Origin of the sequence: Microbacterium sp. KR10-403, from assembly GCF_040196215.1 — a bacterium.
Lineage (GTDB): Bacteria > Actinomycetota > Actinomycetes > Actinomycetales > Microbacteriaceae > Microbacterium.
Genome location: NZ_JBEGDC010000001.1, coordinates 222,443 through 333,111 on the forward strand (window position 1 = coordinate 222,443; position 110,669 = coordinate 333,111).

The 110,669-nt window shown below is 66.6% G+C and carries 113 protein-coding genes, 3 tRNA genes and 1 pseudogene (2 of these 117 running past the window's edge); 66 read left to right on the forward strand and 51 right to left on the reverse strand.

Annotation, left to right across the window (positions count from 1 at the left end):
* Nucleotides 1-332: the start of a replicative DNA helicase gene (gene dnaB / locus ABMQ42_RS01115; RefSeq protein ID WP_349720783.1), read on the reverse strand. The gene continues 1,042 nt to the left of window position 1, outside the view; the window shows 332 of its 1,374 coding nt (coding positions 1-332); the start codon lies at nt 330-332; its stop codon lies beyond the left edge, outside the window.
* A 596-nt stretch (nt 333-928) separates the two neighbouring features.
* Here dnaB and ABMQ42_RS01120 point away from each other — a divergent pair.
* On the forward strand, nt 929-2,284 hold the full coding sequence (locus tag ABMQ42_RS01120) for a MinD/ParA family ATP-binding protein (RefSeq protein WP_349720785.1): 1,356 nt from the start codon (nt 929-931) through the stop codon (nt 2,282-2,284).
* A gap of 80 nt (nt 2,285-2,364) precedes the next feature.
* Here the strand turns inward: ABMQ42_RS01120 and rplI are convergent, their stop codons facing one another.
* From rplI to ABMQ42_RS01145, 5 genes are all read right to left on the reverse strand, one after another.
* The gene (gene rplI, locus ABMQ42_RS01125; RefSeq protein WP_349720787.1) at nt 2,365-2,817 is read right to left on the reverse strand and encodes a 50S ribosomal protein L9; all 453 of its coding nucleotides are present in this window, start codon (nt 2,815-2,817) and stop codon (nt 2,365-2,367) included.
* A gap of 10 nt (nt 2,818-2,827) precedes the next feature.
* Nucleotides 2,828-3,082 carry a 30S ribosomal protein S18 gene (rpsR, locus tag ABMQ42_RS01130; protein WP_129387465.1) on the reverse strand — a complete coding sequence of 85 codons (255 nt, stop codon included), beginning with the start codon at nt 3,080-3,082 and terminating at the stop codon, nt 2,828-2,830.
* Between the two features lie 85 nt (nt 3,083-3,167).
* Entirely contained in the window at nt 3,168-3,668 is a 501-nt protein-coding gene (locus ABMQ42_RS01135) for a single-stranded DNA-binding protein (protein WP_349720788.1), read from the reverse strand.
* 5 nt (nt 3,669-3,673) lie between these two features.
* Nucleotides 3,674-4,042, reverse strand: a complete 369-nt coding sequence (gene rpsF / locus ABMQ42_RS01140) for a 30S ribosomal protein S6 (protein ID WP_349720789.1) — start codon at nt 4,040-4,042, stop codon at nt 3,674-3,676.
* 106 nt (nt 4,043-4,148) lie between these two features.
* Complete coding sequence (locus ABMQ42_RS01145) at nt 4,149-5,078, reverse strand: cation diffusion facilitator family transporter (RefSeq protein WP_349720790.1); 930 nt, start codon at nt 5,076-5,078, stop codon at nt 4,149-4,151.
* A 41-nt stretch (nt 5,079-5,119) separates the two neighbouring features.
* Between ABMQ42_RS01145 and ABMQ42_RS01150 the strand changes: the two genes are divergently transcribed.
* Nucleotides 5,120-6,133: a hypothetical protein gene (locus ABMQ42_RS01150; protein ID WP_349720791.1), complete on the forward strand. Its 1,014-nt coding sequence runs from the start codon at nt 5,120-5,122 to the stop codon at nt 6,131-6,133.
* Nucleotides 6,130-7,287, forward strand: coding sequence for a hypothetical protein (locus ABMQ42_RS01155; RefSeq protein WP_349720792.1), 1,158 nt, complete (start codon nt 6,130-6,132; stop codon nt 7,285-7,287). The genes ABMQ42_RS01150 and ABMQ42_RS01155 overlap by 4 nt, the downstream gene beginning before the upstream one ends.
* 3 nt (nt 7,288-7,290) lie before the next feature.
* Here the strand turns inward: ABMQ42_RS01155 and ABMQ42_RS01160 are convergent, their stop codons facing one another.
* Both ABMQ42_RS01160 and ABMQ42_RS01165 read right to left on the reverse strand, forming a co-directional pair.
* The gene (locus ABMQ42_RS01160) at nt 7,291-7,950 is read right to left on the reverse strand and encodes a TMEM175 family protein (protein WP_349720794.1); all 660 of its coding nucleotides are present in this window, start codon (nt 7,948-7,950) and stop codon (nt 7,291-7,293) included.
* A 67-nt stretch (nt 7,951-8,017) separates the two neighbouring features.
* On the reverse strand, nt 8,018-8,947 hold the full coding sequence (locus ABMQ42_RS01165; RefSeq protein ID WP_349720795.1) for a LysR family transcriptional regulator: 930 nt from the start codon (nt 8,945-8,947) through the stop codon (nt 8,018-8,020).
* Nucleotides 8,948-9,120: 173 nt separating this feature from the next.
* Here ABMQ42_RS01165 and ABMQ42_RS01170 point away from each other — a divergent pair, with 173 nt between their 5' ends.
* The 7 genes from ABMQ42_RS01170 to cds1 are packed head-to-tail and all read left to right on the forward strand — an operon-like array spanning nt 9,121 to nt 15,768.
* The gene (locus tag ABMQ42_RS01170; protein WP_502884574.1) at nt 9,121-10,368 is read left to right on the forward strand and encodes an MFS transporter; all 1,248 of its coding nucleotides are present in this window, start codon (nt 9,121-9,123) and stop codon (nt 10,366-10,368) included.
* Nucleotides 10,369-10,377: 9 nt separating this feature from the next.
* Nucleotides 10,378-11,298: a carbon-nitrogen hydrolase family protein gene (locus ABMQ42_RS01175; protein ID WP_349720798.1), complete on the forward strand. Its 921-nt coding sequence runs from the start codon at nt 10,378-10,380 to the stop codon at nt 11,296-11,298.
* A gap of 20 nt (nt 11,299-11,318) precedes the next feature.
* Nucleotides 11,319-12,206 carry an NAD(P)-dependent oxidoreductase gene (locus ABMQ42_RS01180; protein ID WP_349720799.1) on the forward strand — a complete coding sequence of 296 codons (888 nt, stop codon included), beginning with the start codon at nt 11,319-11,321 and terminating at the stop codon, nt 12,204-12,206.
* Entirely contained in the window at nt 12,203-12,616 is a 414-nt protein-coding gene (locus ABMQ42_RS01185) for a carboxymuconolactone decarboxylase family protein (protein ID WP_349720801.1), read from the forward strand. Before ABMQ42_RS01180 ends, ABMQ42_RS01185 begins: the two co-directional genes overlap by 4 nt.
* Before the next feature lie 26 nt (nt 12,617-12,642).
* Nucleotides 12,643-13,437, forward strand: coding sequence for an N-acyl homoserine lactonase family protein (locus ABMQ42_RS01190; RefSeq protein ID WP_349720803.1), 795 nt, complete (start codon nt 12,643-12,645; stop codon nt 13,435-13,437).
* A 38-nt stretch (nt 13,438-13,475) separates the two neighbouring features.
* Nucleotides 13,476-14,657, forward strand: a complete 1,182-nt coding sequence (locus ABMQ42_RS01195; RefSeq protein WP_349720804.1) for an alpha/beta fold hydrolase — start codon at nt 13,476-13,478, stop codon at nt 14,655-14,657.
* A 22-nt stretch (nt 14,658-14,679) separates the two neighbouring features.
* Nucleotides 14,680-15,768, forward strand: coding sequence for an L-cysteine desulfhydrase Cds1 (gene cds1, locus ABMQ42_RS01200; RefSeq protein WP_349720805.1), 1,089 nt, complete (start codon nt 14,680-14,682; stop codon nt 15,766-15,768).
* A gap of 638 nt (nt 15,769-16,406) precedes the next feature.
* Here the strand turns inward: cds1 and ABMQ42_RS01205 are convergent.
* The 7 genes from ABMQ42_RS01205 to ABMQ42_RS01235 form a co-directional block, all read right to left on the reverse strand.
* Complete coding sequence (locus ABMQ42_RS01205; protein WP_349720806.1) at nt 16,407-18,143, reverse strand: dipeptide ABC transporter ATP-binding protein; 1,737 nt, start codon at nt 18,141-18,143, stop codon at nt 16,407-16,409.
* The gene (locus ABMQ42_RS01210) at nt 18,140-19,174 is read right to left on the reverse strand and encodes an ABC transporter permease (RefSeq protein WP_349720807.1); all 1,035 of its coding nucleotides are present in this window, start codon (nt 19,172-19,174) and stop codon (nt 18,140-18,142) included. The genes ABMQ42_RS01205 and ABMQ42_RS01210 overlap by 4 nt, the downstream gene beginning before the upstream one ends.
* Before the next feature lies 1 nt (nt 19,175).
* Nucleotides 19,176-20,252: an ABC transporter permease gene (locus tag ABMQ42_RS01215; RefSeq protein ID WP_349720808.1), complete on the reverse strand. Its 1,077-nt coding sequence runs from the start codon at nt 20,250-20,252 to the stop codon at nt 19,176-19,178.
* Between the two features lie 67 nt (nt 20,253-20,319).
* A complete protein-coding gene (locus ABMQ42_RS01220) occupies nt 20,320-21,960 on the reverse strand; it encodes an ABC transporter substrate-binding protein (protein ID WP_349720809.1) in 1,641 nt (546 codons plus the stop codon).
* A gap of 156 nt (nt 21,961-22,116) precedes the next feature.
* Nucleotides 22,117-22,893: an amino acid ABC transporter ATP-binding protein gene (locus tag ABMQ42_RS01225; protein ID WP_349720810.1), complete on the reverse strand. Its 777-nt coding sequence runs from the start codon at nt 22,891-22,893 to the stop codon at nt 22,117-22,119.
* A complete protein-coding gene (locus ABMQ42_RS01230; RefSeq protein ID WP_349720811.1) occupies nt 22,890-23,882 on the reverse strand; it encodes an amino acid ABC transporter permease in 993 nt (330 codons plus the stop codon). The genes ABMQ42_RS01225 and ABMQ42_RS01230 overlap by 4 nt, the downstream gene beginning before the upstream one ends.
* Nucleotides 23,883-23,884: 2 nt before the next feature.
* Nucleotides 23,885-24,805, reverse strand: coding sequence for an ABC transporter substrate-binding protein (locus ABMQ42_RS01235; RefSeq protein ID WP_349720812.1), 921 nt, complete (start codon nt 24,803-24,805; stop codon nt 23,885-23,887).
* Nucleotides 24,806-25,016: 211 nt separating this feature from the next.
* On the opposite strand from ABMQ42_RS01235, the gene phoA reads away from it, so the two are divergent.
* From phoA to ABMQ42_RS01260, 5 genes are all read left to right on the forward strand, one after another.
* Nucleotides 25,017-26,726, forward strand: coding sequence for an alkaline phosphatase (phoA, locus tag ABMQ42_RS01240; RefSeq protein WP_349720813.1), 1,710 nt, complete (start codon nt 25,017-25,019; stop codon nt 26,724-26,726).
* Nucleotides 26,727-26,997: 271 nt separating this feature from the next.
* Nucleotides 26,998-27,942, forward strand: coding sequence for an ABC transporter ATP-binding protein (locus tag ABMQ42_RS01245; protein WP_349720814.1), 945 nt, complete (start codon nt 26,998-27,000; stop codon nt 27,940-27,942).
* Nucleotides 27,939-28,745 carry an ABC transporter permease gene (locus tag ABMQ42_RS01250; protein ID WP_349720815.1) on the forward strand — a complete coding sequence of 269 codons (807 nt, stop codon included), beginning with the start codon at nt 27,939-27,941 and terminating at the stop codon, nt 28,743-28,745. The genes ABMQ42_RS01245 and ABMQ42_RS01250 overlap by 4 nt, the downstream gene beginning before the upstream one ends.
* A gap of 209 nt (nt 28,746-28,954) precedes the next feature.
* Entirely contained in the window at nt 28,955-30,202 is a 1,248-nt protein-coding gene (locus tag ABMQ42_RS01255; protein ID WP_349720817.1) for a sensor histidine kinase, read from the forward strand.
* Nucleotides 30,199-30,804, forward strand: a complete 606-nt coding sequence (locus ABMQ42_RS01260) for a response regulator transcription factor (RefSeq protein WP_349720819.1) — start codon at nt 30,199-30,201, stop codon at nt 30,802-30,804. Before ABMQ42_RS01255 ends, ABMQ42_RS01260 begins: the two co-directional genes overlap by 4 nt.
* A gap of 43 nt (nt 30,805-30,847) precedes the next feature.
* Here the strand turns inward: ABMQ42_RS01260 and ABMQ42_RS01265 are convergent, their stop codons facing one another.
* The 3 genes from ABMQ42_RS01265 to ABMQ42_RS01275 form a co-directional block, all read right to left on the reverse strand.
* The gene (locus tag ABMQ42_RS01265; protein ID WP_349720821.1) at nt 30,848-31,249 is read right to left on the reverse strand and encodes a DUF779 domain-containing protein; all 402 of its coding nucleotides are present in this window, start codon (nt 31,247-31,249) and stop codon (nt 30,848-30,850) included.
* Nucleotides 31,250-31,322: 73 nt separating this feature from the next.
* Complete coding sequence (gene exaC / locus ABMQ42_RS01270) at nt 31,323-32,873, reverse strand: acetaldehyde dehydrogenase ExaC (RefSeq protein ID WP_349720822.1); 1,551 nt, start codon at nt 32,871-32,873, stop codon at nt 31,323-31,325.
* A 107-nt stretch (nt 32,874-32,980) separates the two neighbouring features.
* Nucleotides 32,981-34,282 (reverse strand): sigma-54-dependent transcriptional regulator family protein, encoded by a 1,302-nt coding sequence (locus ABMQ42_RS01275; protein WP_349720823.1) that lies wholly within the window; start codon nt 34,280-34,282, stop codon nt 32,981-32,983.
* Nucleotides 34,283-34,415: 133 nt separating this feature from the next.
* On the opposite strand from ABMQ42_RS01275, the gene ABMQ42_RS01280 reads away from it, so the two are divergent.
* The 3 genes from ABMQ42_RS01280 to ABMQ42_RS01290 are packed head-to-tail and all read left to right on the forward strand — an operon-like array spanning nt 34,416 to nt 36,117.
* Nucleotides 34,416-34,772 (forward strand): PadR family transcriptional regulator, encoded by a 357-nt coding sequence (locus ABMQ42_RS01280; protein ID WP_349720824.1) that lies wholly within the window; start codon nt 34,416-34,418, stop codon nt 34,770-34,772.
* Nucleotides 34,769-35,944, forward strand: a complete 1,176-nt coding sequence (locus ABMQ42_RS01285) for a DUF1700 domain-containing protein (protein ID WP_349720825.1) — start codon at nt 34,769-34,771, stop codon at nt 35,942-35,944. The genes ABMQ42_RS01280 and ABMQ42_RS01285 overlap by 4 nt, the downstream gene beginning before the upstream one ends.
* The gene (locus ABMQ42_RS01290) at nt 35,941-36,117 is read left to right on the forward strand and encodes a hypothetical protein (RefSeq protein WP_349720827.1); all 177 of its coding nucleotides are present in this window, start codon (nt 35,941-35,943) and stop codon (nt 36,115-36,117) included. Before ABMQ42_RS01285 ends, ABMQ42_RS01290 begins: the two co-directional genes overlap by 4 nt.
* Nucleotides 36,118-36,165: 48 nt before the next feature.
* On the opposite strand, the gene ABMQ42_RS01295 is transcribed toward ABMQ42_RS01290, so the two are convergent.
* Complete coding sequence (locus tag ABMQ42_RS01295; protein ID WP_349720828.1) at nt 36,166-37,593, reverse strand: CCA tRNA nucleotidyltransferase; 1,428 nt, start codon at nt 37,591-37,593, stop codon at nt 36,166-36,168.
* Nucleotides 37,594-37,623: 30 nt separating this feature from the next.
* Nucleotides 37,624-39,138 (reverse strand): DUF7059 domain-containing protein, encoded by a 1,515-nt coding sequence (locus tag ABMQ42_RS01300; RefSeq protein ID WP_349720829.1) that lies wholly within the window; start codon nt 39,136-39,138, stop codon nt 37,624-37,626.
* 241 nt (nt 39,139-39,379) lie between these two features.
* On the opposite strand from ABMQ42_RS01300, the gene ABMQ42_RS01305 reads away from it, so the two are divergent.
* From ABMQ42_RS01305 to trxA, 4 genes are all read left to right on the forward strand, one after another.
* Nucleotides 39,380-41,716, forward strand: coding sequence for a DUF6049 family protein (locus tag ABMQ42_RS01305; RefSeq protein ID WP_349720831.1), 2,337 nt, complete (start codon nt 39,380-39,382; stop codon nt 41,714-41,716).
* Nucleotides 41,713-43,308 carry a murein biosynthesis integral membrane protein MurJ gene (gene murJ / locus ABMQ42_RS01310; protein WP_349720832.1) on the forward strand — a complete coding sequence of 532 codons (1,596 nt, stop codon included), beginning with the start codon at nt 41,713-41,715 and terminating at the stop codon, nt 43,306-43,308. Before ABMQ42_RS01305 ends, murJ begins: the two co-directional genes overlap by 4 nt.
* Nucleotides 43,309-43,443: 135 nt before the next feature.
* Nucleotides 43,444-44,433, forward strand: coding sequence for a thioredoxin-disulfide reductase (trxB, locus tag ABMQ42_RS01315; protein ID WP_349720834.1), 990 nt, complete (start codon nt 43,444-43,446; stop codon nt 44,431-44,433).
* 61 nt (nt 44,434-44,494) lie between these two features.
* Nucleotides 44,495-44,818, forward strand: a complete 324-nt coding sequence (trxA, locus tag ABMQ42_RS01320; RefSeq protein WP_349720835.1) for a thioredoxin — start codon at nt 44,495-44,497, stop codon at nt 44,816-44,818.
* Nucleotides 44,819-44,880: 62 nt separating this feature from the next.
* Here trxA and ABMQ42_RS01325 read toward each other — a convergent pair whose 3' ends face one another.
* From ABMQ42_RS01325 to rpmH, 10 genes are all read right to left on the reverse strand, one after another.
* A complete protein-coding gene (locus ABMQ42_RS01325) occupies nt 44,881-46,809 on the reverse strand; it encodes an APC family permease (protein ID WP_349720837.1) in 1,929 nt (642 codons plus the stop codon).
* Nucleotides 46,810-46,966: 157 nt separating this feature from the next.
* Nucleotides 46,967-47,329: a tryptophan synthase subunit alpha gene (locus tag ABMQ42_RS01330; RefSeq protein WP_349720839.1), complete on the reverse strand. Its 363-nt coding sequence runs from the start codon at nt 47,327-47,329 to the stop codon at nt 46,967-46,969.
* Nucleotides 47,330-47,378: 49 nt separating this feature from the next.
* Entirely contained in the window at nt 47,379-48,431 is a 1,053-nt protein-coding gene (locus ABMQ42_RS01335; RefSeq protein ID WP_349720841.1) for a ParB/RepB/Spo0J family partition protein, read from the reverse strand.
* Nucleotides 48,431-49,375: a ParA family protein gene (locus tag ABMQ42_RS01340; protein WP_349721499.1), complete on the reverse strand. Its 945-nt coding sequence runs from the start codon at nt 49,373-49,375 to the stop codon at nt 48,431-48,433. Before ABMQ42_RS01340 ends, ABMQ42_RS01335 begins: the two co-directional genes overlap by 1 nt.
* A gap of 5,454 nt (nt 49,376-54,829) precedes the next feature.
* The gene (gene rsmG, locus ABMQ42_RS01345) at nt 54,830-55,453 is read right to left on the reverse strand and encodes a 16S rRNA (guanine(527)-N(7))-methyltransferase RsmG (RefSeq protein ID WP_349721500.1); all 624 of its coding nucleotides are present in this window, start codon (nt 55,451-55,453) and stop codon (nt 54,830-54,832) included.
* A 26-nt stretch (nt 55,454-55,479) separates the two neighbouring features.
* Nucleotides 55,480-55,977 (reverse strand): Jag family protein, encoded by a 498-nt coding sequence (locus ABMQ42_RS01350; RefSeq protein WP_349720842.1) that lies wholly within the window; start codon nt 55,975-55,977, stop codon nt 55,480-55,482.
* A gap of 17 nt (nt 55,978-55,994) precedes the next feature.
* Nucleotides 55,995-57,134 (reverse strand): membrane protein insertase YidC, encoded by a 1,140-nt coding sequence (gene yidC / locus ABMQ42_RS01355; protein ID WP_349720844.1) that lies wholly within the window; start codon nt 57,132-57,134, stop codon nt 55,995-55,997.
* A 3-nt stretch (nt 57,135-57,137) separates the two neighbouring features.
* Nucleotides 57,138-57,494 carry a membrane protein insertion efficiency factor YidD gene (gene yidD, locus ABMQ42_RS01360; protein ID WP_502884575.1) on the reverse strand — a complete coding sequence of 119 codons (357 nt, stop codon included), beginning with the start codon at nt 57,492-57,494 and terminating at the stop codon, nt 57,138-57,140.
* A complete protein-coding gene (rnpA, locus tag ABMQ42_RS01365; protein WP_349720845.1) occupies nt 57,491-57,763 on the reverse strand; it encodes a ribonuclease P protein component in 273 nt (90 codons plus the stop codon). The genes yidD and rnpA overlap by 4 nt, the downstream gene beginning before the upstream one ends.
* A gap of 73 nt (nt 57,764-57,836) precedes the next feature.
* Nucleotides 57,837-57,974, reverse strand: a complete 138-nt coding sequence (gene rpmH / locus ABMQ42_RS01370; RefSeq protein ID WP_349720846.1) for a 50S ribosomal protein L34 — start codon at nt 57,972-57,974, stop codon at nt 57,837-57,839.
* Between the two features lie 296 nt (nt 57,975-58,270).
* On the opposite strand from rpmH, the gene dnaA reads away from it, so the two are divergent.
* The 12 genes from dnaA (at nt 58,271) to ABMQ42_RS01430 (ending at nt 70,219) form a co-directional block, all read left to right on the forward strand.
* The gene (gene dnaA / locus ABMQ42_RS01375) at nt 58,271-59,680 is read left to right on the forward strand and encodes a chromosomal replication initiator protein DnaA (protein WP_349720848.1); all 1,410 of its coding nucleotides are present in this window, start codon (nt 58,271-58,273) and stop codon (nt 59,678-59,680) included.
* A gap of 406 nt (nt 59,681-60,086) precedes the next feature.
* Complete coding sequence (gene dnaN, locus ABMQ42_RS01380) at nt 60,087-61,235, forward strand: DNA polymerase III subunit beta (protein ID WP_349720849.1); 1,149 nt, start codon at nt 60,087-60,089, stop codon at nt 61,233-61,235.
* 263 nt (nt 61,236-61,498) lie between these two features.
* Nucleotides 61,499-62,743, forward strand: coding sequence for a DNA replication/repair protein RecF (recF, locus tag ABMQ42_RS01385; RefSeq protein ID WP_349720851.1), 1,245 nt, complete (start codon nt 61,499-61,501; stop codon nt 62,741-62,743).
* Nucleotides 62,733-63,227 (forward strand): DciA family protein, encoded by a 495-nt coding sequence (locus ABMQ42_RS01390; RefSeq protein WP_349720853.1) that lies wholly within the window; start codon nt 62,733-62,735, stop codon nt 63,225-63,227. The genes recF and ABMQ42_RS01390 overlap by 11 nt, the downstream gene beginning before the upstream one ends.
* Nucleotides 63,228-63,349: 122 nt before the next feature.
* Complete coding sequence (gyrB, locus tag ABMQ42_RS01395) at nt 63,350-65,422, forward strand: DNA topoisomerase (ATP-hydrolyzing) subunit B (RefSeq protein ID WP_349720855.1); 2,073 nt, start codon at nt 63,350-63,352, stop codon at nt 65,420-65,422.
* 103 nt (nt 65,423-65,525) lie between these two features.
* Complete coding sequence (gyrA, locus tag ABMQ42_RS01400; protein WP_349720857.1) at nt 65,526-68,099, forward strand: DNA gyrase subunit A; 2,574 nt, start codon at nt 65,526-65,528, stop codon at nt 68,097-68,099.
* On the forward strand, nt 68,096-68,500 hold the full coding sequence (locus tag ABMQ42_RS01405; RefSeq protein WP_349720858.1) for a DUF3566 domain-containing protein: 405 nt from the start codon (nt 68,096-68,098) through the stop codon (nt 68,498-68,500). Before gyrA ends, ABMQ42_RS01405 begins: the two co-directional genes overlap by 4 nt.
* Nucleotides 68,501-68,567: 67 nt before the next feature.
* A tRNA-Ile gene (locus ABMQ42_RS01410) sits at nt 68,568-68,641 on the forward strand.
* Between the two features lie 15 nt (nt 68,642-68,656).
* Nucleotides 68,657-68,729: transfer RNA gene (locus ABMQ42_RS01415), tRNA-Ala, on the forward strand.
* 154 nt (nt 68,730-68,883) lie between these two features.
* Nucleotides 68,884-69,402 carry a DUF1453 domain-containing protein gene (locus ABMQ42_RS01420; protein ID WP_349720860.1) on the forward strand — a complete coding sequence of 173 codons (519 nt, stop codon included), beginning with the start codon at nt 68,884-68,886 and terminating at the stop codon, nt 69,400-69,402.
* 4 nt (nt 69,403-69,406) lie between these two features.
* Entirely contained in the window at nt 69,407-69,838 is a 432-nt protein-coding gene (locus ABMQ42_RS01425) for a MarR family winged helix-turn-helix transcriptional regulator (RefSeq protein ID WP_349720861.1), read from the forward strand.
* A gap of 81 nt (nt 69,839-69,919) precedes the next feature.
* Entirely contained in the window at nt 69,920-70,219 is a 300-nt protein-coding gene (locus ABMQ42_RS01430; RefSeq protein WP_349720863.1) for an antibiotic biosynthesis monooxygenase family protein, read from the forward strand.
* Nucleotides 70,220-70,225: 6 nt separating this feature from the next.
* On the opposite strand, the gene ABMQ42_RS01435 is transcribed toward ABMQ42_RS01430, so the two are convergent.
* Nucleotides 70,226-71,338: a M24 family metallopeptidase gene (locus tag ABMQ42_RS01435; RefSeq protein WP_349720865.1), complete on the reverse strand. Its 1,113-nt coding sequence runs from the start codon at nt 71,336-71,338 to the stop codon at nt 70,226-70,228.
* Nucleotides 71,339-71,512: 174 nt separating this feature from the next.
* Here ABMQ42_RS01435 and ABMQ42_RS01440 point away from each other — a divergent pair, with 174 nt between their 5' ends.
* Nucleotides 71,513-71,941 (forward strand): NUDIX hydrolase, encoded by a 429-nt coding sequence (locus ABMQ42_RS01440; RefSeq protein WP_349720867.1) that lies wholly within the window; start codon nt 71,513-71,515, stop codon nt 71,939-71,941.
* Nucleotides 71,942-71,981: 40 nt separating this feature from the next.
* Here the strand turns inward: ABMQ42_RS01440 and ABMQ42_RS01445 are convergent, their stop codons facing one another.
* The gene (locus ABMQ42_RS01445; RefSeq protein WP_349721503.1) at nt 71,982-72,446 is read right to left on the reverse strand and encodes an aminoacyl-tRNA deacylase; all 465 of its coding nucleotides are present in this window, start codon (nt 72,444-72,446) and stop codon (nt 71,982-71,984) included.
* Between the two features lie 79 nt (nt 72,447-72,525).
* Complete coding sequence (locus tag ABMQ42_RS01450; RefSeq protein ID WP_349720869.1) at nt 72,526-73,116, reverse strand: DNA helicase; 591 nt, start codon at nt 73,114-73,116, stop codon at nt 72,526-72,528.
* Nucleotides 73,117-73,228: 112 nt separating this feature from the next.
* Between ABMQ42_RS01450 and ABMQ42_RS01455 the strand changes: the two genes are divergently transcribed.
* Complete coding sequence (locus tag ABMQ42_RS01455; RefSeq protein ID WP_349720871.1) at nt 73,229-73,786, forward strand: peptidylprolyl isomerase; 558 nt, start codon at nt 73,229-73,231, stop codon at nt 73,784-73,786.
* A gap of 20 nt (nt 73,787-73,806) precedes the next feature.
* Nucleotides 73,807-74,700: a rhomboid family intramembrane serine protease gene (locus tag ABMQ42_RS01460; protein WP_349720872.1), complete on the forward strand. Its 894-nt coding sequence runs from the start codon at nt 73,807-73,809 to the stop codon at nt 74,698-74,700.
* Nucleotides 74,701-74,751: 51 nt separating this feature from the next.
* Here the strand turns inward: ABMQ42_RS01460 and ABMQ42_RS01465 are convergent, their stop codons facing one another.
* Nucleotides 74,752-74,991, reverse strand: a complete 240-nt coding sequence (locus tag ABMQ42_RS01465; protein ID WP_349720874.1) for a cell division protein CrgA — start codon at nt 74,989-74,991, stop codon at nt 74,752-74,754.
* An 80-nt stretch (nt 74,992-75,071) separates the two neighbouring features.
* Between ABMQ42_RS01465 and ABMQ42_RS01470 the strand changes: the two genes are divergently transcribed.
* The 3 genes from ABMQ42_RS01470 to ABMQ42_RS01480 are packed head-to-tail and all read left to right on the forward strand — an operon-like array spanning nt 75,072 to nt 76,587.
* The gene (locus ABMQ42_RS01470; protein ID WP_349720876.1) at nt 75,072-75,866 is read left to right on the forward strand and encodes a class E sortase; all 795 of its coding nucleotides are present in this window, start codon (nt 75,072-75,074) and stop codon (nt 75,864-75,866) included.
* Nucleotides 75,866-76,021, forward strand: a complete 156-nt coding sequence (locus ABMQ42_RS01475) for a hypothetical protein (protein ID WP_349720878.1) — start codon at nt 75,866-75,868, stop codon at nt 76,019-76,021. The genes ABMQ42_RS01470 and ABMQ42_RS01475 overlap by 1 nt, the downstream gene beginning before the upstream one ends.
* The gene (locus ABMQ42_RS01480; protein WP_349720879.1) at nt 76,018-76,587 is read left to right on the forward strand and encodes an anthranilate synthase component II; all 570 of its coding nucleotides are present in this window, start codon (nt 76,018-76,020) and stop codon (nt 76,585-76,587) included. The genes ABMQ42_RS01475 and ABMQ42_RS01480 overlap by 4 nt, the downstream gene beginning before the upstream one ends.
* A gap of 1 nt (nt 76,588) precedes the next feature.
* Here ABMQ42_RS01480 and pknB read toward each other — a convergent pair whose 3' ends face one another.
* The 7 genes from pknB to ABMQ42_RS01515 form a co-directional block, all read right to left on the reverse strand.
* On the reverse strand, nt 76,589-78,355 hold the full coding sequence (pknB, locus tag ABMQ42_RS01485) for a Stk1 family PASTA domain-containing Ser/Thr kinase (protein ID WP_502884595.1): 1,767 nt from the start codon (nt 78,353-78,355) through the stop codon (nt 76,589-76,591).
* Between the two features lie 43 nt (nt 78,356-78,398).
* Entirely contained in the window at nt 78,399-80,210 is a 1,812-nt protein-coding gene (locus tag ABMQ42_RS01490) for a serine/threonine-protein kinase (protein ID WP_349720882.1), read from the reverse strand.
* On the reverse strand, nt 80,207-81,664 hold the full coding sequence (locus ABMQ42_RS01495) for a peptidoglycan D,D-transpeptidase FtsI family protein (protein WP_349720883.1): 1,458 nt from the start codon (nt 81,662-81,664) through the stop codon (nt 80,207-80,209). Before ABMQ42_RS01495 ends, ABMQ42_RS01490 begins: the two co-directional genes overlap by 4 nt.
* Before the next feature lie 63 nt (nt 81,665-81,727).
* Complete coding sequence (locus ABMQ42_RS01500) at nt 81,728-83,155, reverse strand: FtsW/RodA/SpoVE family cell cycle protein (protein WP_349720884.1); 1,428 nt, start codon at nt 83,153-83,155, stop codon at nt 81,728-81,730.
* Nucleotides 83,155-84,390: a PP2C family protein-serine/threonine phosphatase gene (locus ABMQ42_RS01505; protein WP_349720885.1), complete on the reverse strand. Its 1,236-nt coding sequence runs from the start codon at nt 84,388-84,390 to the stop codon at nt 83,155-83,157. Before ABMQ42_RS01505 ends, ABMQ42_RS01500 begins: the two co-directional genes overlap by 1 nt.
* A gap of 12 nt (nt 84,391-84,402) precedes the next feature.
* Nucleotides 84,403-84,930: an FHA domain-containing protein FhaB/FipA gene (locus tag ABMQ42_RS01510; RefSeq protein WP_349720887.1), complete on the reverse strand. Its 528-nt coding sequence runs from the start codon at nt 84,928-84,930 to the stop codon at nt 84,403-84,405.
* Nucleotides 84,927-85,658, reverse strand: a complete 732-nt coding sequence (locus ABMQ42_RS01515; RefSeq protein ID WP_349720889.1) for an FHA domain-containing protein — start codon at nt 85,656-85,658, stop codon at nt 84,927-84,929. The genes ABMQ42_RS01510 and ABMQ42_RS01515 overlap by 4 nt, the downstream gene beginning before the upstream one ends.
* A gap of 175 nt (nt 85,659-85,833) precedes the next feature.
* On the opposite strand from ABMQ42_RS01515, the gene ABMQ42_RS01520 reads away from it, so the two are divergent.
* Nucleotides 85,834-85,917, forward strand: a tRNA-Leu gene (locus ABMQ42_RS01520).
* 251 nt (nt 85,918-86,168) lie between these two features.
* Entirely contained in the window at nt 86,169-86,642 is a 474-nt protein-coding gene (locus ABMQ42_RS01525; RefSeq protein WP_349720891.1) for a hypothetical protein, read from the forward strand.
* Nucleotides 86,643-86,649: 7 nt separating this feature from the next.
* Here the strand turns inward: ABMQ42_RS01525 and ABMQ42_RS01530 are convergent, their stop codons facing one another.
* Together ABMQ42_RS01530 and ABMQ42_RS01535 are read right to left on the reverse strand one after the other, a co-directional pair.
* Nucleotides 86,650-87,135 (reverse strand): GNAT family N-acetyltransferase, encoded by a 486-nt coding sequence (locus ABMQ42_RS01530; protein WP_349720892.1) that lies wholly within the window; start codon nt 87,133-87,135, stop codon nt 86,650-86,652.
* Between the two features lie 25 nt (nt 87,136-87,160).
* Nucleotides 87,161-87,805: a GntR family transcriptional regulator gene (locus tag ABMQ42_RS01535; RefSeq protein ID WP_349720893.1), complete on the reverse strand. Its 645-nt coding sequence runs from the start codon at nt 87,803-87,805 to the stop codon at nt 87,161-87,163.
* Between the two features lie 387 nt (nt 87,806-88,192).
* Here ABMQ42_RS01535 and ABMQ42_RS01540 point away from each other — a divergent pair, with 387 nt between their 5' ends.
* Nucleotides 88,193-88,399: a cold-shock protein gene (locus tag ABMQ42_RS01540; RefSeq protein WP_129387695.1), complete on the forward strand. Its 207-nt coding sequence runs from the start codon at nt 88,193-88,195 to the stop codon at nt 88,397-88,399.
* Nucleotides 88,400-88,428: 29 nt separating this feature from the next.
* Here ABMQ42_RS01540 and ABMQ42_RS01545 read toward each other — a convergent pair whose 3' ends face one another.
* Together ABMQ42_RS01545 and ABMQ42_RS01550 are read right to left on the reverse strand one after the other, a co-directional pair.
* Complete coding sequence (locus tag ABMQ42_RS01545) at nt 88,429-89,694, reverse strand: hypothetical protein (protein WP_349720895.1); 1,266 nt, start codon at nt 89,692-89,694, stop codon at nt 88,429-88,431.
* A gap of 1 nt (nt 89,695) precedes the next feature.
* On the reverse strand, nt 89,696-90,376 hold the full coding sequence (locus ABMQ42_RS01550; RefSeq protein WP_349720897.1) for an HAD hydrolase-like protein: 681 nt from the start codon (nt 90,374-90,376) through the stop codon (nt 89,696-89,698).
* A 214-nt stretch (nt 90,377-90,590) separates the two neighbouring features.
* Here ABMQ42_RS01550 and ABMQ42_RS01555 point away from each other — a divergent pair, with 214 nt between their 5' ends.
* Both ABMQ42_RS01555 and ABMQ42_RS01560 read left to right on the forward strand, forming a co-directional pair.
* Nucleotides 90,591-91,061 carry a nucleotidyltransferase family protein gene (locus tag ABMQ42_RS01555; RefSeq protein WP_349720899.1) on the forward strand — a complete coding sequence of 157 codons (471 nt, stop codon included), beginning with the start codon at nt 90,591-90,593 and terminating at the stop codon, nt 91,059-91,061.
* A gap of 29 nt (nt 91,062-91,090) precedes the next feature.
* Nucleotides 91,091-91,378, forward strand: coding sequence for a HepT-like ribonuclease domain-containing protein (locus tag ABMQ42_RS01560; RefSeq protein ID WP_349720901.1), 288 nt, complete (start codon nt 91,091-91,093; stop codon nt 91,376-91,378).
* A gap of 4 nt (nt 91,379-91,382) precedes the next feature.
* Here the strand turns inward: ABMQ42_RS01560 and nucS are convergent.
* Nucleotides 91,383-91,934 (reverse strand): annotated as a pseudogene (gene nucS, locus ABMQ42_RS01565) (endonuclease NucS); the annotation flags it as partial.
* Between the two features lie 77 nt (nt 91,935-92,011).
* Between nucS and ABMQ42_RS01570 the strand changes: the two are divergent.
* The 3 genes from ABMQ42_RS01570 to ABMQ42_RS01580 all read left to right on the forward strand — a co-directional run bounded on the left by ABMQ42_RS01570 (nt 92,012) and on the right by ABMQ42_RS01580 (nt 94,960).
* The gene (locus tag ABMQ42_RS01570) at nt 92,012-93,631 is read left to right on the forward strand and encodes a recombinase family protein (protein WP_349720903.1); all 1,620 of its coding nucleotides are present in this window, start codon (nt 92,012-92,014) and stop codon (nt 93,629-93,631) included.
* Between the two features lie 194 nt (nt 93,632-93,825).
* Nucleotides 93,826-94,302: a PulJ/GspJ family protein gene (locus ABMQ42_RS01575; protein ID WP_349720904.1), complete on the forward strand. Its 477-nt coding sequence runs from the start codon at nt 93,826-93,828 to the stop codon at nt 94,300-94,302.
* 478 nt (nt 94,303-94,780) lie between these two features.
* Nucleotides 94,781-94,960 carry a hypothetical protein gene (locus ABMQ42_RS01580; protein WP_349720906.1) on the forward strand — a complete coding sequence of 60 codons (180 nt, stop codon included), beginning with the start codon at nt 94,781-94,783 and terminating at the stop codon, nt 94,958-94,960.
* A 219-nt stretch (nt 94,961-95,179) separates the two neighbouring features.
* Here the strand turns inward: ABMQ42_RS01580 and ABMQ42_RS01585 are convergent, their stop codons facing one another.
* From ABMQ42_RS01585 to ABMQ42_RS01600, 4 genes are read right to left on the reverse strand one after another with little or no spacing between them, the layout of a single operon-like run.
* Entirely contained in the window at nt 95,180-95,695 is a 516-nt protein-coding gene (locus ABMQ42_RS01585) for a hypothetical protein (RefSeq protein ID WP_349720907.1), read from the reverse strand.
* On the reverse strand, nt 95,692-95,886 hold the full coding sequence (locus ABMQ42_RS01590) for a hypothetical protein (protein WP_349720908.1): 195 nt from the start codon (nt 95,884-95,886) through the stop codon (nt 95,692-95,694). The genes ABMQ42_RS01585 and ABMQ42_RS01590 overlap by 4 nt, the downstream gene beginning before the upstream one ends.
* Nucleotides 95,887-95,941: 55 nt before the next feature.
* Nucleotides 95,942-97,774 (reverse strand): hypothetical protein, encoded by a 1,833-nt coding sequence (locus ABMQ42_RS01595; protein WP_349720909.1) that lies wholly within the window; start codon nt 97,772-97,774, stop codon nt 95,942-95,944.
* Nucleotides 97,767-99,068, reverse strand: a complete 1,302-nt coding sequence (locus tag ABMQ42_RS01600; RefSeq protein WP_349720910.1) for a hypothetical protein — start codon at nt 99,066-99,068, stop codon at nt 97,767-97,769. Before ABMQ42_RS01600 ends, ABMQ42_RS01595 begins: the two co-directional genes overlap by 8 nt.
* Before the next feature lie 973 nt (nt 99,069-100,041).
* Between ABMQ42_RS01600 and ABMQ42_RS01605 the strand changes: the two genes are divergently transcribed.
* Nucleotides 100,042-100,362: a hypothetical protein gene (locus ABMQ42_RS01605; protein WP_349720911.1), complete on the forward strand. Its 321-nt coding sequence runs from the start codon at nt 100,042-100,044 to the stop codon at nt 100,360-100,362.
* A 6-nt stretch (nt 100,363-100,368) separates the two neighbouring features.
* Here the strand turns inward: ABMQ42_RS01605 and ABMQ42_RS01610 are convergent, their stop codons facing one another.
* Nucleotides 100,369-100,653, reverse strand: a complete 285-nt coding sequence (locus ABMQ42_RS01610; RefSeq protein WP_349720913.1) for a hypothetical protein — start codon at nt 100,651-100,653, stop codon at nt 100,369-100,371.
* A 305-nt stretch (nt 100,654-100,958) separates the two neighbouring features.
* Between ABMQ42_RS01610 and ABMQ42_RS01615 the strand changes: the two genes are divergently transcribed.
* The 17 genes from ABMQ42_RS01615 to ABMQ42_RS01695 form a co-directional block, all read left to right on the forward strand.
* The gene (locus tag ABMQ42_RS01615; RefSeq protein WP_349720915.1) at nt 100,959-101,906 is read left to right on the forward strand and encodes a hypothetical protein; all 948 of its coding nucleotides are present in this window, start codon (nt 100,959-100,961) and stop codon (nt 101,904-101,906) included.
* A gap of 296 nt (nt 101,907-102,202) precedes the next feature.
* On the forward strand, nt 102,203-102,580 hold the full coding sequence (locus tag ABMQ42_RS01620) for a hypothetical protein (RefSeq protein WP_349720917.1): 378 nt from the start codon (nt 102,203-102,205) through the stop codon (nt 102,578-102,580).
* Between the two features lie 136 nt (nt 102,581-102,716).
* Entirely contained in the window at nt 102,717-103,154 is a 438-nt protein-coding gene (locus tag ABMQ42_RS01625) for a prepilin-type N-terminal cleavage/methylation domain-containing protein (RefSeq protein ID WP_349720919.1), read from the forward strand.
* A gap of 423 nt (nt 103,155-103,577) precedes the next feature.
* A complete protein-coding gene (locus ABMQ42_RS01630) occupies nt 103,578-104,219 on the forward strand; it encodes a GIY-YIG nuclease family protein (RefSeq protein WP_349720921.1) in 642 nt (213 codons plus the stop codon).
* A gap of 64 nt (nt 104,220-104,283) precedes the next feature.
* On the forward strand, nt 104,284-104,832 hold the full coding sequence (locus tag ABMQ42_RS01635) for a hypothetical protein (protein WP_349720923.1): 549 nt from the start codon (nt 104,284-104,286) through the stop codon (nt 104,830-104,832).
* Between the two features lie 1,371 nt (nt 104,833-106,203).
* Nucleotides 106,204-106,803: a hypothetical protein gene (locus ABMQ42_RS01640; RefSeq protein WP_349720925.1), complete on the forward strand. Its 600-nt coding sequence runs from the start codon at nt 106,204-106,206 to the stop codon at nt 106,801-106,803.
* A 2-nt stretch (nt 106,804-106,805) separates the two neighbouring features.
* Nucleotides 106,806-106,997: a hypothetical protein gene (locus tag ABMQ42_RS01645; RefSeq protein ID WP_349720927.1), complete on the forward strand. Its 192-nt coding sequence runs from the start codon at nt 106,806-106,808 to the stop codon at nt 106,995-106,997.
* Nucleotides 106,997-107,200 carry a hypothetical protein gene (locus tag ABMQ42_RS01650; protein ID WP_349720929.1) on the forward strand — a complete coding sequence of 68 codons (204 nt, stop codon included), beginning with the start codon at nt 106,997-106,999 and terminating at the stop codon, nt 107,198-107,200. Before ABMQ42_RS01645 ends, ABMQ42_RS01650 begins: the two co-directional genes overlap by 1 nt.
* A 107-nt stretch (nt 107,201-107,307) precedes the next feature.
* Nucleotides 107,308-107,466, forward strand: a complete 159-nt coding sequence (locus ABMQ42_RS01655; protein ID WP_349720931.1) for a hypothetical protein — start codon at nt 107,308-107,310, stop codon at nt 107,464-107,466.
* Nucleotides 107,467-107,680: 214 nt separating this feature from the next.
* Entirely contained in the window at nt 107,681-108,106 is a 426-nt protein-coding gene (locus tag ABMQ42_RS01660; RefSeq protein WP_349720933.1) for a hypothetical protein, read from the forward strand.
* Complete coding sequence (locus ABMQ42_RS01665; protein WP_349720935.1) at nt 108,099-108,557, forward strand: hypothetical protein; 459 nt, start codon at nt 108,099-108,101, stop codon at nt 108,555-108,557. Before ABMQ42_RS01660 ends, ABMQ42_RS01665 begins: the two co-directional genes overlap by 8 nt.
* Before the next feature lie 218 nt (nt 108,558-108,775).
* Nucleotides 108,776-109,084, forward strand: a complete 309-nt coding sequence (locus ABMQ42_RS01670) for a hypothetical protein (protein WP_349720937.1) — start codon at nt 108,776-108,778, stop codon at nt 109,082-109,084.
* Nucleotides 109,081-109,287 (forward strand): hypothetical protein, encoded by a 207-nt coding sequence (locus tag ABMQ42_RS01675; protein ID WP_349720939.1) that lies wholly within the window; start codon nt 109,081-109,083, stop codon nt 109,285-109,287. The genes ABMQ42_RS01670 and ABMQ42_RS01675 overlap by 4 nt, the downstream gene beginning before the upstream one ends.
* Nucleotides 109,288-109,363: 76 nt before the next feature.
* A complete protein-coding gene (locus tag ABMQ42_RS01680) occupies nt 109,364-109,795 on the forward strand; it encodes a hypothetical protein (protein WP_349720941.1) in 432 nt (143 codons plus the stop codon).
* Between the two features lie 144 nt (nt 109,796-109,939).
* Nucleotides 109,940-110,371 (forward strand): hypothetical protein, encoded by a 432-nt coding sequence (locus ABMQ42_RS01685; protein WP_349720942.1) that lies wholly within the window; start codon nt 109,940-109,942, stop codon nt 110,369-110,371.
* 53 nt (nt 110,372-110,424) lie between these two features.
* Nucleotides 110,425-110,634 (forward strand): hypothetical protein, encoded by a 210-nt coding sequence (locus ABMQ42_RS01690; protein ID WP_349720943.1) that lies wholly within the window; start codon nt 110,425-110,427, stop codon nt 110,632-110,634.
* On the forward strand, nt 110,634-110,669 hold the beginning of the coding sequence (locus tag ABMQ42_RS01695; RefSeq protein WP_349720945.1) for a hypothetical protein. Its footprint extends 156 nt past the window's final position; only the first 36 of its 192 coding nucleotides appear in the window; it begins with the start codon at nt 110,634-110,636; the stop codon falls past the right edge of the window. The genes ABMQ42_RS01690 and ABMQ42_RS01695 overlap by 1 nt, the downstream gene beginning before the upstream one ends.

Below are 110,669 nucleotides of genomic sequence, written 5' to 3' on the forward strand. Positions count from 1 at the left end.
GCCGCGGTCGGCACGATCGAGGTGAGCGTGTGCAGGTAGTCGGCGCCGCCGGCGCGCTGCAGGTCACCGGTCTTGATCAGTTCGTCGGTAACGGTGATGACGTCGGTCGGCTCGCCGTGCGAATAGAGGGTGAGGATCGCGTCGAAGATGAGCTCGTGCTTGGGCACGTAGAAGTCTGTGCCCCGCAGGCTCTCGATGACGTCGGCGACGGCATCCTTCGACAGCAGCATGCCGCCCAGCGCGCTCTGCTCGGCCAGGAGGTCGTGCGGAGGGGTCCGCTCCGGTTCGCGATGCCCGCCCAGCCGCTCGTCGGAGATGTCCGCAATCGTCACGACGTCAGTCCTCCAAAGTGTGTCAGGCATGGTCTCGGGCGCACCGAGCACCGTTCGGGGATGACGACGATGGATGCCGCAACCGCCCTGCCATCAAGCACATCACGAGCCCCCGACATCGCTGTCCGCGGCGCCGTACCCTCCCCCGAGCGGGTCAGAGACCCACGCTAGAGACGCACGTCGACGGGTGCAAGCCAGCCTGTGGATAACTATGTGGAGAGTTTGCGGAGAACGCCGACCGTCCTGTGTACAGACCCTGTGGAGAACATCTGTGTAATTCGCCGATTCCATCTTTTTTTCACCTCCTGACCTGGGAAAGGCAAATTCACAGACTGTGGATGGATCTGTCCTTGAAGTGCGGGTTTAAAGTTCCGGGCGTGTCGCGAGTTATGCACAGTCGAGCGTTTTGTGCAAGTCCTCGAGACTCGTCTCCGAACGGTTGGCGGATATCCGCCACCATGGGTCTCTCAGCCTGGATCGCTAAAATCCCCTGGGGTGCTGCGTCAGGGCAGTCACACCACTGGGGCCATCGTGGCGGGCTGGGGCCGCCGCACCTTCGACTCCCGGGCCCATCCGGCCCGTAACAGGAACCGCGCATGCCCGATACGACGATCATCGCCACCATCAGCGTCGACGGCTCGGCGACCCTGCAGACCGCTGACAGCACCGAGACCGTCCCGACCACCCGGAGCGAAGACGCCCGCCGCGAGATCGTCGTGCGCGCGGCCCAGCACGCCGCCCAGGGCGGCGCCCCGGTGCGGGTGCTGGTGACGGAGCCCGACGGCGCCTCACGCCTCGTCGTGGCCGCCGACGGCTCAGTGACCGACGCCGAAGAGGCCGCGGCGGCCCCGAGCGCTCCTGTCGCGAGCGCGACACCGGCGTCGGAGGACGGGGATGCCGCGGCCCCGGCCGCGACGCCGGCGATGGCTGACAGGGATGCCGCTGTCCCGGCCGCGACGTCGCTCCCGGCCGCGCAGCCCGTCGCGCAGCGCACGGCGCCGCCCGCGGCATCCACTCGTCCTTCCACCCGTCGCGAGGAGCGCCCGTCGTTCCTCAAGCACGAGCAGGCCGAGCAGCCCGCGACCAAAGGATGGCGCGGTGCGCTCACGCGCATGGGCATGCGCGTGCCGCCGAACGCCCACGAGCGCGCGGAGCGCGAGGACCTGCACGCCGTGTCGCAGCACTGGGCCGGTCCCCGCACGATCGCCGTCGTCAACGGCAAGGGCGGTGCCGGCAAGACCCCGACGACCATCAACCTCGCCGCGGTGTTCGCCCGCAACGGCGGCGCGGGCGTGCTCGCGTGGGACAACAACCAGACCCGGGGAACCCTCGGCTGGCGCACCGAGCAGGGGCCTCACGAGTCCACTCTGCTCGAGCTGCTGCCGCAGACCGGCATGCTACTGGGCACCGGCGCGCAGTCGGCCGACCTCGCGCGCTACGTGCACCATCAGACCGCCGACAAGTACGACGTGCTGCGGTCGAAGCCCGCCGTGCTCGCCAACGAGCAGCGCATCACCGCCGACGACGTCTCGCGCATCCACTCCGTGGCCGCGAAGTACTACCGGCTCATCGTCATCGACTCGGGCAACGACGAGACCGACCCGCTCTGGCTGCAGATGATCGACCACGCCGACCAGCTCGTCGTCGCGACCACGACCCGCGACGACCACGCCGAGGCCGGCGCGCTCCTGCTGGAGGCCCTCGCCGATCGCGACGAGCGCTCAGCCGCCCTCGCACGCGGAGCCGTGGCCGTTGTGACCCAGGCCGATCCGAAGGCGACGGATGCCGACATCCGGCACGTCGCGGACGGGTTCGGCGCCCTCGCCCGCGAGGTCGTCACGATCCCGTTCGACCCGGCCCTCGTCGACGGCGTCATCACATTCGACGCGCTGCGTGATGCGACGCAGCGGGCTTGGCTGGCCGCCGCGGCCGCGATCGCCCGCGGGCTGTAGGCCGCGGCATCCACCCCCACCCCCACCCCGACGCGAAGAGGCCGCCGACCCGAAGGTCGACGGCCTCTCACAGCGTGTCGCTACTTGGCGGCGACCACCTGCAGCGTGATGACGGCGGTCAGGTCGTCGCGCAGACGGACCGTCGCCTCGTGCTCACCGACGGCCTTGATGGGCGAGGTGATGTGGATGCGGCGCTTGTCGAGCTCGCCGATGCCGGCGGCCTTGACGGCCTCCGCGATGTCGACGGTCTTGACCGAACCGAACAGGCGCCCCTCGGCACCGGCCTTGACGGCCAGGCGCACCTTGGTGCCCTCGATCGCGTCCTTCAGGGCCACGGCCTCTTCGTGGTCGTGGATGGCGCGCGCGTCGCGGGCGGCGCGGATGGACGCCACCTGCTTCTCGCCGCCACGGCTCCACGTGACCGCGAAGCCCTGCGGGATGAGGTAGTTGCGGGCGTACCCGTTCTTGACCTCGACCACGTCACCGGCGCTACCCAGCCCGGCGACCTCGTTCGTGAGAATCAGCTTTGCCATGGGTAGCTCCTTAGCGGCCGGCGCCGGCGTAGGGCAGGAGCGCCATCTCGCGCGCGTTCTTGATCGCGCGGGCGATGAGGCGCTGCTCCTGCACGGAGACACCGGTGATACGACGGGCGCGGATCTTTCCACGCTCCGAGATGAACTTGCGAAGGGTGGCGACGTCCTTGTAGTCAATGACGCCGACACGGATGTGCTTCGCGGGAGCGGCGTTCTTCGCGCCCTTCCGCGGCTTGCGGCGGTCGCCGCTCGACTTTCCAGCCATGTTGTTTCCTTAGATCAGATGAGAAGTGGATGCCTCGGCCCCGGCATTCCGGCGCGGCACTACGCGCCCGCGAGCCGGACCGGCATCAGAACGGGGTGTCGTCGCCGTAGGACCCGGGGGTCGACCACGCGTCGGCGCCACCGGACGAACCGGGGGTCGACCAGGGCTCTTCCGAGACCTGCTGCTGCTGACGCGGGACACCGCCACCGGCACCGCCCGACGAGGCCGCGCGCGTGACCTGGGCGGTCGCGTAGCGCAGCGAGGGGCCGATCTCGTCGACCTCCAGCTCGATCGCGGTGCGGTTGTTGCCGTCGCGGTCCTGGTACGAGCGCTGCTTGAGACGCCCGGTGGCCACGACACGCGAGCCCTTGGTCAGCGAACCGGCCACGTGCTCGGCGAAGTCACGCCACACGCTCGCGCGGAGGAACAGCGCTTCGCCGTCCTTCCACTCGTTCGCCTGGCGATCGAACGTGCGCGGCGTCGACGCGATCGTGAAGTTCGCGACGGGCAGGCCGGACTGCGTGTAGCGCAGCTCGGGGTCTGCCGTGAGGTTTCCCACGACGGTGATGATCGTCTCGCCGGCCATGGTGCTTACGCCTTCGCCCCGGCGGTGGCCTTGCGAGCAGCCTTGGCGTCGCTGCGGACCTTCTCGGCGGCGACCTGGGCGATCGCCTCCTCGGCACGCAGGACCTTGGTGCGCATGACGAGCTCGTTCAGCTTGAGCTGACGGTCGAGCTCCTGCGTCGCCTCGCTGGTCGCGGTGAAGTCGACGACGGCGTAGATGCCCTCGTTCTTCTTCTGGATCTCGTACGCCAAACGGCGACGGCCCCAGATGTCCACGTTGTCGATCGTTCCCTTGGCGTCGGTGATGACCTTGAGGAACTTGTCCAGGTGCGTCGAGACCTGGCGCTCATCGATCTCAGGGTTCAGAATGACCATGAGTTCGTACTGGTGCGTCACTTACCCACCTCCTTCGGACTAGAACGGCTCGCGGGCATTTCCCACGAGCAGGAGGGTGTGTTACGCGTCGCCTGGAGTGACGGGCACACCAGACAACCTTGACAGTCTATCGGATGCCGCCACCCGCGTCGAACTCGAGCGAGGGCTCGTCGGCCACCGACAGCGAGAGCACCGCCGTCTCGACGATCTCCTGCGCCTCGAGCTGCCGTTCCAGGTCACGCAGCCGCAGGGCCACATCGTGCTCCCGCGCGTCGCCGGCCAGATCGACCTCGGCCACGACGAACAGCCGGTTCGGCCCGACGTACTCCAGGTGCAGGTAGGTGACCCGCTCGATCTCCGGGTCCTCGAGCAGCGCGAGGCCCGCACGCGCACGCACCCCGGGCGCAACACTCGTGCCGATGAGGAAGGCCACGTTGCGGCGGATCAGCATGACCGCCACGATCGCCAGCAGGATCCCCACGAGGATCGACCCGACGGCATCCCACATCGCCTCACCGGTCAGCTGATGGATCAGGATCGAGCCGCCCGCCAGGACGAGGCCGATCAGGGCCGCGGCATCCTCGAAGAACACCGCCCGCAGCGTGGTGTCGCTGGTGTCGAGCACGAAGTCCCAGGTCGATGAACCCCGCTGGTGCGCGAGGCGACGCGATTTCACGAACGCCTGCAGGAACGACGATCCTTCGAGCACGAACGCGATGCCCAGCACGATGTAGGCGATCACCGGGTCTTCGACCGGCTCGTTCGCGTCCAGCTCCTGGATGCCGTGCATCACCGACACGATCGCGCCCGCGGTGAAGATGCCGAATGCGGCGATCAGCGACCACACGAAGGCACTGCGCCCGTAGCCGAGGGGATGGCGCTCGTCCTTGGGCTTGGCCGAGTGCCGGTCGGCGATGAGCAGGAACACCTCGTTGCCGGCATCCGCCCACGAGTGCGCCGCCTCGGCGACCATCGACGCCGACGAGGTGAGGGCGGCCGCGACCGTCTTGGCGATCGCGACGAGGACGTTGGCGAGGAACGCGATGATCACCGTCACGCCGAAAGGCTACGCCCGAGCGTGCCCGCTACGGTGGTCGGATGGAGTGGACGGCGGATGTCGCGGCCGGCGACTGGCTGCGCGAACGGCTCGACGACACCTGGGCGCACACGATGCACAGTGTCGTGCCGCGCGGGTTCGAGGCCTATGCGCGGGTGTTCCACCCGGTGACGCGCGAGCGGCCGGAGGGGCGCGCGTGGCCGCCCCTGCCGTTCGATGCGCACAAGCGGGAGTGGGACGCCTTCCAGTCGGCGGAGCCGTCGATCATCGCCGAGCCGGCCACCTGGGCGCAGACGGCGGCGGCGATGGGCACCACCATGCATCCGCTTGCGCAGTGGACGCATCTCGTGGCGCCGGGCGTCATCATCGAGAACGAGGACTTCCCGCGGGATCGTGACGGCTGGCGCTACATCGACCCGGAGCAGGGAGCGCTCGATCCGCAGCCGCTGGCGGCGCTGGCGAGGCTGCTCGCCGCCGCGACGACGACGCCGGATGCCGGGGGCACGGCGGTCTGGGAGGGCTGGGGCGACCTCGTCGGCGCGATGGTCGATGCGCCGGTGCGCGGATTCTTCGGGCAGAGCCCGGGCATGCCGCGCCGCTACGCGGAGTACACGCCGGAGGAGACACCCCACGAGTCGGTGCTGTACCGGTCGATCAAGGACGTCTTCAACAATCCGTTCCGCAAGGCGACCTGGCGGCCCGGCATCCTGTCCGACGAGATCTCGCGCGGGCCGCGCCTCGAGCTTCCCGACCGGTCGTACGTGCTGTTCCGCGCGGGGGTGTCGACCTTCACCGATCCCGACTGGATCCTGAACGCGCCGTGGCGCGACCGTGCGAGCGAGGAGCACGGCTTCGCCCCGTCGGCACACGCACCCAACCTCGTCTGGCCCGACGACCGCGCATGGGTCATGGTCGGCGAGATCGACTTCGACTCGACGATCGTGGCGGGCCCAGCCGAGCTGGTCGCGGCGATCGTCGCCGATCCGGCGCTGGAGGCGGCATCCATCCCCGCCGATTCCGACCTCTCCTGGGATGCCGACGAGGTGAACCGATGACCCTTCCCTTCGACGCCCGTGCGCTGACCGAACCGGTCGACAAGAAGGCCGCCCGCGCCTTCTGGAAAAGTGTGCGGCCCGCGGGATCGAATGTCGGCCGCGTGATCGGCATCGCGTTCATCGCGGTGTTCCTCGTGTTCTTCGTCGGCGTCGCCGGCCAGGTGTTCGGCGCGTTCTTCTCGATCGGGGCGAGCGTCGGCGGCGGATTCGGGGCCGCGTTCTTCATCGTGCCCCTCGTGTTCGCGGTGATCGTGGTGATCGGCATCGTCGCCGTGGTGCGCAGCATCGTCGGCGCAGGGGCGGCTGTCACCGCCTTTCGGCTCGACCGGTTCGCCCGCGCGAACGGCATGGCGTACGACGTCGGAGTCGCCGACCCGTCGCTGCCCGGGATGATCTTCCAGCGCGGGCACGACCGCCGGTCGTCGAGCCTCGTCCGCGGGCAGCGGCCGCGCTTCGTCGAGTTCGGCAACTACCTCTACAAGACCGGATCGGGCAAGAACGAGTCGACGCATCGTTGGGGATACGTCGCGATCAAGCTCGACGCGCCGCTGCCGAACATCGTGCTCGACGCCAAGAGCAACAACGGCCTGTTCGGCTCGAACCTGCCGACATCGCTCGCCCGCGGCCAGCGGCTGTCGCTCGAGGGCGACTTCGACGCGCATTTCACGCTGTACTGCCCGACCGGGTACGAGCAGGACGCCCTGTACCTCTTCACCCCCGACATCATGGCGCGGTTCATCGACCACGCCGCCGCGCTCGACGTCGAGATCGTCGACGACTGGCTGTTCCTCTATGCGCAGCGCGATCTGTCGACGCTCGACCCGGCGACCTGGCAGTGGCTGTTCGCGACGGTGGGGGCGATCCTCGACAAGATGGCGCAGTGGGCGCGCTGGCGCGATGATCGTCTGGCTCGGGACGCCGCGGGCCCGGCGGCCGGCACGGTCAGCGCGGGCGCGGCCGGCGCGTCGGAGGCCGGAACCATCGGGACCGGCGCCGGGCCGCAGCATCCCTTCGTCTCCGGATCGCCCCTTCTGACGCCGCCGCCTCCGGGAGTCGCACCCCAGGGTCGACGCCTGCGCCCGGGGGTGCCGGTCGCGGGCATCGTGGTGATGCTCGTGATCGTGGTGGGCTGGTTCTTCACCTTCGTGCGCTGACCCTCAGCGCACGCGGCGCACGCCGAGCATGCGGGCGATCACCCGATGCGCGGGCCCGGTCAGCATCAGCAGGAACAGCGCGTAGTAGCTGATCTGCGGCACGGTCACCGCGATGACCATCGCGATGCCGAACAGCAATGTCATAGCGATGTCGACGGCAAGGCCGCGGCGCAGCTGATCGCGGGTCATCGAATGCAGCTCGGGATGCCGCAGCAGCACCAGCCGCTGCGCCAGGGCCAGCACACACGTGAGCATCATCGTGCCGATGTACACGAGCTTGACGACCTGGTCGTCGTCGGGCATGGCTCCGGTGAGGGCCGTGGCCACCGGCATCCACACGATCGTCAGCAGCCACGCGATGCACACCCACAGCAGTCGGTTCGACACCGACTCGACCTGGGCGAACAGGTGGTGCTGGTTGACCCAGAAGCTGGCGATCACCGCGAAGCTGACCACGAACGTGATCACCTGCCACTGGTGCTCGGCGAACCAGCCGAGGGTGCCGAGGTCGGGCTCGGCCTCGCCGACGCTCTCCATGAGCGGCAGGATCAGCAGTGTCATCGCGATGGCGACGACCGCGTCGATGAACGCCTTCGCGCGCTCGGCGCTGAAGATGCGCTGCTGTCGCGGCGTCTCGGGCTCGGCGGGGGTCTCGTCGCTCACGGTGCGATGGTAGCGGGACGGCGGTGCCACTCCGCGACATCGCCCCGGACACGCTTATCCGCACGCTTCACAGTTCCTGCGACTGAACGAACGACGCGCACAGCCGACGGATCCAGTGGTTTTCGATCAGTCCATCCACTTCCGTTCGCCACAGCGCCGAGATCGTGAACCGAGGCATCTGAATCGGTACAGGGGAGAGACGCAGATCGAGCATCTGCGCCGTGCGGGCGGCCACGTGCTCAGGGATGGTCGCTATCACCGGCAGGTCGAGCAGAATCGCCCCCAGTCCACTGAAGTGACTGATCGTGCACAGCGTCTTGCGTCTGTGTCCCATGGCAGCAAGCACGTCGTCCACCCAACCGCGCTGGAGGTCATAGGACACGCGTACGTGCCGCGTCTCGATGTATTCGCGCTCCGTGAGCGGGTCCGACAGCGTCAGAAGTCTCGGATTGTAGACACATCGGTAGTCACCAGAGAACATCGGCTCTATCTGGAAGTCGGCGGCCGTATGAGCGGGTGTGGTCGCCAGAACGAGGTCGATCTGCGGGTCGTCGAGGGTCTCGCGCCAGAGGTGACTATTCGTCTGGTGAATGGCGAAGTCCACCCCCCAGTTGTGGTCAAGCTTCTGCCTGGCCACCCACGGTCCGAACAACATCTCTATGTCGTCGGACATCGCCAGGTGGAAGGTGCGGGAACTCTGCCAAGGCTCGAACTCGACGTCATCAAGGATCACAGAGGCGATCGTGCTGAGGCTCGGACCGATGCTCAGCGAGAGGGACAGCGCTTTGGCTGTCGGTGTCATCCCCGATCTCGTGCGCTCGAACAACGGATCATCGAAGAGCCTGCGCAGGCGTCCGAGCGCCGCACTCACGGCGCTCTGCGAAAGGCTCAGCTTGTACCCCGCTCGCGTCACGCTTCCTTCTTGCATGAGCGCCTGGAACACCACGAGCAGGTTCAGATCGACGGAATGTAAATCGATGCGGTTGATACTAGTCATGATAAACATCGGTTTGACTGTTGTCTAGATTCGACCGACAGTGGGTCGAAGCTCTTGATCGTGACCAAGGGAGATCACGCATGGACGACACCACCGCGGCGAAGACCGCACCCATCGCAACACGGACCGGAACGACTCCACTCACACTGACGCGCTCCGACCGCACCCGACGCATGGTGGCCGTCGGCATCGGCAACTTCATGGAGTGGTTCGATTTCGCGATCTACGGCTACTTCGCAGCCATCATCGGCGCTCAGTTCTTCCCCTCAGGCAATCCGACCGCGGAGATGCTCTCGTCACTCGCGGTGTTCGCCGTCGGTTTCATCTCGAGACCGTTCGGTGCTCTCATTCTTGGGCCGATCGGCGACAGGCTCGGGCGACGCACGGTGCTCATCATCACTGTCCTGGGAATGGGCATCATCACCGCCCTGATCGGTCTCACCCCATCATTCGCGTCGATTGGCATCGCGGCCCCGATCATCGTCGTCGCGCTGCGACTGTTGCAGGGTGGGTTCGCCGGCAGCGAGTGGACGAGCGCTGCCGCTTACATCGGCGAAAGCGCTCCGCGAGATCGGCGCGCGACGTACGCGAGCGTGGTCACCGGTACGGCGGGACTCGCGTTCCTCATCGGGACGGTCACTGCCGCGATCTTGACCGCCGTGATGTCCGACGCCGCGTTGAGCTCATGGGGCTGGCGACTGCCGTTCCTCGCGTCGCTCGTGATGGCCGTGATCGCCGTCTACATCCGTCGGAGACTCGACGACACCCCAGTCTTCGAGGAGGTCGAGCGCAAGCGCGCGGAGAACAGTCTCGAGCACACCGCGACGAGCGCAAAGGTGAAGGCATTCGTGATGACGCTGGCCTTCTCGGGCGTCTTCGGCGTAAGCCTGTACTACCTCATCACATACGTGAACAATTTCCTCTCGGGACCTGTCGGGATGCCGCGGCTTCAGGCGCTCACCGTCTGTGGCGTGATCATGGCCATCTATGTAGCGTTCAACCCCCTGGTTGGCGTACTCGTCGACCGAGTCGGCCGCCGTCCCATCCTCTACACGGGTCTGGTCGGCCTTATGGTCTGGAGCATCCCGACGTTCTGGCTGATGGGGACCGGAAATCCCTGGGTATCCGGTCTCGCGCTCATCCCGTTCTCGTTCTTCGTCGCTTGCACGGCCGTTGTCAACAACGTTCTGCTGGTGGAGGTCTTTCCTGCTTCGATTCGAGCCACCGGATCGGCCATCGGATACAACGTCGCCTACGCGCTTCTCGCCGGACCCGGACCTCTTATCGCGGCTGCGTTGGTGGCGGGCACTGGACTCCTCATCTCTCCGGCGTTCTACATGATCGCCATCGCACTCCTCGCCACGGTCATCCTTTTGCCAACGCTGAAGGAGACCAAGAACGTCGACATCTCACGCGGTTAGGTCTCCCCCATGCACAAGGTCGCAGTCATCCAAGCGGCATCGATTCCGTTCGACGCTGAAGCATCCACGGAGAAGGCGGTCGGTCTGCTCGCCGAGGCCGCCCATGAGGGTGCCACGCTGGCCGTCTTCCCCGAAGCGTTCATCGGGGGGTACCCCAAGGGCAGCACCTTCGGCGCCCCCGTGGGACTAAGAACCGACGCCGGCCGAGAGCAGTACCGCCGCTATGCTGACGGCGCCATCGCACTGGACGGCCCGCAGGTAGCGCGTCTTTGCGAGGCGGCACGGGAGCACGCGATATCCGTCGTGGTCGGCGTGATCGAACGCCACGGCAGCACGCTCTACTGCACGGCTGTGATGATCGATCCGCAGGACGGTGTCGCTGGAACCCATCGGAAGCTCATGCCGACCGGTGCGGAACGTGTGATCTGGGGCTTCGGCGATGGATCCACGCTCGATGTCATGGACACCCCGGCAGGACGCGTAGGCACGGTGATCTGTTGGGAGAACTACATGCCTCTTCTGCGTCAGGCCATGTACGCCCAGGGAGTCGAGGTGTACTGCGCTCCGACCGCCGACGACAGACCTTCGTGGGCGGCGACGATGACCCATATCGCGCTCGAGGGACGGACCCACGTGCTGTCGGCATGTCAATACATCACCAAGGACGCGTTCCCCGATGACCATCCATTCGATGAGGAGCCGCCAGGCGGTGACGTCGTGATGCGCGGCGGCAGCATGATCGTCGCTCCCTCGGGCAAGGTGCTGGCCGGACCCGTCTACGACAAGGAATCGATCCTGTTCGCGGTCATCGATCCCGCCGAGAAGACTCGAGCTCACCTCGACTTCGATGTCGTCGGCCATTACGCGCGCCCCGATGTGTTCGAGCTGCACGTGAACACCCGCCCGCAGGACTCCGTCGTCTTCGACTGAGACGGCAAGGAAGGACCCACATGTCAAACACTCTCTTCATCGGCCTCGGGAACATGGGGGCGCCGATGGCGACCCTGCACGCGAATGCGTTTCCTACGGTCGTCTTCGATCTGTCCGAGGATGCCGTCGCTCGGGTGACGACATCCTCGCCCGCGACTCCCGCCGGTGACCTCACCCGTCTACCCCCCGGCGTGGACACGGTGATCCTCATGCTTCCCACCAGCGACCACGTCGAAGCAATCCTGGGAGGGAGTGACGGACTCCTCAGCCGGCTGACAGACGGCGCTTTGGTCATCGACATGGGCTCGAGCGAACCGGCCAGCACACGCGCGCTGGCGTCGACTGCCGCAACCCACGGTATCGACTACGTGGATGCGCCGGTCTCGGGCGGCGTGGCCAAAGCGATCACCGGCGAACTGGCGATCATGATCGGCGGCACCGAATCGGCCGTGGCCAAGGCGATGCCACACCTTGAGGTTATGGGCGGCTCCCTGCTGCACGTCGGGCCGGCAGGCTCAGGCGATGCGGCCAAGGCCCTGAACAATCTCGTCAGCGCAAGCAACATCGCGGTCGCCAGTGAGGCGGTCGCCGTCGCGGAGCTGTTCGGAATTCGTCGTCAGACCATGGTCGACGTGCTCAACGCCGCCACGGGCCGTAGCCAAGCGAGCGAGGTGAAGTTTCCGAAGCACATCCTTCCTGGAACGTTTGCAAGCGGCTTCGCCTACGACCTGATGCTGAAAGATATGCGCATCGCCGTCGGCTTGTCGGACGGCCTCGACACACCGATCGTCCGGTCGGTGTTCGAGCACCTCCGGGAGGGACGCTCGCAGCTCCACGGCGCGCCGGACCACACCGAGATCGCCCGCTTGTACGGGCTCGATGACAACGAGATGGAGAACAACCGATGACCGACACCGACGCACAGGCGTACATCAATGACATGGCTCGCAAGCGGGGCTATGTGCTCGATTACCACAAGATCATGGCAAAGCAGGACTTCCCAGTATTGCAGGCGGCCAATCACGTCGTCTCGGCGGCGTACCTCGACGAGCGGACTCTGGACCGCAAGACCAAGGAACTCATCTTCATCGTCTCGCTGACGGTGATGAGGGCATCCAAGGGACACATCCAGTCGCATATCCGCGTCGCGCTCGACCTTGGGCTGAGCCCGACCGAGATCCTCGAGGCGATCGAGATCGCCCTGCCGGAGGCGGGGGTCGTCGCTTTCCAGACCGGATTCGAAGCGTGGCGCGATGTCGTCGGCGCAGAGGGAATCGAGCCGACGGTCGTCGCGCACGAGGGTGGTTCGGGCGCGTAACGAGCCCGAGCGGGGAAGGAGACGGTATGCGAGCAGAAACCACGTGGCAGGTCGTGATCATCAAACACGGCACGCGGATGACCACGCGTTCGGATGCCTTCATGAACTATTCGTTCTACGGTGAGCGTGACGCGCCCCATCGTGTGGACTACTACTTCTGGGTTCTGCGCCGCGGCGATCAGGCCGTCATCGTCGACACCGGCTACTCCCGCCACGAGGGGACGAGACGCGGAAGGGAAGTGCTCATCGACCCCGTCGATGCGCTCCGAGAACTCGGCATCGATCCCGAAGCCGGGCATCCCGTCGTGATCACCCACGCCCATTACGATCACATCGGCAATGTCGATGCGTTCCCGAACTCGCCCGTGTACATCTCGCGTGCAGAACTGGATTTCTGGACGAGTCCCATGGCGCGGAAGACGCTCTTCGCGCATTACGGCGACCCGACCTCGGTCGACGCGTTAGAACCCGCGCGCAGGCAAGGACGTCTGCACACGTTCGACTCCGAAGTCGTCGTCCGTCCGGGCATCATCGCCTCCGTCGTCGGCGGACACACTCCAGGCCAGTCGGTCGTTTCCGTAACGACCGTTGAGGGCGTCGTCATGCTTGCCAGCGACGCAATGCACTTTCATGAAGAGCTCGAGCGAGACATGCTGTTCCAATCGATGGCAGACCTGCCGGCATCCTTCGATGCGCTCGAGCGACTCCGTCGGTCACCGGCCGCGCGCATCGTGAGCGGGCACGATGCGCGCGAGCTGAGCCGGCACGCAGCCCTCCCGGGCGCGCTGTCGAACCTCGCGGCGACGATCGGCATCGCATGATACGAGCACGTCTTCTGGCTGCGATCCAATCTCCCTCGGTGAGTGCCATCTCCCGCGGCGCCGAGACGGCCTTCGAACTTCGGGGTGATCGGTGGAGTATCAATATCGTCGCCGACAAGGTCGGGATGTCCGCCGGCGGCTCCCCCCGCTTTCAGCTGCAGGCGGACGACACCACATGGTCCGCACTACTCACGCAGACACCGCTCGCGGGATGGCAGAGCATCGTCCATCTCGTGCGCACAGGGACGGTCGAGCTGCACGGGAGCGAGGTCGAATACGCGCGGCACATCCACCTTGTGCGCGCACTCCTTGACGCTGCGCGCGGCGCCGACGATTGGCATCCTGACGCTCCCGCTCGACTGCTGCAGGCACGTGGTGAGTACCAGCGCGTGTCGAGTGCGCTGGGGACCGCCGACGTCTATGTGGAGCGGTGCGGGACAGGGCCTGCGCTCCTCGCGCTCGCCACCGCGGGCAGTGACACGTCGCAGTGGCACGGACTCATGACGCAGAGCGATATCACCGAGCGGCACGAGCTCGTGACCGTAGACCTGCCGTGGCATGGCAAATCGTCGCCCACCTTTGGCACACCACTCGGTGGTTGGCGCCTGAAGCCCGCTACGTACACCGATTTCATCTGCCGAATCGCAGATGAGCTGGACATGCGGCGGCCGGTGCTGGTCGGCGCATCGATGGCGGGCGCGGCCGTGGTGCACGCGCTCGCTCGGCACCCCGCTCGATTCGGCGGCGCGGTCGCTTGCCAGGTCGGACCACGCGTTCGCAACCGGGCGGCGCCGCAACTACGATCCGCGGACATCGACCAGTCGCTGTTCGTCCCGGAGTGGACATACGGGCTCATGAATCCCGCGTCCCCCGCCGAGTACCGCAAGCGCGTGTGGTGGGGGTACTCATCCGGCGGCGCCGGGTTGTACTCCGCCGATATCGCCTCATATGAACAGTGGGAATTCGATGAGGTGAGGCCACTTCTGTCAGAGTCCACACCCCACATCGCCGTGCTCAGCGGCGCGTTCGACACCACAGTCCCTCCATCCGCCTCGCGTGAACTCGCCGCAGTCATCCCGAACTCGTCGTTCGAGGAGATGCCGGACCTCGGTCACTTCCCCCACGCAGAGAATCCCGCGGTCTTCGCCACCTACCTTGAGAAAGCGTTGACGAGGATCACACAACACGACCCATTGGGTCCCCACTTGACGACCAGATAGGCTCGCCGCGGAAGGAGCGACGATGCACGATCTCGAACAGGCCCGCCGAACCCGCGACTGGGTGAACGAGGCGGTGCGCAAGGTCGCCGCCGACGCCAACCGGTCATCCGACACGCATCTGCTGACGGTTCCGCTGCCGCCCGAGTGGGGCATCGAGCTCTACCTCAAGGACGAGTCGACGCACCCGACCGGGAGCCTGAAGCACCGGCTCGCGCGGTCGCTGTTCTTATACGGCCTGTGCAACGGGTGGATCGTCGAGGGCACCACCATCGTCGAGGCATCGAGCGGGTCGACGGCCGTCTCGGAGGCGTATTTCGCCCGGATGCTGGGGCTGCCGTTCGTCGCGGTGGTGCCGCGATCGACCACGCAGGAGAAGATCGACCTCATCGAGTTCTACGGCGGGCAGTGCCACTTCGTCGACGACCCGGGCGAGGTCTATGCCGAGGCGGCACGCATCGCCGCGGCGCGCGGCGGCCACTACATGGACCAGTTCACGTATGCCGAGCGGGCGACCGACTGGCGCGGGAACAACAACATCGCCGAGTCGATCTTCGACCAGCTCTCGGCCGAGCGGCACCCGGTGCCCCGGTGGATCGTCGTCGGTGCCGGCACCGGCGGCACGAGCGCGACGATCGGTCGCTATCTGCGGTACCAGCGGCATCCCACCCAGCTGTGCGTGGCCGATCCCGAGAACTCCGCCTTCCTGGATGCGTGGGCCACCGGCGACCTGTCGGTCACCACGGGTGCGCCCAGTCGCATCGAGGGCATCGGGCGGCCGCGGGTCGAGCCGAGCTTCCTACCGCAGATCGTGGACCATATGGTGCGGGTGCCGGATGCCGCATCCATCGCCGCGATGCGGTTCATCCGCGCGCGCACGGGGTTCGGCGCCGGAGCGTCGACGGGAACGAACCTGTGGGCGGCGTTCGGGCTGATCGCCGACATGCTGCGGCGCGGCGAGACCGGCAGCGTCGTGACGCTGCTGTGCGACTCGGCCGACCGCTACCGGCACACCTACGGCGACAACGCGTGGCTGGCCGAGCGCGGGATCGACCTCGCCGGGCCTTCGGCCGTGCTCGAGGAGTTCGCCGCGACCGGCGCCTGGCCGGCCTGAGGGGCAGGCGCCGCGCACGCTCTACTGGCGGCTCGGGTCGCGGCATCCACTCTCGCCCTCGCCCGAGGCGAGGAGATCTGCCCAGGCGAGGGCCCTTTCGCGCGATCAAGCCCTCGCGTCATCCATTCCCCTCGCCCGAGGCGAGGAGGGGTCGGGATGCCGCAGCCCGGTGCCGCGCCGCAGATCGGACCCCTGGTTCCGCAGTCAACTTCTGCAAGTGCCCGGCGCGAGAGCCTGCAGAATGCGCCTGCCGAACAGGGGGCGGGATGCCGCGGCCCGGTGCCATACCGCAGACAGGCCCCCTCCGGGCTCGCGCGCCCGCCACCTCACAGACTTCGGAGAGTCGCGCCGACTTCGGAGCGATCGGGCAGAACACTCCGAAGATCGTGCGATCCTCCGGAGTCTGGGAACGGTGGATGCCGCGGCACGCGGCACGGGTGCACGCCGCGGCACACGGCCCGACCACGCGGCCCGACCACGCGGCCCGGGCGCACGGCCCGACCACGCGGCACAGACCCCGGGCGCGGCCGATGCGCTGTGTGAACGAGAAGTTCAATACGTCTGGAGGATGTGTCCCGTCCTCCGACAACACAAGAGACCGCTGGCCCGTTCCGTCGGCGCGAGCCCGAGAAGCCCGCTCAGCGCTCCTCGGTGTCGGCGGCCTCGGCGGCGGCCCATGCGGCGCGGCGCGCGGCCTGCGCCTCGGGGTCGGGCACCGGGATCGACGCCAGCAGGCGCCGCGTGTACTCGTCGTGCGCGTCGCCGAGCACCTGGGCGGTCGTGCCCTGCTCGCGGATCGTCCCGTGCCGCAGCACCACGATGCGGTCGGCGACCTCGTCGATCACGGCGAGGTCGTGGCTGATGAACAGGCACGCGAAGCCCAGCTCGGCCTGCAGCTCGGCGAACAGCTCGAGCACCCGTGCCTGCACCGACACGTCGAGCGCGCTGGTCGGCTCATCGGCGATGAGCAGCTTCGGCTGCAGCGCGATGGCGCGCGCGAGCGACGCCCGCTGACGCTGACCGCCCGACAGCTCGTGCGGGTACCGGTCGCCGTACGAGGTGGGCAGGTGCACGGCATCCAGCAGCTGATCCACCCGGCCGCGCGCGGCCCGGGGATGCGCGGCCCGGCCGTGCACGACGAGCGGCTCGGCGATGCACTCGGCGATCGTCAGCAGCGGGTTGAAGCTCGTCGCCGGGTCCTGGAACACGAACCCGATGTCGGGCCGCAGCTTCTTCAGCCCGCGCATCGTCGTGCCGCGCATCTCGTGCCCGAGCACCTTCAGCGATCCGTCGACGACCTGGGTGAGCCCCACGATCGAGCGGCCGATGGTCGTCTTGCCCGACCCCGACTCGCCGACCAGCCCCAGCACCTCGCCGGGGGCGATCCAGAAGTCGACGCCCTGCACCGCGACCACGCCGGTGCGCCCGAAACGCCCCGGGTAGGCGATGTGCAGGTTCTCCGCGACGACGAGCGACCCCTCGGGCGGCTCCGTCGGCGCGGGCACCGAGCGGTCCTGCGTGGCGCTCTTGCCGCGGCCGACGTGGGGAACTGCGGCCAGCAGCTTCCTCGTGTACTCCTCGCGCGGGGCAGCGAACAGCTCGCGCGCCGACGCCTGCTCGACGATGTCGCCCTGGTACATCACGACGACGCGGTCGGCGAGGTCGGCGACCACGCCCATGTTGTGCGTGATGAGCACGACGGTCGCGCCGAACTCGTCGCGGGCCGTGCGCAGCAGGTCGAGGATCTCGGCCTGCACGGTCACGTCGAGCGCGGTGGTCGGCTCGTCGGCGATGATCAGCCCCGCGTTGAGCACGAGCGCCATCGCGATGACGATGCGCTGCTTCTGCCCGCCCGAGAACTGGTGCGGGTAGTCGTCGACGCGCCGGTCGGGCTCGGGGATGCCCACGCGCCGCATGATGTCGATCGCGGCCTTCTTGGCCTCGCGCTTCGAGATGCGATGGTGGGCACGCAGCCCCTCGGCGATCTGGAATCCAACCGTGTACACGGGGTTCAGCGCGGTCGAGGGCTCTTGGAACACCATGGCCGCGTCGCGCCCGCGCATCGCGCGCAGCTGCGCGTGCGAGGCGTGCACGACGTCGGTCTCGTCGCCGTGCGGCCCGCGGATGATCAGCGCTCCCTGCAGCGTCGCCGTCTCGGGCAGCAGTCCCAGCAGCGCGTTCGCGGTGACGGTCTTGCCCGACCCCGACTCGCCCACGATCGCGAGCACCTCGCCGGCGTGCGCTTCGAGCGAGATGCCGTTCACGGCGACGACGGGATCGCCGTCGGTCGCGAAGGTGACCTTGAGGTTGTGGATGGATGCCGCGTCCGGCGCGCCCGCGCCGGGCACCGTCGCGTCGCGCGTGGTGTCGCTCACTCGGCGGCCTCCTTCTCGGCGGCGACGACAGCCGCCCGGCGCCGGCGGCGCAGGCGCGGGTCACTGAGGTCGTTCAGGCTCTCGCCCACGAGCGTGATGCCGAGCACCACGAGCACGATCGCGACCCCGGGCGGGATGGCCGTCCACCAGATGTGACTGGTCACATCCGACACCGACCGCGACAGGTCATACCCCCACTCGGCGGCGGCCGTGGCCTCGATGCCGAAGCCCAGGAAGCCCAGACCCGCGAGGGTCAGCACCGCCTCGGAGGCGTTCAGCGTCACCACGACCGGCACCGAACGGGTCGAGTTGCGCAGCACGTGCCGGGTGAGGATGCGCAGCGTCGGCACGCCGATGACCTTCGCCGACTCGACGAACGGCTCGGCCTTGACCCGCACCACCTCGCTGCGCACGATGCGGAAGTACTGCGGCACGAACACGACCGTGATCGAGATCGCCGCGGCGAGGATGCCGCCCCACAGCGTCGACTGCCCGTGGCTGATGACGATCGCCATGACGATGGCCAGCAGCAGCGATGGGAACGCGTAGATCGCATCGGCGATCACGACGAGGATGCGGTCGATCCACCCGCCGAAGTAGCCGGAGAGCAGGCCGATGAAGATGCCGATGAAGATCGAGAAGATGATCGCGCAGATGATCACGAGCAGCGCGGTCTGCGCCCCCCAGATCGTGCGCGAGAGCACGTCGAATCCGCTGACCGTGGTGCCCAGCAGGTTCTGCGCGCTCGGGGCCTGGAGGGTGCCGAAGTCCTGCCCGTCCGCCGTGGTGCGCTGTGCGTAGCCGTAGGGGGCGATCCACGGCGCGAAGATCGCGACGATCACGAACAGGCCGGTGAGCACGAGGCCGGTGACGAGCATCGTGCGCTGCCAGCCGACGCTGTGCTTCAGGTGCGACACGACCGGGATGCGGTCGGAGAGCGGCCGCTTGGGTGCGCCGAGCCCGGCCTGCAGCACACCGGTCTCGGCCGGGTCGAACACGCCGGTGGGGGTGGGGTCCTGGGTCTGGCTCATCTCAGTACCTCACTCGCGGGTCGATCAGCACGGCGATCACATCGACGATGAAGTTCACGACGGCCACGACCACCGCGATCATGATGACGATGCCCTGCACGGCCACGAAATCTCGGGCTTTCAGATACTCGGCCAGCATGAAGCCGAGACCCTTCCACTCGAACGACGTCTCGGTCAGCACGGCGCCGGCCAGCAGCAGGGCGATCTGCAGTCCGATCAGGGTGACGATCGGGATGAGCGCCGGCCGGTACGCGTGCTTGGTGACGAGGCGGTACTCGCCGACACCGCGCGAGCGCGCCGAGGTCACGTACTGGGCGCCCAGCGTGCCGATGACGTTGATGCGCACCAGGCGCAGGAAGACGCCGGCCGTCAGGATTCCGAGTGCGAGACCCGGCAGCACCGCGTGCCACAGCACGTCGATCACGGCATCGGGATTGCCCAGCCGAATCGCGTCGATGAGGTAGATGCCGCTGGGGTTGTTCAGCGTCTCGAGCTGGAGTTCGACGCGGGTGGATGCCCGACCCGACACGGGCAGGATGTTGAACTGCACCGCGAACACGAGCTTCAGCAGGATCGCGATGAAGAAGATCGGCGTCGCGTAGCCGAGGATCGCACCGACCCGGAGCACGGCATCCTGCCACCGGTCGCGCTTGTAGGCGGCGACGAGTCCCAGCGGAATGCCGATGATGAACGCGACGATGAGTGCGTAGAACGCGAGCTCAAGGGTGGCCGACCCGTACTGCAGGAGGATCTCGGTGACCGGCCGGTGGTCGGTGAGGGTCGTGCCGAAGTCCCCGCGGAAGACCCCGAGCAGATAGTCGAGGTACTGGACGACCAGGGGCCGGTCGTAGCCGGCCTCGTGGATGCGGGCGGCGAGCTGCTCGGGCGGCAGCTTTCCGCCGAGTGCCGCGGTGATCGGGTCACCGGTCAGCCGCATCAGGAAGAACACCGTCGTGACGAGGATGAACACCGTCGGGATGATCAGCAGCAGACGGACGAGGATGTAGCGCCAGAGCCCGCCGCTTCGGGCGCGGACGGGTTTGGACGCCAGGTCGGCGTCTTCGACGACAGTGGTCATGCGTGAACCTTACTCAGACACCGGTCGTGCCCGGTCGCCGGAGCGGCCGGGCACGACCTGGATGTCACTACTTGTGCAGCGGCGCGTAGCGGAACTTGAACGAGGCGTCGAGGGTGGTGCCCTGAACGTCCTTGCCCACGACGGCGACCTGCGTGCCCTGCAGGTACGGCAGCGTCGACAGGTCCTTGGCCACGAGGTCCTGGATCTGACCGATCTCGTCCGCGCGCTTGGTGGCGTCGGTCTCGGTCTGCTCCTTGGAGATCAGCGACTGCACGTCGGCGTTGTCGTAGTGGTTCGCCAGGAAGTTGTCCTTCGAGAAGAACGGCGACAGGTAGTTGTCGGCGTCCGAGAAGTCCGGGAACCAGCCCAGCTGGTACATCGGGTACACGTCGGAGGTGCGGTCCTTCGAGTACTGCACCCACTCGGTCTGGGCGAGGTTGACCTTGAACAGGCCGCCGTTCTCGAGCTGCGTCTTGATGGCGGCGTACTCGTCACCCGACGACGGGCCGTAGTGGTCGCCGTTGTACTGCAGGTTCAGGGTCACCGGCGTGCTGACGCCGGCGTCGGAGAGGGCCTGCTTGGCCTTGTCGAGGCTGGGGCCGCCGTTGCCGTCGCCGTACAGCGACTTCAGCGCCGTGTTCGCACCGGTCATGCCGTCTGCGACGTACGAGTACAGGGGCGTGTAGGTGTCCTTGTAGACGTCGGAGGCGAGCTTCTCGCGGTCGATGAGGTCGGCCATCGCCTGGCGGACGGCCAGGGCCTTCGCCGGGTCGGCGTCGTCGGTCTTGGTGCCGAACGGCATCGTGGCCATGTTGAACACGATGTAGCGGATCTCGCCGCCCGGGCCCTTGACGACCTGGACCTTGCTGTTCTTGCCCAGGTCTTCGACGTCGGTCGCCGACAGGCTGCGGAACGCCACATCGATGTCGCCGTTGCCGATCGCGAGCTTCAGGTTCGAGGCATCCGCGTAGTACTTGACGGTCACGCTGGAGTTCTCCGCAGCGCCGAGCTCACCCTGGTAGTCCTTGTTGGGCTCGTAGTTGACGAGCTCGTTGACCTTGTACGACGAGATGACGTACTGGCCGGCGAATGCCTTGCCCTTGACGATGTCGTCGTCGGACGTGACCTTGTCGGCCGAGAACACCTGCTCGTCGACGATCGGGCCGGCGGGGCTCGAGAGCACCTGGGGCCACGTCTGGTCGTTCGGGTTCTTCAGGTGGAAGACGACCGTCGTGTCATCGGGGGTGTCGATGCTGTCGAGGTTGCCGAGCAGCGATGCGGGGCCGTTCGGGTCGTTGATCTTGATCACGCGCTCGAACGAGAACTTCACGTCGGAGGACGTGAGGTCGTCACCGTTGGCGAACTTCAGACCCGACTTGAGCTTGACCGTGTAGTCGTGCGGAGCGGTGAACTCCGCCGACTCGGCGATGTCGGGGGTGACGTCGGCGGTGCCGTACTTGCTGTTGAGCAGGAACGGGTAGATCTGGTTCATCACGGCGAACGAGCCGTTGTCGTACGAACCGGCCGGGTCGATGGAGGTGATCTTGTCGGTCGTGCCGACGATCAGCCCGCTGGCGGCGTTGCCGCCGTTGTCGCCGGAGCCGCCGCCGTTGCCGCCGCCGGCGCAGCCGGACAGGACCACGGCCGAGGCGCCGATCGCCCCGAGCGCGAGCAGGAGGCGCCCGCGCGAGTGTGTCTGCAATGACATAGTCGTTACCTTGCTGTGTGCGAAGCGGCCGCGCAGGGTGGCGCGACCGTATATGAGTACCATCCTCACCACACCTGTCGGGATAGGCAACCAGAGCGGTGTTCTGTGATCAGAACGCAACGGATGCCGACCCGACAGGGGGCAGGATGCCAGGGGTCAGAGCACCTTCGAGAGGAAGGCCTTGGTGCGTTGGTGCTGCGGATTCGTGAGCACCTCGTGCGGATCGCCCGATTCGACGACCACGCCGCCGTCCATGAAGACGACGGCGTCGCCGACCTCGCGCGCGAAGCCCATCTCGTGCGTGACGACGACCATCGTCATCCCGCTCTCGGCAAGCTCGCGCATGACGTCGAGCACCTCGCCGACGAGCTCGGGGTCGAGTGCGCTGGTGGGCTCGTCGAAGAGCATGAGCTTCGGGTCCATCGCCAGGGCCCGGGCGATCGCGACGCGCTGCTGCTGGCCGCCGGAGAGCTGCGCCGGGTAGTGGCCGGCCTGATTCGCCAACCCCACACGCGCCAGCAGCTCGCGGCCGCGGGCCGCGGCATCCTTCTTCGTCGCACCCTTGACCCGGATCGGGGCCTCCATCACGTTCTCGAGCGCGGTCATGTGGCCGAACAGGTTGAAGTGCTGGAAGACCATGCCGATGTCGCGCCGCTGACGGTTCGCCTCGGCGGGCTTGAGCTCGTAGAGCTTGTCGCCCTTCTCGCGGTAGCCCATCAGCTCGCCGTCCACGTAGAGACGGCCGGCGTCGATGCGCTCGAGGTGGTTGATGCAGCGCAGGAAGGTGGACTTGCCCGACCCCGAGGGGCCGATCACGCACATCACCTGGCCGCGGTCGACGCGCAGCGAGATGGACTTGAGCACCTCGTTGCTGCCGAAGCTCTTCGAGACCATCTTGGCCTCGACCATCGGAGTGTCGGTGGCCACCGTCATCCCTTCCCTCCCACGTCGATGCCGACGCCGGCGACGCCCTCGGCGCCCACCACGACCCCGCCGACGGCGGGCCGTGAGCGGTCGGACCCACGGGCGAACCGCTTCTCGACGAAGTACTGGCCGGCCATGAGCACCGACGTGAAGAACAGATACCAGATCGACGCGACGATCAGCAGCGGGATCGGCGCGAAGATCGTCGCCGAGATGTCGCTGGTGCGGCCGAACAGGTCCATCGAATACGGGATCGCGACCACCAGCGACGTCGTCTTCAGCATCGAGATGACTTCGTTGCCGGTGGGCGGGATGATCACGCGCATCGCCTGCGGGACGACGACGCGGCCCATCGTCTGGCCCCACGACATGCCGAGCGCGGTGCACGCCTCTTCCTGCCCCGGGTCGACCGAGAGGAGACCTGCGCGCACGATCTCGGCCATGTAGGCCGACTCGTTCAGCGCCAGGCCGATGACCGCCAGCATGAAGAGCGGCGGCGTCCAGGTGATGGTGAACTCGGCCCAGGTGTGCACGAACGGGATGCCGACGTACACGGTCTTGTAGATCAGGGTCACCAGACCCCAGAAGACCAGCTGCACGTAGACCGGCGTACCGCGGAACACCCACAGGAACGCCCAGGCGATCCACTTGAGCACGGGGTTGGGCGACAGGCGCATCACCGCGAGGATCAGGCCGAGGATGATGCCGAACAGCATCGCGAGCACGGTCAGGGCGAGTGTGATGAACGCGGCCTGCGTGACGCGGGTGTCGAAGATGTACTTGCCGACGATGTCCCACTGGAACGCCTCGCGCTGTGCGGCGTCGAGCACGAACAGCAGCACCAGGAGGATGAGGACGACGGCGACGGTGTTGCGCCACGGATGCCGCAGGCGCACCGCGCGGATCGTCTCCGCCCGTTCGGTGTGCACTGCGGCCGTGTCGACCGAGGGAGTGGATGCCGCGGCATCCGCCCCCTCGGGCCGTTGGGTGTCGGACATGACTACTGCTTCGACGCCGCGTTCACATCGGCGGCCGTGACAGCGCCGTCTTCGACGCCCCACTTCTGCAGGATCTTCAGGTACGTGCCGTCGTCGATGAGCGACTGCAGCGTGTTCTTGATCACGTCGGTGAGCTCGCCGCCCTTGGCGGTGGCGAAGCCGTACGGGGCGACGTCGAACGTCTCGCCGGCGGCCTGGATCTTGTCGGACTTCTGGTGGATCGCGTACTCGGTGATCGGCGAGTCGGCGCTCATCGCGTCGACCTGGCCGAGCACGAGGGCGTTGGTCGCGCCGTCCTGACCGTCGTACTTGAAGACCTTGATGGCGTCCTTGCCCGCGTCGGTGCAGGCCTTCGACTTGGCGGGCAGCTCTTCGGTGTCTTCGTACGTGCCGTCCTCGACGGCGACCTTCAGGCCGCAGGCGTTGTCGGGGTCGACCGTCTTGCCCTTGACCGACGCCCAGAGGATGCCGGCGTTGTAGTAGTTGACGAAGTCAACCTGCTTCTCGCGCTCGGTCGTGTCGGTGAATGACGAGACGCCGAGGTCGTACTTGCCGCCGACGATCGACGGGATGATGTTGTCGAACTTCGCGGCGGTGTACTCGGCCTTCACACCGAGCTTGGCGGCCATCGCGTTGGCCAGGTCGATGTCCCAGCCGATCGGGTTGCCGGCGTTGTCCTTGTACTCGTTGGGTGCGTACGTCGGGTCGGTGCCGATCTTCAGCACGCCGGCGGACTTGATCGCGTCGGGCAGCGTGGCCGCGAGCGCATCGTCTTTGGTGACGCCGTAGCCCGACGCATCGGCACTGGCGGAGTTGTCTCCGCCGCCGCCCTGCGGGTTCTCGGTGTCTTGGTTGTTCACGCATCCGGTGAGCAGCAGCGCGGCGGCCACGACGGCCACCGGCAGGGCGAGGATCCTTCGCATTTCTTCCCTTTCCTCATCTTCGAGGCGCCGACCCTCGGGCGAGGTCGACCCCTGAAGTCTAAGGACAAGAGTGCCGCATCCAGATTTCGATTCGGTTTCGACGACCGTGGTGGGATGTTCACCCCGTGTTCTCCGGGCCGTCATGCGCACCCGGTCGAGTGGGTCTGGCCGGGCCCCCGGCATCCACTCTTCCGAACAGGAGCCACGAAGAATGAACCGTTCCTCCAGGTCTGTGCGCGGATCTGCACGACGTCGCACGGTCGGCGTGATCGCCGTCTCGGCGGTCGCCGCCGGCACCCTGCTCGCGGTCGGCGCCGGCGCGGCGTCGGGCTCGAGCGCCTTCACGCCCGCCTCGCATCGGGTCTCGGCCGACAAGACGAAGGACGTCCGCCAGGCGATCGTCGGCGGCAAGGCCAAGAACGTCATCCTCCTGGTCGGCGACGGCATGGGCGACAGCGAGATCACGATCGCACGCAACTACGCGTACGGCGCAGCGGGCGAGCTGCCCGGCATCGACGCGTTGCCGCTGACCGGCTCGTACACGACCTACTCGGTCTACAAGGACGGGGCAGACAAGGGCAAACCCGACTATGTGACCGACTCGGCCGCCAGCGGCACGGGCTGGGCGACCGGCACGAAGACCTACGACGGCGCTATCTCGGTCGACGTCGACGGCAACCCGCTGCCGACGCTGCTCGAGCTGGCGAAGGCCAACGGCTTCCGCACCGGCGACGTGTCGACCGCCGAGATCCAGGACGCGACGCCGGCCGTGCAGGTCGCGCACGTCGACCAGCGCTCGTGCTACGGACCCGACAGCTCGTCGTGCGGCGACGACGCACTGGCCGCCGGCGGGCTCGGGTCGATCTCCGAGCAGCTGCTCGACACCCGCGCCGACGTGGTGCTCGGCGGCGGGCTCGCGTCGTTCGGCCAGCGAGCGGCGGCCGGCCAATGGAAGGGTTCGACCCTGCTGCAGCAGGCGACCGCGCGCGGATACCAGGTGGTGACGGATGCCGCGGGCCTGGCCTCGGTGAAGAAGGCGAACCAGTCGCAGCCGCTGCTCGGCCTGTTCACCGACGGCAACTTCCCGACGCGCTACGAGGCGACCACCGCGACTGTGGGCGGCGCCGACACCCCGGTGACGTGCCGGGAGTCGGCCGACCGGCTGCCGAGCTCGCTGTCGCTCGCGTCGCTGACCGACAAGGCCATCGACCTGCTGTCTGCGGGGTCGAAGAACGGCGGCAAGGGCTTCTTCCTGCAGATCGAGGGCGCCTCGATCGACAAGCGCGACCACGCCGCCGACGCGTGCGGACAGATCGGCGAGACGCTCGACCTCGACGAGGCCGTGCAGGTCGCCCTCGCGTTCGCCAAGAAGGACAAGAACACCCTCGTGCTGGTGACCGCCGACCACGCGCACTCCAGCCAGATCGTCGACTCGACGCCGCCCACCTCGCTGTCGACCGCGGTCAACACCGCCGACGGCACCGTGATGAAGATCTCGTACGGCACCGCCGCGGCGGGAGGCTCACAGCAGCACACCGGAACGCAGCTGCGCATCGCCGGGTACGGCCCGGGCGCGGCGAACGTCGTGGGGCTCACCGACCAGACCGACACGTTCGGGACGATCAGCCGCACGCTCGGGCTGTCGACCGATGCGGCCAAGCTGAGCAAGAAGGCCTCGGTCTCGTCGGGCTATGCCACGCCGGGCCGCAAGGTCACCGTGCGCGGCGACGGGTTCGCCGGCGACCGGCAGGCGACCGTCACGTTCGGCGACGAGACGCAGCGGGTCGACGTGATCGACGGTGCGGTCACGGCGACGTTCACGGCGCCGGTGCCGTCGGGCCGCCAGCAGGTCGTGAAGGTCACGGTCGAGGGCGCTCAGACCGGGGTCGCGAAGACCGCACGCATCACGGTGCGCAAGTAGGGCATTCACGCATTCCGGGGTCGGGGCCCTCGCAGGCCCCGGCCCCTTCGCGCGCGCGCCGGCCGGGGCATCCCCTCATCCGCCCCTTCACCCCGCCGAATTCACATGAGTTTGTCCCACGAACGTCAAACCTCCGGCGGTTTGACGTTCGTTCGACGGACTCATGTGAATTTGGCGACCGGGCAGGGGTGCGCGGGGCGTGACGAATGTCACGGTGAGGTCGTGACGGGCGTGTGCGGGCCCGTGGGGGTCTGCGTTCGAGCATGGAGACATGGAATCGACAACACTCCCGACCGGACGTGGAAGGGATGCCGCAGCCGCCGGCACCGCGCCGGCGATCTCAGCGAGCGGCCTGACCAAGAGCTTCGGGCGCGTCCGTGCCGTCGCGGGCGTCGACCTGCACGTCGAGCCCGGCGAGGTCGTGGCCTTCCTCGGCCCGAACGGCGCCGGCAAGACGACGACGATCGACATGATCCTCGGCCTGTCGCAGCCCGATGGGGGCGAGATCAGCGTCTTCGGCACGACCCCGCGCGGCGCGATCGCCCGCGGATACGTGTCGGCGGTGCTGCAGACCGGCGGGCTGCTCAAAGACCTCACCGTCCGCGAGACGGTGGCGCTCACCGGTAGCCTGTTCAGCGACACCCGGCCGGTCGATGAGGTGCTCGGCAGGGCCGGCATCCTCGACATCGCCGACCGCATGGTCGGCAAGTGCTCGGGCGGCCAGCAGCAGCGGCTGCGGTTCGCGATGGCGCTGCTGAGCGACCCCGGACTGCTCATCCTCGACGAGCCGACCACGGGCATGGACGTCGAGGGTCGCCGCTCGTTCTGGCAGGCGATCCGCGACGACGCCCAGCGCGGGCGCACCGTGCTCTTCGCGACGCACTACCTGGATGAGGCCGACACGTACGCCGATCGCATCATCCTCATGAGCCAGGGGCGCATCGTCGCCGACGGACCGACCGCCGAGATCAAGAACCTCGTCGCCGGACGTGTCGTGCACGCCACGCTGCCGGGGGCGGATGCCGTGGCCCTGGCCGCGCTGCCGGGTGTCACCGACGTCGAGACCCAGGGCGACCGCATCACCGTGCGCACCACCGACTCCGACGCGCTCGCGCGCCACCTGCTCACCCTTACCGACGCACACGACGTCGAGATCTCATCCCAGAACCTCGAGAGCGTGTTCCTCGCCCTCACCTCGGAAGGAGCCCGGTCATGACCACCGTCACCGCCATCTCGCTGGAACGCAAGGTGCCGCCGTTCGGCGGGTTCAACATGCGCTTCCTCGCGATCGAGCTGAAGCGACGCTTCCGCAACTACCGCACGCTCGCCTTCACGGTCGTGTTCCCCGTCGCCATGTACTTCATGGTCGGCTACCCCAACCGCAATACGCCGCTGACCGGTGAGCCGATCTCGGCCGGCGGGCTGTCGGTGGCCGCCTACATCATGGTCTCGATGGCCGTGTACGGCGCGATGATGTCGGCGACGGCATCCGGCGCCGCGGTCGCCGTCGAGCGCTCGCTCGGCTGGAGCCGCCAGCTGCGCCTCACTCCGCTGAACCCGGTCGCGGCCGTCGCGACCAAGGTGATCGCCGGCATGCTGTTCGGTCTCATCGCGATCGTCGCGACCTACCTGGGCGGAGCCCTGACCGGCGTGCACATGAGCTGGTCGCAGTGGCTGGTCTCGGGACTCGTCGCCTGGCTACTGGGGGCCGCGGTGTTCACGGCACTCGGCCTCATGATGGGGTACCTCGTGCCCGGTGAGAACGCGATGCAGCTCACGAGCCTGGTGATCGTGTTCCTGGCGTTCCTCGGCGGACTGTTCTACCCCGTCAACATGATGCCGCAGGTGCTGCAGGATGTCGCCGCCTGGACCCCCGTCTTCGGCATCGGCGAACTCAGCCGCGCTCCGCTCACCGGCGACGGCTTCGACCTCGGAGCTCTGCTGAACGTGCTGCTCTGGCTGGCGCTGTTCGTGCTCGGGACGGCACTGCTGTTCCGCCGCGACACGAAGCGGGTGTGACTCGCGGCATCACGCCGCACCCCCGTGGTCTCGGCGCCGGGCCTCCCCCCGGCGCCGAGATCGCACCGTTTCTCGCGAGATCGCACCGTTTCTCGCGAGGTCGCACCGTTTCTCGCGAGAAGTCACGCGACCTCGCGGGAAGTCACGCGACCTCGCGAAAAAGCGTGCGACCTCGGCGGAGCGGGGCCGCAGAACCTAGGGTGAACACGATGGATGAGCACGACACCGAGCCGCACGCGCGCCGGCCCGCGCAGGCGCCCCCGCACGCGCGCGACCGGCCGCGGACGCGCGCCGCCGACCGCGACGGGCTGCGCACCCCCAACCCGCCGTGGCCCGTGATGCCGCCCGAGATGGGCACCGGGGCGTTCCTGCTCATGCGCGACGTCGTCTGGAGCCGCGGCGCGATCAGCTGGTACGTGGGCGGCGGCATCTCACTGCTCTGGCTGATCAGCACGGGACAAGAGGTCATCGAGCAGGCATCCACGGCAGGATCGGCGACCATCGGCATCCTGCTGGTCGTGCTCTACGGCATCGGCTTCCTGCTCGCGGTGCCGGTCGGCTGGGGCCTCCCCGTCCGCTGGCGCCTGCTGCCGGCGCTCGGCCTGTTCGCCCTCTCTTTCGCGCTCTTCCCCTGGCTGAGCTGGGACATCTGGTCGCAGTGGACCTACGTCGGCGTCGTCATCGGCATGATGGTGCTGAGCTGGCGGACCACCCTCATCCTCATCGTCGCGCTGGCGGCGCTGGGCCTGTTCTTCCGGGTGGGGATCGACGGCTGGACGGAGGACATCCTCTGGGGCCCGGCCATCATCTTCTCGATCTCGCTCATGATGGCCGCGTTCGCCCGCACCTTCGCGGCCATGAACCAGCTGCGTGCCACGCAGAATCAGCTCGCACAGCTCGCCGCCGAGCGCGAGCGCGGGCGCATGGCCCGCGACATCCACGACATCCTCGGCCACTCGCTCACGGTCATCACGGTGAAGGCCGAGCTGGCGAACAAACTCATCGACGTGGATCCCGCCCGCGCGAAGACCGAGCTCTCCGAGATCGAGCAGCTCGCGCGCGGAGCCCTCGCCGACGTGCGCACGACGGTCGCCGGTGCCCGCGGCGTGAACCTGCCGGCCGAGCTGGTCGTGGCCCGCGCCGCACTGGAGGCGGCGGGCATCACACCCGAGATCCCGACGGCGACGGATGCCGTGGGCCCGGCCCACCGCGAGCTCGCGGCCTGGATCGTCCGCGAGGGCGTCACCAACGTCGTCCGTCACTCCGGCGCGACCCGGTGCGAGGTGCGCCTCGGCCCGCGCAGCGTCGAGGTCGCCGACGACGGCGTCGGGCCCGTGGCATCCAGTGCCTCGTCCACAGGGCTCGCGGGCCTGCACGAGCGGGTCGCCGAGGCCGGCGGCACCCTGACCATCGGCCGCAGCGACCTCGGCGGCTTCAGCCTGAAGGTGGACCTGTGATCACCCTCCTCATCGCCGACGACCAGGCCCTTGTGCGCGGAGCACTCTCGGCCCTGCTCGCCCTCGAGCCCGACATCGACGTGGTCGCCGAGGTGGGGCGCGGCGATGAGGTGGTGGATGCCGCACTCCGCACGAACCCCGACGTCGCCCTGCTCGACATCGAGATGCCGGGGCTCGACGGCATCGCCGCCGCCGCCCTGCTGCGCGAGAAGGTGCCGGCGTGCCGCACCCTCATCGTCACGACGTTCGGCCGCCCCGGCTACCTCACCCGCGCGATGCGCGCGGGCGCCTCGGGCTTCGTCGTCAAGGACACCCCCGCCGCCCAGCTCGCCGACGCGGTGCGCCGCGTCGCTCAGGGGCTGCGCGTGGTCGATCCCGGGCTGGCGGCCGAGTCGCTTGCGCAGGGCGAGTCGCCGCTGACCGAGCGCGAGACCGACGTGCTCGAGGCCGCCCGCGCCGGCGGCTCGATCGCCGACATCGCCCGCATCCTGCATCTGTCGGAGGGCACGGTGCGCAACCACCTCTCCAGCGCGATCGGCAAGACCGGCGGCCGCAACCGCGCCGATGCCGCCCGCATCGCGGAAGACAACGGCTGGCTCTGATCGAAGACCGAGTCGAGTGGATGCCGCGACCCGCGGCATCCACTCACTCTCCCCCCTCGGCCGGACCGAGTCCGAAATGCGCGAGCTCGGCCTCGTCGAGCATGCGCGAATGGATGATGAAGCGCTTGCCGGTCGGGCCCTCCACCGAGAACCCCGCCCCGCGGCCGGGCACGGCGTCGATGGTCAGATGCGTGTACTTCCAGTACTCGAACTGCGCGGCCGACATGAACACCTCGATCGGCGTCACCCCGTCGATCTCGAGCACTCCCAGTCGCACATCGCCCGGTCCGGTCAGGAACATCCCGACCGGGTAGCACATGGGCGAGCTGCCGTCGCAGCATCCCCCCGACTGATGGATCATCAGCGGCCCGTGCTGCTCCTCGAGCTCGCCCAGCAGGGCGGCCGCGGCATCCGTCACCGCGACGCGCCGGTACTCATCGGCCATGATGCCGCTCCTCTCCTCGCGTGAACGCACCGGGGGCGGGTGCCGCAGGGCCTGCGCCCGCCCCCGCCGCGGATCAGAAGAAACCCATCGCGCCTTCGGCGTACGACACCAGAAGGTTCTTGGTCTGCTGGTAGTGGTCGAGCATCTTCAGGTGGTTCTCGCGGCCGATCCCCGACTGCTTGTACCCGCCGAACGCGGCGTGCGCCGGGTACTGGTGATAGGTGTTGGTCCACACGCGACCGGCCTCGATCGCGCGACCGGCGCGGTAGGCGACGTCGCCGATGCGACTCCACACGCCGGCGCCCAGGCCGTAGAGCGTGTCGTTGGCGATCGAGATCGCGTCGTCGAAGTCGCTGAACGACGTCACCGACAGCACCGGTCCGAAGATCTCCTCCTGGAAGATGCGCATGTCGTTCGTGCCCTCGAACACGGTGGGCGTGACGTAGTAGCCCTCGCTGAACTCGCCGCCGAGGTCGGCGCGCTCGCCCCCGATGAGCACCTTCGCGCCGTTTTCCTTGCCGATGGCGATGTACGACAGGATCTTCTCGAGCTGGTCGTTCGACGCCTGGGCGCCGACCATCGTCGCCGGGTCGAGCGGGTTGCCCTGCACCATGCGCCCGACGCGCTCGATGCCGTCGCCGACGAACCGATCGTAGATCGACCGCTGCACGAGCGCGCGCGACGGACAGGTGCAGACCTCGCCCTGATTCAGCGCGAACATCGCGAAGCCCTCCTGCGCCTTGTCGTAGTAGGCGTCGTCGGTGTGCAGCGCGACATCCTCGAAGAACACGTTCGGGCTCTTGCCGCCCAGCTCGAGCGTCACCGGGATGAGGTTCTGCGACGCGTACTGCATGATCAGCCGCCCGGTCGTGGTCTCTCCGGTGAAGGCGATCTTGCGGATTCGCCGGTGCGACGCGAGCGGCGCCCCCGCCTCGATGCCGAAGCCGTTGACGATGTTCACGACGCCCGCCGGCAGCAGGTCGCCGATGATCTCGAACAGGAACAGCAGCGACGCCGGGGTCTGCTCGGCGGGCTTGATGACGACGCAGTTGCCGGCGGCGAGGGCCGGCGCGAGCTTCCACGCGGCCATCAGGATCGGGAAGTTCCACGGAATGATCTGCCCGACCACGCCCAGCGGTTCGTGGAAGTGATAGGCGACCGTGTCATCGTCGATCTGGCTGATGCTGCCCTCCTGCGCCCGCAGCACACCGGCGAAGTAGCGGAAGTGGTCGACGGCGAGCGGGATGTCGGCGGCCAGGGTCTCGCGGATGGGCTTGCCGTTCTCCCAGGTCTCCGCCACCGCGATGCGCTCGAGGTTCGCCTCGATGCGGTCGGCGATCTTGTTGAGGATGACGCTGCGCTCGGTCGGGCTGGTCTTGCGCCATCCCTCGAAGGCCTTCCACGCGACATCCACCGCCCGGTCGATGTCTTCGGCCGTGCCGCGGCCGACCTCGCAGAACGGCTTGCCGGTGACCGGAGTGATGTCTTCGAAGTACTGGCCCTTGATCGGCTCGACGAACTCGCCGCCGATGTAGTGGCCGTACCGGGAGCGGTACTCCGCCACGCTGCCGCGCTGGCCGGGAGCCGCATAGGCGCTCGAGACGCCCTCTTCGACGATGGTCATGTGCTGTCTCCTTTGACGGTGTCGCGACGGGGGTCGTCGCGTGCGTCGAGAGTAGATCGGCACGGGTTGCAGAGTGTTGCAACGGAGGGATGCCGCGGGCCGCCGCCTCAGGCCTCGAGCTTCTCCAGCCGCGCGACGATGCCGGCCCGCCGCGGCGAGCGCGGCGGCAGCATGCGCAGGCACAGCTGCAGGGCCTGCACGTCGTCGCGCCCGACGGGACCGTCGGTGAACGCGAGCAGCACGTCGACGGACGCCTCGGCCAGCAGCGTCTCACGCAGCGCGGTGCGCACGCTCTCACGGAACTCCGCCACGCCCGGCGCCAACGACCCCGGCAGCACATCGCCCGGGTACGACGCGAGGGCCACCCGGTGCGCGCCGCGGTCCAGCAGCGACAGCACCTGCTGCGCGTCCGTCTCGACGCGCCCGCCCAGCCGGTACGGCTGCGACTGCAGCTCGATGCCCAGCGGCCCGAGGGCCTTGCGCAGCCGGGCCATCTCGGCGCGCACGGTGACCGGCGACTCGGTGCGCTCGTACACCAGGTCGGCCAGCGCATCGCCGTTCAGCCCCTCGGGGTGCGTGGCGAGCATGAGCAGCAGCTCGGCATGCCGCAGGGTCAGCTCGTGCGCGGTGCCGGCGCGGTCGAGCTCGGCGCGGTCGCGGCCGAGCACGCGCAGCGTGGCGCCGGCCGGTGCCGGCCGCGACGGTGCCCGTGCCGCGGTCGGGCGCTCGGCGCGCTCGCGCAGCCGCGCCAGCAGCAGCTCGCTCTCCACGGCGCGCGCGGTGGCGTCGACCAGCAGCTTCGCCTGCGGGGTGACGACCTCGTCGCCGCCGGTCACATCGATCACGCCCAGGATGCCGCGGGTCTCGGGGTCGTAGACCGGCGCCGCCGTGCACGACCACGGCTGCACGAGGCGGTTGAAGTGCTCGGCCCCGCGGATCTGCACCCCGGATCCCAGGCGCAGCGCCGTTCCGGGAGCGGCCGTGCCCACGGCATCCTCCGACCAGTCCGCCCCGGGCACGAAGCCCATGTCACCGGTGAGCGCGCGCACGTGGCGATCGCCCTCCACCCAGAGGAGCCGACCGGCTGCGTCGCCGACCGCGACCACCACCCCCGACTCGGCGACGTCGCCGGGCATGAGCAGTTCGCGGATCATGTCCACCACGCCGGCCAGCGGATGCGTGCGGCGGAGCGCCTCGAGCTCTTCGGGCGTCAGCCGGATCGGCGCGAGCGACTCGACCCCGACGAGGCTGTCGAGCGAGCGCCGCCAGCTGTCGCGCACCACCGCACGCACGTCGCCGACGCGCGGGTCAGCGGGGTTGCCGGTGATGAACTCCTCGTGCGCGCGCTCGATCAGAAGACGCGATGCGTCGGGGTGGACGCCGCGCGGTGAAGACCAGGGCGAGGACATACCGGATCCGATCGGCGCTGACGGGTGGGTCCAGTGTAGGCCGCGGGGTGGCGACACGACACACCCCTTATCTTCTTCGCGCACTACTGTGCATTGCGTGGTACTGTCTCTCGCAGAAGACAGCGAGGGGCCTATGGACACGACACAACTGCTCAAGGGCGTGCTGGATGCCGCGGTGCTCGCGGTCGTGCAGCACGACGACGGATACGGCTACGACATCGTCCGGCGCCTGCGCGACGCGGGCCTCGGCGAGGTCGGCGACGCGTCGGTGTACGGAACGCTGCGCCGGCTCTACACGGCCGGCGCGCTGTCGAGTTACGTGGTGCCGTCCGACGGCGGCCCGCACCGCAAGTACTACGCGATCAGCCCCCGGGGCCTCGCGCTGCTCGACGAGCAGCGCCACGACTGGGCGAAGTTCTCGTCGGTGATGACGGGACTGCTCGCCGAGAAGCCCACTCCCGCTCTGCGCACGATCGGAGAGAACCGATGACCACCACCACCGCGCCCGCCGACCCGATCGCCGCCTTCGCGGCGGCGGTCCGCACCGAGCTCCGCGATCTGCCCGCCGACGAGGTCGACGACATCGTCGACGGCCTCGAGTCCGACCTGGCCGAGCAGGCCGCCGAGCACGGCGACGGGTTCGAGCTGCCCGATGCCGCCGCCTATGCGGCCGAGCTGCGGCAGGCGGCTGGGCTGCCCGAACGGCCGAGCGGCATGACCGCCCGCCAGGCGCTCGGCGCGCAGTTGCGCAGCATCGGTGATCGCACCGTCCGCGGCATCCGCTCGTCCCGCATCGGCTCCGGCCTGCTCGACTTCGCCGTCGCGCTGCGGCCGATCTGGTGGATCGCGAGGGGATGGATGCTGTACGTACTGGTGCTCCTCGTGCTCCGCGTGTTCCTCGGTCTGTCGGTCGATGTGCCGATCCCGATGAGCGGGGCCGCGATCGCGATCCTCGTGGTCATGGTCGTGGTCAGCATCCAGTGGGGTCGCGGCCGGTGGCGCCCCTGGGCCTGGACGCGCGTGGGACTGATCGTCGTGAGCACGGTGACCGCCGTGATGCTGCCGTTCGTGATCGGCATCGCGATCGGGCAGGTGCAGAGCTGGCAGCGCGACGCGTCGGCCGGGTACGTGTACGACCAGGCTCCGCCCGGGCTCGCCGTGGACGGCCAGCGCGTGCGCAACATCTTCGCGTACGACGCCGACGGCAATCCGCTGACCGATGTGCAGCTGTTCGACCAGAACGGCAACCCGCTGACGACGGTGGGCGGTCAGGACCCGACGAGCCCGGTCGACGAGTACTTCGCCTGGGGCGGAGGGCCGGTCCCCGTCGGGGTGTCTCAGCCGGGCCGCACACCGGTGTGGAACATATTCCCCCTGGAGGAGATCCCCGCCGGCCTCGACGACGGCGACCCCACGCTCGCCCAGGCCGCCACACCGCCGTTCGCGCAGGTGCCGTCGCTGCAGCGGCTGCTCGCGGCATCCCCCACTCCCTCTCCCGAGCCGACGGAGGGGTCTTCACCCGAGCCGACGCCTGAACCGACGCCCGGCGCGACCGAGGGCGCGCCGACGCCGACCGCGGTGCCCGACGGCGACGCGCACGGCGAGCGGACGGGGGTGGATGCCGCCACCGGCGCCGCCACCGACGATGAGGGCTCGCGATGACACCGGCGCAGGCCGTGCCGGCCGCCGCCGTCGCCCCCGCGCCGGCCGCGCACCGCACGGACTGGATCGGCCCCGATCTCGTCAGCGGCGAGGGGATCGTGAGCGTCGACGTGACGTTCCTCGTGAGGGATGCCCTCGCGGGACAGGTCGCGCCGCACGCGCCCTCACGCTGAGCCCGCGCCGCACCGCCGGCGGCCGCGGCATCCCGAGCTCTGAGACGCTCAGCCCCGGGCGGCCCACCAGTCCCGCAGCCGGCGCTCGGCCTCGTCGGGCCCGAGCACGCCCTCGTCCAGCCGCAGGTCGAGCAGGAACCGGTACGCCTCGCCGACGACGCGGCCGGGCTTCACGCCGAGGATCTCCTGGATCTGATTGCCGTCGAGGTCGGGACGGATCGCGTCCAGCTCCTCCTGGGCGGCGAGCTCGTCGATGCGGCGCTCGATGTCGTCGTACGCGGCCGCGAGCATGTGCGCCTTGCGCTTGTTGCGAGTGGTGACGTCGGCCCGCGTGAGGATGTGCAGCCGTTCCAGCTCGTCGCCGGCGTCGCGCACATAGCGCCGCACCGCAGCATCCGTCCACGCTCCCTCGGCGTAGCCGAAGAAGCGCAGGTGCAGCTCGATGAGCTTGGTGACGGTGTCGGTCGTCGCCGAGTCGAAGCGCAGCTCGCGCAGCCGCTTGCGGGCCAGGCGCGCTCCGCGCACGTCGTGGTGGTGGAACGTCACCGCCCCACCCGGCTCGAGCTTGCGCGTGGCCGGCTTGCCGATGTCGTGCAGCAGCGCGGCCAGCCGCAGCGGCAGATCGGGCGCGGCACCCGGGTGACGGCTGTGCTCGAGATCGATGGCCTGCCGCAGCACGGTGAGCGAGTGCTCGTAGACGTCCTTGTGGTGGTGGTGCTCGTCGACTTCGAGGCGCAGCGCGGGGATCTCGGGCAGGAACTGCGCCATCAGTCCCGTGTCGACGAGAATCCGGATGCCGCGGGTCGGGTCGTCCGTCGCCAGCAGCCGCATCAACTCGCTCTGGATGCGCTCTGCGGAGACGATCTGGATCGTCTCGCGCAGCTGCTCGATCGCCTGGATCGTGTCGGGATCGACCGTGAACTCGAGCTGCGATGCGAAGCGCGCGGCGCGCAGCATCCGCAGCGGGTCGTCGCCGAAGCTGATGCGCGGATCGATCGGGGTGCGCAGGATGCCGCGGACCAGGTCTTCGACGCCGCCGGTGGGGTCGACCAGCTTCTTCGAGGGCAGCAGCAGCGCCATCGCATTGACGGTGAAGTCGCGGCGCACGAGGTCGCCGTCGATGGAGTCGCCGAACGCGACCACGGGCTTGCGGGTCGTGCCGTCGTAGCTGTCGGCGCGGTAGGTCGTGATCTCGACCTGCTCACCGCGCACCCGGGCGCCGATCGTGCCGAACTCGCGGCCGATGTCCCAGTGGGCCGTGGAGATGGGCGTGACGATCTTCAGGATCTCGTCCGGCTGCGCGTCCGTGGTGAAGTCGAGGTCGTGGGTCACGCGACCCAGCAGCGCGTCGCGCACCGGACCGCCGACGAGAGCCAGCTCGCGCCCGGCTGCCGCGAACGCCTCCGCGAGGGATGCGACGGCGGGGGACGCGGCCAGCGCGTCCAGGCGCGCCACGCCCTCGGCCATGTTCAGCATGGATTCCAGCCTAACCCGCCGCCCCGCGCCTCACGCGAACGCGAGGAACCCGGCGAACACCAGCTCGCGCACGCGCGGCAGCAGGTCGTCGCGCAGGGCACCGGGGTCGACCTCGAGCAGCTGCGCGATCGCCGCGATCAGGGGGCCGACCGCCAGGTCGCCGTCGCACGCGCCGACCAGGGCCGCCAGCGCCGGGTCCGCCTCGACCACGCGACCGAAGCCGCCGCCCTGCCGCAGCTCGATGACGCTGGGCGCCTCCGCCCCCGGCAGGTGGTGCCGCGCCTCGGTGACATCGCCCGCGACGATCAGCACCGCCGCCGCGAGCGCCGTGTCGTCCAACTCGACAAGCCGGTCGTGCGCGGCGAGCGATCGTCCGAGGTGCGCCCCGAGCGCGTGCTCGGGCACCGGCTGCGGCATCCGCTCATACCGCGCCAGCGTCACCGCTCCGACCGGGCGGCGCAGCAGGATGTACCCGAAGCCGACCTCGCTCACCCCGCGCGCCGCGAAGTCGTCAAGCCACGCGCCCAGCAGCGCGTCGAACTCCGGCGTGCCCGGCAGGGTGCCGGCGTCGCGGATCCACAGCTCGGCATACGCGACCGGATCCAGCAGCTCGCGCTCGATCACCCAGGCGTCGAGCCCGGCCGCATCCACCCAGCCGCGCACCCGGTCCAGTCCCGCCGCGCCGTCGCGGGTCTCCCAGTTCGCGAGCAGCTGCGCGGTGCCTCCCGATGTCAGATGCGCGCCGACGCCGGCGATGAACTCGGCGACGAGCGCGTCGCCGACCCGCCCGCCGTCGCGGTACTCATACGCGGGCACCCCGTCCACGCGCGGGGTGATCACGAACGGCGGATTCGACACGACGCGGTCGAACCGCTCGCCGGCCACCGGTGCGAACATGTCGCCCGCGCGGGTCGAGATCGCGTCGGCGCCGTTCAGCAGGGCGTTCAGCCGCGTGAAGCGCAGCGCCCGCTGCGAGACGTCGGTGGCGACGACGGATGCCGCGGCGCGGCGCGCCCGCAGGGACTGGATGCCGCAGCCGCAGCCGAGATCCAGCGCCGTGTGCACCGGAGACGTGAGCTGCAGACCGGCCAGCGTCAGCGACGCGCCGCCCACGCCCAGCACGTGGTCCTCGGGCAGCGGGCCGCCCAGGGCCGCCTCGTCGAGGTCGCTGGCGACCCACCACTCGCCCACGGCGTCTTCATCGATGAACGCCTGCGGGCGCACGAGGGCGGTCGGCCGCAGCATCCCGTCGTCGACGCGGGCCAGCCCGAGGGCCTGGAGCCCGGCGATCGCCGTGGCCGGAAAGGCGCGGGATGCCGCCTCCACCGGCACCGCATCGCCGATGCCGAACAGCCGGGCGACCACGGCCAGGGCGCTCTCGTCGCCGGCGAGCCGGCGCCGGATCGGCAGCGTGTGCCCACGACCCAGCGCACCGTCGGCGGCGTCTCCCCACGTCTCGCGCACTGCGTCCGTGCGGTAGCCGGCGGCATCGAGGTCGGCGGCGAGGGCCCGGCACAGCACCGGATCGGGTTCGGGAAGCGGCATCCCCCCATTCAACCGCCCCTTCCCCGTTCAGAACTCCTCACATCCGTGTCGATCCGCGCCCGCACGCACCCCGGGCCCTCCGCCGCCACCCGAATGTGCGGAGTTCTGAACATGCGGGGGCCCGCGCTCGCCGCGGCGCGCGTTCGGCGGGCGCAGAGGCCGCCCCCGTAGAATCGCAGCTGTTCGTGCGGCATCCCCCCACGATCACCGCTCCATGACCGCGAGTTCCGAAGATCCCCGCATGCGCGCATCGCAGGCCGCCCCCCGGCCCTCCACCGACCCGCGCACCTGTGGTGACCGCAAACCGCACCGCCGCCGCCGGTTCGCCGCCCTCGCCACCGCGACCGCCCTCGTCGTCGCGCCGCTGTTCACGACGCCGGCCGCGTTCGCCGCGGACCCCACTCCGACCCCGTCGCCCTCGCCGACGCCATTGTCGGGCACCGTCGACGCGTTCGTGTCGCCCGACGCGAACGGCGTGCTCGAGCCCGACGAAGACCTCATCACCCACGTCACGCTGCGCAACGGCACCGATACCGCGGTGCCCGCGACCGACGTCACGCTGAGCCTCGGAACCGCACGGCTCACATCCCGCAGCGAGCTGACCGCCTGGCTCGATGCCGGCACCGGCGGCGACGACGCAGACGGAGGGCAGGCCGACCCCGCATCGGTCGACGGGACCACGACCGCGCTCGGCACCGGCTCGATCGCGGTCGTCGAGTCGGGCGAGACCGAATCGGTCGAGATCACGGTGTCGGCCGACGACAAGGCGCTCACGAAGCTCAAGCCCGGCGTGTACCCGCTCAGCGCCACGATCACCGGGCCCGCCCAGACACGCGTCGCGACCAGCGTGCTGACCGTCCCGAAGGAGCACGACACCGACCGCACCCCGGTCGCGATCGTCGTGCCGATCACCGTCGGCGGACTCGACGCCGGCCTGCTCAGCGCAGACCAGCTCGAGACGCTCACCGCCCCCGACGGCGAGCTCACCGCCGAGCTGAACGCTGTCGCCGGCACCTCGGCGATCCTGGCGATCGACCCCGCCCTTCCCGCCTCCATCCGGGTACTCGGGTCATCCGCGCCGAAGACCGCGACCGCGTGGCTCGAACGGCTCGACATGCTCTCGAACGAGCGGTTCGCACTGCAGTTCGGCGACGCCGACATCGCGGCGCAGCTGCACGAGGGCCGCTCGAGCCTGCTGCGCCCGGCGACGCTGCAGTCGTACATGAACGCCGCCGACTTCAGCGACGACGACACCGCCTCCACCGGTGACGAGATCGCCGAGACGCCGACGCCCACCGACACCGCGACGCCGGGTGCGCCCACGTTCCCGAGCATCGACGAGCTCGAGAGCCTCGGCGAGAACACGCGCGACGCCGTCTACTGGCCGTTCTCGAAGAGCGTCGGCGCGGCCGGCGTCACGAAGCTGGATGCGATGTCGACGGATGACACCGACGCCGTCACCCTGCTCTCGTCGGCGTCCGCATCGTCTGGGTCGGCACACGTCGACGCGGACGGGGCGAACGTGCTGGTGTACGACGCGGCGATCTCCGACACCCTGCGCACGGCGTCCCTCGAAGACGACTCCAAGATCCGCGGCGCCGCCCTCGCGTCCGTGACCGCTTCGCTCAACATCGCCGCGAGTTCCGGCGACGGCTCGCCGCTCATGGTCGTCGTCGACCGCGCGTCGACACGGTCGGTGCTGGGACTGTCTGCGGCGGTCGAGGCGGTGACGGGTGCGCCGAGCACCACCGCGTCGACGCTGACACGGCTGCTCGATTCGCCGGCACGTCAGGTGACGGTGAAGGATGCCGCGGCCGACACCGCCCGCGTCGACACGCTGAAGCAGCTGATCGACGGTGAGCGGGGCGTTGCGGCGTTCGCGACGGTGCTCGACGATCCGACGCTCCTGACGGCACCCGAGCGCGCGACGGTCCTGCAGCTCATGGGCGGCGGCTGGCTCGACGATTCGGAGGGCTGGGCCGACGCGATCGCCGCCCACCGGCAGGCGACCATCGACACCCTGAACTCCGTCTCGATCGCCCCCACCAGCGACTTCAACCTCGCCGGGCGCGCGGCGACGCGCAGCTTCGGCATTCGCAACCAGCTGCCCTGGCCGGTGAAGGTCACCCTCTTCGTGCATCCCGACAACCTGCGCCTCGAGGTGCAGGAGTCGACCGAGGTCACCGCGCAGGCCTCGAGCACCACTGCCGCGCACGTGCCGATCCAGGCGCAGATCGGCAACGGCGACGTCACCCTCAACCTGCGCCTGGTGAGCCCCACCGGTGTGCCGATCGGCCAGCCGCGCGACGTCGTCGTGACGGTGCACGCCGACTGGGAGATCATCGGTCTCACCGTGCTCGGTGTCGGCATCGGCGCCTTCCTCGTGATCGGCGTGGTCCGCACCGTCCTCTCCCGCCGGAGGCGGGCGGCGGATGCCGCGGCCGCCGCCGCGGGCGGCATTTCTGCTCCCGACGCGGGCGGTGACGGGTCCGCACCGCGCACCGACGCCGGCGGAGCTTCGACCGGCGGCGCGGCCGGCGGTGCGGCATCCACCCCCGACGACGGAGCCGCCCGGTGACCGGCATCGGCCGCGCGAGCGTGCTGATCGGGGCGGGCACGGTCGTCTCACGCCTCAGCGGCTTCGTGCGTCAGCTGATCATGGTGGCGGCCCTCGGCGGATCGTTCGCCGCCGCCGGCAACGCGTTCGCCGTCGCGAACGGGCTGCCGAACGCCATCTACGCGATCATCTCGACGGGTCTTCTCGCCGCGGTTGTCGTGCCGCAGATCGTGCAGGCCGCGTCGCACTCCGACGGCGGCACGGCGTTCATCTCCAAGCTCTTCACTCTGGGCTTCGTCGCGCTGCTCGTGATCACCGTGATCGCGATGGTGTGCGCCCCCCTGCTCGTCGAACTGTATGCGCGGGGCTTCACGCCCGATCAGAAGGCCCTCGCCACGGCGTTCGCGTACTGGTGCCTGCCCCAGATCCTCTTCTACGGGCTGTACGCGCTGGTCGGCGAGGCCCTGAACGCGCGCAACATCTACGGCCCGTTCACGTGGGCGCCGATCGTCAACAACATCGTGTCGATCGCGGGCTTCGGGCTGTTCTTCCTGCTGTTCGGTCCGCTCGGCGACATCGTCGACTGGACCCCGGGCCGCATCGCCTTCATGGGCGCCACCGCCACGATCGGCATCGTCGTGCAGGCGCTCGTGCTGTTCCTTTTCTGGCCGAAGACCGGCCTGCGCATCCGCCCCGACTTCCACTGGCGCGGCGTGGGGCTGAACCGCATCGGTCGCCTCGCCGGCTGGACCTTCCTGATGGTGCTGCTCGGTCAGCTCGCCGGCCTCGTGCAGTCACGGGTGCTGTCGGAGGCGGCCAAGGGCCATGCGGGTGTGTTCGCGGGGCAGAACGCCTGGCTGCTGTACATGATCCCGTATTCGCTGATCGTCCTCTCGATCGGAACGCCCTATTTCACGCGGCTCAGCGAGCACGCGGCGGCGGGCCGTCACGATGAGGTGCGGGGCGACATCGGCCGCAGCATCCGCACCGTCGGCGTCTTCATCGTCTTCGCGACGTTCGCGCTGGCCGCGGCATCCATCCCCGCCTCCCGCATGTTCACGAAGGACCCCGACGCCTCCGTGGCCTTCGCCCTCGTGCTCGTGTGCTACCTCGTGGGACTGATCCCCAACGCTGTGCAGTTCACGATCCAGCGCACGTTCTACATGTACAACGACACGCGCACGCCGTTCTTCTTCACGATCGTGCAGGCCGGCATCGTTGCGCTGACGGCCTGGCTCTCGGGGCTGTTCGTGCCGATCGAGTTCCTCGCCGCGGCGCTCGCCCTCGGGCAGTCGTTCGCGGCGATCGTGCAGCTCGTGCTGGCGACCTGGCTGCTGCGTCGCAAGATCGGTCCACTCGGCACCCGCTCGTGGATGGCCGGGCTCATCCGCTTCACCGTCGCCGCGATCCCGGCGGCGGCCGCGGGCTGGGGCGTGTTCCTGCTCGCCGGCGGCATCGGCGGGTGGATGACCGGCAGCATCGTGCTCGGGGTCGTCGGCTCGTGCGTCATCGGCGTGGTCGCGCTCATCGTCTATGTCGCGCTGCTGGCGCTGCTGCGTGCGCCCGAGCTGCGCCCGGCGCTCGACACGCTGCGCCGCGTCGTGCGCCGCTGACCGATTCATCGAGTGGATGCCGCGGGTCGGTGCGCCGCGCAACGCTCCGACGCACGGGCCGGGGCGGAATGCCCCGCGGTTACGATGTGTTGAGGCATGCGGACGCGTCGAAACGTCCGCGACAAGGGAGAGAACGTGCGTCAGCTCATCATCATCGGATCGGGTCCTGCCGGTTTGACCGCCGCCATCTATGCGGCCCGGGCGAACCTCAAGCCCCTCATCGTCGCGAGCAGCGTCGACGTCGGCGGTGAGCTGATGAACACGACCGAGGTCGAGAATTTCCCCGGCTTCCCCGAGGGCATCCAGGGCCCCGATCTCATGGCGAAGCTGCAGGCGCAGGCCGAGAAGTTCGGCGCCGAGGTCGCGTACGACGACGCGGTCGAGCTCGCGCTCGACGGACCCGTCAAGCGCGTCACGCTGGGCTCGGGCAAGGTCGAAGAGGCCGACGCGCTGATCTTCGCGACCGGCTCCGCCTACCGCAAGATCGGCATCGAGGGCGAGCAGCGCCTATCGGGCCACGGCGTCTCGTGGTGCGCGACCTGCGACGGATTCTTCTTCCGCGAGCAGGAGATCGCGGTCGTCGGCGGCGGCGACTCCGCGATGGAAGAGGCCACGTTCCTCACCCGCTTCGCCTCGAAGGTCTACGTCATCCACCGTCGCGACGAGCTGCGCGCCTCGAAGATCATGCAGGAGCGCGCGTTCGCCGATCCGAAGATCGAGTTCGTGTGGAACAGCGAGGTCGTCGACATCCTCGGCGACTCCGCCGTGACCGGCGTGAAGCTGCGTTCCACGGTCGACGGCACCGAGAGCGAGCTGCCGCTGACGGGCGTGTTCGTCGCGATCGGCAACGACCCGCGCACGCACCTCGTGCACGGCAAGCTCGACCTGACGCCCGAGGGCACGGTCTGGGTCGACGGCCGCTCGTCGCGCACCTCGATCGACGGCGTGTTCGCCGCCGGCGACGTCATCGACCCGACGTACCGCCAGGCCGTGACCGCGGCCGGGTCCGGCACGGTCGCTGCCCTGGACGCCGAGCACTTCCTCGCCGCGCACGGCGAGGCCGGCGCCCCCGAGGCAGACGCCGACGAGATCAGCGGCCGCCCCGAGGCCGAGGCCGTGGCGTAGGAACAAACCCGCGCCATCCGGCGTTTCATCGAGCAAGAGACTTTCCCACCGAAGGAGAACCATGACCGCGAAGGCGACCACATCCGCCACATTCGAGCAGGACGTCCTGAACGCCGACGGCCCCGTGCTCGTCGACTTCTGGGCCGCGTGGTGCGGTCCGTGTCGCATGGTCTCGCCCGTGCTCGATGAGATCGCGGCCGAGAACCCCGACAAGATCACGGTCCTGAAGCTGAACGTCGACGAGAACCCCGACCTGGCCATGAAGTACCAGATCACGTCGATCCCCGCGATGAAGGTGTTCGAGAAGGGCGAGGTGAAGACCTCGATCATCGGCGCCAAGCCGAAGTTCGCCCTCGAGAAGGACCTCGCGACCTACCTCAAGTAGACGCACAGACAGCGAAAGCCCCCGCGACCGTTCAGGTTCGCGGGGGCTTTCGTCATGAGCGGTCAGGATGCCGCGGGCCGACCGGCCGCGGCCGGCGGTGTTCCGCCGGGTTGCACCGCGGTCGCGGCGGTCGCGGCATCCGACGTCGCCACGATGTCCTTGATCTCATCGGTGGCGTAACCGCTGCGGATCGCCCAGACATAGGCGACGATGCCGACGAGCACCTCGACGCCCATGCCCCACGGAAAGCCCAGTGCCGGGTGCTCCATCGGCCCGTACTCGCCCAAGTAGCCGACGAGCATCGATGCGAGCAGCAGCCAGATCAACCACCAGTTCGCCGACACCGCGCGCTTGCCCTCCTTGCCCGTCGTCGCCCACACCGCCGCGCAGAACGCGATGACCAGCACGCAGAACGCGATGTAGTAGACCGGGAACGGCCAGCCGCCCTCCCGCTGCTGCCCGCCCGTGGTCAGAACCCATCCGCCGGCGGTCGCCACCCAGATCCACGCGACGAAGAACACGACGCTGATGACGATGCTCGACACCGCGTTCATCCACTTCATCTTCCACGCGTAGTAGGCGGTGAAGAACGGCAGTCCGATGAAGGTCGCCGTGATGACGTTCGTCAGCGTCGAGAAGCCGCTCCAGTAGAGGATCAGCACGGCAGCGAGGAAGGAGACCGGCGACCAGAACTTGAAACCCTTCAGCAGGAACGGCCGCTTCAGGTTCGGCGCCGTGCGGCGCAGCACGGGCAGGCCCGCACCGCCCATGATGTAGGTGAGCACCGCGGCCGAGCTGATGAAGCCGACGAGCTGGTACCAGCTGGGCGCCGGCACGAAGAACACACAGCCCACGACGGTCGACACGAGCAGGGGCAGCCACGGGATGCCGAACCGGTTGTTCGACGTGAACACCTTCGGGATGTTGCGGTGCACGCCCAGCCCGTAGCCGGTGCGCGCGCCCGTGCCGAGGTACACCCAGCCGGTGGCCAGCGGCGAGACCGCCGCGTCGATCAGCAGGAATGTGCCGAGCGCCGCCAACGCCGCCATGTTCGCCGAGTCCAGCGCGTGGAACAGCGGGCCGTCCGCCCATCCTCCCTGCACCAGCTTGTCCCATGAACCCGGGGCCAGCCCCATGTCCTTCCAGTTGATGGCGCCGATGAACGCGACCTGCAGCAGCGTGTAGATGACAGCCGGGATCGCGATCGACCCGATGGTGGCGAGAGGCACGTTGCGCTGCGGGTTCTTCGCCTCACCGCCGTAATCGAGTGCCTGACGGAACCCGAGCAGCGAGAAGATGATGCCCGTCGTCGCGATCGCGTGGAAGATCGGCGGCACACCCAGCGGGGCGAAGCCGTCGTACGTGGTGAAGTTCGTGCCCTTGAAGATGAAGAACAGGAAGATGAACGTCAGCGTCGGCAGGGCGATCTTCCAGATCGTGACCCAGCGGTTCGACTCCGCGAGGAATCGCGCACCGAAGAAGTTCAACGCGAAGAACACGACCATCAGCACGAAGCCGGCGAGGATGCCCGTCGGCCAGCTGAGCACCTGCACACCTTCGACCGTCGTCAGCAGGTGCAGATTCGGGAACCGGCCGCCGAGGTACGTCAGCGTCGCCTCCGCCTCGATCGGCGGAATCGAGACGACCGACAGCCAATAGGCCCATCCAATGATCCATCCCGAGAGTGACCCGTGCGTCAGGTACGTGTATCGCACGATGGCGCCCGAGCGCGGCAGCATTGCCCCGAGTTCGAGGTACGTGAGTGCAATGAGGAACACGAGTACCGAGGCGATGATCCACGACAGGATGGCCGCCGGGCCCGCGACGCCGGCGGCGGCGAGCACACCGAAGAGCCAGCCCGATCCGATCTGCGCGCTGACACCCAGCAGCAGCAGCTGGGTGAGGGAGAGTCTGCGTTTGAGTCCGCCGTCCGCGGTCTCGAATGAGCCTGTGACCGGTTCGGGTTCGGTTTTCGTCTGCGTCGCACTCATCACACACCACACTTCGTTGTCGGTCGTGACGATCCGCCGGCGAGCGGATCGCCGGTGCACACGGTACGCCCAGATCAGCGCGTTGTGGGATGGATCACCGAGCAGACGCACATGCCGCCGTCGGCATATGCCGACGAAAAGGGGCGGTGGATGCCGCTCAGGAGGCCTCGGTATGCACGACGGCGTCCCAGCGGCGATGAGTGTTGGCCTCGCCGAGCAGCTTCCATACCGCCGGGGTCAGCGGCGGGTAGTCGAGCGCGATCTGACGGAGTACGCGATAGTGACGTGCGGGGTTGGGACGGACGCCACCGTTCGCCGCGATGTTCTCGGCACGCAGTGTGAAGACGACGAGCTCGTCGACGCTGGGGAGCTCCTCCATGAACTCCCAGGGGTCCTCCCCGCCGAGCAGACGTTCCTCGATGATCACAGAGAGCTCATCGGTCGCCTCGGCGCGCAGCAGTTCCAGGCTCGCCCGTCGTCGCGGGGTGACCTCGCGGGGCTGGTCGGCTGAAGAACTCACCCGACCAGCCTAAGCGCCTTCGGCCCCCAGGGTGTCCGACGTGCCGCGGTCAGGAGGCGAAGCCGGACTCGCCGAGATCCTCGAGGATGCGGTTGAGATCCTGGATGCTCGCGAAGTCGATGGCGATCTGCCCCTTGCGCGCACCGAGCGTGACGCGGACCTTGGTGTTGAGGCGGTCGCCGAGCCGGTCGCCCACCTCGTTGAGGTAGGCCTGCCGTGCTCCCGCCTTCGGCGCAACGCGACGCGTGCCCACATCGTTCTTGGCCTTCGCCGCAGCCTCGGCCGCGCGGACGGAGAGGTCTTCGTTCACGATGCGGTCGGCGAGTCGCTGCATCGCCTCCTCGTCGTCGAGCGACAGCACCGCACGCGCGTGGCCGGCGCTCAGCACGCCCGCGGCAACGCGCTGCTGCACCGGGACCGGCAGTCGGAGCAGTCGGATCGTGTTGCTGATCTGGGGCCGCGAACGACCGATGCGGTTGGCGAGCTCCTCCTGCGTGATACCGAAATCGTCGAGCAGCTGCTGATAGGCGGATGCCTCTTCCAACGGGTTGAGCTCGGAACGGTGCAGGTTCTCCAGCAGCGCATCGCGCAGCATGTCATCGTCGGAGGTCTCGCGCAGGATCGCCGGGATCGACTCCAGCCCGGCCTCGCGTGCGGCGCGGGTGCGTCGCTCGCCCATGATGAGCTCGTACTCACCATCCGCGTTCTGACGGACGACGACCGGCTGCAGAACGCCGAACTCCTTGACGCTGTGCACGAGCTCGGCAAGGTCGTCGGCGTCGAACACCGAGCGCGGCTGACGCGGGTTCGGCACGATGTCGTTGGGGTTGACGCTGATCAGTCGCGCACCCGGAACCGCGACGAGCTCTTCCGCGGACTCGACGACCTCAGCGGCATCCGTCTCGGCCGTTACATCTGTGGTCTCAGCCGGTACGTTGTCAGTCTTCTTGGCAGTCTTGGCCTTCGCCGGGCGCTCCTTGACGGCCGTGGCCGTAGCCGAGACACCGGGGAAGAACACGTCGACGGGACGCTCGCTCGTCGATTCCGTGGTCGGGATGAGTGCTCCGATGCCCCGACCGAGTCCTGTCCGCTTCGCCGCCATCAGGCGCCTCCTTCTTTCACTGCTGCCGCATTCTCACGCTGGATGATCTCCACCGCCGCTTCGCGGTACGCCACGGCACCCGCCGACTGTCCGTCGTAGGCGATGACCGTCTGACCGAAGCTCGGAGCCTCGGAAACTCGAACCGACCGGGGAATGACCGTCTCGAGGACTTCCTTCGGGAAGTGCGAGCGCACTTCCTCGGCCACCTGCTGGGCAAGCCGGGTACGCGCGTCGTACATCGTCAGGAGAATCGTCGAGACGCGAAGCTTCTGGTTCAGGTGCTTCTGGATCATCTGCACGTTCCCGAGCAGCTGGCTCAGCCCCTCGAGGGCGTAGTACTCGCACTGGATGGGGATGAGCACCTCATCGGCGGCGGTGAACGCATTGATCGTCAACAGGCCGAGTGACGGCGGGCAGTCGATGAGAACGAAGTCGGGCTTCTCTTCCGACGCATCGATGTAGTTCTCGAGTGCGGTGCGCAGCCGGTGCTCTCGTGCGACCTGCGAGACCAGCTCGATCTCGGCCCCAGCGAGGTGGATGGTACTCGGCGCACAGGTCAGCAGGTCCGACTCCGGACTGGTCTGAATGATGTCGACCATGGGGAACTCGTCGATGAGCACGTCGTAGATGCTGGGTGTGTCGGCCGTGTGCGTGATGTTGAGAGCCGTCGACGCATTGCCCTGCGGGTCGAGGTCGATGACGAGGACACGCGCACCGACGGTTGCCAGCGCCGCGGCGAGGTTGACCACCGAGGTGGTCTTGCCGACACCGCCCTTCTGGTTCGACACCGTGATGATCCGGGTGTGCCCCGTCAGTTCGACCGTGGTCTGCTCAAGCGTTCGCTGACGAGCGGTGAGATCGGCGAGTTCGCGCGCGATCGGGCTGTCACCGATCTGAGGCTGCTCGAATGTCGTCTCAGCGGGGGCGTCATCGGGCTGTTCCACGTGAAACGCACTCCTGTTCAGCGATTCGGTCTGGTCCGTGATCGGCTCCGAGTCTGCCTCCGGCAGAGAAACGGGTTGCGGATCGATATCAGGCTCCGGGTCTGCATCCGACTGCCGTTCGGCGTCCGGTTCCACTTCTGGCTCCGGTTCGGGTTCTGGTTCCGGTTCGGGTTCTGGTTCCGGCTGGATCGGATCCTGTGTCGCCGTCCCCGATTCCGTCGGATCACCCACGTGTTCGGCGGGCTCCGCATCCAGTGGCGCATCCCCCGACTCGACCGGCTCTGCGGCCGCCGAACGCGGCGAATCCGCTTCCAAGTCTAAACGCGTCCCGGCCACCGCATCGACGAGAGATCCCGATGTCGTGGCATCGCGGCGCGGAACCCGCCACCGATCCCACAAGCGACGCTTCTTCTCCGTGGACTGCTCCTTCACGTGGCCCTTTCTGCACACGGATCTGGTGACGTCATCGCCATCGAACAACGTATGCCCGTCGCTCTCAATCGCCTTCTCTCTCGAGCGTATGCCATGGATCCGACGCTCCCGACACCGTCTGCGCGTGTTTCAGAGAGCATCGCTGTCGTAGGCCTTGAACCGGTTGCCGGCCTGCATTTTCGCGGGCGGACTGGCGTCGATCGGCAGCATCCACACCCTCTTTGATCGTGCGATCTTTCCACGTCAGGTCGGTGTCATGCTCCGTCGATGCGCCGACCATCGGGGTTGGTATCGACAGGCCCGCTCCCCTTCGGTGCAGCGCCCGTCCGGGCGAGTTCCCCTGCACATGCCGCACACCCAGTGCCGGGGCTCGACCGGGGCTCACTGCCCATCCTCACCGATGTGGCACGCGTTCGGGCGGGCTGTGTTTCACGTGAAACACCACGTCTCGGTGGCCTCTGGCGACTCAAGGGGTGACTGTCCTCTTCATGGGCTCACCCGCGCTCCATGAAGCCGGCGGCGCTACTCCGGTTCCCAGAGCATTTCTTCGGACCTGCTCTGTGCAGGAGCGGCTTGGGCGTTCGCCGCTTACGCGCGGACCGAAGACCCAGAGAACCGTTGCCTGCCGGATGCCCTGCGCAGGTCGCGGGCTCTCACCTCCCATGACCGCCGACGTAACCCAGACCATCTTGCCGATAGTTCCACGCAGGGTAATCCGTGATCCTTCACTGTTCACCCGTTCGTGCGGTCGTTCGTCGCCCGCGTGTGTCAGGTGACACCGACACGTCGCTCCTCCAGCCTCTCCGTGGGTACTTGCCGGCGTCGAGGAGGATCCCGGTCGTTCGGGTACGAGCGCACCTCGCGCTCGACATCACTGTGTCTTCTCGCTGCGGTGGACGCACCAGGCGATGGGACGAATCCCACACGGGGCGCCCAGGACACACTTCTACCCAAGATCGCAACGGCCGTCCCCCGTGACGTGCACGCGTTCTTCACGCGGCGCTGGCGAGAGCTCCTCCCGCCACAGCGCGAGTGCCGGACCGTTTCACGTGAAACGTCGCGACGGCGCGACGGCTCATCGACGGGCCTCCTCCACGCGCGCGTCTTCCGTCGCAGTCGGACAAGCCGTCACCGCGGGCGCGATCGCCCGATGAATCTCACGCACCCGTCAGCGGTGCGCGGACGCATGACCTCTCGTCTTCCCGAGTCGACCCCTCTTACCGCGGTTGTTTCACGTGAAACGCGCCGGGTTTCTCTCTACCCAGGCAACGCGATTTGAGTAGCAAACGATCCTGAATGACGCCAGATCATCGCTGGTCCCCGCGCACCGCTTCACTCGACACGTGGGTCAGCACTCATCCCCAGCGACAGCCACACCTGGCTGCGCTCGCCACCGTCGCGCCCGTGCGCATCGTTGGCCGTTTCACGTGAAACTCCGGCCTTAAACCGGTGCGTGTCGGCTTAGCTCAAGGGCATCCCTCCGCGACCTGCCACAGAGAGGACGCACCCATCCGCCGTGAGGGCCTACCAGCACTCTGCGCAGCCCGAGCCACCGGGAAGCAATCAGCCGCACTTTGCTCCACAGCCCACACCACCGCACAGCCCACGCCACCGCACAGCCCACGCCACCGCACAGCCCACGCCACCGCACAGCCCACGCCACCGCACAGCCCACGCCACCGTCACGGCCCATTACGGCGCGTTCTCGGCCGCCGTTTCACGTGAAACCACGCACCATCCTGGCTGGCTCCGCAGAGGTGGGGACAGAGCATGTGGATGGGCAACGGAGGCGGACTCATGCGACAACCCAAGTGCATACACAACTCCGCGCATTCCGTACTCGCGCATGGTTCGGCGCGATGAATTTCGTGGGCGTCGCGCTCCGTTCCGACTGCATTCGCACCGCGTGTTTCACGTGAAACAGGCAGCTATTTGGCCGACTCGATGTTCGCAGCACCTGACCTGCTCTGCAGCCGACCTGCTCAACGCGGCGCCGGGAGGAGCGTGCCTTCACCCCTGCACATAGCGGGAGCAACAGCGCTCTACGCGTGGGGACCACCGCAGGTCCCGGCGTTGGATGTCCCGGAGCTTGATGTCGGAACACCTACGGTGCAGCCTCGCGACGAGCCCGGCTACCCAGCCTCATCCTTGCGGACCGGCGTATCCGATGATCGGATCCTCCATACGAAGCGCCGGATGAGGCCGGATCCTCCGAGATGCGCTGCGTTCGCTTACCTTCGCGGGGTGGGAGGCGAGGTGTCGTAGGGCGCCATCACTCACCGGGTTGTCGTCGGGTTGTCGTGGGACTCATCGCGGTCTCGCCGTCCGCGCGACTACCCCTTCGCGCCACAGCGCTCAGATCGCCTCCGCGCTTCGCTCTACACCGCACTTGAGTTGGTCTCGAGCCCCGTATCGCCTGGAGCCCACACCCTCCTATGTTTCACGTGAAACGTACGTGCCGTGCCGCCAGCTTCGCCTAACGATCCGACGAGCGGGCTCACGTCGAGCAGGGGCCGGGACGTCCGTCACATCCTTCCCGCTCTCGCGCAGGTGTCTGCCCTCCACAACATCCGTTCAACGGGCACTCTCACCTGGCCCGATGCACGCCGACGGTCGCGTCTCACGTAAAACGTGATCGGTGGCGAGTGGACTCGGCACCACCCCCACAGCGACCGCACCCCGGCCAAGCACGCACCCCCGTACGCCTCGCTACGAAGGTCGACGCCCGCATACCCCGTTCCCAGAGCCGACATCTGGGTCGTTCAGAGCGCAAGGCAGGCAACCTGCCACGCGCCGCTCGAGACAAGACTGCGTCAGCCCGCCGTTTCACGTGAAACACAGTGAACCGGCTCGCATCCGCCGATCATCAGTGTGCAACGGCACACCACCGCAGATCAGCACAGAGAGCGAGCCACGACAACCCGCAGGGAGGGTCGCGTGTCATGGACTCTACTTCACCGTGAGAACTCCACCGCGTCTCGACCATCTGTAACCGACGGATGACCGCCAGCCGGGTATGTTTCACGTGAAACCAATCGCCGTACCGACTGCCCAATGAACGGTGGGGTGGATACGCGAGCCGCGACATCGGTTGAGACAACTCCCGCCTGCTCTTCCGCGATCGACGTCACCTCTGGGGCCTCCCGCTCACCACGATGGTTCCGATCCACGGAATCATGCCGCCTCGGTGCCACCAAAGCGAAGTGTTTCACGTGAAACACTGATGGGGCGCGGCTTACAACGGGCCCGGGGCTGATCGCGTGGACACCAGCCGCGGCCCGCCTAGCGGCGCGCAGCGGCACACCTCAAGACTCAATGGCAAGACAGCACGCCTCTCCAGCACCAGATCGATCGCGGAAGCACCCTCACATCACCTCGGTTGCGCGATATCGAGTACGTGTTTCACGTGAAACGCCGCACCCGGGAAGGTCGGAGTCTGCTTCCGCATGCGACGACCACGAGTACGCGGCGTGCCCGGACTCGGTCACCACTCGCGCTAGGGCGCGAACGGATAACGCGGTCGGCGGGCGCGTGCCGATTCCATCGATCGCCGCTGCTCAAGTGCGTCAATCTCGACCAGCTCCGCACTGCCCGGACAGCCATGACCGGTCCATCACTCCTTCGACGACAGCGCGAGATCTTCACACAAGCCTCGCGAGGCGGCATGGCGCACGCACAGATCAGCAGCGCGTCGCCGCGCCAGGAGCGGCTCCGTGTCCAGGACCAGGGCCAGTGAATCAGCCAGGCGTCCGCAGCGCCGCGGGTCTCAGCGCACGCCTCAGAGGTGCGCGAACCGAGCCCACCTGCCGACGCCTATGCAGAGGGGCGCACCGGGTGAGGCCGCTTTCGGCAGCCCTACAAAACGGAAGAGGAGCGTGCGAGTGAGTTCCGTCGGCTCGGCCGCGACACACCGCGCGTTTCGGTCCCGTCCGGCGCCGTTGATGCCCGGGTGGCAGACCATGCCAACCACAGCACACCGCCTACGACATGCCAGCCGCAACGCGCAACCCCGCGCCAACGCTCTCGCGCAGAAGCCTCGCTTGCCGTCGATGTTTCACGTGAAACGACGGCGCGAACCCCACGCGAGTGACCCAGGTAGTCCAGGACAGCACTCCCGATGCGCCGAAGCGACGACCCCCGACCGCTCATGCTCAGAGACCGTCCGCGAAACCCATACACGGACACCCTGCCTCTCGTTACAAGGTCAGAGTCAACCGCTGCATCAGTCGACCCTCTCCAGCGTGGGTCCCGGCATCGCACTCACTGCCGTCACCACCATGCCAGGAGACCGACCATACGTGCGCTCACCAGTGGTCTGTGCGAAAGACGTCTCGCGTAGACCGCTGGCCACGAGCCGAACCAGCCAACCGCGCGGCACGCTACTTCCACTGCTTAATGCGATGTTTCACGTGAAACGCGCCCGAAGTGCGCGGCCCGCACCGAGTTACGCTACGCGAGATGCTTCCCACGATTCCGTCACCCTCACATGATCCAGATCCGCTCGAATACACGCCATTCAGCCCCGCGCCAGTGCTTCGCAGGTGATTCGTCTCATCGGATGCGTAGCCAGGCAGGGGATGGTGTCTTTGACGCTTCGGCGACGTCCGCGTGAACGACGTTCCCGCCGAAATGGTTGAGCACCGGCTCCAGCACCGCGCCATGACCACCGCGCCGACAGTCGATCACGTCACCTCGAGCCAGCCTCGTCACACCGCGCCGCGACACAGTGGTGGTCACGTCCTGTTACAACACCTATCAGCCTCGCCAACGCGCCAAAGGCTCGAGATACCGAAGCAACAGCGCTGTTTCACGTGAAACACCCACAGGCGGAAGCTGAAGACCGACCGACCGACGCGGCACCGGGCACCCATAGATCCGTAGCGGTGCGATCCACCACAGCGATATGCAACGACGAGGCCGTCACTGAAACCGGACAGCCTGGCCGGCCCAGCAGCAGAGGCAGGGGCCGACCGCAGCAGGGAGAGAGGCGACGGCAGCAGCGGCGGCAGCAGGGATCGTCGCTCAGCTCGCGCGAACGACCGCGCGCACGACGGTGGACGGTTCATCGACGACGCCTTCGCCGAAGGTCTCCGTCCGCACCGCGGAGAGGCGGAACTTTCGCACCTGCTTCTCGGCGGCGTCGATCTCTGCTGGGGCGCTCTTGCCCTTCAAGAAGATCAGCTCACCGCCGTCACGAACCAGCGGTGCCGTCAGCGGAATGAGGGTGCGCAATGCGCTCACCGCGCGTGCCGTGACGGCGTCGAACACACGGCCGCCCTTCCAGTCCTCGGCGCGCGCACGAACCACTTCCACGTTGTCGAGCTTCAGCTCGGCAACCTGTTCGTTCAGCCAGGAGACACGGCGCTCCATGGGCTCGATGAGAACCCACTCCACATCAGGTCGCGCGATCGCGAGTACAAGCCCCGGCAGGCCGGCACCGGACCCTACGTCTGCCACGCGCCCAGTGAAAAGCGGAGCGATCACGGCGCTGTTCAAGAGGTGCCGGCTCCACAGTCGCGGAAGCTCTAAAGGCCCGATCAAACCGCGTTCTTCACCATGTTCAGCCAACGCCGCGGTGAATCGACGGGCCAGCTCGACACGGTCGCCGAAGACAGTGACGGCCGCTGCCGGCTCGGGCTCCAGCATCCCCTCGTCCACCACGTCGGCTCCGCTCACGCGCGGCGGATCACGGTGTGTCGGTCTGCGCCTTCGCCGTAGGACTCCGAGACGAGACCGCGCTCCGCCACGATGTCGTGCACGAGCTTGCGCTCGTAACTCGACATCGACGGCAGCGACGCCTGCGATGCACCGTCATCCAACCGCGCCACGGCGCGATCGACGAGACGGGCGAGCTCGTGCTGTCGAGCGTCGCGCGAACCTGCGATATCGAGGATCAGGCGCGAGAAACGACCCGTCTGGTTCTGCACGGCGAGGCGAGTGAGTTCCTGTACCGCCTGGACGGTATCAGGGTCGCCGAGGATGCGCAGCGAGGAGGCATCCTCCGCCTCGACGGAGACATACGCGCGCCCGTTCCGGACGTCAAGGGCGAGATCACCATCGAGGTCGGCGATATCCAGCAGCCCCTCGATGAAGTCGGCGGCGATGTCGCCTTCCTGCTCGAGCTGCTCGACAGTGGCCTCGTGACCGCTCGGGGTCTGGGTCGTGGACATGCGTGTTCCTCCGGGGTTCAGGATGAGGATGTCGCGGATCCGCCGGAATTGCCCGGGGCACCCGACGGCTTGTTCTTCTGCGCCTGCTTCTTCGCGCGCTGCTTGCTCACCGGCTGCTGCCGCTTCGGAGCAGCAGCCTTCGCCTTCTCCGCCTCTGCGAGAAGCCGCTCCTGCTCGGCGACATACTTCTCCATCGGAATGATCTTGCCCTTGGCGTCGAGCGCCTTGCCCTTCTTAGCCAGGCGCTCCTCACGCTCCTTGGCTGCCTGCGATCCGGGCGTCGGCATGTTGCGGATGACCATGAACTGCTGCACAGCCGTCCAGATGTTGCTGGTGAACCAGTAGATGACGACACCGAGCGGGAAGAACACGCCCGAGAAGACGAACGCGAACGGCAGGATGTAGACCATCATCCGCTGCATCTTGTACGCCTGGCCCTGGCGGGCCTCGGGCGACAGGTTCTTCGAGACGATCTGCAGCTGCGTGAAGAACTGCGACGCGATCATCAGCACCACCAGCGTCACCATGATGGTGACCGTGATCTGCCACCCCTCGGGCTTGGTCTGGATCGTGCCCTGCAGCGACTCGTGCAGCGATGCGACGCCGAAGAGCTTCGCATTGTAGAACTCCTGCGTCAGCTCGCTCGTCAGCCAGAAGATACCGCCGTGCCCGGCTTCGGCGTTGGTCTTGATCGTCGAGAGCACGCTGTACAGCGAGAAGAACACCGGCATCTGCACCAGGATCGGCAGACAGCCCGACACCGGAGACGTGCCGTTCTTCTTGTACAGCGCCATCGTCTCGCGGCTCATCGCCTCGCGAGAGAGCTGATCGCGCTTGCCCTTGTACTTCTCTTGGATCTTCTTGAGCTCGGGCGCGATCTCCATCATCTTGCGCTGACTCTTGATCTGCTTGACGAACAGCGGAACAAGGGCGGCACGCACGACGACGACCAGACCGATGATCGACAGAACCCAGGTCAGGCCGGATGCCGGGTTCATCCCGAACAGCGTGAAGAACCAGTGGAAGGCGACCAGGATCGCCTCGACCGCCCACTTCAGCGGCCACAGCACGAAGCCGATGGGGTCGAAACCGCCCCCGGAGGCGGCTGTCGGCGACGGCGAGGGGGTGCTCGCGGCGAGAAGCAGAAGATCCTGCACGGATCAGTCCTTTCTGGGGGGCACGACGAATCCGTGCGGAGTCAGCTCGAAGCGGAAGCGCCGACCGGGCGGGACGTCATCGACGCCGCCGGCCGCCCATGGATGGCAGCGCAGAATGCGCCAGAAAGCACGAGCGCCGCCGAGGACCGCGCCGTGCTGCTGGACCGCGCCGACCGCATAGGCCGAGCATGTCGGGTAATACCTGCAGACATCGCCATACGCGTGCGAGATCGTCGCACGATACGTGTGCAGGAAGACGAGGAGGAGGTTTCGGGGGAGAAGCGGCAGAGTTCGCCAGAATCGGATGCCGCGCCAGCGGCCCTGACCGACGTACCCTGCCGGCAGGGTGGCGACGCTCACGCCGCCCTCCGTGCCAGGCACCGGTCGACCTCGGCCTGGAGGGTGCGGAAGTCGGCGCGCGCAGCACTCGGCAGTGCACGGATCACGACGTCTGCACCGTCACGGGTGCGCGGCAGCGCCTGGGCACAGACGGCTTTGAGCCGTCGACGCACGGTGTTGCGCGTGACGGCTGTTCCCACCTGCTTGCTCACGATGAAGCCGAACCGTGCCGCGCGCGCCTCATCGGAGGAGACGACGTACGTGATCGTGTGCCGCCCGGCACACTTCACACCCCGACGGACGACGGCTTTGTACTCCGCGCCGCGGGTCAGCCGATTCGGCCTCGCGAGCACTGGGATCGCGTCAGGCGGAGAGTTCGCTGCGGCCCTTGGCGCGGCGAGCCGAGAGAATGGCGCGGCCGGCGCGGGTGCGCATGCGGGCGCGGAAGCCGTGCTTCTTGGCGCGACGGCGGTTGTTGGGCTGGAAGGTGCGCTTGGTCATGGGTTCACTCCGGGAGGTTCACCGGGTCGCTGGCCCGGGGACGACGATGAGGGACTCACACCGCAGAGGTATAAGTCAACCGATTAAGGCTACGTCGTAGGTGCCGATATCTCAAACCGAGTGACAAGACACGCACATTATCCACAGGGTCGGTGGAAGCGCTGGAAGTGACACGCGCCCGCCATCTACAGTGGAGTTTGCTCTCTTCGCGCGTGCTGACTAGCGTTGCTCGGGCAAGTTATCCACAGGTCACGGCGTCCTCCGCCACCTGTGTCACATCGACAGCCGGGGGGGCCATGGCGCAGCAGGAGATTCCAGACGTACCGGTTTGGCGCACGGTCGTCCACCTCCTCGAGGCCGATGACCGCGTCACCCCGCAGATGTGGGGCTTCCTGAATCTGGCCGTCCCGCAGGGCGTGATGGGCGGCATCCTCTACATCGATGTCCCCAACGATCTGACGGCCTCCCAGATCAACAAGCGGATGCGCGCACCGATCATGGAGGCGCTCGAGCACGCCGGCGACGATGTCACGACCTTCCGCGTCGTCGTGAACCCCGATCTCACCGACGCCCAGCTGACCGCGGCGATCCCCGTGCAGACCGCGCCGTCTCCGATGCTCGAAGAGCGCATCGTGCCCGAGCGCAGCGAACCCGTCGCCCCGCCGGCCCGCAGCGACACACGGCTGAACCCCAAGTACACGTTCGACAGCTTCGTGATCGGCCAGTCCAACCGCTTCGCGCATGCCGCGGCCGTCGCTGTCGCCGAAGCGCCGGCGAAGGCCTACAACCCGCTGTTCGTGTACGGCGACTCGGGCCTGGGCAAGACGCACCTTCTGCACGCCATCGGCGACTACGCACAGAGCATGTATGCCGGCATCCGTGTCCGCTACGTCTCCAGCGAAGAGTTCACCAACGACTTCATCAACTCGATCGCCAACAACCGCGGGGCCGCATTCCAGGCGCGGTACCGCGACGTCGACATCCTCCTCATCGACGACATCCAGTTCCTGCAGGGGCGCGCCGAGACCCAAGAGGCCTTCTTCCACACGTTCAACCAGCTGCACGACCACGACAAGCAGGTCGTCATCACCAGCGATGTGCCGCCGAAGCACCTGACCGGCTTCGAGGACCGCATGCGCAGCCGGTTCGAGTGGGGCCTGATCACCGATGTGCAGGCGCCCGACCTGGAGACCCGCATCGCGATCCTTCGTAAGAAGGCGCAGAGCGAGCGCCTGCAGATCCCCGACGAGGTGCTCGAGTACATCGCCACGGTGGTCTCGTCGAACATCCGCGAACTCGAGGGCGCGCTCATCCGCGTCTCGGCCTTCGCGAGCCTGAACCGGTCGACGCTCGACATGTCGCTCGCTCAGACCGTGCTCCGCGACATCGTCGACCAGGACGACGCCAACATCATCTCGCCGACGGACATCATCACGGCGACCGCGTCGTACTTCAAGCTCTCGGTGGACGACCTGTACGGGTCGAGCCGATCGCAGCAGGTCGCGCAGGCCCGCCAGATCGCCATGTACCTGTGCCGCGAGCGCACCAGCCTCTCACTCCCGAAGATCGGTCAGCTGTTCGGCGGCCGCGATCACACGACCGTCATGTACGCGTACAAGAAGATCAGCGATCTCATGAAGGAGCGTCGCTCGATCTTCAACCACGTCACCGACATCACCGCGCAGCTGGGACGAAACGCCCGCTGACCTCCCCTCTTGACGAAGGGCTGCGCCCGCGCCAGGATTGCGCTTCTGCACATGTGGATAACTTGTGGAGAATACGGCCGCGAATGTCATTCTCTGTGAGTCATGGGCCGCTTCCTGTGGAGAACGCCGTGACGACGGCATCCCCGCTCCGTCCGCATGAACACGCGTTTCCGCAGCCGTTCCACAACTCACACGCGTGTAGTTCCCTTGTGATTCCACGGATCCACCGAGTTATCCACAGTCTCCACAGGTGTTAACACCATGACGAAGAGTTAACTCAGAAATAGCCGCTCCATCACCATTGCGGAAAAGCCGGCGGCCGAGCCGGAAGTGCACGCAGTCCTCTCGACGAACGGGTCGTGGGCATTAGCATGGGTGAACCCAACAAAAGGTCGAGGGAGCGCAAGTGAAGTTCCACGTAGGTCGCGATGTCTTCAGCGAGGCCGTGTCATTCGTCGTGAAGCTGCTCCCGCAGCGCAACCCCCAGCCGATTCTGGCCGGCGTGCTCATCGAGGCCGGTGACGACGGACTGTCGCTCTCGGCATTCGACTACGAGGCGTCCGCACGCACGACGATCGAGGCGAGCGTCGACGAGCCGGGCACGATCCTCGTGCACGGTCGACTGCTCTCCGACATCGCCAGTCGCCTGCCCAACGCGCCGATCCAGGTGGAGGTCGAAGACGACGGCATCGCGCTCACGTGCGGTTCGGCGCGCTTCATGCTCGCCTCGATGCCCGTGCAGGAATACCCCGCGATCCCCGAGGTCAGCGGAGAGTCGGGCCTCGTCCCCGCCGAAGACTTCGCGACCGCGATCTCGCAGGTCGCGTTCGCTGCGTCGCGCGACGACGTCACCCCGGTCCTCACCGGCGTGCAGCTCGAGGTGAGCGGCACGCAGCTCAGCCTCGTCGCGACCGACCGCTACCGCGTCGCGCTCCGCGACATCCCGTGGGACAGCGGCAGCGCCGCATCCGAAGAGAGCACGTCGGCACTCGTGCCGGCGCGCACGCTCACGGAGGTCGGCAAGACGTTCTCGCACGGCGGCGAGATCTCCATCTCGTTCTCGGGATCGGGCGACCGCGAGATCATCGCGTTCACCTCCGGCGACAAGACCGTGACATCCCTCCTGATCAAGGGCAATTTCCCGCCGGTGCGGCGCCTGTTCCCCGAGCAGACCGAGCACCATGCTGTCGTGAACACCGCCGATCTGGCCGAAGCCGTGCGGCGCGTGTCGCTCGTGCTCGACCGGTCCGCGCCGCTGCGGTTCACGTTCACCGCCGACACGGTGTCGATGGATGCCTCGGGCACAGAGCAGGCGCGGGCGAACGAGTCGGTCGAGTCGACCCTCGTGGGCGAGGACGTCACACTCGGCCTCAACCCCCAGTACCTGCTCGAGGCTCTCAGCGCGGTGCGCAGCGAGTTCACGCGCATCACCTTCACGTCGGCCGAGAACCAGAACAAGCTGAGCCCGGTGCTGATCACCCCGCAGACCTCGGTCGAGAAGGGCGGAGAGGACACCTTCCGCTACCTGCTGCAGCCGAACCTGTTGCTGCGCTGACTACAGCGTGTTGCTGCGCTGACTACAGCGTGTTGCTGCGCTGACTACAGCGTGTTGCTGCGCTGACCCGCCGCCCAGATCGGCCGCCGACCCGGCGGACTCACATGAATCCGTCCCGTGCACGTCACACTGCCGGGCGGTTCGATGTGCGCTCGACAGACTCATGTGAATTTGGCGCAGGAGGAGGCCTGGGAAGAGGGGGCAGCGGAAGCGGAGGGCGCCGCGCGTAGGCGGTGGGGGATGCCGTCGGTAGGGTTGATCCGGTGATCGTCGAGCAGTTGAGCCTGGTGGATTTCCGCAATTACGCGGCCGCCGACGTGTCGCTGCAGGCGGGCCCGAACGTCTTCGTCGGCCGCAACGGACAGGGCAAGACGAACCTCGCCGAGGCCATCGCCTATTTCGCCACGCTGGGTTCGCACCGCGTCTCGACCGATGCGCCGATGGTGCGCCGCGGGGCCGACGCCGCGATCGTCCGCGCGCGGCTCGCGCACGGAACCCGGCGCATCGTGCTCGAGGTGCAGGTCAACAAGCAGGGGTCGAACAAGGCGCGCGTGAACGGGTCCACGATCCGTCCCGCCGAACTGCCGCGCTATGCGCAGGTCGTGCTCTTCGCGCCCGAAGACCTGCAGATCGTGCGGGGCGACCCGTCCGCGCGGCGGCGGTTCATGGATCAGCTGCTCATCCAGCGCGCGCCGCGCATGGCGGGTGTCCTCGGTGACTACGACCGGGTCGTACGGCAGCGAAACGCCCTGCTGAAGTCCGCAAAGGCGCGCGGCATCCGCGGTGACCAGCTGTCGACGCTCGAGGTGTGGGACGACAAACTCGTCACGCTCGGGGCACAGGTCATCGACGCGCGCGCCAGGCTGGCCGACGAGCTCGCGGCGCCGCTTGCCGGGGCGTACACCGCCATCGCAGGAGCGGACCACCACTCAGGGCTCGACTGGGCGCTCTCGGTCGACGGCGCCGATCCCGACGAGGACGACACAGAGGTGGATGCCGCGGCCGCCGGCACCACGGTCGACAGGTTCCGCGCGGCCCTTGCCGCGAAGCGCGCGACAGAGCTCGAGCGCGGCATCACGCTGGTCGGCCCGCATCGCGACGACCTCATCCTGCGCTTGCGCGGCCTGCCGGTGAAGGGCTACGCGTCGCACGGCGAGTCGTGGTCGGTCGCGCTCGGCCTGCGGCTGGCCTCGGCTGAGCTGCTGCGCGCCGAATCGCAACTGGGCGACCCGATCGTGATCCTCGACGACGTGTTCGCCGAGCTCGACGCCGACCGCCGCGTGCGCTTGGCCTCGCTCGTGGCTGATTATGAGCAGGTGATCGTGACGGCCGCGGTCGAGCCCGACATCCCCGATGCGCTGCGTGCACATGTCGTGCGTGTCGAAGCCGGCACGATCATCGACCCGGAGCATCCCGCCGACAAGGACGACGCGGGTGACACGGCGATGCCGGATGAAGCCACCGGCCCGCGGCATCCCGCCCCCGAAGGGGCAGACGATGAGCGCTGAGGACGACGACGTTCCGGAGACGCTCGCGACGTATCTGAGGCTGCGGGGTCTCGAGCCCTCGCCGCGCGCGAAGCGCCGTCGGCGCAGGCGCGGCAACGACGACGACGAGAACCAGCCGTTCGCGCCCGGCCGTGACCCGAAGGGCGTCGGCGACGTGCTCGACAAGCTCACGCACGATTCCGGCTGGGACGAGCCGATGGCCCGTGCAGACCTCGTGCGCCGGTGGGCCGAGGTGGCCGGCGCCGACACTGCACAGCACACACGACCGGTCGCTCTTGCGGACGGGATGCTGACGATCCAGTGCGACTCGACGGCCTGGGCCAAGCAGCTGCAGCTCATGCGCGCGCACATCCTCACGCAGATCCTCCAGCGCTTTCCGGATGCGGGCGTCTCGAGTCTGCGGTTCATCGGGCCGGATGTCCCTTCCTGGAAATGGGGTCCGAGAGCCGTTCCAGGGCGTGGTCCGCGCGATACCTACGGTTAGGTCGGGTCCCGGATCGGGCCGCATCGTTTTCTCGCGTCACAGGGCCGTTCATGCCGCGTTCCCAGGGGTCTCTTGATAGACTGAAGGCAACTTCTTCACATGATTCGGAACGCGGGATCCCTATGACGTCAGATACACCGGAGAACGAGTCCGCGCAGGCAGGCGACCAGCAAGGCGACGCAGAGCAGCAGCCGAGGGTCACCACCCCGAAACCCGCGAAGACCGACTACGGCGCTGACGCGATCCAGGTGCTCGAAGGGCTCGAGGCCGTGCGCAAGCGGCCCGGCATGTACATCGGGTCGACCGGTGAGCGCGGCCTGCACCACCTCGTGCAGGAGATCGTCGACAACTCGGTCGACGAGGCCCTCGCCGGGTACTGCGACACCATCAACGTCACGATCCTCGCCGACGGCGGCATCCGCTGTGTCGACAACGGTCGCGGCATCCCGGTCGCCCCGCACGCGTCCGACCCCAGCAAGTCCACCGTCGAGGTCGTGCTGACGGTGCTGCACGCCGGCGGCAAGTTCGGCGGCGGCGGGTACGCGGTCTCCGGTGGTCTGCACGGCGTCGGCTCGTCGGTGGTCAACGCCCTGTCGACCCGCTTCGAGGTCGAGGTCAAGCGCGAGGGCTACGCCTGGCGGCAGGTCTTCGCGGCCGGCGGCTTCCCCCAGGGGCCGCTCGAGCAGGGCGAAGAGACCGACGAGACCGGCACGATCATCACGTTCTGGCCCGACGCGTCGATCTTCGACACCGTCGAATTCGATTACGACACCCTGCGCGTGCGCTTCCAGCAGATGGCGTTCCTGAACAAGGGCCTGACCATCACGCTCGAGGACGAGCGCGAGAAGGCCATCGAGATCGAAGACATCGAGGGCGAAGAGGTCATCACCCAGCGCCACGACACCTTCCTCTACGAGCGCGGCCTCGTCGACTACGTCGAGTACCTCAACAAGGTGCGCAAGACCGAGCAGGTGCACGACGAGATCATCGACTTCGAGTCGGAAGACACCGTGCGCAAGATCTCGCTCGAGGTCGCGATGCAGTGGACGACGAGCTACACCGAGAATGTCTTCACCTACGCGAACACGATCAACACCCACGAGGGCGGCACGCACGAAGAGGGCTTCCGCTCGGCGCTGACGAGCCTGGTGAACAAGTATGCGCGGGCGAACAATCTCCTGAAGGAGAAGGATGACAACCTCTCCGGCGAGGACGTGCGCGAGGGCCTGACCGCGGTGATCTCGGTCAAGCTCTCCGAGCCACAGTTCGAGGGGCAGACCAAGACGAAGCTCGGCAACACCGAGGCGAAGGCGTTCGTGCAGAAGGTCGTCGGCGACCAGCTCGGCGACTGGTTCGACCGCAACCCCACCTCGGCGAAGAACATCGTGCGCAAGGCGATCGACGCGTCGACCGCACGCATGGCGGCGCGCAAGGCGCGCGAGACCGCCCGCCGCAAGAGCGTCTTCGAGTCGGCATCCATGCCCGACAAACTCAAGGACTGCACGAGCAAAGATCCCTCGATCAGTGAGATCTTCCTCGTGGAGGGCGACTCGGCTGGCGGCTCGGCCGTGCAGGGCCGTGACCCGCACACGCAGGCGATCCTGTCGCTGCGCGGCAAGATCCTGAACGTCGAGCGCGCACGCCTCGACCGGGCGCTGTCGAACAACGAGATCCAGGCGATGATCCAGGCGTTCGGCACGGGCATCGGCGAAGACTTCGACCTCGACAAGGCCCGCTACCACAAGATCGTTCTGATGGCCGATGCGGACGTCGACGGCCAGCACATCACGACGCTGCTGCTGACGCTGCTGTTCCGCTACATGCGCGGGCTCATCGAGGCCGGCTTCGTCTACCTCGCCATGCCGCCGCTGTACCGGCTGAAGTGGACCAACTCTCCGCATGAGTACGTGTACTCCGATGCCGAGCGCGACGGTCTGCTGGCCAACGGGCTCGCCGGTGGCAAGCGCATCCCCAAGGACAACGGCATCCAGCGCTACAAGGGTCTCGGCGAGATGAACCCGAAGGAGCTGTGGGAGACCACCATGGACCCGACGACGCGCACGCTGCGCCAGGTCACGATCGATGACGCCGCCTCGGCTGACGAGATCTTCTCGGTGCTGATGGGTGAAGACGTCGAATCGCGGCGCACCTTCATCCAGCGCAACGCGAAAGACGTGCGCTTCCTCGACATCTAGGCATCACCTGTGCGTTTCGACTCGTCGCTTCACTCCCCGCTCACCGAGCGGCCGTTGAGCGGGCGGGGCGAGATGGAACGACAGCAACGGAGAACGAAGACTAATGGCTGACGACGAACGCCCCAACGAAGCCCCCGAGCACAACCACGGCAAGATCGACCAGGTCGATCTGCAGGTGGAGATGCAGCGCAGCTACCTCGACTACGCGATGAGCGTGATCGTCGGGCGCGCGCTGCCCGACGTGCGCGACGGACTCAAGCCCGTGCACCGCCGCGTGATCTACGCGATGTACGACGGCGGCTACCGCCCCGACAAGTCGTTCTCGAAGTGCGCGCGCGTCGTCGGCGAGGTGATGGGTCAGTACCACCCGCACGGTGACTCGGCGATCTACGACACCCTGGTGCGCCTGGTGCAGCCGTGGTCGCTGCGCTACCCGCTCGCCCTCGGCCAGGGCAACTTCGGCTCGCCCGGCAACATGGGGGCCGCCGCCCCCCGGTACACCGAGACCAAGATGGCTCCCCTCGCGCTCGAGATGGTGCGCGACATCGAGGAAGACACCGTCGACTTCGAGGACAACTACGACGGCCAGACGCAGGAGCCCAAGGTGCTCCCGGCGCGCTTCCCGAACCTGCTGGTGAACGGCTCGGTGGGCATCGCGGTCGGCATGGCCACCAACATCCCGCCGCACAACCTGCGCGAGGTCGCCGACGGGGCTTTGTGGGCCCTCGACCACCCCGATGCGGCCCGCGACGAGCTGCTCGAAGCGCTCATGCAGCGCATCCCCGGCCCCGACTTCCCCACCGCCGCGCAGATCCTCGGGACCCGCGGCATCCACGATGCCTATCGCACCGGCCGCGGATCGATCACGATGCGCGCGGTCGTCAACGTGGAGGAGATCCAGGGGCGCACCTGCCTGGTGGTCACCGAGCTCCCGTACCAGGTCAACCCCGACAACCTCGCCGTCAAGATCCGCGATCTCACCCGTGACGGGCGCATCGCCGGCATCGCCGACATCCGCGACGAGTCGTCGGATCGCACCGGCCAGCGGCTGGTCATCGTGCTGCGACGGGATGCCGTTGCCAAGGTCGTGCTCAACAACCTGTACAAGCACACCCAGCTGCAGGAGAACTTCGGCGCCAACATGCTGGCGATCGTCGACGGCGTGCCGCGCACGCTGCCGCTGGACGGCTTCATCATCCACTGGGTGAACCACCAGATCGACGTCATCGTGCGGCGCACCCGCTACCGGCTGCGCAAGGCCGAGGAGCGCATGCACATCCTGCGCGGCTACCTCAAGGCGCTCGACGCGCTCGACGAGGTCATCGCGCTCATCCGCCGGTCGCCCACGGTCGATGACGCACGGCAGGGCCTGAAGCAGCTGCTCGAGATCGACGACGACCAGGCCGACGCGATCCTGGCGATGCAGCTGCGGCGCCTCGCCGCCCTCGAGCGTCAGAAGATCATCGACGAGGCCGCCGAGCTCGAACTGCAGATCGCCGACTTCAACGACATTCTCGCCAAGCCCGAGCGGCAGCGCACGATCGTGCGTGAAGAGCTCACCGAGATCGTGGCCAAGTTCGGCGACGAGCGGCGCACGCAGATCATCCCCGGCTACGACGGCGACATGTCGATGGAAGACCTCATCCCCGAAGAGGAGATGGTGGTCACCGTCACCCGCGACGGCTACATCAAGCGCACGCGCAGCGACAACTACCGCTCGCAGCACCGTGGCGGCAAGGGTGTGAAGGGCGCGCAGCTGCGCGCCGACGATGTGGTCGAGCACTTCTTCGTGACGACCACGCACCACTGGCTGCTGTTCTTCACGACCAAGGGCCGTGTGTACCGGGCCAAGGCGTACGAGGTGCCGGAGGCCGGGCGCGACGCCAAGGGACAGCACGTAGCGAACCTGCTCGCGCTGCAGCCCGAGGAGGAGATCGCCCAGATCCTCGATCTGCACAGCTATGAAGACGCCCAGTATCTGGTGCTCGCGACCCGGGGCGGCCTCGTCAAGAAGACGCGTCTGAGCGAGTACGACACGAACCGCCAGGGCGGCATCATCGCCATCCGCCTGCGCGAGGGCGACGAGCTCGTCAGCGCCATGACCGTTGACGAGGGCGACGACATCCTTCTCATCAGTCGGCGCGGCATGTCACTGCGCTTCTCGGCGACCGACGACGCGTTGCGCCCCATGGGCCGCTCCACGGAGGGCGTGAAGGGCATGTCGTTCCGCGGGGACGACAGCCTGTTGTCGGCATCGGTCGTGTCCGATGACGGCTACGTCTTCGTGGTGACCGACGGCGGCTACGCGAAGCGCACGGTGGTGGGCGAATACCGGGTGCAGGGGCGTGGTGGTCTCGGCATCAAGGTGGCCAAACTCAACGACGATCGCGGCGAGCTCGCGGGCGGTCTGATCGCCTCTGCGGACGACGAGATCCTTGTGGTTCTTGCCAGTGGCAAGGTGGTACGCTCTGCCGTGGCCGAGGTGCCCGCCAAGGGTCGAGACACTATGGGTGTCGTGTTCGCCCGTCCGGGCGACGATGACAAGATCATCGCGATCGCGCGGAACTCCGAACGCGGATTGGGTGACGACGACGAGGTGGAAGCCACGGCCGACACCGACGATGCCGGTGCGAACGACGCATCCCCCGAGACCACCGAAGAGAGTACTGACGCATGAGCACAGTGGCCGACAAGCTGGCGAAGAAGTCCACCCACAAGACCAGCGCCAAGCAGGTGCGCCTGCGCCTCGTGTACGTCGACTTCTGGTCCGCGGTGAAGCTGTCGTTCCTGGCGGCGGTGGTGATGGCGGTCGTGACGATCGTCACGTTCTTCCTCATCTACATGGTGGTCTCGGCGACGGGCCTCGTCGGCAAGGCCGATGAGCTGTTCAAGAGCATCTCCGACGGGGGCATCGCGCTGTCGTCGATCATCGGCCTGCCGCAGGTGATGGCCATGGCCGCGATCATCGCGATCCTCAATCTCGTGGTGGTGACGGTGCTCGGCGCGGTGGTCGCCGGCATCTACAACCTCGCCGTGAAGATCACCGGCGGGCTGCTGATCGGGTTCACCTCGAACTGAATCGGACTGATTCGGAAAATCCCGCGGTTTCGGGTAATCTCTTTGAGGTTGACGTGCGTTGACGCACGGGGGTATAGCTCAGGCGGTTAGAGCGCTTCACTGATAATGAAGAGGTCCCAGGTTCAAGTCCTGGTACCCCCACACTGCAAGATTTTCGGGGCCTTAGCTCAGTTGGTAGAGCACCTGCTTTGCAAGCAGGGGGTCACCGGTTCGAACCCGGTAGGCTCCACCCTTCGTCAGAACCCCGGACTCATGCGCGTCGCGCAGGACTCCGGGGTTTCTCCATCTTGGTGCGCGCGTGCGCAGGCACCCGTGGTCGACAATCCACGCATTGGCCTCGATTTTCATCACTAGAGATGTATCGTTAGTGATGAAAAGGAGGGGTGGATGCCGTGGACCTCACCGAATGGATCATCTCGGTCGCACTGATCGCCGTCGTGGTGTGGCAGATCCGCGGGCGAAAGCTCACCGTGATCGGGTTGCTGTGGCCGTTGCCGCTCGTCGCCTGGGGTGCGATCGAATACCTCGGCAGCGTGCCGGCTGACCTGTCGGACTGGGCCTTCGTGGCCGTCTGCGTGGGAGCGGGACTGGCGCTGGGTGCCGGCTGCGCCCTGCTGACCGAGGTCTATCGCGAGCAGGGTGTGGTGAAAGCGCGTGCGGGGTGGATCGCCGCCGCGCTCTGGATCGTCGGCATGGCAGCCCGCCTCGCCTTCGGGCTGTTCGCCGCGCACGGCGGTGGGCAGGTCGTCGCCACCTGGAGCACCGACCTGCACTTGCACGCTGCAGCGACGTGGGCATCGGCGCTCATCGCGATGGCGCTCATAGAGGTCGTCACGCGCAGCGGCGTGCTGTTCGTCCGCGCGCGCCGGGTGCCGACCGCGCCTGTGCCGGTGGTGGAATAGACGCATGCGCGCCGCCGACCTCCACCGCCTGGCGCGCACGCTGCGCGAGATAGCGCTGAACGCCACCGAGAACACCGGCGACGACCGGGTGAACGCCGGCGAGCTCGCCGTGATGGAAGACGTGGCCAAGCATCCCGGCGCGACGATCGGCGAGATCACGCACCGCACGGGCCTTGCGCAGAGCCTGGTCTCGCGCATCACTCGCGCGGTGGCCGATGCCGGCGCGCTGGTGCTCACGACCGACCCGACGGATCGCCGCAAGGTGCGGGTGGAGTTGGATGCCGCGGTCCGACGCGCGATTCTCGAACGGGCAGACAACCCCGCCACCTCCGCGATCGAGGCGGCAACGCCGGGGCTGAGCAGCGCCGAGCGAAACGAGCTTGAGCTGCATCTCTCCCGCGCGGCCGAGCTGCTGCGCCGGGCCGACGCGGGCTGATCGGATATTCCCGGCTCGCGTGGCCCGACGACCCGTCGCGCCGTGTCAGGCTGGAGCCGTCACGACCGAGAGGAGACATCCGTGTCCGTCGTCAAGATCAATGCGCTCTCCGTGCCCGAGGGCGCCGGACCCGAACTCGAGAGCCGCTTCGCCGCACGCAAGCACTCGGTGGACTCGGCACCCGGATTCGAAGGCTTCCAGCTGCTGCGTCCGACCGGCGGTGAGACCCGGTACTTCGTCATCACGACCTGGGCGAGTGAAGAGGACTTCCAGGCGTGGCGCAACCAGCGCACCCCGCACGCTCCGGCCGGCCCCGGCAGCCCGACCCTGTCGACGCAGTCCGCCCTGCTCGAGTTCGAGGTGGTCGAGCTCGCCGACTGACCGGCGTCACCCCGCGGCGGTGAGCCCGTGCGGCGTGGTGTTGAGGCGCTCGGCGCCGTCGGCGGTGACCACCACGATGTCTTCGATGCGCGCGCCCCATTCGCCAGGGAAGTAGATGCCGGGCTCGATGCTGAACGCCATGCCTTCTCGCAGCTCGATCGCGTTGCCCGGAGCGATGTAGGGCTCCTCGTGCACCGACAGCCCGATGCCGTGCCCGGTGCGGTGTAGGAACGCGTCAGCCAGTCCCGCCTGCGCGAGCACGCCGCGGGCCGCGGCATCCACCTCTTCCGCCCTCGCACCCGGGTGCACGGCATCCACCGCCGCCTGCTGGGCACGCACGAGCACCTCGATCCTCTCCGCCGCTGAGGGATCGGGCGCGCCCACCACGTACGTGCGCGTGCTGTCGGAGTTGTACCCGGACGGCACCGCACCGCCGATGTCGACCACGACGATCTCGCCGTCGCCGATCATGCGGTCCGACACCTCGTGGTGCGGGTCGGCACCGTTCGGCCCCGAGCCGACGATCACGAACTCGACCTTCCGGTGCCCTGATGCGAGGATGGCCGCGGCGATGTCGTCGGCGACCTCGCGTTCGGTGCGCCCTGCACGCAGCAGAGCGGGCACCTGCCGGTGCACGTCGTCGATGGCGTCGCCGGCGCGGCGCAGCTCGGCGACCTCCGCGGCATCCTTGATCATCCGTCCCTCGCGCAGCACCGGCGTGGCAAGCTCCAGACGCACGTCGAGACGCTCGCCGATCGGCACCGTGTGCAGGGCGGGCAGCGCGTCCGACACGGCGACCCGACGCGCATCGGCGGGCATCGCGGCGGCGACCAGCGCGTAGGGGTCGTCGCCGTCGACCCAGTCGGCCTGCCGCACGTCCAGCGACGCGATCGCGGTGTCGCGCACCTTCGCGAGCTCCATGCGCGGCACGACGATGGTCGCGGGCCCGGTGGCGGGCACGACCAGCGCGGTGAGGCGCTCGATCGTGTCGCCCTCGACGCCGACGAGGTAGTCGAGGTCGGGGCCGGCACCGACCACGACCGCGTCGAGCCCGGCCTCGGCGGCGAGGCGACGAGCGCGCTCGAGGCGCGCGGCATGCACATCAGCAGAGAAGACCATGCCCACACGCTACGACCGGTCTCGGACGCGCGCCAGAGCCGTCGGAGCGTCCGCCCGGCGACGAAGTGCCCTCCCCGCGGCCACCGGATGACGACGACGGCGGAGACCCCTTCCGTGAGAACTCGAGCGATGCGCTGCGACCCCAGGTCGGAGGGTGGATCTATCGTTGTGAGCATGGATCTGAGGGTCGCCGCGTACGCCGTGATCGTCGACGACGGCGACCACGTGCTCCTGTCGCACTGGACACAGGGGCGGCGCCCTGCGTGGACGATGCCCGGCGGCGGACTCGAAGACGGCGAAGACCCCGTCGACGCGGTGCGGCGGGAGATCCGCGAGGAGACGGGATACCGGGCGCGCATCGGCGAGCTGCTCGGCATCCACTCCCGGGTGATCCCCGCCGGTCGGCGCGTGACGCGCGAGTCGGGCCAGCCGCTGCACACCCTGCGCATCCTCTACCGTGCCGAGATCACCGGCGGCAAGCTGCGCAACGAGGTGGGCGGATCGACCGACCGGGCCGGATGGTTCCCGCTCAGCGAGGTGCGCAACCTCCAGCGCGTGCGACTCGTCGACATCGCGCTGAAGATGGCGAGCGTCGCCTACTGAGCGAGGCCGCGGCGTCTCGACTCGCGCCTTCGCCCCGCGATCATCGACCGGGCTCGGGCAGGGGTTGCGAGATGTCGGCGACGGTCGCGTCGTACGCGGCGATGAGGGCGTCGGCGTCGACGAACACGCTGTAGCCCCGTGCGCCGGCACCCATCGCGATGCGCCGCCCGACGATGTCGGCGTCGGCGTAGACCGGCCAGTCACGGTCGCTGCCGATCGGCGTGATCGTGCCGCGCGCGTAGCCGGTGGCCTCGAGGGCGCGCTCGGGCTCGGGCATGCGCAGCCTGTTCACCCCGACCACCGCCCGCAGCTTGGGCCACGAGATCGCACGGTCACCCGGGATCAGCGCGAACAGGTAGTCGCCGTCGTGCCGCTTCACCACGAGTGTCTTCACGATGTCGGCGGGACGCACGCCGATGACCTGCGCCGCCTCGACGAGACTGTGCGCGTCGGGGCGCTCCCGCACCTCGATGTCGAGATGACGAATGGATGCCGCGGCCCGCACGCGTGCGGTGGGGTCGTCAGGGTGCGGGTGTGGTCGTTTCGACTCGGCGCCGTGCGCCTCGCTCAACGACCGCGACCGATCACGCGTCGGGGGTGCGCAGCGGGTCGTCCGCCACCCACAGCTCGTCGTCGGCGCGCAACGTCTGCCACGCGGCGTAGACGACGCCGACCGCCGCGGCGATGCCCAGCAGCAGCGCGATGACGCCGCCCGCGCTCATGCCGCTCTTCTTCTGGACGGGCTGCGAAGCAGCCGCGAGCTGCGCCTGCAGCTTCTTGGTCGCCTTCTTGCTGTTCTTCTGCGCGGCCTTGCTGAGCGCATCGAGATCGACGGACACGCCGCGGCCGGCCGCGAGCTTCGAACGCGTGTCGTTCGCGGCATCCCACACCGACATCGCCGAGCCGACCACGGCACCGGCCGCGGGCACGAGCTTGTCGTTGAACACCTGCTGGGCCGTCTTCACGCTCTTGTCGACGTACGGTGCGGCGTACTTCTCGTAGTTGGCCTGCACCGTCGGCGTGATGTGCTCACGGTTGTAGTTGCCCAGCTGCCGACCGGCTTCACGGGCGACGGTGGCCGCCTCGCCGACGAGCACCTGCTGCGATTCCCAGAGCTTGTTCGCCTGGTCCTGCAGTCGGCGGAGTTCCTTCTTGCGCTTTCGGCTGAGGCTCACGGGGGTGCCCTCCCAATCGATCGGGGTGTGTGCATCTTCATCTTGCCAGACGTGGCCGCCGGCGGAAGGGGATGTACAGAACTTGGAAAGGTATCTCTGAGAGAATGGCCCCATGGCTATCCCTACCGCTGTCGCCACGCTGCACACCAACCACGGCGACATCGTCGTCAACCTCTTCGGCGACCACGCCCCTCGTACCGTCAAGAACTTCATCGGGCTCGCCGACGGCACCGGTGAGTGGACCGACCCCCGCACCGGCCAGGCCGGCGAAGGCCCCCTCTACAAGGACGTCATCTTCCACCGCATCATCCCCGGCTTCATGATCCAGGGCGGTGACCCGCTCGGGCAGGGCATCGGCGGCCCCGGCTACAACTTCGACGACGAGATCCACCCCGAGCTCTCCTTCGGTTCGCCGTACCTGCTCGCCATGGCGAACGCCGGCCTGCGCCGCAACGCGATCACGGGCAAGGCCGAGGGCACCAACGGCTCGCAGTTCTTCATCACGACCGACCCGACGCCGTGGCTCACCGGCAAGCACACGATCTTCGGCGAGGTCGCCGATGACGCCTCGCGCGCCGTCGTCGACGAGATCAGCGCGGTCGCCACCGGTGCGCAGGACCGACCGGTCGCCGACGTCGTGATCTCGTCGATCGACATCGCGCAGGCGTGAGCCGCGGCCGCGCCTGACGCATGACGTCCGCCGACTTCTCCCGCAACAGCGAGAACTTCTGCTACCGGCATCCTGATCGTCAGAGCTTCGTGCTCTGTCAGCGCTGTCTGCGCACGATCTGTCCCGAGTGCCAGATCCAGGCGCCCGTGGGCGTGATCTGCCCCGAGTGCCTGCGCGACCAGCAGAAGTCGGCGACACCCGCTCAACGCCGCGCCGAACGGCGGTGGGGTTCGCGCCCCACCGCCGTCGCGGCGCCGACGATGCACAAGCCGCTGGCCACGTACTGGCTCATCGGCATCACCGTGGTCGCGTACCTCACGCAGCTGATACCGACCTCGCCGGCGCAGCAGCTGTTCGCCCTGAACAGCGTCTACCTCGTGCCGGCGTTCGGTCACTTCGAGCCGTGGCGACTGCTGACGGTGCTGTTCGTGCACTCCGGCTTCCTGCACATCGCGCTGAACATGCTGGCGCTGTGGATGATCGGGCGCATTCTCGAGCCGCTCGTGGGCCATACCCGGTTCGTGGTGATGTACCTGATCTCGGGCATCGGCGGGTCGGTGGCCGTCGCGCTTCTGGCGCCCGCCACCTGGGTTGTCGGGGCGTCCGGTGCGATCTTCGGTCTGTTCGGCGCCCTGCTGATCATCGGCCGGCACATCGGGGCGAACGTCACGAGCATCGCCGTGATCATCGGGATCAACTTCGCGTTCCCGTTCGTCGCCGGCCTTCTGGCGGGCGGCTCGGTGAACATCTCGTGGCAGGCGCATCTGGGCGGCCTCATCGCCGGCTGCGCCGTGGGTTTCATCTACGCCCGCACGCGAGCGGTGCGTCAGCGCCGCCTGCAGATCGGTCTGCTGGTGGGACTGACGGTGGTGCTGCTCGCGTTGCTGATCATTCCTGCGGCCCTCTACTTCTGAGAGTTATCCACAGGTTCATCCCCAACTGGGGATGAATTACACCGGTGTGATTCAGCGCCACCGGGTCGTCATGAGGAACCCGACGAACGCGATGCCGAAGCCGATGACGAGGTTCCACGCCTCGATGCCGGGAATCGGGAACTGCATGCCGCTGAGGTAGAACACCAGCACCCAGAGCAGGCCGATGATCATCAGACCGATCATGATCGGCTTGAACCACACCGGGTTGGGGGCGGCGTCGCCCTCGCTGCGCTCGACGTCGGGTTCGCCAGCCTTGCCTGATCGTGCCATACCCGCCATTCTACGGGGCGAGGGCCCGGTCAGAGAACTGTCACAGCCAGCGGTGGGAGTGCGCTGGTTAGACTCACTGTGTGACCGAATCGGCCGACGCTGGGGCATCGCGGCGGGGTCTCCGCCGAACGTCGCGCCCTCGGGGCGGCGCGACCTTCATCGGCGTGCTCGGCGAGCTGCTCATCAGCGTGGGCGTCGTCGCCCTGCTGTTCGTGGCCTGGCAGCTGTGGATCGGTGACTGGATCGGCGCGGCGCAGAAGAACGCCGAGGGCAGCAGCATCAGCCGGCAGTGGGCCGCCGAATTCACGGCATCCCCCACCCCCAGCGCTGACCCGACGGCGTCCGCGGCGCCGAGTCCGACGAAGACCGCGAAGCCGGTCGTCCTGCCCGAGGCCAAGGACGGCAAGGTGTTCGGGGTGATGTACATCCCGCGTTTCGGCAAGGACTACCAGGTGCCGATGGCCGGGGGCGTGAGCCGGCCGGTCACTCTCGACCCGATCGGCATCGGGCATTACCCGGGCACGCCGATGCCCGGTGCGAAGGGCAATGTCTCGCTGGCCGCGCATCGCACGACCTACGGCAAGCCGTTCAACAAGATCGCGAAGCTGCGCCTGAACGACCCGATCATCATCGAGACCAAGGCCGGCTGGTACGTCTATCGGTTCCGCAACCTCGAGTACGTCAAGCCCGGCGCGGTCGACGTGCTGCTGCCGGTGCCGCAGGAGAAGGACGTCGAGGCCGACGGCCGGTACCTCACGATGACCAGCTGCAGCCCGATGTACTGGAAGACCGAGCGGATCGTCGCCTACAGCGTGTTCGAGTCGTTCACGCCGCGCGCGGACGGCCCGCCCGACGTGCTCAAGGGGGTGAAGTGATGTACGCGGCCCTCTGGCGCGTCCTTCCCGGCCCGTGGTGGGTGCGGGTGCTGATCCTGCTCGTCGTGGTGGCGGCTGTGCTGTACGGTCTGTTCTTCTACGTGTTCCCGTGGTTCAGCGCGATCATCGATCCCGACAGCGGCACGGTGCAGTGACCCGCCTGCTGGTGGTCGACAACCACGACAGCTTCGTGCACATCCTGATCGATCGTCTGCTCGTGCGGGGGGCGGTCGTCGACATCGTCGAGGCGGACGCCCTCGATCCCGCGACCGTTCTGGACGGCTTCGACGCCGCGCTCATCTCACCGGGACCGGGCACGCCCGCCGACGCGGGGGCGTCGATCCCCCTCGTGCACGAGGCATTCCGGCGCGGAATGCCGCTGCTCGGCGTCTGTCTCGGACACCAGGCCATCGCCGAGGCGTTCGGCGGCGTCGTGGGCACGGCGCCCGAGCTCATGCACGGCATGGTGTCACAGGTCGCGCACGACGGCACGGGAGTGTTCGAGGGGATGCCGCAGCCCTTCGCCGCGGGGCGGTACCACTCGCTGGCGGTCACTCGGGTTCCCGCCGATCTGCAGGTCACGGCATGGACGCCGGAGGGTACGACCATGGGTCTGCGCCATCGCAGCGCCCCCATCGAAGGGGTGCAGTTCCACCCCGAGAGCGTGCTGACCGAGCACGGAGACACGCTGCTGGGCACCTGGCTCGCGCGGGTGGGCTGAGCTACTGCCCGTCGTCGCCCGAGTCGTCTCCGCCGACGTCGCCGGGCTGGTCGGTGTTGGCACCGCCCGAGCACGACACCAGGGTCACATCGGAGTGGATCGGCACCTCACCGATCGGGTTCTGCGTCTTGACCGCGCGGGGGTCGGTGGCGGCGCAGTTCGGGTCGTCGTCCACCGTGACGTTGAGCTTGAGCTCCGCGAGCGCCGACTTCGCCGCATCGAGGGTGTAGCCCTCCTGGTCGAAGTTGATGACCGTCACAGTGCCGGTCGCGACGACCAGGTCGACCGCCGTGCCCTTCGACACCTTGTCGCCCTTGGAGACCGACGCGCTCAGGACCACATCCTTCTCGGTGTCGGGGTCCTGCTCGCTGCGCACCTGCCCGAGTGTCAGGCCCGCGTCGTCGAGCGCCTGCTCGGCATCGCTCCGGGAGAGGCCCTCGAGCGTCGGAACGGTGGTCATCTCGGGGCCGCTGGAGACGTACACGGTGACGGTGGTGTCCTTCTGCACGGAGATGCCGGCGTCGGGATCGCTGCGGATCACCGTTCCGTCGTCGACCGTCTCGCTGGGCGTGTCGACCCGCTTGGCCACGAGGTCTTCCTCATTGAGCGCCTGCTCGGCGTTCTCGTAGCTCATGCCGACGACCGCCGGCACGATGCGCGAGCCGCTGGGCACGATGTTCAGGGGCCGGAGCGTGAACACCCACACGAGCACAGAGATGAGCAGCACGGCGAGCACGGCGACGCCGCCCCAGATCCACGCCGCGGGAGGGCCCGCCTGCGTGCGCTTCATCGTCGGGTCGGTGCTCAGCTGGCGCAGAGCCCGTGCCGTGTCGGCGGCCTGCCGGGGATCGGGTCCGTACAGCGTGTTCGAGAGCGTGTCGACCTGACGACGCGAGGGTTCTTTGCCGTCGACGGTCGCGTCGAGTGTCTCGCGGAATGCCGCGGCGTCGGGGAAGCGCTGGAACGGATCCTTCGCCAGGGCGCGCAGCACGACCGCGTCGAGCGCCCGCGGCACGGTCTCGACGATCTCGGACGGCGGGATCGGCGCCTCGCTGACGTGCTGGTAGGCCACGGCCACCGGGGTGTCGCCGCGGAAGGGCTGGCGTCCGGTCAACAACTCATAGAGCACCACGCCCGTCGAGTACAGGTCGGTGCGGGCATCCACCACATCGCCCTTCGCCTGCTCGGGCGAGAAGTACGCGGCGGTGCCGAGGATCGTCGTGGTCTCGGCGACCGTCGATGACGAGTCGGAGACGGCGCGGGCGATGCCGAAGTCCATCACCTTGACCTGGCCCGCATCGGTGACCATGACGTTGCCGGGCTTGATGTCGCGGTGCACCACGCCGGCACGGTGCGAGTACTCGAGAGCCTCGAGGATGCCGTCGACGTAGCGGACCGCGTCGGGGATCGGCACCGGTCCCTCGGCGATGATGTCCTTCAGGAGCCGGCCGTGGACGAGCTCCATGATGATGAACGGAATCGGCCGCGTCGTGCCGCTGTCATCGACCTCCGCGTCTTCGCCCGCGTCGTACACGCGCACGATGGCGGGCGACGACATGCGCGAGGCGGCCTGCGCCTCGAGGCGGAACCGCGTGCGGAACGCGTTGTCGCGGCTCAGCTCGGCATCGAGGATCTTGATTGCGACAGGGCGACCGAGGGTGAGGTCGTATCCCCGGAACACCGATGCCATGCCGCCGTGCCCGATGGGCTCGTCGACGCGGTAGCGTCCGGAAAGCACGCGCGACTCGGCTGCCACATCACTCTCCATGGATTGCACTCACGCCAGCCTAACGGACCGGCCCGCGTGGACGTCAGCCCGCCGCATCTCCGGAATCGCCCTGGTCGCCGCCGTCATCGCCCGACCCCTGGCCCTGGTCGTCGGCGGGAGGCGTCGTCGTGTCTTCGGGCGCGACGGGCGCGGCGCCGATCGTGACGGTCTTCGTCGACTCGGGCGACGTGAGCTCGCCGTTGGTGCCCGAGCACGTCGCGGTGTAGACGATCTTGAGGTCGTCGCCGGCTGATCCGGTGACGGTCAGCGCGATGTCGCCCGGGCTCGCACCCGTCGAGAGCGTGGACTTGCTGCCCGAGTTCGACCCGTTCACGAACTGGCCGTTGGTCGCTGTGAAGGCGTAGCCGCTGAGGTCACCCGTGCCCGCGGGGCAGGTGAAGTCGGGGATCGTGACGGTCGCCGTGCCGCCCTCGATGACCTGGCCGTTGTCGCCGGAGCCCGTGATGGACGCCGTTCCCGGAGGAGTCGTGATGGTGGTGGGCGCCGTGTAGCAGGTGAGGGTGATCGTGGCGGGGGGCGTGGCGTTGCCGCGCGGGTCGACCGACTGCACGGTTCCCTGCTGGTCCTTCGAGGACGCCGGCGACCCGTCGGCGATCGTGGCGTCCAGATCGTTCTCTTCGAGCAACGCCTCGGCGTCGTCGCACTTCATGCCGACGAGGCTGAGCGCGTCGATGTTCACCGGCGTCACCGTGGGTGTCGGTGTCGACGGGCTCGACACCGGGGTCGAGGGGCTGCCGGTGGCCGCGTTGTCGTTCCCACGGCTGCCGAAGATGGCCCAGAGCGTGCCGCCGAGCACGATGATCAGCAGCGCGATGAGCGCGATCAGTGGCCAGGTCCACGGGCTGCGCTTCTTCTTCTTCTGCTTCTCGTCCTCGCCGGCGGGCTGGCCCGGCAGCAGCGAGGCCTCGGGCAGCAGTCGGGTGGCAGCCGAGGTGTCACCGCTCGCCGTGAGCAGCTGGGTCGCGGCATCCACCCCCGTCCCGATGGCGGGCACGGCCGCGATGGCCGCCGCGATGTCGCCGCGCCGCAGAGCCGTCGCGGCGCGCGCCACGACGGCGGTCGAGGCCGGGCGGTCTTCGGGCTTCTTCGCGATCATCGACATCACGAAGTTCTGCACGGGCTGCGCGACCGTGGCCGGCAGCGGCGGCGCCACATCGTTGATCTGCGCCATGGCGATCGCGACCTGCGACTCGCCGGTGAACGGGCGCTTGCCGGCGAGGCACTCGTAGGCGACGATGCCCAGCGAGTAGATGTCGGTGGCGGGGGATGCAGGGTGTCCGGACGCCTGCTCGGGCGAGAGGTACTGCACCGTGCCCATGACCTGACCGGTCGCGGTCAGCGGCACCTGGTCGGCGATGCGGGCGATGCCGAAGTCGGTGATCTTCACCCGGCCGTCTGGCGTGATCAGCAGGTTGCCGGGTTTGATGTCGCGGTGCACGAGGCCCGCCGCGTGCGCGGCCTGCAGCGCCGAGGCGGTCTGGGCGACGATGTCGAGGGTCTTGTCGGTCGACAGCGAGGTCTCGCGTTCGAGGACGGTCGACAGCGCCTCGCCGGGCACGAGCTCCATGACGAGGAAGGCCGAGCCGTTCTCCTCGCCGTAGTCGAAGACGCTCGCGATGCCCTCGTGGTTGACGAGGGCGGCGTGGCGCGCCTCGGCGCGGAAGCGCTCGAGGAAGCCCGGGTCGCCCATGTACTCGTCTTTGAGGATCTTGATGGCGACGGTGCGGCCGATGACGTGGTCGGTCGCCTCCCACACCTCGCCCATACCGCCGATCGCGATCCGCGAGTCGAGCTCGTAGCGGCCGCCGAAGGTCACACCCTGCGTCGGTCTCATTTACCCAGCACCGCCTCCATGACCTTTTTCGCGATGGGCGCCGCGATCGTATTCCCACTGCCCGACTGCCCCTGGCCTCCGCCATTCTCCACGACGACCGCCACCGCAACCTGAGGGTCGTCTGCCGGTGCGAAACCCGTGAACCACAGCGTGAACGGCTCTCCATCGCCGTTCTGCGCGGTTCCGGTCTTGCCTCCGACCTCGACCCCGTCAATTCTTGCATTGGTCGCGATGCCCTCGCTGACATTGGAGACCATCATGTCGACCATCTCTTTGTCGAGTTCCTCATCGAGCGCGCGGCCGAACTGGGTGTCGTCGAACGTCTTCTGCACCGCGAGGTCGGGACCCACGACCTGATCGACCATCCGGGGGTTCATCACGATGCCGCCGTTGGCGATACCGGCGGTGACCATGGCCATCTGCAGCGGCGTGGCACGCACGTCGCCCTGACCGAAGCCGCTGAGGGCGACGCGATCGGGTGTGAGGCCGTCGGGGTAGACCGATGCGGTCGAGGTCAGCGGCATGTCGAACGACGCGTTGAAGCCGTACTTCTCGGCCTCGGCGCGGATCGCGTCGCCGCCGACCTCGACGGCGAGCTCTGCCATCGGGATGTTGCAGCTCAGGCGCAGCGCCGTCGCGATCGTGACCTCCTTGCCCGAGCCGCAGGTGCCGCCGGTGTCGTTGCGGATCTGGGTCGAGGTGCCCGGCAGGGTGTAGCGCGACAGGTTCGGGAGCTTCGAGTCGGGGGTGAAGTCGCCCGAGGCGAGGGCGGCCGAGACGGTGACGAGCTTGAAGGTCGATCCGGGCGGGTTCAGGTTGCCGCCGATCGCGCGGTTGTACAGCGGGTTCGACGAGTCCTTGAGCAGCTTCTCGTAGAACGTGTTGACCGAGTCCGAGTCGTGCGAGGCCAGCTTGTTCGTGTCGAAACTGGGGCTCGTGACCATCGCGAGCACGCGGCCGGTCTTCGGCTCGATCGCCACGACCGCGCCCTGCAGGTCGCCGAGCGCGTCGTACGCGGCCTTCTGCACGTCGGCGTCGAGCGAGAGGACGACGTTCGACCCCCGGGGCGGCTGGCCGCTGACGATACGCTCGATCCGTGCCAGGAACTGCGAGTTGCCGGTGCCCGAGAGCTCCTGGTTCATCGCCTGCTCGATGCCCGTCGACGACTGCAGGACCGGGTTGATGTAGCCGGTCACCGGTGCCCACATCTCGGGGTCGGTGTACTTGCGCTGCCAGCTGTAGATGTCGTCGGAGGCCACCGAGCGTGCGATGGCCGACCCGCTGGCGATGATCGACCCGCGCTGCACCTCGAACGAGTCGTAGAGCGCCCGCTTGTTGGCGGTGTTCTTGGCGAGGTTGTCGGCCTGCACGACCTGGATCACGCTGGTCGAACCGAACAGCGCGAGGAACATGATCAGGACGATGATCGAGAGGCGCCTGAGCTCTTTTGTCATTCGTCGCCCCCTTCGGGCGACCGTCGCGCCGCGGGCGCTCCGAATGCGTTCCGCATCGTCATCTCAGCCGATCACCACCCGCGGTCGCGATCTGACGGCATCCGAGATCCGCAGCAGGATCGCGACGATGATCCAGTTGGCCACGAGCGACGACCCGCCCGCGGCCAGGAACGGGGTGGCGAGGCCGGTCAGCGGAATGAGGCGCGTGACGCCGCCGACCATGATCACGACCTGCAGTGCGATGGTGAACGAGACGCCGACGGCGAGCAGCTTGCCGAAGTCGTCCTGTCCGTTCAGACCGATGCGCAGTCCGCGGCTGGTGAACACCATGTACAGGCAGAGGATGGCGAACAGCCCGATGAGACCGAGCTCCTCACCCAGGCTCGGGAAGATGTAGTCGCTCTCGGCGACCGGCGTCAGCCATGGCCGCCCCTGACCGAGGCCTGTGCCGATGAGTCCGCCCTGCGCCATGCCGAAGATGCCGGTGACCAGCTGGTAGCTGCTGTCGTCCATGAGCTTCGGATTGAAGGCGTCGAGCCAGTTCTCGAAGCGGCCGTGCACGTAGGGAAGGACGCGGGATGCCGCGAAGGCACCGGCGGCCGCCAGGATCACGCCCATCAGCACCCAGCTCGTCTTGCCGGTGGCCACGTACAGCATCGCCACGAACATGCCGAAGATGAGCAGGCCGGTGCCCAGGTCGCGCTGCATGACGATGATGCCCAGCGAGATGAGCCAGATCACCAGCAGCGGGCCGAGCTCGCGCGGGCGCGGCCAGGTGAAGCCGAGGAACTTCCTGCCGGTCGAGGTCAGGCTGTCGCGAGTGCGCACGAGATAGCCGGCGAAGAAGATCGCCAGGCAGATCTTGGCGAGCTCACCCGGCTGGAACGAGAAGAAACCGAGCGACACCCAGACGTCGGCATTGGCATCCGTCCCCAGTCCCGGGATGATCGGCAGGACCAGCAGCAGGATGCCGGCGAGGCCGAAGAGGTACGTGTACCGGAAGAGCACGCGGTAGTTGCGCAGCAGGATCACGACGAGGATCGCCCCGACCAGGGCGATGCCCGCCCACGCGAGCTGGCGGTTCGAGTACGCGGCCCAGCCGTGTCGGCCCCAGTGCACGTCGAGGCGGTAGATCATGGCCAGGCCGAGCCCGGTCAGCACCGTCGCGATGGGTACGACGAACGGGTCGGCATCGCGCGCGACGATGCGCAGGGTGATGTGCAGCGCGAGCGCGAGGGCCGTGAGCACGCCGAGATAGATGAGGAACTTCGGGTCGACCTCGCCGGCGGCGCCCAGCTGCACGAGGATGACCGCCGCGCCGTTGAGGATGAATGCGAAGATCAGCAGTGCCAGCTCGCGGTTGCGCTGCTTCTGCGGCACGCGGATCTTGCGCAGCGCGCGCACCACGGCGGTGTCGGCGTGGTCGTCGTCGACGGCGGTCGGTGCCGGGCCGGGCCGGACGGGGGTGATTCCACCGGGGGGTGTGCGCATCATTCCCTCCCTATGTTCTTGCGAAGCCCGTCGACGATGTTCTGGGCGTCCTCGAGGGAGCCCGCCGTGATCGTCGCCTGCACGGTCTCGCGCTCGAACTCCGGCAGCAGGATCAGCGGGATTCCGGTGTCTTCGTAGGGACTCGACAGTGAGATCGGTCCGATCTTCTGCTGGATGCCGCGGAAGATCACCACGGTGTCGTTGTCGGCGCCCACGAAGAAGCGCGTCTGCGTCCACTGGTACGCGCCGAACAGCGCGCCGGCGATGATCGCCAGCACGAGCACGAGGCCCGCAATCCAGCCGATGCGCCGCCGGCGGGCACGTCGCCGGTCCTCTTCGATGAGCTCTTCGAGGTATTCGGCGGCGGGTTCGAAGTGCGTGGGCTCGTTGGCGGCCTGCCGTGCGGGGTGGAACCACGAGATGCGGCCGGTGCGGGCAGCCGGCACCTCGACGCCCTGGGGGTTGGATGCCGCGCCCACGATGGTCGGCGTGCCGGAGACGAGCGGATGCTGACCCCCGACATCCACGATCACCATCGTCACGTTGTCGGGGGCTCCGGCATCCAGCGCCTGCTTGAGAAGCATGTCGGCGGTGCGGCCAGGTGCCATGCCGAGGGCCAGGGTCTTCGCCGTGTGCGTGTCGTCGACGACGCCCGACAGCCCGTCGGAGCACAGCAGCCACCGGTCGCCGGGCCGGGTCGGCATGACGAACGTGTCGATCTCGGGGTCGGACTCCATGTCGGAGAGCACGCGCATCAGCACCGAGCGGCGCGGGTGGTAGCGCGCCTCTTCGGGGGTGATGCGCCCCGAATCCACGAGTCGCTGCACGAAGGTGTGATCGGTGGTGATCTGGGTGAGCGCGTCGTCGCGGTACAGGTAGATGCGCGAGTCGCCGATGTGGGCGATCACCGCATACTCGTCGACCATGATGATCGCGCACACCGTCGTGCCCAGTCCCGCCAGCTCGGGCTTGGCCTTCACGGTGCTGATGAGGTCGCGCGCCGCCGCGTGCAGCGTGTCTTCGAGCGCCTTCTCGGCTTCGCCGGTGGTCGCGTAGGTGCGGTCGAGGCCTTCGAGCCGGGCGATCGCGACACTCGAGGCGACGTCACCGCCGGCGTGGCCGCCCATGCCGTCGGCGACGACGAACAGGTTGGCGCCGGAATAGCCCGAGTCCTGGTTGTTCGAGCGCACCTTGCCGGTGTGCGAGAGGGCGGCACTCGATCCCGAGAAGACCATGTCGGCGCGTGCCTACTTCCGCAGCTCGAACGTCGTCGCGCCCACCTTGATGGGTGCGCCGACGGTCACCGGGGTCGGCGCCGACACGCGGACGCCGGCGTGCCAGGTGCCGTTGGTCGAGTCGAGGTCCTGGATCATCCACTGGTCGCCCCAGAGCACGAGGCGCGCATGGTGGCTCGAGGTGTAGTCGTCGCGGATCACGAGCCCCGACTCGCTCGAGCGACCGATGGTCAGCGGCTCGGTGCCCAGCGGCAGCTCGAGGCCGGTCTTGGGGCCGCTGGTGATGACGATGCGCGAGACGGTCTGGGTCGTGGCGGCGCCGGCGGCCGCGGGCGGGGACTTCAGCGACTGCACCGGCATCGTGGCGTCGGCCGGACCGGCCGTCGGCGCGGTCGGGACGGCGGCGGCCTGCGGCTCGGGCATCTTGCGCACCTTCACGCCGAAGAGGTCGGCGCGCAGCGAGTACACCACCGCGAAGACGAAGAACCACATCAGCACGAGGAAGCCGATGCGCAGAAGAAGGAGGGTCAGTTCGCTCACAGACGGCCTCCCCCGGCGCCGAACTGCCGGGTCGCGGCATCCATCCCCGACGGGGCCTGCGGAGCCGCCTGCGGCACGACGCGGAAGACGATGTCGGTGCGCCCGATCTGCACGGTCGAGTCGGGCGGCAGCGGAGCCTGCGAGACCTTCTGGCCGTCGACGGTCGTGCCGTTGGTCGAGCCGAGGTCGCGCACGACGGCGCGTTCGCCGTCCCACAGGATCTCGACGTGCTTGCGGCTCGTGCCCGCGTCGGCGACGGTGATGTCGGCGTCGCTGCCGCGGCCGATCACGGTGCGACCCTTGCGCAGGGGGTGGCGGGTTCCGGCGATGTCGACCACGCCGCGCCACGATACCGTGCCTTCGGCCGTACGTGAATCCACCCGCAGCGTGCCTGTGGACAACGTGGGGTCGGACTGCAGGGTGACCGACACCGGTCCGGCGAAGGAATAGTGCTGGGATGCCGCGTGCGTGCGCACGATCTCGGTGAGCTCTCCGATCAGCGCGGGGCCGATGCCCGCCATGCGCTCGGCGTCGTTCGCGGCGAGCCGCACCACGAGGGTGTTGGGCACGAGGATGCGATCGCGTGAGACGACGGCGGCCTTCTTGTCGAGCTCGCTGCGCAGGGCGGAGGCGATCTCGACCGGCTGGATGCCGCTGCGGAAGGTCTTGGCGAACGCACCGTTCACGGCGCGCTCGAGACCCCGCTCGAAGCTGTCAAGTAGTCCCACACGTCTCCTCGGGCAGGCGGACTGGTGGCTACATGGTAGTCATCCCGGCTGGGCGGGCGGTGGATTCGGGCCGCGGCCCGGCGGTTTCGGGGGTTGTCGGGGGTATCGCGGATTCGTCGCGCGCGCGTGCACATGCTATTCTCGTGAAGTTGGTTTCGGGTGTCATCCCGAACCTGCGCGAGTGGCGGAATAGGTAGACGCGCTGGCTTCAGGTGCCAGTGCCCGCAAGGGCGTGGGGGTTCAAGTCCCCCCTCGCGCACAGATGGAAAAGGGTCCCATGAGGGGCCCTTTTTCGTTGGTTGGGGCTCCGATCCGTCCCGCCGCAAGGCATCGGCCACGTCGATCTGCGTCTACTTCGCGCGTGCAGCATCCTTCGGCCGCGGCATCCACCCGGCGTCCCTCCCCTCCCCGACCGGATGTTTCACGTGAAAAGTGGATGCCGCGGCATCCCGCGCTCGTGCCAAGCTCAGGTGCAGGACTCGGCGGCGAGTCCGTGAGGGGCGTGAGCGCATGGGGTACATCGTCTTCGTGCTGGCGCAGACCGTCGTGCTGCCGGTCGTCAGCGGGATCGTCCAGCTGGTCGGGGTCGGCGGCGACCCGGTCCTCGTGTTCGGCATGTGGTGGGTCTTCTGGGGTGTCGGCACCCGCCTTCTGGTCGCCGGTGTTGTGCAGGTCTCCGGGCGGGGACGCACGTCCGAGATCCTCGGTGCGGAGCAGCCGAGCGTGCAGGAGACGCAGCTGACCCGCGAGCTCGGAACCGCCAACATCGCCATGGGCGTGGCCGGCCTCCTCGCGCTGATCCCCGGCTGGGCGCTGCCCGCCGGGCTCGCGGGCGGCGTCTTCCTGCTCATCGCGGGCGCGCTGCACGTGCGGAAGAGGGGCAAGAACGCCCAGGAGCTCGTCGCGACGTGGACCGATCTGGTCGTCGGCGCGGTGGTCGTGGTGCTCGCGGTCTACGTCCTGGCGCGCGCGATCGCAGGCTGAGCCCGCCTCACTCCACGACCGGGACCAACGCGAGCTTCAGCTCTTCGACCTCACGGCCGAGTCCGGCGGCGAACCCCACCCCGCGTGAGACCTCGGCGAAGCCATTCTTCTCGAGGACCGCGATCGAACCCGCATTGTGCGCGGCGACGCGCGCGAACAGGGGCCGGATGGGCTCGCGCGAGATGAGCAGCCGCAGCGCCTCGGTGGCCACGCCCCGCCCCCAGGCATGCCGGGCGATCCAGTAGGTGACCTCGCGCTCACCGTCGGAGGTGTAAGCGCCGGCCGTACCGGCGAAGCCGCCGCGCTCGGTCACGACGAACAGCGTGTTCTCGGGGTCGGCGCGCACCTTCGCCATGTGGGTATCGAAGGCGTCACGGTCGGACGGGTCCGCGGCGGTGAACGAGGCCATCGCCACGGCATCCGGATCCCGCATCATCTCGAAGACGGCGTCGAGATCGTCGTCGTCGAGAGCACGCAGCTCGATGTGCGCCATGCGCCAAAGGTACTCGGCTGCGGCGTCAGCCGAAACCGTGCTGCAGGCGCAGGATGCGCTCGGCGCGATCGCCGTCGCGGGTGGCCACCGCGTCGCGGAACACCCGGTACATATCGGTGCGCTCGACCTCGTCGGTTACGTGCGGGCGCCAGCCGTACAGGTTGCGTCGCAGACCGAACTCGCACTCCTCGAGGATCTGCTGCAGCATCCGGTTTCCGGTCGCGTACGTCACCATCGTGAAGAACTGGGCGCTGAGCCGCAGCATCTCGCGGCGGTCATCGGCATGGGATGCCGCGATCAACTCGTCGACACCGGCGAGGAGCTGATCCAAGGCGTCGTCGGTGCAGCGACCCACGGCCATGCGAATCGCGTTGCCCATCGTGTAGACGACGAACTCGTGGGTGGCCGCGAGCATCGACTCATCGGGGATCGACACGCGCGTCCACCGATTGGCCGAGACCTCGACGAGACCGCATCTCTCCAGGCGTTGGAGCGCCTCGCGCACCGGTGTGCGCGAGACGCCGAGGTTCTCGGCGAGTTCGACGTCTCGGAGGCGCTCGCCGGGTGCGAGACGACCGTCGAGGATCGCCTCGCCGAGGACTGTGTATACCTCGTCGCCGAGGACAGCGCCGCGCGGGTCGAGCGGCGCGAAAGCAACATCGCTGGTCATGGGTGGCCCAAGTCTATGTATCGGTGAGGGGGCGGTCGCCGGGTGAACGACCGGTAATAACAGAGCACTGGGAATTGCTGGGGAATATACCAGTTCGGCATATGTGCAGAAACCACAAGAGGGCCCCGTGGCTGTGGTGGTCGGCCGCAGGAGTTCCCCGCGATATATCAGTAGAGTTGAAGCGTCACGTTCGCGTGACCTATCCGGGGGGATCCGTCGGTGCCCGGCCCGTGCGTCGTTCTGTCGCCGGTCCGGGCACCGTATGGGGCGCCGTTCTGCAACATTTGTGTCACCATCCGACACGGACACACCGCGTGGCCCCTGTGTTCGTTAGCGTGGAGGAAATCCCGGCGCACGGTGTGCTGGGAACCGAAAGAACGGCAGTACATGAGCACGCAGGGCACCGTCAAGTGGTTCAACGCGGAGAAGGGCTTCGGCTTCATCGCCCCCGACGAGGGGGGTGCGGACGTCTTCGCGCACTACAGCGCCATCCAGTCCAACGGCTTCAAGAGCCTTGAGGAGAACCAGCGCGTCGAGTTCGAGGTCGCTCAGGGCCCCAAGGGCCTGCAGGCCGAGAACATCCGCGCGCTGTAATCACACACAGCACTGCGCGGCTCTCGTCATCAGCGCCCGGATGTCATCCGGTCGTAGGTGGCGAGAGCCTGCGCGTCTTCGGCGTGACGCATCGCCCGGCGCGCGGCATCCAATGCCTCCACCGGATCGGGCAACCGGCGGGCGTCCGCCAATTCTTCGCGCGCTGACGCCAGACGCACGCGTGCGTCGGCACCTGCGCCCGTGACCGCCGCCTCGGCGCGCGACACCGCCGACTGCGCGGCCGCGATCGTGCCGGTCAGTGCCGTGCGCGCCCCGCGCAGGCGCTGCTGCGCCGTGCGCGCGTCGCCCAGGGCGAGATCGAGCCGGTCGCGCACGCGCGCGATCCCGTCGACAGCCGCGGTGGGCCGCCGCGCGGCATCCTTCTCCCATCGCGTCACCGCCGTCTCGGCCTCGTGGATCGCCGCGCCCAGCCGCTCGGCGGCGTCGGGCTCGAGGCTCTCACGCACCGTCATCGCCTGCCGCAGCGCCGCGCGGGCGGCCGTGAACTCGTCGGGCAACGACTGCACCGCCTGCGTGATGAAGCCGTGCACGTCGTCGAGGCGACGCGCCTCGTTCTGTGCCGCGCGGATGCGCCGCTCGGCGAGGGAGAGATCCGACAGCGCGCTGCGCGACGGATCGCCGGCGCTGGCCGCGGCACGGTCGAGCAGTTCGCCGGCCTCGGAGACGTGGGTGGATGCCGCAGCCGCGGCGGCCGCGGCATCTACCCACTCCGACTCGTCGTACCGGGTGCGCAGCTGCGCGATGAGGGCATCGGGGTCGCCCATCTGCTCGCGCAGGTCGGCGAGGCGTCGCCGCGCGGCCGCGACCTGGCCGGCGGCCGACGTGTTCGCGTGCATCCAGGCCTCGTGCTCGCTGCTCGCGTGCATGATGGCGGCCATCGCCTCGGTCACGCGCGTGGAGATGATCCGTGCACGGCGCTGCACCTCGGCCGGCAGCAGACCGTGGTCGTCGCTGATCGTGCGGAACACCTCGAACGCGTCATCGCGCACGTGCTGCGCGGTCATGCGGGCGCGACGCAGTGAGGCCGGCGCGTCTCCCCCGTAGAGGGCGCCCGACAGGCCCACCTCGAGGTCGAGCTCGGCGACCGCGTCGTCGAGCCGGACCAGGTCTGCCCCGGCCTTGCTGCGCGCGGCATCGGCGGCGGCTCGCGCCCGCGGTGAGCGGCGGGCAGCGCGGATCGCCCACGCGATCACGACCACGAGGATGCCGGCGATCACCACGACCACCAGGGCCGGAACGCCCCACCGCATGATCTCGCCGACCAGCTCGCTCATGTCAGTCGCCCTCGGGCAGGAGCAGCAGCTCGCGCAGCTCGGCGACGGTGTCGACCGCGGCCTGGGCGCCCTCGGATTCGTGCGGCCAGCTGAAGCCCCAGCGCACGAAGATCACGGGCACGTCCTGCTCGGCGCCGCCCTCGACGTCGTGGTGGCGGTCGCCGATGAGCACGGGTCGGCTGGTGTCGACGCCCGCGGCCTCGAGGCGGCGCAGCGCCTCGCCGATGATGTCGGCCTTGCGGCTGAGGGTCTTCTCATCGGGCGTCGAACCGGCCATCGCGGTGAAGTGCGTGTCGAGGTCGAAGTGCTCCATGAGCGCGACGACCTGGACCTCTGGCTTCGAGCTCGCCGTCGCCTGCGGGATGCCGGCCGCGTCGAGCTCGGCGATGAGCTCGCCGATGCCGTCGATGAGCCGCGCGCCCGCGGCGTATCCCTCGGCCTTGCCGACGGCGCGGTAGTAGGTGACCGCCTCGGCCGCCTTCTCGGCCGTGACGCCGAGGTTCGTCTGCATCGAGTCGTACATCGGCGGGCCGATCCAGTGCACGAGCTCACCGCGCGTGGGCGGCGGGAAGCCCAAGTGCGTGAGGGTCGTCGTCAGGCGCCGCAGGATGCCCTCGGACGCGTCGATGATCGTGCCGTCGACGTCCCACAGGACGCAGGTGAAGGGCGAGCGATACGGCATGCGACCAGCCTACGGGGTGGGTACGGGCGGGCCGGGGTGCGGGGCGCGTGCGGGCCGGGGCGTGGGGCAGCCGATGTCGCGCCTCAGTGAGAGTGCAACTGGTGGACGAGGATGCGGGTACTTCCCTATCTCTCGGCGACCAGCTGCACTCTCACGGTGAGGCGGTATGGCCATCGCAGAAACATGTACACTTTTCTGTACAGAAGGAGATCCCGTGAGCGTTGTCGAAGTGCGCCCCGTCAACGAGGCGCGCGCCGGACTGACCGGCATCCTCCGCGGCTTTCGCGCGGATCCTGATAATGCCGAGGTCGTCGTGTTCGGCTCGCATCGGTCGCCGGAGGCGGTACTCATCCCCTATCGGCGGTACGTGAGGCAACGGGATGCCGCAGACCCGGTGTCACTTCGTGAGGAGTTGCACGTGCGGCGTGAGCTCATCGCGCGACTGGCTCGACTCAGCCACATTGAGGCGGTGAGCGTGTTCGGTTCGGTTGCACGCGGCGAAGACTCCGCCGAGAGCGACATCGATCTGCTGGTCGACCCGGAGCCAGGTGCGTCCCTCTTCGACTTCGCGCAATTCGAGCGAGATATGGAGATGCTTCTCGGGCGCCCGGTCGATGTGGTGTCGCGCCGTTCGCTCCACGCCGATCGCGACGCCGCGATCCTCCGAGAGGCACGGCCGCTGTGAACCGCGTTGATCGATGGGTCGACGACCTCATGCGGGATCTGGAGTCCGCGGCGGAGTTGGTCGCTCGCGAACGGGCAGTTTTCGATGCCGACAGGGCCGTTCAGCTCGCCTTCGAGGCGCTGTCGAATCGTGTCGGAGAGGCCGCGAAGCGCCTCATCGCTGCGGAACCCGAGCGTTTCAGCGACGACGTCTGGGCTCTGGCCGCGCGCAATCGTGACTTTGTCGTGCACCACTATGACCGGATCGACCTCGATGCCCTGTGGGAGACGGTCGCCCGAGACTTCCCCCGACTGAGAGCCGCGCTGGCCCGAGACTGATCGGTCAGAACAGGCGCGGGGCGCCCGACTCGACGCCCTTCATGCCCTCGTAGTCCAGGGTCACGCAGCGGATACCGCGATCGGCGGCCAGCACCTTGGCCTGCGGCTTGATCTCCTGCGCCGCGAAGACGCCGGTCACCGGCGTCAGGTGCGGGTCGCGGTCGAGCAGCTCGAGGTAGCGCGTGAGCTGCTCGACGCCGTCGATGTCGCCGCGGCGCTTGACCTCGACCGCGATCGTGCCGCCGGCAGGGTCGCGCAGCAGCAGGTCGACCGGCCCGATCGCGGTCGGGAACTCGCGGCGCACGAGCTGCAGCCCGTCGCCGATCACATCGACCTGCTCGGCGAGCAGGCGCTGCAGGTCGGCCTCGACTCCGTCCTTGACCAGACCCGGGTCCACGCCCAGCTCATGTGCGGTGTCGTGCACGATCTCGTAGATCTGCACCACGAGCTCGTCGCCGGTCTTGCGGTGGGTGACACGCCACTGCTCGATGACGCCGGCGGATGCGGCATCCACCTCCGGCTCTTCCACCGCGAGAGTGCAGGGCGGGCTCATCCAGGTGTGTAGTGCTTAGGGTGTATTGTTACGCGAGGTAGGTACGACGCCCACGGTAATGGTGTCAGAACGGGGGTTTCATGGTGACACCGCAGGCCGCTCCGAACACCGCGGCGATCTACGCTCGTCTCAGTCGAGACAAGCGCTTCGGTGAGGAGCGCGAGGGTGAGGGTATTGAGACGCAGATCGCCCTCTGTACAGAGCTTGCTTCAAGACTCGGGCTCACGGTGGTGGCGACCTTCCATGACAATGACATAGGAGCGTCGGACAAGAGTCGAAACAAGAAGCCGCGCAAGGGCTACGAGAAGCTTCACGCGGAGGCACGGGCTGATCGCTTCGCTTACATCCTCGCCACAGAGAACAGCCGTCTCACTCGACGCCCACTGGAGCTAGAGGGGCTGATCCAGCTTCACCAGGACACCGGTGTCGTGATCAAGACTGTTCGCAGCGGTGATGATGATCTTTCCAAAGAGCAAGGAAAGATGGTGGCGCGCATCAAGGCGTCTGTGGACGCCGCTGAAGCAGGGTTGAACTCCGAACGGTCAGTGGCAGCGCATCGTCAGCTCGCGCTCGCCGGAAAGAACAAGCGTCCGCCGTGGAGACCGTTCGGGTTCCTCGATGATGCTGTGACCCATCACCCGAAGGAAGCTCAGCTAATCCGCGAAGCAGTGGACAAGGTGATCGCTGGAGCTTCGATTCGTCAGATAGGGAAGACCTGGGAAGAGAAGGGTGTCACCTCCACTCGGGGGACCACTTACTGGGGTCATTCGAAAGTGAAGGACGCCCTCTTCTCCTGGCGCGTGGCTGGTGTGCGCTCCTACCATCGTGAGCCTCTCTACGACGAGCACGGCGAGATTGTCATGGGGGAGTGGGAACCGATCATCAGCTTGGAGAAGCGTACTCAAGCCCTCCAAGAGCTGGAGAATCATTACGCGAAGCCCAAACGGCGGCATGGGAAGTGGCTTCTCTCAGGGCTCCTTCGCTGTGGAAAATGCGGGCGTCCTCTTTACGGCAATCAAGGTAGTGGCACCCGTCCATCGAACTACGTCTGTAGCAACGGGCGGAGCGCTCACCTGGGCATTAGGGCAGACAAGCTCGAAAAGCACCTGGAGCTTGTGGTCCATCGCTATATCCTCGACCGAGCGATCCATGGCGAGCTGGAGCCAGAGCAGCAGGAGCGAGCACCCTGGACAGGGGAGAAGCAACTGGTTTCGATCGATAGCAAGATCGAAGAACTCATGGAGGCCTACAACTCGGATCGGCTCTCCTCTTCCATCGTCTTCCCTCAGGTGGAGAAACTCGACCAGCAACGGCGTGAGCTGGTGAGTGAGAGGAACCGCTACAACGCCGACACAGCGCCTAAGCCGCGGGTGATCGTCACCCGTGAGCAAGCTTGGAGAACCTACCGGCGTTCCCGAGAGTTGCCGTTCGATGAGCGGAGGCTGATCCTGAAGCAGGAGATTCAGTCGGTGGTAATCATGCCGGGGAAGCCAGGTTCCAGAAAGCACTCGGACTTTGAGGCTCGGGTGAAGATCCACTGGGAGGAACCGCACCCGCTCTACAACGGCCTTACGGCGGAGGAAGCGGCCTACACTCTTCTGACTCAGATCAACGTGCCAGGGCACCAGCTCGGAGCCACAGAAGAAGAGCAGAAGCAGTACAACGTGGATGCTGACTGGTACCCCATCGAGCGGGCCTGAGGCTTGGTGTGACACGAAGCAGTTGGCGTCAGCAGCACCGAGCAGCCACTCAGTCCACTTCGTCTCCTGAAGCTTCAGGATAGGTACCTACAACCTGAAGAAGTGTGGTTCTACCGCAGGTTTCTGCCTTTCGCCTACCTTCGGCTCAGCTCTCTTTAGAAACTCCTCCGATAGACCCACCCGAGGAGAGCACCATGAGACAAAGAAACGAAAGCGGCATGACGCTTCTGGAAATGGTGGTCGCCATGGTGATTTTCGGGCTGGTCACCCTCATGATTTTTCAACTTGTCGCCACCGCCTCGCGCACCATGGAGGAGACCACTACTGGAGCAGAACAGAGCACCAGCGTGGCTCTCACTCTCACTCGACTGGCGAAGGAAGTGAGAGGAGCCACAGGGGTGGCGTTCAATGAGCAGGGAGACCGGCTCTACCTGCGCACCAACCAGAACGCGATCACCACTTGGAGACTCTCGGAGAACGGGCTCACCAACGGGGCACGAACCTTCGAGAACATCACCGATGCGCACTTCTCTTCGAGCGGCGGAGAAGGTGTCTTGATCACGCTTGCGGTGGACGACTTCGAGCGGTCCATCACCTCTCACCCTCGCGCGCTGGATCGCTCGGTTCCGTTTCTTGAAGATCCTCGGCTCTCCAGTGGGCTCATCGACTGAAACGTCGAAACGCTAGCTGCGCGTAGCTGGTGCCAGCCCCGGAAGGCGCACAATCACCCGTCCGAAGGCTATAACTCGCTCAGACTCGCAGCTACGACCTCCTACAGGCGGTGTAGCGCCAACGCGCAGTTTAGGAAGCTTCTGGAGCTCTGAGAGACACTGCGCCTTTGTCGCGAGCTCAGGATAATGTCATCGCCATGAATCGGCTCAGCTCTCTCCTTCTGGTGGTCCCGCTGGCGGTTTCGTTGGCCGCCTGCGCTCCAGCACCGCAACCGCCGTGCCCCGAGATAAGTGCTCCAGCGGCACCGCAACCTCAGCCCACCAGCGAGCCCACGGCGGCACCGGCTCCGCAGGTCACCCCCGACTCGGGAAGCTTTCGGACAGGTAAGGCAGTGGGAGAAGAGCTCAAGGAGCTTTGGGAAGACACCAAGGACTTCAGCAAAGGGCTGTGGACAGGACTCAAGAAAGAGGAGAAGTGATGGCGACCATGAACCGCGAGCACTGGGAGAACTCAGAGGACTGGAGGAGCCAGGTGAAGCCTGAGCTCCACGAGAGCTTCTTGGAGACTCTCGCTGAGTCGAAGCGCGAAGGCAAAGAGGTGAAGTCCGTGATCGTGGTGGCCGGAACTCCGCTGGTCTACAACGTGAGCGGCGAATAGCAGCTACACCACCGCTCTACGGCGCTAGCTGCGAGTCTGAGCGAGTTTCCTGGCCTGGACGGGTGATTGCGCCTTTCGGAGCTAGCACCAGCTACGCGCAGCTAGCGTTCCAGGGTGAAAGTGGGCTTCTCGCTGATAGTTGTCTCGTCACTACTTCTCCTTGACTGAAAAGAGGCCCACCGGCGATCAACTGCCGGTGGGCCTCTTTTGTTGCGTCGATCAGTCGCTCAGATCGAAGGTTCCTCTTTGCCGTAGCTCCGTTTCGGAGACTTTCCAGGCTGCGGCGAGCTCAGAGTGGGACGCGCCGATGGCCTGAGCGAGCGCATCGCTGTTCCCGCTGAAGCCTTCGGGAATGGTGAACCCACGCTTCGCGAGATTCTTGATCATCCCGTAGTGGACGTGTCCATCGGAGGAGCGAAGCTGAGTCTCACGCTTGTAGCTCTTCTTAAGGCCCGCAAACCTGTCACGGCGGCGACCACCTCGAGGTTTCCTACCCTCTACCAGCGCCCGAGCACCTTCGGGGTCGTGCCCCACGTACTGGAGATGGTTACAGAAGCCGCAGCGCCAACCCGTGGTTTCCTTCGCAGCGATGAGCGAGCTCTCTGTGACGACATTCATGGACCTGGCAAAGTGCATCGGAGTCGGTCGTCCACAGTTTCGGCATGGGTAGCCGAAGAGTATGGTGTTCGGCGGAACCTCCACCAGCTCAGTTACTTCGTCTTGCTTACCCATCATCCTTCCTCCTCGTTGTTTAGTGACGCGCGCAGCGCATCCACGTCAGCAGGTTTGTGATCGCTCCAAAACGACTCACCCTCCTGTGCCCACTGATCCACTTGCGCATCCCAAGCAGCACGGCGATCAATCGCCAGCTCCAGCTCTTCGCGCGTGAAGTCAGAGTCGGTGTGTTTCCAGCTTCTATTTCCCATGGGTTTCTCCTTGTTGGGTCGATGTTTGCCTCTCTAACTCGCTCCGGAAAAAGGCTCACAGCTCCGGGAGAGCCATGCCGCTGAGGTCGTCGTCCTCAATCTCTGGCTTGAAGGAGGGCATAGACGAGAGCATCTTTCGTGTGCGTTGTTCCGCTTCGATGGCGCTCAGGAGCGAGCGGCCTCTGATGCTGTCTCGCTTCTTCGGGTCCGCGCTGATGGCCTGGTGAAGCTTCTGAAGCTTCAGATCGTCAAAGCTTTGGACCTTCCCCAGCTCATCCACCTGAGAGCGAACCGACGCGGGGGCGTCCAAACGCTGCGGACGCGAGGGAGCAGGAGCATCCTGCTGTTGTGGTCGAGGGTTCTCGGCTGATTGTTCGTCGGCTGCGTCCTGAGGTTTCCCGGTGGACTCGTTGTCCTTCGACTTCTTACTCTTCGTGGCACGTTCGATCTTCCAGCGAGCGAACTCCGTGGCCTCCGCTGGCTTGCGAAGACCCCACTTGCGGAGCATCGCAAGCACATCGGCTTCGCTTGTGTAAGGGAAACGCACGCGCTCCGGTGTGCCATCCAGGTCGGCGCGCAGGTAGCCGACACCTGGTGTGTTCGCTGAAATGGCCACAGCCAGCTCAGCTTCCGGCGCACCCTCACCGAGAGCCTGTTCAGCCCAGTAGGCCTTCTTCGCTCGTAAGGAGACACCGTTCACGAAAAGATCACGCTGGCGCTCAAGGAGCGCGTGGTCCATAGACTGACCGGCGACCACGATGAAGAATCCGAGCGAGCGTCCCTTGGCGAGGATCGACTCGATGCGCGCCTTGGTGACGTTGAAGGTCTTACTCAAACGCAGCGAGTTTAGAGTGTCCACATACTCGTCGATGATCAGCACGTGGACGGGATTGTCCTTCCCCAGCTTCACTCGCATTCCGGTTTCCCCCGCATCCAGATCCTGAACACGAGCACGGGAACGCTCCTCCATCTTCGTGTGGAAGAACTCGATGAGTTGCTCCAGGTCGTCCTCGCTCGAAGCGAAGGCAGAGAACAATCGGCTGTTTCGGTAAACACCCACATCCTCTGTCTTCGTGTCCACGCCGAAAAGCCTCACCTCACCGGCGCGCACGAAGTGGCTTAGCTGGCGAATCAAGCCGTGAACCACGGAGCCCTTACCGGAACCGCTCATCCCGTAGATGATGGTTTGGTGGAGTTGAAGGTTAATCAGCTCGCCCTCCTCCGAGACACCCAACGGAATGTGTGCCCACGACTTCGGGAGATTTTCGTCAAGCCAGCTCACGGTGAACACCTGACGCCCCAGCTTGTCTTCCGGGTCCATCGCGTGGAACTCGAAGTCCACGTCGCGACCGTTCTCAGAAAGAATCACCTTCGGCTCAAGAGTGATGCCGAGCTTCCCCTTGAGGGTGCCTGCGAGCGCCCGAACCTGCTCCTCTGTCTTGTTGTCCAGAGGGATGGAGACCAGGAAGTGCTCCGGCCCTGGGTTAGCTGGCTGCCGGTCGTCAGGGAGCATCGCAACATAGAGCGCCTGTGCCGCGCTGCGCACCTGTGCCCGCACATCAAGGAATTTGCTTGACCCCTTGTACTTCTTCGACTGAGACTTGATCGCCTCCGGCCAGGGGGTCACCCAGGCGATGGGCTTACGTCGCTTCTCGTCCTCACCGTACTCACGCTGATACTCCGCAGCCGGAGCGAGGAACTCCACCAGCACCGGACTCGACAGCAACTCCGCCTTCCGCTCGAACACCACCCGTTCCTCAAACGGGAGTCGGATCAATGTCCACTTCAGGACAAGGCCCCGAACAAGCGACCTAACGCCGAAGTAGCCAACCACCAACAGCACAACGGCTCCGACGAGCCATCCAATGTATTGCTCCATGTCACTCACCGAGCTTCCTTCCCGCACCGAGGCGGATCGCTGAACCATCACGATTGAAAAGGGGGAGAACCTTGAAACGGTTGCTCTCGAAAAGCCCGTAGTCCTTGTAGCGGTCCACATCACGGAGCACTTGCTCGATCTTGTCTGGCTTACCGTCCGCACGTCCGGGAACGAAATAGACGATCTGCCCGTAGACCGAGAGCGTGGACAGCTCGCGAGCGAAGGAAGCAAGCCTGGTCTCGTAGACGTCCCAAGGCTTCTTCGTGAGCTCAACCTCCACGAGAATGCTTCGGCTGGAACCGGTGGTGCGATCGGCTTCCATGTCGATCACAAGATCCGGCTCAAGCTTCTGCTTGTCACTGTCCCCGTAGTCACCCAGCGTCCAGAGCAGTGGGTTCGCCTCGATCATGTTGCTCCAGCTCAGACGACCGGCTTGAACCTCCGCCAACGCCTTGCTCAGCCGCGCATCCCGGAACCCGGGATAGTCAGTCTCCTTCCCCTCTTTCTTCAGATTGAGAATCTCTTGAGTGCCCCGCGCCCAAGCGCTGTTCAACTGATGCTCATTAAGCATGGAGCTGAGCGGCACCGGGCCGACACCGAGGGAGTCCTCGAAGTAACCCATAGGGGAAGCGAAGCGAGCGGCAACACGACTGATCATGAGGAAGTGATCGCTCACGCTCCAACCGATCTGCTTGAAAGATGCGCCGTGCTCCTCCTCCTCAAGCTGAAGGTGCCCGAAGTTTCTTGCAGCCGCGACACCAGAGCTGTTCGTACCCCAGATCGTGCCACCACGCTTATCGCGGCTTGTCTCCACATAACCCATGGCGCGCAACCGCTTGAGCCGCTCGCTCATGGTCTTCGTGGAGAGCACCGACGACACAGGTTTCATCGGAGTGGGTTCAGCCATGAACAGCTCAGCCAGATCCTGGTCATAGGCCACTCGGGTCTTAGCGAGGAAGGCGAGGATCAACCCGTCCTTCTCGGTGAGTCGCCGCCGGGGGCTTCCGGTGATCTTCCTCCCGAGCTTGTCGTAGCCAGGCTTACCGATGTTCTCCGGCTTCACCACGGGGCCACCGAGCCGATGAGGCTTCTTCTTGGTCGGTTGAGTTACAGGCGTCTTCGCCACTGGCTTCTCAGCAACTTTCGTCGGAGCCACAGGATCAGGCTGCGCGAGCTTCAGCCCCGCGAAGCGTCCCGAGAGGGCAACCACCTCCTCCACACCGTCATCTTCGAGCATGGGGTTAGCGATGTCGGTAGAGGTCTCGTCATCATCCTCAAGCATGGGATTTACTACGTCAGTCATGGTCTGCTCCTTCTCTCGTGGAATCTCTCGTGATTCGAGAAACCCATCGGTTGTGGAACAAATATCGACATAGTGGTGGCACCGAGCCTGACGGAACCGGTGGCACCGAGCCTGACTCACCCATCACCACACAAAGCAGCACCAGCTCAGTCAGAGAATGAGGCACTTTCTCGCGGACGATCACAGAAAACAGGGGACTCGGTAATCTCTTCTTTCGGCTTCGCCGACCAAGGCTTCGCCCTGGACCCCTTTCTACAAACTTCCGAAACGGATTCTGCTCTGCACGTAAGGGCTCTCGGGACCAGTGAGACTTCCTGCACCAACCCGGTGACACCAATAGCTGTGGGGTCTGGGTGCTCGCCCAGTGGCGGTCTCGGGGGGTCGCCCCGAGTGCTCAACCACCATCGCAGTGGTGGTGCCTGACTTCGAACAGTTCGAAGAGCCTTCGGAAAGCACTTCCGAAAAGTGCCAGCACTCACCGTTGCTGGGGACACCCTCGACTCAAAGAAAAGTCGTGTTGAACCGTTCCTCGCAGGCAACAAAGAAGTTTGCCTACTGATGACTCTGTTCTTATGAGCGGGGAGTGGCTTCCCCCGAACCCCCTGCCCCAAGATGCTCCTGGACGGCTGGCTTCGTCGTTGGTCACTCCTCAGCAGAGGAGGCGCACGGCGCTCTGGAACTACGTGTGACACGAAGTGAGAGATAAGAGCGCGCCAGTAAACAAGGTTGGAACTCCGTGTGACAAGAAGCTATCCCATAAACACTTGTTGACAGGAAACCCAAAGATGAGCGAATAGGACACTTCCCAAATTCCCCTCTAAAACTCTTCAAAAGAGTTCCAGCTCCGATTGCTATCTCTACTAGTCCTGAAATAATTGAACTAACGAAAAGGCAGAAACGAAGATAGCAAGAATTGCTCAAAAAGGCCGTCGCATTCACTTCGCGGGGGAGCCGAAGACATAGAGGAATCACCATGAAGGTTCAGGACTTGATCGACCAGCTCTCCGACCTCAACCCAGAGGCCGAGCTTCGAATCGCCTACCAGCCCAGCTGGCCGATGTGGGAGTCGGTCACCGCAGCTCAGGCTGGCACCGAAGAAGCCCAGGCGATCAATGAGGACGGGCTGTGCTCACAGTGCTTCGCTTCCATGGATGAACACGACGACGAGGAGTGCGACGGCAGGGAAGAGGGGGTGGACGTGCTCACCGCTGAGGACGCCCCCGCTGTCTACCTGGTGGGTGGAGGATCGAACCACTACGCCTCGAAGAGCCTCTGGGAGGGCGACGGCTGGTGAACGCCTCTACTCCTTGAGCTTCAGCGCGTAACGAGTGTGGACGTTGCTGGACGGGTCACGCCAGGCTTTCAGAATCTCCTCGCAGCGTTCCTCGAGGTCGGTGTCAAGCTCGATGCTGATGAGGCGTCCCTGGATGAGTACGAGCCCCTCGTAAAACTGAGAGGAACTGCGCCCGATCTTCTTCGCCTGAACCTCACCAATGAGCTTCCCCTCGAAGCGGACCGCCCACCGCGGGGCGCGGCTGTTCCTGCTGGCCGGTGGCAGCAGCTCGGTGGTGAGTTCGGGGGTCATGGGCTGAGCATAAGAGAAGCTTCAGACAGTGGATTGCTTGTGGCAAGAAGCAGTCGGCGTCAGCAGCACCGCTCAACGAGAAGCGGTAGCTGACAGTCTCCGCCTCAGCTTCGTGGTGGTGAGGGATTGTGCGTCCTGCCGCTACAACTCGCTCAGACTCGCAGCTATGACCTCCCGCGGGGTGCTCCTGCCGTTGCCTCGTTGGTGCCACGACTTCGCCGTGAGAAGTCTTTTGAACGCTTCGGTCGATATTTCGGTATAAGACAGTTGGCGCCGACAAGCGGTGCTGGCGAAGGAGAAAGACCATGGCGAAATACCACGTTACGAAGAGCGGTAGGACCGAACCCTGCACCGCCACGGTGCGCGCGTGCCCGCTCGGAGAGGCGAATCACTTCGCCAGCGCGCAGGAGGCGATCCAGGCCTCCATGGCAGAAACACCGAAGGAGGTTGACACCTCCGATCTTCTTCAGGAAAGCGTGAAGCAGTTCTGCGCCGAAGCTGAGAAACGCGAAGTGATCGAGGAGGACGGAAGCGCCGTGGTCACCATCCCAGGCACCTGGCGCTGGCAAAGCGAGGATGGCCCTCGGGAGTCCGACTTCGCTGAGTTCAAAGTGGGGCGACGACAGAACCCCCAGAGCGTCTGGAACAAATTTGTTAAGGACGGCGTGGTGACGGTGAAGCGATACCGCGGCGACCACGGCACAACAACCGAGCTCACCCCGGAGCTGGAAGCCTCCGTAAGCGCCTACTTCACTGGCCTCAAGGAGAGGATCGGCCTGATGCGCACAGGGCAAGAGATATTCGCAGAGCTGGGAGTGAGTCAGGCACAGCTTGAGAAGAAGGCGAAGGAGAAACACCTCCGCGATGCGTCCGAGAGCACCAAAGTGAAGTACGCGGCGGAAGGGTGGAAGGTGACCACCTCTCAGGAGAATCAGTTCGTCTTCCTGGTGGAGGGGGAGGTAGTCGGGACGGACGGCAAGAGCCACAAGCTGGCCGCTGTGATGAACACCACGGGGACCTACACCAGGTCTCAGCCTGTGGTGGGCAAGCACACCGAGAAGATCCTTCAGAAGCACCCCTCCCTAAAAGCCGAGCAGCTTGAGTTGCTGAGGCACGAAGTCTGGAGAGACAGAGCGCGCTTGGACAAGCTCGTACTCGACTGGCGCAAGCGGAGAGACCCGGCGATCAACGACCTGCCAAAGGAAACCATCCAGGAGCTGATCCACTTCTACAACACCACCCGACTGGCGTAGAACTGAGTCGCCCCTTAAGAAGCCCCGCATCGCTCCAGACGATGCGGGGCTTCTTCTTTGCCTTGGCACTACGTGCGACACGAAGCAGTTGGCGTCAGCAGCGCCACTGAGAGCCGAAGCGGTAGCTGACAGTCTCTGCTTCAGCTTCGTGGTGGTGAGTGATTGTGCGTCTCACCGCTACAACTCGCGCAGACCGCAAGCTACTGCCTTCCACGGGTGACTACTCACCTTCTTTGCGCAGCGCGTTAGAAACCCTTGAGCGGTGATATTCGCTGCATCGATCAAGGAGAAAGACCATGGCAAAGTTCCACGTAACAAGAAGCGGTAAGACCGAACCCTGCGGTGCGACGGTGCGCGCGTGCCCACTTGGTGGCGCGAATCACTTCGGCTCACTGGAAGAGGCTGTTGCCTATTCCCTCTCGCCTACCTTCGCCAAGCGAGAGGTGTACACCCGCGTTCAGAGCGAAGCTCGTCGCATGGCTGAGAACGCGGCTGGACGCAAGTTGGCTGCTGACAATGTGTGGATCGAGTCCAGCAGCAGCGGCGTCCAGGGCGAGTACCAGGTGAGGTACACCGTCCCCAAGGAGGAGGGCTTCCACATCGCACAACTTCCGCTGTTCCTAGATCGAGACGAGTTCGAAGACTGGGAGAGCGTGAAAGAGGAACGCAACTGAACCACTCTTTGGAGAACGCCCCTGGCCTCGGTCGGGGGCTTCTTCTTTGCCCTGGCGGCTCGGCTCTTCTCTCAGCGAGTTAGAGACCCTCCTGAGCGGCGACACAGCCGCACGGCTAACCAAGGAGCAGACCAACATGCTGAAGAGATTGAGAGAAAGAAGAAAGGATGAGAAGGGCTTCACCCTTATGGAGCTGGTGATCGTAGTGGCGATCATCGGGATACTGACAGCCATCGCTATTCCGGTCTATGGACACATCCAGGCCACCGCACGGGTGAACGCACTCCACGAGGCAGCCGACCAGGCTGTGAAAGAGCTCACCGTGAAGATCGGAGGCACACCCACCATGGCCGATGCTGGGGAGTACGTCGACCATCCAGCGGAGAACGAGGGGGGCATTTCCGCCTCGGCTGGAGTCTGGGATGAGGTCGATGAGGACTACGACAGACGGTACTTTATCTGTGCCGTAGCGGAGTCCATGGTTGAAGGCGAAGGCTTCGTGAGCAGACGAGCCGGTGACCCCTACTGTGAAGAGCTGTTCGGCTCTGGCGAAGGCTTCGAGAACATCCCCTGATCCGATAAACCCGAGCAAGCCCCGTGTCCCGAGCGATGCGGGGCTTCTTCTTTGCCTTGGCACTACGTGCGACACAAAGCAGTTGGCGTCAGCAGCACCACTGAGAACCGAAGCGGTAGCTGCGAGTCTCCGCTCCAGAAACCAGGTGGTTGGTGATTATGCGTCTTGCCGCCACAACTCGCTCAGAAGCGCAGCTACGACCTCCTACGTGGCACCTCTACGACCTGCGGGAATTGCGCAAAGAGAAGGGAGGGGGAGCTCAAGCTCCCCCTCCCAGATCCGGCAACCACTCCGGCATAGACCACAAGGAAGGTCCACGAAATAACTATCGGAGGCTTTCTCAGCGGCGCGTTAGAGAGAGCTGTACAACCACACGCAGCCCCACCTACCACTTCAAGGGCTCCATACAAGGAGCAGAACGGAATGTCCACCTACCCACAGCGCGACAAGTACTGGCTCGACGGAACGGGAACAAGCAACGAGCACGACAACGCACCGAAGCCTGGTGCGCTTTCGCGGCACGCCTACTACATCTACCTCACGGTGAACGAGCTCACCGGCTCCCTCTACGTGGGGATGCATCGCTCGAACCCACAAGAAGCTTGGCGCGCATACATGGGTTCGGGTACCTACCTGAAGACAGAGGCTCGCGGTTATGGCGTGAAGAACTTCTCGAAGAAGCTTCTTGCCTATGCGGAGGATGGGCTGGAAGCGAAGTTCTTGGAGGCGCGATTCATCGCCAAAGCTCTTCGCAAGGGTGTCCACTGCTACAACTCGAACCAAAGTGAAGCCGTCCAGCGGGACTGTCGTGACAACCTCTCTCAGTTCGCTTTCAAGGCTTCCTTCAGAGGACGCCAGCGACTCCAGTACAACCTCACGCTCACCGAGAAGGCCATCGCAGCCGGACTCGATACAGCGGAGCACGACGACCTGACGGAACTTCGCGACGGGTGGAAGCTCGCACTCCAGCTTAAGGATGAGCGTTACGCCGCCACGAAGCGACTCGACCCGAAGGACTGGGCTGAAGACAAGTACGGCTTCGATGCTGACGACTCGAAGGACTGAAGCTCGCGGTATACAGAGCCCGGAGCTCACGATATGTTCATTCATCGATCACAAGGAGACAGCCATGAAGATCACAAAGAGCCTCACCGCAGTAAGCGCCATCGCCCTCTTGGGGCTGATTCTCACTGGCTGTGGCGCACCAAAGGAGGAAGCGCCGGAGGCGGACGTCCCCGCTATCAGCCAGGACTCCCTAAACGATGCTCCAGCGGAGGAACCGGTAGACGAAGCCTCTGTGGATGCTGGCACCGGGTACTACGCGGCTGTGAGTAAGTTCGCAGAATATGAAGACGGTGCCCAGTCCACTGAGGACTTTGGGATATGGCAGCGCCAGGATGCTGTTGCGATCTGGATTCGTAACACGCAGACCAACGAAGTGAAGACCTGGGTGGCGGACGGGTACACCGTGGACCCTGAGATTGAGTCGGCCTTGAGCGAGAATGACCTCTCGGGACCGTTCTTCAATTTGATGGTGTGGAACCGCCACCACGAGGAGTACGCGGAGGTGGATCTGCGAACCGCAGCCACCCAGGGACTCCCTCCGAGCTACCTGGTCTTCTTCATCACCTTGAACGAGGACGAACCGCTGGACTCCCCTTACATCTCGAAGGGCTGAACGAACCCTTCGAGAGCGCCCCTGGCTTCGGTCGGGGGCGTTCTTCTGTTTTGTTGACTTCTGTGTACATGGGTACTACGTGCGGCACGAAGCAGTTGGCGTCAGCAGCACCACTCAACGAGAAGCGGTAGCTGACAGTCTCTGCTTCAGAAGTCAGGTGGTTGGTGATTATGCGTCTCACCGCTATAACTCGCTCAGACTCGCAGCTACCGCCGCTCAGGGGCGATATTGAGCCTTATGGACGCGACGCTCATTCCCCTCTTCTCTCGCCTGGAGAAGCTGGCGGTCCATGGCCCTGGCAAGCACGAGCTCGTTCGGATCTTCAACGCTCATCAGCGGCGCTGTCCAGAAGAGCGAGTCTTTAGTTTCACCGACTCCTACGGGCGCGTGTGGGTGCGCGCAGAGGACTTCGAGAAAGCGGCAGCAGTGGTGCTCCCACCGGTAGCGGCTCCGGGCACACCCGCGGGAGAGAAGCTTTAAAAAGTCTTCTTGAGGGCCGTCGAGACGACGGGAACCACGAGGGTAAGCATCGACGGGCTGTGGCGGCGAGCCAAGGAGAGTTGGTACTCATCCTTAGCCATGCGATACATCGGCTGTTCTTACGACAGCAGAAACATCCCCCCAGACGGGGATGTTCCTGTAGAGGTCCAGCGCTGTGGCGCAGCTATCTTTGGCCGGCCAAACCTTAGGTTCACAGGGAGAGGGGCGCGAGCGCCCCGACTATGACCCAAACCTGAGTTCTCAGCGCTCCGAGCAGCTCCAGCGCCATGGCGATACTTCATCTCAGAAAGGGCTCCGACCTGGCGGGGACCTTTCGCAGTGGAAGCACTCACTTTGATCCGCATGGCTAAGGATGCGTACTCACGCGAAGCGCAACGAACACCCTTTGAACACTTCTATTGCTGGCAGCTACTGTCCAGCGGGTGAGAGCCACCGTGGATGCAGAGCACCGCTGTCTGCGAGAAGGACTTTGAAAAGACTTCTGGGTATAACTCTTGTTAGTGCCCTTTGAGATTCGCTTTTCCGTGAGTTCTCGCGTGAGCCGCTGTAGACAAAGATTGCCGCTCCTCTTGTTAGTGCCCTTTGAGATTCAGCTACGAGACCCAATGACGGCTAAGGCCGTCCTCCGCTCCAGCCACGAAACCCGCTTCAGCACACATCTCAAGTTTTTTGAGCCGGTGGTTAGAGACGTTGATATAACACATCGTGGCGATATTAGTCACACGACATTGATCGTTTCCTTAGTGGTGTTCACCGGGGGCAGGGCCGCCAAAATACCTGCCCCCACTGAACACACGGAGGGAAACCGGAGCATGTCACCGATCTTGGCGGATCGGAGGAACACCACCATCAGAAAATAAAGGAAACGCTATGAAAGGCTTAGTCACATATTCGCTCGATTACCCGAAGCTACGTGAGGCAATCGTAAATCTGGACGCTGACAAGCGTCGCTCACTCTGGTCCGCGTATAAATCGGGTCTCATCACCGCACTCGAAGTGCTCATCACTCCTCGCCTAAACGCGGGTAAGAAGGCACACACATTCACCATCGCAGAAGTGATGGAGATTGCGAACCTTAGTCAGAAGGAGGCTCGCCTCGCTGTTGGGCTCGCAAAGCAACTGAAGGTACTTATCACCGTCGAGGGCGCGAAGTTCGATCCGATCACAGGAAAGAAGATGGCCTCGCGCTACATGGCGAACTTCGCGTACTGGGAAGAGACCATCCCGCACACGGTCAGCGCTCTTCGATTGGCGATGATTGCTTGCGGGGCCTACGGCAACGACTGGGCGAAGGCTTCAATCGCTGTGGACCGTCAGCTCGAAAGTTTCCGTGTGATCCTCGAAGAACGCGGTCAGAAAATGCTCACGGTAAAGCGCATAGTCGAGCTTCTCCTTGAAGTGGACGGGAAGCAGTGGGCGCGCGTTGTCCGTCGCGCCAAGTTCTGGGGCACCTGGGACGAGGTGATCTGATCATGGTCAACTCAAACTTCCAGCAGGCCCGCGAGGGCGTTCTTGACCTCCTCGGTGAGTTCACTGAAGGATGGACCGCAGCGGAGAAGAAGGAGGCGCGTAACACCGTGAACGCGATCTTCTTCTCAGGCCAGATCAAGCCACACCCGCTCACGAGCGCACGGCTGAAGGCACAGGCGGAGGGGGAAGTCTGATGGACGTCTACGACCGAAAGCGAGCCAAGCTCTTCGCCATCGGCAAGGAACTCAGAGAGAACCATCTTTCTGGCGCTTGTGGCCGTCGCGGCTGTGACTGCCTGAAGAAATACGAGCGCACCCGCGCTCAGTACAACAAGCTCCTCGATCCAGAAGAGTTCGATGTGCCATCGGCAGACCCTCGTCGCAGAGGTCGAGGCTGACCTTTAGTACCTTAAGACCCCTCGTTCGATATTCCCCTTGTCAGTTGGCGTCAGCAGCTCTCTCGCATTAGAGAAGGCTTCGCCAACCTAAACCAAGGAGAATCATTATGGCCGAGGAAACTGCAACTGAAGACTTCCACGCTAAGAAAATCACCGGGACCACCGAAACCCACTTCATGTTCTACGACGCTGAAGCGGACAAGTGGCGCACCATCCACGTATTGACGGAAGGCCGCGCTGAAGCACTCAACGTTTGGATGAGCTGAGATGGCTCGTCTTCACAGGACCGCCGCGGGACAGCTCGCACCGTGCCACGCCAGTGTGCGCGCCTGCCCCCTAGGCGAGGAGAACCACTTCGAGAACGCCCAGGAAGCTGCGCGAGCAGCCATGGGCCCACAGACCCCTCGACCAGCTATGCGCCTGACCGCTCGGGAGCAGCAGCTCCGTTCCGCCGCACACCGTGAAGCGAAGCCGTTTCCCATGGCTCACCGCCACATCGCCTCCCGAGAAGAAGTGTTCTTCTTCGAGAACGGACAGCAGTTCGGTAACGGGGTGGTCATCACTCGCTTCGAGAACGGAAACGTACAGGTTCAGCTCCCCATCGTCTACGAGCGCACACCGAGTCAGTGGATCAACGTGAAGCTCATGGTGCGCCCTGGAGACTCGGTGACCTCCACCTTCGGGAAGTTCCTGGACACCGTGGAGTTCGAGCCTGAGGACTCGTACATCATCGTGGGAACGGAGGAAGGTAAGCCGGTGATCGACGTTCTCTCCACGGAGCGGTACGCCCGACTCCGCGCAGCGCTTGGTGCCAGCGAGAGGATCGTCGCGGAACAGCTTCCTGAGGCCCCCACCAGCAGCAACGGTGACCTCCTCAAGGTACTCAAGGAGCGAGCCAATGGCTAAGTTCCACATCGCCAAGGACGGCCAAACAAAGCCCTGTACCGCCACCGTGAAGGCCTGCCCCCTTGGAGAGGCGAATCACTTCGGCTCACTGGAAGAGGCGGTGGCGCACGCCATGGAAGCGGAGCGCACCCACATGCTCACCATGCCCGCTGCGCTTCGTCGTTTCTTCTTCGATGACGATGAACAGGGGTCGATCTTCGATGAAGAGCGCGCGCTCGTAAGCTTCGCCGCTGAGGAGCTATCCACTGAGAAGTATCGCGCCTTCCGAAAGGATGCGGACTGGCATATCGCGGAGATTGGGCTCACCACCCTCGCATCCAGAAGCTTCACGGTGGAGGACTGGGTTGATTCTCTGGAGCGGGAAACGCTCGCTCAGCGGCTACCCATCACCCTCCGTGCGCTGGAGGAAGAAGCCATCACCGCCGCCGATCTGCGAGAAGTCTTCGCGTGAGATTCGCAGTAAGAAAGCCCCCGATGACCTCCACACATCGGGGGTTTTCTTATGCCCCTGAGCGGCGCTGGCTTCGAGTCTGAGCGAGTTGTAGCGGTGAGACGCACAATCACCAACCACCTGTAGCTGGAAGCAGAGAGCGTCTTCCAGCAAAAGTGCGAGCTTCTGAGCTGCTCGCATTAGAAACCCTTGTGACGACCCGACAGAAGGAGCAGACCATGAGCATAAGAGACCATCTCACCCCCGCAACCGAGGAGCGCGCAGCGCTCGTGCGGGATGCGCTGGGAGCGGCCATCATCAGCCGTGCCACCCGTGAAGCGGGCGTGGCCAGAACCGGCGCACCCATCCAGTGGGACGAGCTTGATCCTGCCATCGAGAACGTCCTCTCACGCATCACCCCTCGTGCGCTGGAAGCGATCACCATCGATGCATCGAGTACCGCTGAGTTGCGAGCGGCTTTTCGCAAAGCCTGCGAGGCGAAGCTCGTCCCCACCATCTCTTACGACGATGAGGAGCTTGAGCTGTGAAGGCGGTGGAGCGTGAACCGCAGCGTGAGCCGGAACCCACATCGGAGGAGCAGCGAGAAGCGATCCGTCGCCACCTCCTCGCGCAGCACCTGGAAGCGCGCAGCCAAGAAATTCGCGAAGGGCGTCTGGAACTCCTCGTGAAGCTGATTCTCGTGGCGACCGCCATCGGTGGGCTGTATGTGGTGGTCCAGCTGTTCTCCTGAGCTTTTCTCAGAGCCGCGTTAGAGAGACCTGTGCGGGGCTACTCGATATTCCTCGCACCCATCAAGGAGAAACCCCATGTCAAAGCTTCCACTTATCTTAGGAACCCTCACCCTCGCGGTGGGCCTCACCGCAGGACTCGCTTTCACCAGCAGCCCCGCACAGGCCGCGACCACCCAGACAGTCGTGAAGACCGCAACTCAGGCCTCCCTTCAGGGGAAGGCCACGGAGCTCTGGAAGAAGGTGGACGCGAAGGCAAAAGCCGAAGGACTCTACGACCGCGGTACCCGCACCGACTCCGTCTGGCAGAAGCGCGCCCACGAGCTCGCTTTGCAGTTCTCGAACTCCGCCGCGTTCCGCGGGAGCGACTGGACGGCCACAGTGGGAACCACTATGAGTTACGGCGAAGACTTCCTCGGATTCGGTGTCATCGTGTACCACGTCTCCGGTGGCAAGCAACTCTTCACCAATATGGCCTGTGCTGGCCACGGAGCAGCCTCCTGCAACTGACCCAAAGCCAGAGCCCCTCGATGTGTCGCGTCCATCGAGGGGCTCTTCCAATTCGCCGCCGTCCCGTAGCCACGTGTCACACGAAGTTCTCCGATATTCCCTTTGTCAGTCGGCGTCAGCAGCGCCGATGAAGGAGAAGACACCATGAAGTTCCACACCACCAGCACTGGCGCCGTGGCCCCCTGTGGTGCCACCTCGCGCTCCTGTCCTTTGGCACCGGTTGAGGAGCACTACGGCAGCGCGAAGGATGCGATGCGTGCCCTCGCTCTTGAGGCGCTCGAAACCCAGGGCGACTACCAGCTCGCACTCCCCGACGACTGGGGAAAGTTCATCGCGGCTGACCCCACACCGCTTCCCCCACAGACCCCTGCGGTGCCTGCCTCTTCCCTCTCTGTCTCTGACTTCGAGAGCTTCCGCCAGAGCGCAGCGAACAAGCCACAGCAGGTTCACGATGACTGGCGCGAACGGCAAGCGGCGAGCGCTGAGGCTAACGGTGACCTCTTCGCGGACGCTCACCCTGACACCAGCTTCTCCTCTGACTACTACGAGCCGAGCTTCGAGGACGACGGGTTCTGAGCTTTTTCGAGCGCCGCGTTAGAGACGTTCATCAATAGATCAAGGAGAAGATCATGACCGAAAACAAGCCGACCGAACCGCAGGACTACCTGGAGCCCAAGCTGATCCTGGACCAGGACGGACCTCAGCCCGAGTTCAAGACGCTCCAGCCGCTCACTCCCGCGGAGGCCGCCTCCGATGAGTGGGACTGGGGATGGGACGACGATATGCGAGAGTTCATCAAAGAGCTCGACGGCCCGCACTCTGAGCTGGAGCCGTTCTGATGGGCCGCCTCATCTTCGGCCTCCTAGGGGCGCTC

Coding starts and splice junctions, on each gene's coding strand:
- ABMQ42_RS01120 (WP_349720785.1), top strand. CDS start 929: ATGCCCGATACGACGATCATCGCCACCATCAGCGTCGACGGCTCGGCG.
- rplI (WP_349720787.1), bottom strand. CDS start 2,817: ATGGCAAAGCTGATTCTCACGAACGAGGTCGCCGGGCTGGGTAGCGCC.
- rpsR (WP_129387465.1), bottom strand. CDS start 3,082: ATGGCTGGAAAGTCGAGCGGCGACCGCCGCAAGCCGCGGAAGGGCGCG.
- ABMQ42_RS01135 (WP_349720788.1), bottom strand. CDS start 3,668: ATGGCCGGCGAGACGATCATCACCGTCGTGGGAAACCTCACGGCAGAC.
- ABMQ42_RS01150 (WP_349720791.1), top strand. CDS start 5,120: ATGGAGTGGACGGCGGATGTCGCGGCCGGCGACTGGCTGCGCGAACGG.
- ABMQ42_RS01155 (WP_349720792.1), top strand. CDS start 6,130: ATGACCCTTCCCTTCGACGCCCGTGCGCTGACCGAACCGGTCGACAAG.
- ABMQ42_RS01165 (WP_349720795.1), bottom strand. CDS start 8,947: ATGACTAGTATCAACCGCATCGATTTACATTCCGTCGATCTGAACCTG.
- ABMQ42_RS01170 (WP_502884574.1), top strand. CDS start 9,121: ATGGTGGCCGTCGGCATCGGCAACTTCATGGAGTGGTTCGATTTCGCG.
- ABMQ42_RS01175 (WP_349720798.1), top strand. CDS start 10,378: ATGCACAAGGTCGCAGTCATCCAAGCGGCATCGATTCCGTTCGACGCT.
- ABMQ42_RS01180 (WP_349720799.1), top strand. CDS start 11,319: ATGTCAAACACTCTCTTCATCGGCCTCGGGAACATGGGGGCGCCGATG.
- ABMQ42_RS01185 (WP_349720801.1), top strand. CDS start 12,203: ATGACCGACACCGACGCACAGGCGTACATCAATGACATGGCTCGCAAG.
- ABMQ42_RS01190 (WP_349720803.1), top strand. CDS start 12,643: ATGCGAGCAGAAACCACGTGGCAGGTCGTGATCATCAAACACGGCACG.
- cds1 (WP_349720805.1), top strand. CDS start 14,680: ATGCACGATCTCGAACAGGCCCGCCGAACCCGCGACTGGGTGAACGAG.
- ABMQ42_RS01210 (WP_349720807.1), bottom strand. CDS start 19,174: ATGAGCCAGACCCAGGACCCCACCCCCACCGGCGTGTTCGACCCGGCC.
- ABMQ42_RS01215 (WP_349720808.1), bottom strand. CDS start 20,252: ATGACCACTGTCGTCGAAGACGCCGACCTGGCGTCCAAACCCGTCCGC.
- ABMQ42_RS01220 (WP_349720809.1), bottom strand. CDS start 21,960: ATGTCATTGCAGACACACTCGCGCGGGCGCCTCCTGCTCGCGCTCGGG.
- ABMQ42_RS01225 (WP_349720810.1), bottom strand. CDS start 22,893: ATGACGGTGGCCACCGACACTCCGATGGTCGAGGCCAAGATGGTCTCG.
- ABMQ42_RS01230 (WP_349720811.1), bottom strand. CDS start 23,882: ATGTCCGACACCCAACGGCCCGAGGGGGCGGATGCCGCGGCATCCACT.
- ABMQ42_RS01235 (WP_349720812.1), bottom strand. CDS start 24,805: ATGCGAAGGATCCTCGCCCTGCCGGTGGCCGTCGTGGCCGCCGCGCTG.
- phoA (WP_349720813.1), top strand. CDS start 25,017: ATGAACCGTTCCTCCAGGTCTGTGCGCGGATCTGCACGACGTCGCACG.
- ABMQ42_RS01245 (WP_349720814.1), top strand. CDS start 26,998: ATGGAATCGACAACACTCCCGACCGGACGTGGAAGGGATGCCGCAGCC.
- ABMQ42_RS01250 (WP_349720815.1), top strand. CDS start 27,939: ATGACCACCGTCACCGCCATCTCGCTGGAACGCAAGGTGCCGCCGTTC.
- ABMQ42_RS01255 (WP_349720817.1), top strand. CDS start 28,955: ATGGATGAGCACGACACCGAGCCGCACGCGCGCCGGCCCGCGCAGGCG.
- ABMQ42_RS01265 (WP_349720821.1), bottom strand. CDS start 31,249: ATGGCCGATGAGTACCGGCGCGTCGCGGTGACGGATGCCGCGGCCGCC.
- exaC (WP_349720822.1), bottom strand. CDS start 32,873: ATGACCATCGTCGAAGAGGGCGTCTCGAGCGCCTATGCGGCTCCCGGC.
- ABMQ42_RS01275 (WP_349720823.1), bottom strand. CDS start 34,282: ATGTCCTCGCCCTGGTCTTCACCGCGCGGCGTCCACCCCGACGCATCG.
- ABMQ42_RS01280 (WP_349720824.1), top strand. CDS start 34,416: ATGGACACGACACAACTGCTCAAGGGCGTGCTGGATGCCGCGGTGCTC.
- ABMQ42_RS01285 (WP_349720825.1), top strand. CDS start 34,769: ATGACCACCACCACCGCGCCCGCCGACCCGATCGCCGCCTTCGCGGCG.
- ABMQ42_RS01290 (WP_349720827.1), top strand. CDS start 35,941: ATGACACCGGCGCAGGCCGTGCCGGCCGCCGCCGTCGCCCCCGCGCCG.
- ABMQ42_RS01295 (WP_349720828.1), bottom strand. CDS start 37,593: ATGCTGAACATGGCCGAGGGCGTGGCGCGCCTGGACGCGCTGGCCGCG.
- ABMQ42_RS01300 (WP_349720829.1), bottom strand. CDS start 39,138: ATGCCGCTTCCCGAACCCGATCCGGTGCTGTGCCGGGCCCTCGCCGCC.
- ABMQ42_RS01305 (WP_349720831.1), top strand. CDS start 39,380: ATGCGCGCATCGCAGGCCGCCCCCCGGCCCTCCACCGACCCGCGCACC.
- trxA (WP_349720835.1), top strand. CDS start 44,495: ATGACCGCGAAGGCGACCACATCCGCCACATTCGAGCAGGACGTCCTG.
- ABMQ42_RS01325 (WP_349720837.1), bottom strand. CDS start 46,809: ATGAGTGCGACGCAGACGAAAACCGAACCCGAACCGGTCACAGGCTCA.
- ABMQ42_RS01335 (WP_349720841.1), bottom strand. CDS start 48,431: ATGGCGGCGAAGCGGACAGGACTCGGTCGGGGCATCGGAGCACTCATC.
- rsmG (WP_349721500.1), bottom strand. CDS start 55,453: ATGCTGGAGCCCGAGCCGGCAGCGGCCGTCACTGTCTTCGGCGACCGT.
- ABMQ42_RS01350 (WP_349720842.1), bottom strand. CDS start 55,977: ATGTCCACGACCCAGACCCCGAGCGGTCACGAGGCCACTGTCGAGCAG.
- rpmH (WP_349720846.1), bottom strand. CDS start 57,974: ATGACCAAGCGCACCTTCCAGCCCAACAACCGCCGTCGCGCCAAGAAG.
- dnaA (WP_349720848.1), top strand. CDS start 58,271: ATGGCGCAGCAGGAGATTCCAGACGTACCGGTTTGGCGCACGGTCGTC.
- ABMQ42_RS01390 (WP_349720853.1), top strand. CDS start 62,733: ATGAGCGCTGAGGACGACGACGTTCCGGAGACGCTCGCGACGTATCTG.
- gyrB (WP_349720855.1), top strand. CDS start 63,350: ATGACGTCAGATACACCGGAGAACGAGTCCGCGCAGGCAGGCGACCAG.
- gyrA (WP_349720857.1), top strand. CDS start 65,526: ATGGCTGACGACGAACGCCCCAACGAAGCCCCCGAGCACAACCACGGC.
- ABMQ42_RS01405 (WP_349720858.1), top strand. CDS start 68,096: ATGAGCACAGTGGCCGACAAGCTGGCGAAGAAGTCCACCCACAAGACC.
- ABMQ42_RS01425 (WP_349720861.1), top strand. CDS start 69,407: ATGCGCGCCGCCGACCTCCACCGCCTGGCGCGCACGCTGCGCGAGATA.
- ABMQ42_RS01435 (WP_349720865.1), bottom strand. CDS start 71,338: ATGGTCTTCTCTGCTGATGTGCATGCCGCGCGCCTCGAGCGCGCTCGT.
- ABMQ42_RS01440 (WP_349720867.1), top strand. CDS start 71,513: ATGGATCTGAGGGTCGCCGCGTACGCCGTGATCGTCGACGACGGCGAC.
- ABMQ42_RS01455 (WP_349720871.1), top strand. CDS start 73,229: ATGGCTATCCCTACCGCTGTCGCCACGCTGCACACCAACCACGGCGAC.
- ABMQ42_RS01460 (WP_349720872.1), top strand. CDS start 73,807: ATGACGTCCGCCGACTTCTCCCGCAACAGCGAGAACTTCTGCTACCGG.
- ABMQ42_RS01465 (WP_349720874.1), bottom strand. CDS start 74,991: ATGGCACGATCAGGCAAGGCTGGCGAACCCGACGTCGAGCGCAGCGAG.
- ABMQ42_RS01475 (WP_349720878.1), top strand. CDS start 75,866: ATGTACGCGGCCCTCTGGCGCGTCCTTCCCGGCCCGTGGTGGGTGCGG.
- pknB (WP_502884595.1), bottom strand. CDS start 78,355: ATGGAGAGTGATGTGGCAGCCGAGTCGCGCGTGCTTTCCGGACGCTAC.
- ABMQ42_RS01490 (WP_349720882.1), bottom strand. CDS start 80,210: ATGAGACCGACGCAGGGTGTGACCTTCGGCGGCCGCTACGAGCTCGAC.
- ABMQ42_RS01495 (WP_349720883.1), bottom strand. CDS start 81,664: ATGACAAAAGAGCTCAGGCGCCTCTCGATCATCGTCCTGATCATGTTC.
- ABMQ42_RS01500 (WP_349720884.1), bottom strand. CDS start 83,155: ATGCGCACACCCCCCGGTGGAATCACCCCCGTCCGGCCCGGCCCGGCA.
- ABMQ42_RS01505 (WP_349720885.1), bottom strand. CDS start 84,390: ATGGTCTTCTCGGGATCGAGTGCCGCCCTCTCGCACACCGGCAAGGTG.
- ABMQ42_RS01525 (WP_349720891.1), top strand. CDS start 86,169: ATGGGGTACATCGTCTTCGTGCTGGCGCAGACCGTCGTGCTGCCGGTC.
- ABMQ42_RS01530 (WP_349720892.1), bottom strand. CDS start 87,135: ATGGCGCACATCGAGCTGCGTGCTCTCGACGACGACGATCTCGACGCC.
- ABMQ42_RS01535 (WP_349720893.1), bottom strand. CDS start 87,805: ATGACCAGCGATGTTGCTTTCGCGCCGCTCGACCCGCGCGGCGCTGTC.
- ABMQ42_RS01540 (WP_129387695.1), top strand. CDS start 88,193: ATGAGCACGCAGGGCACCGTCAAGTGGTTCAACGCGGAGAAGGGCTTC.
- ABMQ42_RS01545 (WP_349720895.1), bottom strand. CDS start 89,694: ATGAGCGAGCTGGTCGGCGAGATCATGCGGTGGGGCGTTCCGGCCCTG.
- ABMQ42_RS01550 (WP_349720897.1), bottom strand. CDS start 90,376: ATGCCGTATCGCTCGCCCTTCACCTGCGTCCTGTGGGACGTCGACGGC.
- ABMQ42_RS01560 (WP_349720901.1), top strand. CDS start 91,091: ATGCGGGATCTGGAGTCCGCGGCGGAGTTGGTCGCTCGCGAACGGGCA.
- ABMQ42_RS01570 (WP_349720903.1), top strand. CDS start 92,012: ATGGTGACACCGCAGGCCGCTCCGAACACCGCGGCGATCTACGCTCGT.
- ABMQ42_RS01575 (WP_349720904.1), top strand. CDS start 93,826: ATGAGACAAAGAAACGAAAGCGGCATGACGCTTCTGGAAATGGTGGTC.
- ABMQ42_RS01580 (WP_349720906.1), top strand. CDS start 94,781: ATGGCGACCATGAACCGCGAGCACTGGGAGAACTCAGAGGACTGGAGG.
- ABMQ42_RS01585 (WP_349720907.1), bottom strand. CDS start 95,695: ATGATGGGTAAGCAAGACGAAGTAACTGAGCTGGTGGAGGTTCCGCCG.
- ABMQ42_RS01590 (WP_349720908.1), bottom strand. CDS start 95,886: ATGGGAAATAGAAGCTGGAAACACACCGACTCTGACTTCACGCGCGAA.
- ABMQ42_RS01600 (WP_349720910.1), bottom strand. CDS start 99,068: ATGACTGACGTAGTAAATCCCATGCTTGAGGATGATGACGAGACCTCT.
- ABMQ42_RS01605 (WP_349720911.1), top strand. CDS start 100,042: ATGAAGGTTCAGGACTTGATCGACCAGCTCTCCGACCTCAACCCAGAG.
- ABMQ42_RS01610 (WP_349720913.1), bottom strand. CDS start 100,653: ATGACCCCCGAACTCACCACCGAGCTGCTGCCACCGGCCAGCAGGAAC.
- ABMQ42_RS01615 (WP_349720915.1), top strand. CDS start 100,959: ATGGCGAAATACCACGTTACGAAGAGCGGTAGGACCGAACCCTGCACC.
- ABMQ42_RS01620 (WP_349720917.1), top strand. CDS start 102,203: ATGGCAAAGTTCCACGTAACAAGAAGCGGTAAGACCGAACCCTGCGGT.
- ABMQ42_RS01625 (WP_349720919.1), top strand. CDS start 102,717: ATGCTGAAGAGATTGAGAGAAAGAAGAAAGGATGAGAAGGGCTTCACC.
- ABMQ42_RS01630 (WP_349720921.1), top strand. CDS start 103,578: ATGTCCACCTACCCACAGCGCGACAAGTACTGGCTCGACGGAACGGGA.
- ABMQ42_RS01635 (WP_349720923.1), top strand. CDS start 104,284: ATGAAGATCACAAAGAGCCTCACCGCAGTAAGCGCCATCGCCCTCTTG.
- ABMQ42_RS01640 (WP_349720925.1), top strand. CDS start 106,204: ATGAAAGGCTTAGTCACATATTCGCTCGATTACCCGAAGCTACGTGAG.
- ABMQ42_RS01645 (WP_349720927.1), top strand. CDS start 106,806: ATGGTCAACTCAAACTTCCAGCAGGCCCGCGAGGGCGTTCTTGACCTC.
- ABMQ42_RS01650 (WP_349720929.1), top strand. CDS start 106,997: ATGGACGTCTACGACCGAAAGCGAGCCAAGCTCTTCGCCATCGGCAAG.
- ABMQ42_RS01655 (WP_349720931.1), top strand. CDS start 107,308: ATGGCCGAGGAAACTGCAACTGAAGACTTCCACGCTAAGAAAATCACC.
- ABMQ42_RS01660 (WP_349720933.1), top strand. CDS start 107,681: ATGGCTCACCGCCACATCGCCTCCCGAGAAGAAGTGTTCTTCTTCGAG.
- ABMQ42_RS01665 (WP_349720935.1), top strand. CDS start 108,099: ATGGCTAAGTTCCACATCGCCAAGGACGGCCAAACAAAGCCCTGTACC.
- ABMQ42_RS01670 (WP_349720937.1), top strand. CDS start 108,776: ATGAGCATAAGAGACCATCTCACCCCCGCAACCGAGGAGCGCGCAGCG.
- ABMQ42_RS01680 (WP_349720941.1), top strand. CDS start 109,364: ATGTCAAAGCTTCCACTTATCTTAGGAACCCTCACCCTCGCGGTGGGC.
- ABMQ42_RS01685 (WP_349720942.1), top strand. CDS start 109,940: ATGAAGTTCCACACCACCAGCACTGGCGCCGTGGCCCCCTGTGGTGCC.
- ABMQ42_RS01690 (WP_349720943.1), top strand. CDS start 110,425: ATGACCGAAAACAAGCCGACCGAACCGCAGGACTACCTGGAGCCCAAG.